Source organism: Methylorubrum sp. SL192 (assembly GCF_026672325.1).
GTDB classification, from domain to species: Bacteria; Pseudomonadota; Alphaproteobacteria; order Rhizobiales; family Beijerinckiaceae; genus Methylobacterium; species Methylobacterium extorquens.
On record NZ_JAPPQV010000001.1, the window covers coordinates 1 to 110,867 of the forward strand.

Here is a 110,867-nt window from a genome sequence, read left to right on the forward strand (position 1 = left end):
CCCCTGCTCGCGGACTTGTTTGCGCAGGTACGCCGCGCGTTTGCGCGACGTGTCCTCGAACGGCGTCGGACGCGGCCAGCGCTTGAAGCGCATCACGCCGCCTCCTGCAGGGGCGCCGTCTCGTCCTCCGGCCCATCCTCCTCGATCTGTTCGCCGACACCGGCCGGGGCGAGCTCGGGCGGCAGGCGGCCGAGCAGCCAGTCGGCCGAGCGGCTGGCAAGCCCCGCCGCCTGCACGATGGCGCGGGGATCGGAGCGCAGCACCTCGAGCCAGGACGCGATGTAGTCGGCGTGGCGCACCGTCGGTACGATGCCGAGGCTGGCGCAGACGTAGGCTGCGGAGATCTCGGCGACGAGCTCCTCGCGGGCGTACCCTTCGCTGCCGTAGCGGCCAGTGAAATCGCGGGCGAGCCGGGAGGGATGGCCCGTCGCGTGGCTCATCTCGTGCGCCGCGGTCCTGTGAAAGTTGATCGGCTCGTGGAAGGCCTGCGGCGGCGGCAGCACGATCGCGTCGTCGGATGGGCGGTAGAACGCCATCTGGCCACCCATGTGGATGGTCAGGCCGCTCGCCTCCATCAGGGCACGGAAGCGCGGCTCGATCAGGTCCTCGCGCGGCGGCGGGGGCGGCAGGTAGAGGTCCTCCGGCAGGCCGTCGCACTGCGCGGCGTTGAACACCCAGTACTGCTTCAGGAACGCGATCGAGCGCGCCTCCTCGCCCGCCTGCGAGGCCCGCGCACGCTCCTGCTCGGGTGTGAAGCGATTGGCGTAGACGACCGGCGTGCCCTTCTCGCCGCGGCGGACGCAGCCGCCGAGGGAAAGCGCCTGGCGGAAGGTGAGCCAGCGCTGGGTCGGGTAGCCCATGGCCATGCCGCTTCCCCACAGCAGCATCACGTTGATCCCGGAATACGCCCGGTCGGTCTGGGCATTACGCGGCATCCCGACCGCGGCGGTCCCCGGCAGGTCGCCCCACGGCTGCACCCACGGCACGCGGCCCTGTTCGAGCTGGGCGATGATTGTGTCGGTGATGCGCTGGTAGAGATCGACGCGCGGGGCTGGAGTGGCCTCGGTGCGGCGGGCAGCGGCTTTCCGGGAGGAGGAGGGGCGGCGGGCCATCGGCGGTGCTCTCGCGACGGGCGCCGGAGCCTCTCTCCGGCCTGATCTCCCGTCACGCAGCGCAGCGCCCCCTCTCCCTCTGAAGGGCAGCGCCACGCGGAAGGGTGACCGGGGAAGGCGCGACGCCGGGGGGAATCCGCCTATCCCTGCCTGGGGCTGGAATGATCGAACACGGGCAGGTCGAACGTCGTCGGCTCCAGCTCGGTGTCGAAGAGGATCCAGACGGCGTCCTGCGCGTGCGCGGCGCGCAGCACCGCGACGAGGGAGGCGGGCAGCCCGTCGGGCATGCAGGCGCCGACGATGCCGGTGTGGATCCAGCGGCCGTGGCTGTGCGGATCGACGATCAGCGCGTGCCAGGGATCTTCGGGGTCGTAGGCCGCCCCACCCGGCCGGCCGGGACCGGTCTCGGCGACGTCGCGTAGCTTCGCGTAGGTCTCCGGCTCGAGGTACTGAACCGAGGCCGGGCAGAAAAACAGGCAGATGGTCATGGAAGCGGCCTCGCGACGGTCGCCGGAGACTCTCTCTCCGGACACCGAACCGTCGCGACGCTCGGCCCTGCCTCCGGCTTTCTGGCGCCCCGCCCTGCGGTGCGAGGCGCCCGTGCCCGATCAGGTCAGCTTGATGAGGGCGGCGAGGGCCGCGAAGCCTGCCGCGAAACCGGCCGCGACGATACCGCCAAGACGCACCGTCATCTGGAGCGTATGAAGCTCCATCGCCGTGCGCAGATCTTCCTTGGTGACGAGTTCGTGCATGATGAACTCCCGAGCCGCCTCGGCATGGGCCTCTGCCTGTTCAGCAGGGACACCCGCCGTGCGCAGGGTCTTAGAATATCCGAGTGTGTCAAACGCGTAAGCCATTCCGATGTTCTCCGCCTGATCCTGAACCCGCCCCGCCCGTCGGGGCGGGGCGCCGAGGCTCCGGGGCTCAGTCCCGGCGGCTCTGCTGGCGGACCTGCTGGCGACCCGTGGAGCGGGCCTTGGAGCGGCTCCAGATCGCCTGGAAGGTCTTGCCGTCCTCGTCGGCGCAGAGGTTGGCGAAGAGCGGGGCGGGCAGGCTCGGATCGTCGAGCTTGAGGGAGATGTAGACGCGCTGCTCCTGCGAGCGCTTGGCCCAGCCGGCGCCGATTTCCGCCTTACCGAGGTAGATGCGGTGCGTGGGGGCGTTCTCGCTGTCGCCCGTCGTCTCGACGATCGTGACCCGCTTGGCATTGATCGTCAGGGTGCTGATGTCACCGATGAAGCCGTTCTGGGTCCGGGTGAAGGTGCCGATGGTCGCCATGGTGAAGTCCTCGCTCGCTTCGGAGCCGCGCCCTCGCGGCCTCGATGGCGGTCGTTGAGCCGGAGGCGGCCGGCGCCGCACCAGCGTGCTGGCCGGAGCGCAGCGGAGGACGGCAGGGGGCCGGGTTTGTTGTTCCGCGAGGAGCCGCCCGCAGGGCGGCGGGGAAGAAACCCGAGACCCCGCCGTTGCGGTAGTCCGGCCGAGGCGAAGCCGTCCCCGGTTAGACCAGCCCATCTCGAGAGGCCGCAGGGCAGCGGTTCGTTCGCGGGGGACAAGGACAGCCTGGCGCCCCCATGGCTCTCCGGACCGGCCTGACACGCACTCCGGTCGATGACGCTCCCGGATCCCGGCCGGGATCACGCCGCCTCGATGTCGGTCCGCGCGAAGCCGTCGCCCTTGTAGAGCAGCGGGAGCCGGTAGTAGCGGGCACAGGCATAGGCGAGGCAGTCGCCGAAGTTGAAGGCGGCCGGGTGCCGTCCCTCGCCGTAGCGATCGTAGGCGTCAAGCGCGCCGTCGGAGACGCTGGCGGGCACGCTGACCACCTGGATGCTAGAGATGTTTGATCCCGGAGTTTGATGGTGCAATCTTCACGCCCGAGTGGAGGGACGCGCTATGGGCCAGGTTGTTCACGGCAGCGCCACAACGACGGAGGCGATCCGTCGAACGATCCAGCATAGTCAAACGAGCCTGAGGGCACTCTCGAAGCGCTACGGGATCAACCCGAAGACGGTTGCCAAGTGGAAGAAGCGGACCTCGGTCGCCGACCAGCGTACGGGCCCGAAGGATCCGCATTCCACGGTGCTGTCACCCGAGGACGAGGCGGTGGTGGTCGCCTTTCGTCGTCACATGCTCCTGCCGCTCGACGACTGCCTCTACGCGCTCCAAGCCACGATCCCGCACCTAACCCGCTCGTCTCTGCATCGCTGCCTGCAGCGGCACGGTATCAGCCGATTGCCAGAGGTCGACGGCGACAAGCCCAAGCGCTCCCGCTTCAAGGCCTATCCGCTCGGCTACTTCCACATCGATCTGGCTGAGGTCCACACGGCGGAAGGGCGGCTCTACCTGCTCGTCGCATCGACCGCACGACCAAGTTCGCCTTCGTCGAGCTGCACGAGAAGGCGACCCGGCGGGTTGCGGGTGACTTCCTCCGCCATCTCACCGAGGCGGTGCCCTACAAGGTGCACACGGTGCTCACCGACAATGGCACCCACTTCACGACACCCGGCAACGTTGCCTCGGCCGCCTCCATCATCAAGGAGGCGATTGCAGCCGGCGAGACCTTCCGAGCCCACAGCTTCGAGTCCGCCTGTGCCCGCAACGATATCGACCATCGCCTGACCAAGCCGCGGCACCCCTGGACGAATGGGCAGGTCGAGCGAATGAACCGCACGATCAAGGACGCGACGGTCAAGCGCTACCACTACGACAGCCACGAGCAGCTCCGCGCCCACCTGGCCGACTTCGTCAGCGCCTACAACTTCGCACGCCGCCTGAAGACCCTGCGGGGTCTCACGCCCTACGAGGCCATCTGCAAAGCATGGTCCGCAGAGCCCGGTCGCTTCAGGTCAAACCCGCTCCACCAAATGCCGGGACCAAACAGCTAGCGAGCGCCAGATACGCCCGGAGCGCCTCCCTGGCCTCCAGGATCGGCAGGCCGAGGCTGCGGGCCACGGCCACGACACTCAGCCCGCTGGAGGCGGGCCACGGGGACACACGCGTCTCTAGCGGATAACGAATTGTGACCCTCGACAATGCGGAGAAAAATTACAGGGCTAAGGCGACCGTCCAGGGAAAAACTCGAAGATGAAGGTTGGACGGCGCATCTCCTGTTTTGTACAATCTCGAATTCAGCCTCTACTTATTATTGCCCTCGACGAAATTTCTCAGTGGTTTTGATTGGTGGAAGCCACTCAGGTGAGCGCTCGGTATAAATTTCGACTTTCGGGACAAGTCCATCAATCGAATCAAGAGATCCAACTTTCAATACAATTTTTCCAGGAGCAGATGCAATTTTCGCATAAATCGGAGATCCACACTTACCGCAGAAATGCCTGTAAACAGGACTACCGCTTTCACCAATATCGGTAAATACAGATATCTCACCTTGAGATGAAAAGTCCTTCTCTGAAATAATGGCATTTAGGGAAAACAGCCCGCCACCTATTTTTCTACAGTTTTCGCAATGGCATATTACTAAGCTTCTAGGCTCTTTATTCAGACTATAACTAATCGAACCGCACATACATCCGCCATTCAGAGCTGACATTGATTTATCCTCCGAAATCTCGAGACCTATAAAACCAGGCTATCCTTAGGATAAGCTTCAATGCTGTAGATGTTTTTGCTGTGACGAAAGGATAGCCGCGATAAGGAGCGCGGCAGCAGAGACCATCAAGCCTCGCTCAAGCCCACCCGAACCATCAGCTATCCACCCTACAACTGACGGACCCAAAATCTGTCCTAGAGCAAAAGCTGTAGTGAAGGCGCTGATGCCTGCGGACCAAGAGTCTTGAGGGAGATTATGGCGCACTATCAACGTCGTAGATGCTACCACCGATAAAAATACGCCGCCAAACACAATACCGGAAGCAAATAACAAAGAAGTAGATGTCGTAACGGCCGGTAAAACGCAGGCCAAACTCAGTATGAAATTAAGTATCGCAAGCGATTGCCCGCCCTTGAAATGATCCAGCATCTTTGCCCAAACGCGAGATGAGGCAACAACAGAAAGACCCAACAAAGCATAAAACGCTGTAATATACCCGAGCGATATACCTTGGTCTTTAAGAAGAGCTATGACAAATGTCATATATCCGATGTATCCAACCCCGAACATGAGATAACCGATGAGGCTGTATACGAAATCGTTGATTGCGAAATTACGCCCGTTACTTTGATTTTGCGGAGCCTCGCCGATAGTTTTGGCCGGGCCAGCTAACAGACATGTAGCAAGTAGACACAAAACACCCAATGCTATCCAAGACCATTGCCAAGTATGCACGGCACCGGCAAGTTGGGCACTGGACTGTGCCACCGGAACTAGCAACGCAGAAAGCGTAATACCAACTCCAGTGCCGCCGTAATATATCCCTATCAGCAATCCGGCCCGGCCACTGTGCATAGCACCAAGTCTTGCGGACAAAACTCCACCCGATATAAATATAAATGAACTCGCAACTCCAGCACAAATACGCATCATTAGAAGGATAGTGGTTTCCGTTACTAATCCAGGTAGAAAAGTAAATACAGATGAAACAAAAGAAGAAATAATCAGGAGATTCCAAACGCCGAACTTACGTATGAGTTTGGTGGTCATTATTGCGCCAATAAAGTATCCCAAAGCATTTCCGGTATTCATCAAGCCGGCAACGAAATATGACCAATTGAGGTCAGCCCGCATAGGAGGAATGAGGAGACCGTAAGAAAATCGCGTCAGACCTAAAGCTATAGCAGCAGCAAGTGATAACGCCACCGCTACAAACACAGGTCTTGAGGAGGGGAGATCTCTCATAAAATCTGATTGGGGTACATATTTGAAATGGAGCGGCTTTGTCATGACGGCTTTCCTTATGCACTAAAGAAATTCTAAGTATATGCATATGCAAGTTTTCATCTATGACTAGTTACGCGATCAGATTGTCTTCTTCAGCAACTGACTGAGTTTTATTTTGTCTTCTAGTTCGACTAAACCAAGGAGAGGCAAACATATGGCGCACACATCGATCAGCGTCTTGAGTAAATCGTGATTTAATCAATGGCCTTGGAAGAGCATGAGTATAAAAATGGGGGCCCTCTACAAGAAAGCCTATTGCCCACAAATTGTCGTATGGTACACCATCATGATTGATGACATTCATGTCTTCATTTATGTCAATGCCGCTAGGATGATAATAATCATTCAAATGCGGGCGTATAATTCCTCTTCGAAAAAGATTGTTAGTTAATTTGGAACTGTCTGTTGTAGGAGAATACAAATCTAACCTTGCAGATACCAGAACATCAGAGTAAAATTTTGTTCCTTGAGAGTCGAACGTGTTGCAAATAACAAACTTACCGCTTTTTTCCTCAAGAAAGATCTTGTTCCCAGGTCCGCCTGCAATTTCAAGAAGACCAGCGTCATTAAGCGCAATCAATTCTTCATTGAGAACTCGGGGCGGCCCAAATGAAATCCTGTTTGTTGAATTCACAAATTGTTCCACATAGGTTTTATGCGTTTCTGGAGTCAAGCCACAGAATTCGATAGCATATCTAAGGGCCTCGCGAGTGTCGCGAAGCACATCACATGCTGCCTTTATCGGGCTTGATAAATTTCCTTTTTCAGCTTCAGCCAAATCCGATTTGACCGCGTTCCAGAAAAATGACCTGAACTCTTCAAAAGATACAAAATTTCTTAACGTCAATGGATCTAATAGATTTTCAATTTCATAATTTTCTATTTCATTTATTTCAAACGTCGAAATATCAAATTCACGACCTAACTGCGCTAATCGGAATGCGTAGGCCATTTCCTTTTTTATCAGTGGTAGTACCTCGGTAGTGAAATTTAGTTTCAAGCTACCAGTTCGCCTAACGGCCTGACGTTGCAAAGTTTTAATTGCATCAACGGTAAAAAACTCCGCCTGATGCCGACCATTAATGCCTTTTTGATTGATACCACGAGCTGCAAACGGAAGACATGTTCTTGAAAATATCAAAATCTTTTTCGGTTCTTTGCCCGAAGGCTGATACTTCATTTGACCGTTTTCACGATAAAAAAGACCACCTCGCCCCTTTGTTAATTGTGATACGATATCATACGATGTTAAGCCGAGTCCTTGTATGGCAATTATAGCAGACGGCGAGATCTTATCGAGATTGGTAACCGGATATGGGTTTCTAATGTATTTGAGATCTTCATTTATATGAATGAATTTATTTGCAAATATTTCAAAAATTTTATCTTGATTTGATCTTTTACGAACCGCGTGACCGGTCGTCATAAATACAAAATCTCCTTCTATCTCATAGCCACTCTCAAGCTTCACTGAAAATCTGTTCTCGGCGATTAATTGCATATCAACGGCACGGCTTTTATAGTGTTGAATATTTACATAATCTGGCAGTAAATTCACAATCCTGTGGTAAGCCCATGATAAATATTCACCTAGCATCGATCGCGGGAGGTAGTCGTTATCGTCAATATCGCAGCCATCAATAGCATTTCTGATCTGAAAAGTATCATTGTATTTTCGATAACCGGCAAGCTTAGCCCATTGAGTAAAGGAAACCCCGTCCCGTCCTCCAGCAACACTATATGGAGCAAAAATACTCACCTGAGATGCAACCGTATTTGTCAATAAATGTGAAGGTTGCATTGAAAAATGCACTCCTTGCCCACACTCCCCCGGCTCCACAATGCAAATTGTGAAAGGTTTTTTATTTCTAGCCGTGCAAAGATTTTCTACTATTCTCTCGAGCACACTCAACCCGCGAGGTCCCATACCAATGATTACAACGCATACAGGATCCATTGTCATTCTCCTTGTTTCTGAAGATTAGAAAAGAACTACCGATCTTCGGGGAACTAGACAAAGCCATGTATCTCGATGACACACGTGTTTCTAAGTTCATCAGCGGCTTCTCGGACGCAGTCGACGAATGGCGCCCCGCATCTTCTCCTGGCTGAAGTCTTCAAACGGCCTGCGGCGACACCGAAGCGCTCAGAGCCTGTTGGAGCACCTCTGCCGGCCGTCCCATCTGTCTCGTGAGTCAACACGAATTCCGCCTGGCGGGGCGGAGTGGAGAGCCGGTGTGGACGGACCGACATCGGACGCGTCGTGAGACGCGTCTGAAGGACACGGCGCTGCAAGCGGGCTTGGACGAGGTGGCCCGTTTTCTGAAACGAGCCGATCCACCGGGCCGTCCGGAAGCGACAGCGGCGCGTCAGGTGCTGGCGGGGATCGCTTGGCACCTGCTGACGGGCAGTGGATGGCGGGCGTTGCCGGCCGGCTTTCTGCCCTGGCGCACGGTCTATGGCTGGTTCCGGCGCTGGAACGAGAAGGGGCTGTTCGAAAACCTGATGCGGGCTCTGGCGCGCCGTCAGCGGCGGCGTTGCGGACGTCGGCCCGATCCACGGCTGGCGATCATCGACACGCAAAGCGTCAAGTGCACCGGGGTCCGCGGGCCGCGCGGCTACGATGGTGCTAAGAAGCTGGTCGGGCGCAAACGCGTAGCTCTGGTGGATGCCCAAGGGCCCGTCCTGGCGCTGGCCGTCGTGCCGGCCAACGTGCAGGATCGCGACACGCTGTCGGCGCTGGATGCGGGCAAGCAGACGTGGCCCAGCTTGTGTTTGGGTCTCCTCGACGGTGCTTTCACGGCCGAGCGCTGCCAAGAATGGTGCAACCTGCACGGCATGCGGCACCGTGTGGTCGAGAAGCAGCCTGACCAGAAGGGCTTCGCCGTGCTGGAGCGGCGCTGGGTCGTTGAGCGGACCTTCGGCTGGCTCAGCCACTGGGTTGGCCTGCACCGTGAGCGCGCTGGTCGCCTCGACGTTGCAACAGGACGCCTCGCCTGCGTCGCCAGCCTCATGGCCGCTAACGCCCTCAACCATCCCGCCTGAAATCCAGACCTTAAACAGGCTCTCAATGTGAGCTTCTGTAGCTGTCACTGTTCCTCCAGTGCCAAGATCGGGTGGGAACATCACTCCAAGTCATCATCGGCTGCAGCCATGGTGTACGAGCGGACGGCTGGCATTTGTCAGCGGTGTTGCTCTGAGAGCGCCACGCGCTCCAGCAGGAGTAGAGCGCAGGCTAGCAAACCTGTCTGGTGCATCTACGATCCCGGGTGACGTACGAGCTGCTGGCGCGAGAGGCCTGGCTAAGCTGCATCCGACATGGTCTTCCGCTTCTCCTACGGCCTGACTGAATGACTCACAGCCAAGCTCCAACCCAAACGCCAAGCCTTGAAGCGGGATCTCACCACAATCTTGATTGGCCAGAGCATCCCGGATCTGCTCGAAGTGACTCGAATATCCGCTGGCCCTGCTTTCATCACTGACAACGCCAGCCGATCAATCAATTAATAGGTGTTGGCATACACCTTACGTAAGTTATCATTCCCCGGGCTAAATCGTTTTCTAGGACCATGAAGGCCATGCGTGCAACATGACTATATTTTTGTGGCCCTTATATTTCGGGAAAATCTCTAATACATTTGGATCATGCCCTGGAATTACATGATATTCACCGTCTGCGAACTTATTAATGGTCGCATACGCATCTAGCATATCGTCTAAATCGACCACCATTGGAACCGGCTGCTTATCAATTATATTAGTCCAATAATGCGCAGCATCACTTGCCAACACTATGTAACCGCGTTCCGTGTTGACTCTGACGATTTGAAGCCCCTTTGTATGACCTCCCACTCTATGAACAGAAATTCCAGGGAATAAATTAGTTCTATCCTGGTGAAAAACCAATCTGCCTTCATAATTGATACGGATTGCATTTACGACATCATTCACGTCGAATGGTTTTCGTAAAAGATCGTGGCACATACAGCGGCCAGTGCAATATGAGATTTCAGCTTCCTGAACATGGACGCGAGCATTAGGAAACGACATAAGGTTTCCACTATGGTCATAATGCATATGAGTTATTATAACATCTTTGATCTCCAGAGGGTCAATATCAATATGTTTAAGCATATCTACTGGATTTTCCAAAAAAGTTCTTTTGCGTCTCTCGGCTGAGCTGGCATCAAAACCTGTATCAACAATTATAGTCCTCTCGTCGTTCCTTATAACCCACATGTAAAAATCAAGCGGCATACCGCAATTATCGTGTAGATCGGTCGATATAAAATTTTCGCTTTTTTTTCTGTCAGCGTGAGTTGCGTAACGAAGTGCAAAAACTTCATATTTTTGCGTAGTCATGACTCATTCCTCATTTATAGGTTATGAGATATTGTTTTATTCACTCATGTAAGCAATAACGTTTTTTCATCGATGCCGTTTTCGATTATATTGCTTTGAAACAATTTGTCTGATGCTTGCATGTCTTCTTCAAAGAAGAATTTATTTGCGCCGAATGCAGGAACGAGCTCGTCAAACCAGACAGCTTTGCTATCATACTTCGCATAAAATGGTTTTCTCACCCAATCCGAGTTTCGCGCTTGAATAAATTGAAGCGCAAAAACCTCTTCACCAGCAAGCGTCACAATTCCATCGATGAGGACTTTACCATAATGGGTACTCATCGACGGGCCTCGCACAGTTCTGGCTAAGCCCGATACCTGTTTGTATGCACCGTGAAAAATAGAATAAGCCCTTGATAAAGGGAGGGAAAAATACTCACTTGGACCAGTATCTCTTTCTACAAACATGTAATATGGGACGGCCCCAAGATTTACAGATGTATTCCACAACTCGATCCAGTCGGTTGGATTTTCATTTATATGCCGTATCAATGGAGCTTGTACTCGTACAGTAGCACCCGTCATTACAATCCGTTTGATGGCCTTCTGCGCAACTGGCGTTCGTAACTCTGCAGGATGATTGTAGTGAGCCATCAGCGCAAGATTTTTGCCCGATGCAACAATATGCTCAAAGAGGCGCATTAGATCATCAGCATCCTTATCAGTTACGTACCGCTGAGGCCAATATGATACCGACTTTGTTCCAATTCTAATATTTTGTATATGTGAAAGTGTTGGATCTAATAGTGGTTCAAGGTATTCTTTCAGAGACCTTGTATTCATTACCATCGGATCGCCGCCAGTAATAAGTACGTCCGTAACTTCTTTATGGATGCGGAGATAATCAATCAAATCCGATACATCTTTTGCATCAAACTTCATCTCTCCGAAGCCAACAAATTGCGGCCATCTGAAACAAAATGTACAATATGCATGACATGATTGACCTGGCTTTGGGAAAAACAATACAGTTTCCCTGTATTTATGTTGAAGCCCCGTCAGCTCTCGCCCAGCTAATTTAGGGACATTATGTGTAGTTTGCCCTGCCGGATGTGGATTCATTTTATTCCATATCCGCCTTACTTCTTCCGTGATTTTTTGCTGGTCTTTCCGAACCAAGACAAGATCGCGTAAGTTATTATATTCCTCGCGCCCGAGCATCTCTTGATGCGGAAAAGTAAGGCGAAATATCGGATCGTCCGGAATATTGTTCCAGTCAATAAGCTCGTCTAATACATATTTATTTACTCGAAACGGCAGTACATGAGAAATAACAGAGACTGCGTCCTGTTGATCATTAGTTAACTTCTGCCAATGCGGCGTTTCGTGAATTGTTACCCGAGTATAAGGTTTGAATTTCGTCAGCGTATGCAATTTAATTCCCCTCACTGGCGTTTTGGAGGTAAAGCAAATTCAAATTGCTTGGCAGATTTGTACTTGCAATCCGCCAAGTGAAGTTTGATATTATATGCTAGTCCTAAGGAATGCTGTTGTTAATTATGATGAATATCAACGATCTTCAGCTTGTCCGACTACCGTCGCTACAGGCTTGCTTTGTTCATTAATGAAGACGCATAGGAGTTTCATCGGTACTTCACTGACAACACGAGCAAAGTGAACCTCGCTGTCACTGACCATATATGACATCCCGGGTGTGAAACGCCGATCTGGTTTTCCCTCGGTTACAAGATCGAACTCACCTTCTAGTACGTATGTAATTTCCAGCCCGGGGTGAGTATGTGGATTTGCACTAGCTCCGTTCGGAACTTCAATAATATTGAAGTTGATTGTATACCCTTCAGGGTAGGTTGTTTTCTGCAAAACTGTTCGAGTAATTCCGCCCTGGACGTATTTTGTACCGACACTCGCCGTGAGAGACGCGATAGCTTCCGCATCGAGAGGGTGATTGATTTCCGATTTGAGCATGAATTCTGTCTCCCTTCTTTCTACAAACGCTCTATTATTGAGCTACAGCTTTTTTATTTTATGATTGCGCCTGTCGTTTTATAGCGCAGGCACTTTATATCGACCGTATCTTGAAGCTGACACGACGCGTCGATATGCCAAGCACGCTTCTCGCCCGAACGGCGCCTGCGTGCTATTATTGGCATTAGCGTCAAACTTGACGAGCCTGTCAAGCATGCTTTCTTAGGTATCGGGCGATGGTTGGAGTGCGACAATTCGACGACGAAATAGTAATACGTCAAGCATTAGATCTTTTCTGGCAACAAGGGCCAGCTTCAACTTCTATGCTCAATTTAGCTCAAGCGACTTCGGTTCAACGCGGGTCGCTTTATAACGCGTTCGGAGATAGGGAGACTATATTCATAAAAGCGTTTTCTTTGTATTCCGAAAATCTAATCAAAACCTCTCGTGAAAGCTTGAACGGTTTGAGCGCAAAAGAGAAACTTGAAAATTTTTTCGATCTTATTATAACCAATATGACGTTAGGCATTCCTTCGAGAGGCTGTTTGACTACCAAAACCGCGATCGATGGGAGCCTTGCTAATGATAAAATCCTTCATAAAGTCCGTGAACTCGTTTCATCACTTGAATTTGTGGTCGCCCAATCTTTTACGGGCTTTGAAGATCAATTGCTATTGCCTCCTCCGGAGGCAGCTAGTCTTGTTGTAGTATTCACTCGAGGCCTTGCCGTCATGGAACGCATTCATGGTAGCTCTCAAAAGCTTCGGAGGTCTGCCTCACAGTTCGTTCAATGTATTACTAGGTCTAGCGATTAATTTTTTTGCCCATAAAGCACTTTCTTCCGGCTTGATCGCGATTTTCGATCTTGAAGTAGCTATGCTACGCTTGTCTTTTGCATACAGTTGCCGAGTCTTGCTCTGCAGATCGAGGCTCGTAAACTCGACGTCGGCGGCGCATAGCTTCGGCCGGGGGCGATCTCCCGGCCCGGTGCCCGCGAGGCTCACGCCTCATAGGGGTCGAACTCGGTGACGACGCTGGCGGGATCGCCCTCGAACTCGTCCGCGGTGACGACGCTGTAGCCGGCCTCGGAGCGGAAGACGGTGACCGCGACCATCAGGGACTGCGAGATGCTGTAGGCGTAGCTGGTTGCGAGGTCGAGGTCGGTCGCCATGGGGGTCGGGCTCCTGAGGGAGCGGGGGTGATCCCCGCTCGACAGCGCCCCAGAAGGCCAGGAGAGGCCGCGATCACCGCGGGAGGCGAAGCCGGGAGCGGCCGCCCGCTTGCGGAGCGGACCCCTTAAGGGTTGATCGTAGAAGGCCGCGACGGCCTATCGGGGTTGCTGCGAGAGAGCGGGGTCGTCCAACGCCGATCGGGCGCGACATCGACATGATATCAATATTATCGCGATATGCGGCCGGCTTGAGCTAAGGGGCCGGGATGTCAGCTCCCCACCCCGTCGCCACCGACCCTGCACCGGATATCCGCTCCTGGCGCGACCGCATCGAGCGCATGAACCCGGCGACGTCCCCCTGCCCCGGCCTGCATGGCGAGACGTGGCAGAGGGTCCATGCGACGATGCTCGACTTCCTCGAGCGCTTTGGAGCGGAGGCGGTGGATCTCGGCTGGAGCGAGCTCGACCTGTTCGGGGTCCATCCCTCGGTCGGCACCGTCCGGGTGGACCATTGCGGTGCCCTGGTGCTGGGTGGGCGCACGGCGCAGTGGATCGACCCGACCCGGATCGGCTTCGGCAACCTGACCTACTATCGCGACACACCCGGCCGGCCGCGCGGTATCCCCGTCTGGGCTTACGGGGGCTGAGGCGATAGGCCGGGCGCGAACACCGCGAGCGTGAGGGAACTGCGATGAGCTGTCGGATGTGGGCCGTGCTGGGGCTGGCCGTCGGCTGTGCGAGCACGCTGGCGATCCGGCCGGCGTCGGCCGAACGGTTCGACGGCGACCGCCTGATCGTCCTCGACGGCGATACCGTCGCCCTCCCCTGCGCCGTGCCCGCGCGCGGCTGTGCCGAGAAGGTCCGTTTGAGTGGGATCGACACGCCGGAGGTGTCCCGGCCGCGCTGCGAGGCCGAGCGGATCGCTGGCCTGAAGGCGAAGGAGCGCCTGGCCGGCCTGATCCGCGGACAGGCCGTCGAGTTGGTACGCGCCGGCGTGACCGACCGCTACGGCCGGACGCTCGGGACGTTGCGGGTGTCGGCGGGAGAGGTCGGGGCGATCCTGATGCGGGAGGGCTTGGCCGTAGCCTACCGGCCCGGCCGAAAGGCGTGGGAGGAGCGGGCGGATCACTGGTGCGGGTCGGATCGGCGCTGAGGAGCCGGGCGACCGAGTTTTGAAGGACGGCGAGGCACGGGGGATTCCTCAAAATGGCTGCCGTGCTAACGTGGCCGCACCGTGCCGATCCGCCCCGAACACCGCCACTTCTACCCGATCGACTGGCCGCAGCTCTCGGCGGTGATCCGCTTCGGCCGCGCCGGCGGGTTGTGCGAGCGCTGCGGGCGTCCGCATGGGCGGGTCATCGTCTGCGTCGATGACGGGAGCTGGTACGACGCCGACGGCGGCGTCTGGCGCTCGGGCCGGGGCCGGGTTCTCCGGCGCACGCCCGACCTGGCGAGCGCCCGGTTGACCCGGCCGATCCTGGCCACCTGCCACCGCGCCCACGACACGAGCCTCAACGGCCCCACCGATCTCGCCGCCTGGTGCCAGCGCTGCCACCTGGACCACGATCGGCCGGAGCACATCCGACGGCGGCGCCTGACCTTTCTGCGCCGCCGGGCGCTGGGAGACCTGTTCCTCGGGCCGTATCCGGTGCTCTGAATGCTGGTGGCATCCGACAGGTCCCGTCTGGCCGGGCTGATCGATGGGAAGGATCGCGCCCTGCTAGCGGCGTTCCTGCGCGACGAGGGGACGGCGTTCGGTCTGAACCCGTTCCCGTCGACCACGGCCGGCGCCGCGCACCTGACCTGTGCGGGTCTGGCGTTCGAATATCCGATGCTCGGCATCCACTCGGCCGGCCTGCCGTGCCTGCTGGAGGCGCTGGCGGCGTTGCCGAAGGCGACGCCGCTCACGCGCTGCATCCTCAAATCCACGGGGCATACCTGTAACGTGTTCATCACCGCCGAGGGGGCCTGTGTCGGCGCGTACCTTTACGGGAAGGCCGGGGTGCCTCTTCCGGTATTCGCGCCGGCTGCGCCCAAGCCGGCGCCGCGCAAGGGCCGGACGCGCCAGACGAAGGCCGAGCAGCTCGATCTCTTCTTCGACGTTGCCTGAAGCCGCCCAAGTCATTCCTAAAATACGCGATCCGCGCCAAATCGACGGATACGGAAAGCCGCCCAACCCTGTACTGTCTTGTCTTATCAGTCGATCATGGGCCGTAGCGCGTCTAAGATACTTCATTAGATGACTACAATAGGAGCGTATCTGTCATGACAATTGTAGATAATTAATTTTATTCAGTTAAGCCGAGATTTTAGGACATATGATACGGTCTAACACCATGATCCGTGTTGCGCCAAATGCCGTTGGACTTGAGGAAAGTTCCGCGCTCCTGAACGGTCCGGTGCTGCCCGGTGCGGTCAGCGTGTCCCAGGATGCCATCGACGCGATGTTCCCTCAGGCCATCCGGGAGCGAGATCCATGATGGGGCAGATGCTTCTGATCACCGACGATCCGGGTCGGAGCGCGGATCTCGTGGGCGGTCTCGATCCCGGCGTGGCGTACCGGGTCCACGACCTACGTGACGAGGCGGATCCGGCCGAGGCCGCGGCGGTGCTGGTCACGGATGTGGCCGATCTCGGGCCAGCCAACGTCGAGCGCCTGCGCCAGCTTCTGGCACGGACGCGCCGCGGTACTCCGCTGGTCGTGCTGCTGCGCCAGGACACGCCGCAAGCCCGCCTTCAGGCACTGGCGCTCGGGGCGAGCCGGACGGTGAGGGCTCCCTTCGACCTGGGCCGGCTCTGGCGCGCGCTGGGCGCGGCGGAGGATCCGGCAGAGACTGTGCCGCCCGACGTCGAGCGACGGGCCGAGGCGGCACGCACGTTCTACGGGACGGTGTTCGTGGCCGACCGGCCGGTCACGCCGGTCATGGCCGACAACGGCACCGAGCTCGTCGCGCAGGCGGTGCGCGAGACGGGGATCCGGGATTGGATCGGGGCGGTGCGCCGCTTCGACGACGCCACGCATCAGCACTGCCTCATCGTCGCCGGCCTTGCCGCCGCCTTCGCGGCAAGGCTCGGCCTCGGGGCCTGCGAGCGCCACCGGGTGACCAAGGCGGCGTTGCTGCACGATGTCGGCAAGATCCACGTCCCCGCCGCGATCCTCAACAAGCCGGGCAAGCTCGATGCGGCGGAGAAGGCAGTGATGCGCCTGCATCCGGCGCAGGGCGAGACCATGCTGGCCAACCAGGGCTTCGAGCCGGAGTTCCTCGGCGTGGTGCGCTCGCATCACGAGATGCTCGACGGCTCCGGCTACCCGGACGGGCTCGTGGGGCGGGCGATCCCCGATCTCGTGCGTGTGGTGACGGTGTGCGACATCTACGGCGCCCTGATCGAGCGCCGGTCCTACAAGCCGCCGATGGCGAGCGAGGCCGCCTACGCGATCCTCCAGGGGATGATGGGCCGCCTCGATCCTGCGCTGGTGAAGGCCTTTCAGCCCATCGCGACGGCTTTCACGCCCACCTTCCCCCACGACACATGACCCCGGTTTTATGGGCGTACCATGCACATCGTCCTCGTCGATCCCAGTGGTGTCGTCCGCAAGACCATCTCGGGAATGCTCGTCTCAGCAGGCCACACCGTTATGGCGTTCTCGGACTCGGCCGCGGCGCTGGCGCAGGTCGCTGCCGATCCGTCGGTGACCTGCGTGCTCACCAGCCTTGAAGTTCAACCGCTCGACGGGCTGGAGCTGTGCTGGTCGCTGCGGGCTCTGGCCGACGATCGGCGCCCCCTGACGATCCTGGTGATGTCCTCCGCACGGGAAAGGCGGCCGCTGGACGAGGTACTCGATGCCGGCGCGGACGACTTCCTGATGAAGCCGCCGGAGGCGCAGGAGTTGCGCGGGCGCCTACGCTCGGCCGAGCGGGTGCTGAAGCTGCAGCAGGCGCTGATCCGGCAGGCCGACACCGACCACCTGACGCAACTCCTGAACCGCGGTGCCTTCATGCGTCAGGCCCAAGCGGCGGTCGAGAGCGCGGCGGTGAGCCGCCCCCTGGCGGTGATGCAGCTCGACATCGACCATTTCAAGAAGATCAACGACCGCCATGGCCACGACGTGGGGGATCTGGTGATCCGGCACATCGCTCAGATCCTACGGGAGACCGGTGCGATCGCCGGACGGCTGGGCGGGGAGGAGTACGCACTGCTCCTCCTGGACCACAGCCTGGGCGCCGCGGCGGTGGTGGCCCACCGCGTCCGCAGTCAGTGCGCCGGCTCGGCGCTTCTGGAGCGAAGCTGTCCGCTTCGGTTCACGGTCAGCATCGGGCTGAGCGAGTGGTCCGAGGGGGACAGCGTCGGCACGCTGCTCAAGCGAGCGGACGTATCGCTGTACGCGGCCAAGGAGGGCGGCCGCAACCGCGTGGCGATGACAAGCTCCACGTTGAAGATCGAGTTCGTGAGCTAGGAGTGCAAACCCGATGAACTTGACTGGGCGGGGAACTGCTTGCGACGCGAGCCCGCGCGATTATCTTTCGACTCCACCTGAAGCCGCCCGGTTCATGCCTCAACGGCAGGATCGCCGGCATACGGACTTTCCGTGACCCGGCTGCGGATCGCAATCTTGAAGAGCCTGCATCATCAGCAGTGGTCAAGCGATCAATCTTTGAGAAATGCGCTCGCGTTGCAGATCTCATCGACCCCAATGACTGTCTTCTGGGTGTGCACGCTGCCGGTCGCGAGCGGATCCCTGCGGCAGGTATCGGGCGTGTGAGCTGAAAGGCCGTCGATGAGTCGATACGAGTTCGATGAACCGGGCGTCAGTCTCGCGATCGGCTGGGATGCCCCGCTCTCCACTTTCTACCTCCAGATCTGGAACGAGGCGCTGCACACCGCCGAAATGGACGAGGAGGAGCGCGCCTCACCACAGATCTGGTTCGGAACGGAGTACGCGGAACACCTCACTCCAGGCCTCCTGCTCGCGCTCGCACGCCAGCATCTTCCGAGCCTCCCCGAGAACATCGAGGTGTGTCTGATGCGCGATATGACCGAGGAGCCGGCCCGGCCGCTCTCCCCCGATCACGTTGAGATCCGCCAGATGATGGAGACATTGCTGGGCGAGCTTTCTCCTGTGCCGGAGGCCTCACAGCGCTCCTCCGCCGAGCAGGCGCGTGTGGACACTGAGGCGCTCTTCAAAGAGAGCACCTCGCATCCGGGTCCCAGGCAGTCAGAGTGAAGCTGCTGCACGGTCGCGGATCGCCCTGATCCTCCACGCGAGCCCGCGCGATGTGATCGTCACCCGCAGGGCCGAAACCCGAAGGGGTTCGGGGAGCGAAGCGAGTAGGGCACGGTTCCGCAGGAACGCGCCTAACCGGCTCACCTAAAAAGTATTCGGATATGGTCGAGACAATCATTCTCTACATCATTGGGACCATAGGCCTGATTATAACATTAATCCAAGTGCTTGCTCTCGCAGCAATATATATTGCCCACCCTTTTTCAACAATAATCATATTTATTGGCCCCTTCGCGATTCCGATTATTTACGTAATATATCTCTGCATCGAAGAAGGCTTTAAGACCGCGATACGATTTCTCATCACAGCATCAGCCATTCTAGCAACAAATTATGGAGCAGGATTTCTTATGCAATCCATGAATGCCGCACGCAAGACAAGACGCGGCGTTGATTTGACGATGCTGTTTTACTCTATGACAGGACTAATGATCGCCATTACGATCGTAGCAATATCAGCAATTCGGCTACGGAGAAAAGAACGCGCACATGAACGCAACCTGATCATCGCAGCAGCGCGAAAGAAAATGTCAGCACACTCAAAGTGATTACATAGATGTAAGACGAGAGATGGTGAAAGCCCCCTCCCCTGCTGCCGACGCGAAGGTTTTTACTCAAAACATTTTATAGGATGTTCAGGGACGCGACCTCACCTTCCTTGACCGGTGGCATCGTCTGACGAGACCGCTCGCCTGGAGATGGAGGCGCTCCTGAAGGGAGCGACCTCCGAGACGAGGCGCCAGTAGCCGGAGTCAATCTGCTGGATCGGTTCTGGTGATCCTGATCCTCGACGCGAGCCCGCGCGATGTGATCGTCACCCGCAGGGCCGAAACCCGAAGGGGTTCGGGGAGCGATGCGAGTAGAGCACGGTCCCGAAGGGACGCGCAAATCTTTTACTAGGTCAGAACAGCTCAATCGAAAGCTAAACCAGCGTCCACAAAGAGAGCTGGAGTCTCAAGCCAAAATGTGCTCAGCCTATTACTGTTAGCACTTGGGTTTGACCAAGACAAGCGATTGAATTGGTATCAAAAATCAAGAAACATATAATGACGAAATTTCGGCGTATTTTTAGCTAGCGAAATGGTATGCGCAATTATAATCCCACAGTTTTGGCACTAATATTAGTTTTCTTCGCTTCAAACTGCATGGCGGAGGAGGATGAATACACTTACGCACAAATATGGAATACAAAGTACAAAATACCGGCAGCCTATGATGCATCCAGTAGTGGAAGCTCTATAGGTTTCAATGCTACACTCGATACTTTCAAACCATATAGAACCGGCCGAGGCTGGAACAATCGTATACTTGTATTAGTAACAAAGAGCTATGCGCGAAAAGGCTCGCATATTTGGGAGTCCCATCATGCGGAAAGCTTACGAAATAATTATAAAAGACATCAGTTTGTTGAAACTAAACGAATAAACAATACTATGACAAAGTACGTTACAGGTGCTGGCGAGGACATCTATGTTCCAGATCAAGATATGGAAGTAATGCCTATTGGATTTATTGAATGCACTCGTGCAACAGAAATATTCATCGATCCTTCGTGCAGACATTATTTCATAAAACAAAACCAAGCATGGAAAATAACATTTGGCTCACAGCACTTGCCTGAGTACGCAAAAATCAGGAAAAGAACTGAAACGTTTGTCTCAAGATTTGAGGTCAAGTAAAAATGGCACAATACCGTGGCTATCTCATTGAGTCAGAAATGGCAGAGCTTCGCTCAATAGCAAATAGTCAGACCGTTGTATCCCCGGGCGGGCCTAAAAGGCGGTAGACGCTGGCCCGACCGATACCGAGGCGGCGTGCAATTTCAGCCGGCCCCATGCCCTCGGCCTTGAGGGCGTGCACCTTGGCGGGATCAATAGAGACGGGCCGGCCCTTGTAGACGCCAGCAGCCTTGGCCTTGGCTATCCCTTCCATTTGGCGCTCGCGCCGCAGGTTGGTCTCGAACTCGGCGAACACCCCGAGCATGTCGAGGAAGGCCTTGCCGGCAGCCGTGCCGGTGTCGATCGGCTGCTCGGTGGCCTGCAGGCGTGCTCCTTTGGCCTTCAGGGTGCGGACGATGTCCTGCAGGTCGCCGATGGATCTTGCCAGGCGATCGATGCGTGTGACGACGAGAGTGTCGCCCTTGCCGATGAAGTCCAGCACGATCGACAGCTCGGTGCGGCCGGTGGTCGACGTGCCGGAGGCCTTCTCCGCCCGGATCGGGTCGCAGCCGGCAGCCTTGAGGGCTTCGAGCTGGATTGAGAGGTCCTGATCGAGGGTAGAGACGCGTGCGTAGCCGATGCGAGCCATGAAACGTCCCGTATGGGTCTAGACGCAGCGCACTTAGCGTCCCAAAATCCCGAAAACAACCCTAATGAGACGCCATTTCGTGTCTCACGGCCACGCCTCTTTCGGGTATACCCTTTTGAGGCGCGAAAGTCATCCTCTGATGACGGAGTGACACTTAGTCGCCATGGCGCATATCCGTCGCACTGTCATTCGAGCATAGATGACAGTGCGTGATCGAAACGATATGATTGTTTGAACCCAATAAAGCGGTGGCCCTCTAATGTCGTTTGTCACTGATGTAAAATTGGCCGCTAACGGCCGCATGGTTCTACCTCAGGCGGTCCGCGAGGCGATGGGCGTATCCGGCGAGACGCGGATCATTGTGACGGTCGATGGCACCGAGGTTCGTCTGTCTCCGATCGCGAACGTCGTTACCAAGCTCCAGGCTTTGTACCGCGAGCATGTCAAAGACGATGCCGACGCCGCCTCGTTCCTGGAAGAGCGGCGCGCGGATGACAGCGACACCGTGGGTGCCAAAGCGTGAGCGCCGTCGTCTTCGATACCTCTGCCGTGATCGCGCTCCTGCGCAGCGAGCCGGGAGCGGCCGTGGTCGCCGCGCGTGTCGGTCAGGCCGCCATGTCAGCCGTCAATCTTCAGGAACTCGTCAAGGCCCTGATCCTGCGCGGGTTGGCGCTCCCGGTGATTGAGGAGGTGGTGCAGGAGTTGCGCCTCGATCTGTACTCGCATGATCGCGAGGCCGCCTTCGCCGCCGCGCAGATCACGGAGGCGACGCGACAGCACGGCAGTGGGCTCGGTGACCGGAGCTGCATGGCGCTCGCGATAAAGCTCGGCGTGCCGGTCCTCACCACCGATCGGGCCTGGGCGAAGCTGAAGATCCCCGGCCTCGTGGTCGAGCTGGTACGTTGAGGCGATGGCGGGCGCCGCGGCCCTCGCAGCGATCGCGACTGGGCTGAACGAGCGGCAGCAGGCCAATCTGCTCGCGGCTTACGATGAGGATCAGGCCCGCGAGGCCTCCCACCAGCGACCTGGCGGGCCGCCGGCTCGGCAGTGGCGCTGGATCGAGTATGGCCCCGTTGGCCACAGATGACTCGACGGGCCGGGATCTCGGCTGCTGCGGGCCAAGCTGGCCGAGTCCGGCATGGTCAGCTAGGGCACCGGCGCCACCTGGGCGGCGTTGGCCGAGCGCGGTCTTCTGAGCACGAGCTACGCCCATACCGGCCTGATTGACACGCGCAGCCGCTGGCCCATCAGATCCCTCACAGTGCGCCTGACGACCGACGGCCGGAAGGTCGCTCGCCTCCTGCGGGGCGAGCCGCCGACGCGGCCGCGGAGCAAGGAGCCGAAGCCGCTCTCCCTGTCGGCCCTGCGGATGGTGGCCTACGGCCAGCAGCATCCGAAGGAGACGTTCGATTTTCACGCGCCCTGGGGCATCTGCCCGCTCGACTACCTTGTGGCCCTCGGGATCTGCCGCGGCCTCGTCAAGCGTGGCCTGCTCGATGGAGATCCTCCGACGCACCTCCGGATCACGCCGGCCGGGCTCACGCTGGACGTTTCATCCATCAACATCAACCGCCGAGCCACAACAGCTTGAGGCGGCATACGCTGTAAAAACGAACAAAGGTTGTGAACCCTCGTTGACTGAGAGGGACTGCTGTCTACGGTGCCGCTCGGCCTCCGCGTTCGCGCCGAGGAGAACCGACGAGGCGGGTTATATCCCCCCGATCACTCGCCTCGTCGGACCAAGCAACGCCGACGTATCCTCGGAACCGACCGACCTCAGGACTCCCTTGTTCAGCTACGCCTCCACGGCGAGGCGGGAAGGCCTTCAGATGGTGCGGGCGAAGGGCGTCTGGGGGTCGGTAGCGAGCCGCCGCCCCTGTTGCTCGGGGGACAGATCGTGGAAGAACTTCACCTCGTAGTTGGGGGTCCAGGCCGGCGGTGCCGGCTGTTTGGGCGAGGCGCGGAACACCTCGACGACCGGCCCGCCGAGCAGGTCGGTTTGGATACCGATCAAGGCTCGCTCGTACTGCGCCTGGCGGTAATCGGCCCGCCAGCGGGCGTCGCTGCCGGCCGGCAGCCGCGTCACGTCCTGGCGGATGTGGTACGTTTTAAAGCGTGGGATTTTAGGCGGGACCGCCTCACTCGTCCCAGGGATTGACGGGAGGTACGACCAGGTCGGGGAAGTGCCGGACGTTGCGGGTTGCGAGGGTGGCCCGCCGCGCGATGGCGGTACCAGCGATCATGCTGTCGCGCAGCTCTTGCGGTTGGCCCCGTCTCTGTCGAGCCGCCATGAGGGTTGCCGTCTCGCCGGCCGCAGCGGCATCGAACGGGGCGATCCTCCTTTGGAGCATTTCTGCGACGAGGCGATCGAACGCAGTGCGCAGGCCTGCGGCGCGCCGGCCATCCGGCATGAGGTCGAGGCCGAACTGGATCTCGAGGACGGTAATCGTGGTGATCCAGACGGAGTTTCTGGGTTGGCTGTCGAGCCAACTGACGAGAATCGGATCCGACGACGCGCGCATCAGACCGGATACGACGTTCGTGTCGAGGATGATCATGCGAAGGGATCAGCGAGGCTGTGCCCGCGGAACTGGGTCAGTTCCTCGTCGGGCTTCAGGCCGATTTCTTCGAAGAGGGACGCGATCTGCGTCCCCAACCCCGTGGTTAGTTCATCCTCGGCGGCGGCGGAGCGCAGGATGTCGCGCAACTCGGCCTCCATGCTGCGACCGTTCCGGGCAGCGCGCTGCTGCAAGCGTTCCTTCACACCGTTATCGATGTCGCGGACAAGAATTTGGGCCATGGCATCTCCTCTTGCTATCATGATAGCATACGAAATTCCTCCCACAAAGTGGGGCCAGTTGAGCTTGCCGTTCTCGTCCTCCAGTTGCTTGAGCCGTCGGATCTCCGGCACGCCCATGCCGACGAACTGCTTCTTCCAGCGATAAAAGGTCGGCTCGGATACGCCCATCTTCCGGCAGACCTCGTCCACCGTCGCGCCGTTCTCCGCCTGTCGCAGGGCGAAGGCGATCTGTTCAATCGTGAAGCGTTTGCGAGGCATGGCATCCACCCTCCTTCAGGGTTCAGGATGCCCGAAAAACTTGCGCTCAGCGCGGACCAGTTTGATGGGTCAGGGTCAAGGGGGACGTCGGTCGGGCAGCCATATCGAATCAGTCTTCACTGGGTCTGTACAGGACGCGCGGAGAATCACCTGACCCAGCCGCCGCTACCTCAGTCGGCACGACGGAATGCGGAGGGGCTCGATCCTGTGACGCGCGAGAAGTAGCGCGAGAAATACGCAGGGTCGTGGAAGCCGAGGTCGTAGGCGATCTCCGCCACCGGCAGGTCGGAGTAGCGCAGGGAGCGCTTGGCCTCCAGGATGACCCGGTCGGCGATGAGCTGGCCCGGCGTCGCGCCGGCCACAGCCCGGCAGGCGACGCGCAGACGCCCGACCGTGGTGCCGATCCGGTTGCAGTACTGCTCCAGGCTGAGGCCGGCGCGGTAATGCTCCTCGATCGCCGCTCGGAAGCGGGCGACGATCCTTGCATGGGCGGCCAGGCGAGTGGGACCATCGGCCGCCCGCGCGTCGGCAAGGCGCGCCAGTTCGACGAGGAGCAGCGTGAGATGCGCTTTCAGGGCGGCCCGCTGGGCCGGGGCCGCGCTGGCCCGCTCGCGGTCCAGCCCGTCGAGCGCCGCATCGAGGTGCGCGGTTCCGTCCAGAGCGAGGCAGCGCACCCCCTCGAACAGGGCCGCAAAGGCGCGCTCGTCCCGCCCGAGCCCGCGCAGGACCGCGTCCGAGACGGTGAGGACGCGGCCGGTGCTGCCCGCCTCGTAGACGAAGCCGTGCACCACGCCCGCCGGGACGACCAGCGCACAGGGTGCCGCGAAAGCGGTCTCCTCGCCCTCGGCCGTGACGGTGCCGCGGCCGTACCGGATGCAGAACACTTGGTGCAGGTCGGCATGGGCGTGCGGACGAATCCGCCAGGCCGCCGGGCGGCTGCGATCGTCCAGGTCTTCGAGGTGCAGAAACCCGTCATCCGCAGTCTGCGGTGGCTCGCCGTAAAGGAAATACCGGGGCACGACAGGTTTCGGCATGGGGCACGCGGCCTTTCGATAAACGGCACAAAAGTACAAGAAAAACGCCGCCGCCTCCATACCCGCGCGGCGCCGGCATCGGCAAGATCCTGCACAAGCCGGTGCGGATCGACCGTCACGGATCAGGGAGGGCCGGCCATGCGCACGCAGGTCGCGATCGTCGGTGCCGGGCCGGCCGGGATGGTCTTGGCGCATCTGCTGCACGCGGCCGGCATCGCCAGCGTCGTGGTGGAGCGCCGCACGCGCGACTACGTCGAGGGCCGCGTGCGTGCCGGCGTGCTGGAGCAGGGCACCGTGGACGTGCTCGCGCGGCTCGGCCTCGACGGGCGCCTGCGCAGCGAGGGCCTCGTCCACACGGGCGCCAACCTCGCGGTGGACGGCGAGAGCTTCCGCATCGACATGGCCGCGCTGACCGGCGCCGCAGTCACGGTCTACGGCCAGCAGGAGGTGATGCGCGACCTCTTCGATGCGGGCGAGGCGCGGGGCCTCGCGGTGGTGTACGAGGCCCAGGACCTGCGCCTGCACGATCTCGACGGCGCCGCCCCGAGCCTGACCTACCGCACGCCCGCGGGCCCGCAGCACCTCGTCTGCGACTACGTTGCGGGCTGCGACGGCTTCCACGGCATCTCCCGCCGGTCGATCCCGGCGGACGTGCTGAGAACCTTCGAGCGGATCTACCCCTTCGGCTGGCTCGGCATCCTCACGGACGTGCCTCCCGCCGCGCACGAGCTCGTCTACGCGAGTCACGCCAACGGCTTCGCGCTCGCCAGCATGCGCTCGGCGACACGCAGCCGCTACTACATCCAGTGCGGCATCGACGAGCGTCCGGAGGACTGGCCGGACACACGTTTCTGGGACGAGCTCTGCTTGCGCCTCGGCCCCGGCATCGCGGGCGGGATCGTGCGCGGCCCCGCCTTCGAGAAAAGCATTGCGCCCCTGCGCAGTTTCGTCGGCGAGCCGATGCGCTGGGGCCGGCTGTTCCTGGCCGGGGATGCCGCCCACATCGTGCCGCCCACCGGCGCCAAGGGCCTCAACCTCGCCGTCTCGGACGTGGTGATGCTGGCCGAGGCGCTGGAGGCCTTCTACGCCCGCGGCACGGGTTCGGGTCTCGACGGCTACTCGGCGCGGGCGCTGGCGCGGGTGTGGAAGGCGGAGCGGTTCTCGTGGTGGTTCACCCGCCTGATGCACCGCTTCCCCGAGGAGACCGGCTTCGACCGGCGTATGCAGCTGGCGGAGCTCGCCTATCTCGGCACCTCGCGCGCCGCCCAGACGGTGCTGGCCGAGAACTATGTCGGCCTGCCCCTCGATCCCCCCCCGGTCTCGACCTCTGTTGCGGACTTTTTCTCGGCCCCGAGCGCGAACCTGCGCGGGATGTGCGCATGAGCCACGAGAGCGCCGCCGGGATCCTCGATGTCCCCGCCCTGATCGACGCCCGCCCGATCGGCGCGGCGCAGGTCCTGACCTTTCTCCTCTGCTTCCTCGTGGTGCTCCTCGACGGGTTCGACACCGCGGCCATCGGCTACATCGCGCCCTCGCTGATGACCGAGTGGGGCGTGGGCCGCGCCGCGCTCGCCCCGGTGCTGAGCGCCGCCCTGTTCGGCCTCGCGATGGGTGCGCTGGCAGCGGGGCCGCTGGCTGACCGCTACGGGCGCAAGGCGGTGCTGGTCGCAGCGGTGGTCGAACTCGGCTTGGCCTGCCTTGCTTCCGCCTTCGAGGCTGATCTCCCGCAACTCGCGGCCCTGCGCTTCCTCACCGGGCTCGGCCTCGGGGCGGCGATACCGAACGCCGTGACGCTGACGAGCGAGTACGGCCCGGTCCGGCGCCGGGCGCTGCTCACCAACATGATGTTCTCGGGCTTCCCCCTCGGCGCGGCGCTCGGCGGCTTCCTCGCCGCCTGGATGATCCCGACGCTGGGGTGGCGCAGCGTGCTCCTGCTCGGCGGCGCCGCGCCGCTGGCCCTGGCTGCGCTGCTGGCGCTGCTGTTGCCGGAATCTGTGCGCTACCTCGTGGCCCGCGGCGCGGCGCCGGCCCGCATCCACGCGGTGCTCCGCCTGATCGCCCCCGGGACTGGACCGGCCGCCGGCTACGACCTCGGCGCGGCGGCCGCGGGGCCCGGCCGGCCGGCCGGCCTCCGCCTCGTCCTCTCGCCGGCCTACCGGATCGGATTGGTCATGCTGTGGGCCGCCTATTTGATGGGGATCGACCGGTTCGGCGGCATCGCCGGCTCCTTCCTGGTGGCGGAACTTGCCGGGACGAGCCTGCCGGTGACCTTCGCGTTAGTCGCGGTTCCGGCCCTGCTCGCGGCCGCCGCCGTCGCCACCAAACGCAACGCCCGCCGCGGCGCGGCCCCGGCCCGCGCCGCCGCCCTCGGCCACTGACCGGCGGCGCGGGTCGCCCCACCGGCCGCCCGCGCCGCCCAGCCCTCACGCGACCCGAGGATTTCGATGTCCGACGCCACGTTCGACCACCCGCGGGATGCGGGCCAGCCGCCCTCGCTGTTCCCCGCCTACCGCTCGACCGTTCTGCGCAGCCCGCGCGAGCCGCTGGTGCGAATCCCCCACACGCTTACCGAGACCACCGGGCCGGCCGGGACCTGGGAGGCCCTGATGGGCCCGGCCATCGCCGACCTGACCCGCCACGACCGGGGGCCGGGCGTGGCGATCGGTCAGCGCATCGTGGTCACCGGCCGCGTTCTCGACGAGGCGGCGCGGCCCGTGCCTGACACGGTGGTCGAGGTCTGGCAGGCCAACGCCGCCGGCCGCTACATCCACCGACGCGATCAGTGGGATGCGCCGCTCGATCCGAACTTCACCGGCACCGGCCGGGTCGTCACCGATGCGCAGGGGCGCTACCGCTTCACCACGATCCGGCCCGGAGCCTATCCATGGGGCAACCACCGCAACGCCTGGCGCCCGGCCCATATCCACCTGTCCCTGCTTGGGCCGGCCTTCGCCACCCGGCTGGTGACGCAGCTCTACTTCCCCGACGACCCGCTCATCGAGATCGACCCGATCGCCAATGCCGTGCCGATGCCCTACCGCAACCGCCTCGTCGCGCGCTTCGACATCGACACGACGCAGCCGGATTACGCCCTCGGCTACATCTTCGACATCGTGCTGCGCGGGCGCGACGCCACGCCGTGGGAGCATTGAGATGACCGACGCCCTCGAAGGCCTGCCCCGCAACGCCGCTCCCCGCGCCGACAACCAGGACCCAGCCTTGTTCGGCCAGACGCCCTCGCAGACGGTTGGTCCGTTCTTCCATTACGGCCTGCCCTGGAAGGGGGGCGCCGACCTCGTCGGCGCTTCCGACATCGGCGCGCGCCTCGACCTGTTTCCGGAGGAGCATGACGTCCTCCACCTAGCCCCCCCGCGCGGGCCGGTGACGGGCGAGATCGTCTCCGTCGTCGGTACGGTGCGGGACGGGGCGGGCGAGCCGGTCACCGACGCGATGATCGAGATCTGGGGTGCCAACGCCGCCGGCCGCTACCACGGCGCCGCCGACACCCGGGCGGAGATCCCCCTCGATCCGGGCTTCATCGGCTTCGGGCGAGCGGCGGTCGATGCCGCGGGCGGCTTCCGCTTCCTCACCCTGCGGCCGGGCCGTGTGCCGGTCGCGGTCGAGAGCAACCGCTGGCAGGCGCCCCATCTCGCCATCGGGGTCTTCGGCCGCGGCCTGCTGAAGCGGCTCGCCACACGGATGTACTTCGCCGACGGGACCGACAACGACGCGGACCCGATCCTCGCCCTGGTGCCGGAGGCGCGCCGCCGCACGCTCATCGCCCCGCGCGTCGCCGAGGCACCGCCGACCTATCGGTTCGACATCGTGCTGTGCGGGGCGGACGAGACCGTGTTCTTCGCGCTGTGAGGCGGGAGACGCGTCATGGGGCGGGAGTGGTGAGGCGAAAGCCTGAGGCAAGTTCGTGAGGCAAGGTCGTGAGGCAAGAGAGATGAGCAGCAATTCCGTCGTCGTCGCGGTGGCGATCACCGGCTCGGTGCCGCGCAAGGCCGACAACCCGGCCGTGCCGATTGCGGTCGCGGAGCAGATCGAATCGACCCATCAGGCCTTCGAGGCCGGCGCGACGCTGGCCCATATCCACGTCCGCAACGACGACGAGACTCCCTCGTCCGATCCGGACCGGTTCGCCGCCGTGCAGGAGGGGCTGCGCCGCCACTGCCCCGGGATGATCGTGCAGTTCTCCACCGGCGGGCGCGGGCGCGACCCGGCGAGCCGCGGGCTGTCGCTCCGGCACCGGCCCGACATGGCCTCGCTCTCGACCGGTTCGGTCAACTTCCCGAGCATCGTCTACGAGAACCACACCACCCTGGTGACCGATCTGGCGACGCAGATGAAGGGCCACGGCGTGCGGCCCGAGATCGAGATCTTTGACCTCTCGCACATCCATGGGGCCGGGCGCCTGATCGCGGCCGGGCTGATGGACCCGCACCCCCACGTGCAGTTCGTGATGGGTGTGCAGAACGCGATGCCGGCCGAGGAGCACCTGCTCGACCTGCTGCTCTGCGAGACCCGCCGGGTCATCCCCGGGGCGACCTGGACGGCGGCCGGGATCGGCCGCAGCCAAGCGGTGGTGATGGACTGGGCGCTGGCGCGCGGGGCGGACGCGGTGCGCACCGGACTCGAGGACAACATCCGGGTCACGAAGGACCGGCTGGCGGCGAGCAACGCCGAGCTCGTCGGGCTCGCGGTCGAGGCCGTGCAGCGGCACGGCCGGCGTCCGGCGACGCCCGCCGAGGCCCGCGCCGCCCTCCGGCTCGCGGCCTGAGGATGAGCTTCTCTGCCCTCGATTCGGGCCTGCTTGGGCCGCTCTTCGCGAGCGCGGCGATGCGCGAGGCCTTCTCGGACGCGGCGCGCCTCGCCGGGATGCTGCGGGCCGAGGCGGCGCTCGCCCGGGCCGAGGCAGAGGTCGGCCTCGCGCCGGCGGCCCTCGCCGACGCCATCGCGGCGATCGCGCCGGAGACGCTCGATATCGACGCGCTGGCGGCCGGCACCGCGCTGGCGGGGGTGCCGGTGATCCCGTTCGTCGCGGCCGTGCGCAGGCGCCTGCCGCCCGAGCTGGAGCCGGCCTTCCACAAGGGCGCCACCACCCAGGACATCGCCGACACCGCCCTCGTCCTGCAGATGCGGTCGGGGTTCGACCTGATCGCGGCCGAGAGCGAGGCCGTTGTCGCCGGGCTCGTGCGCCTCGCCACGGAGTACCGCGCCACCCCCTGCGTCGGCCGCACCTACGGCCAGCACGCCGCGCCGATCTGCTTCGGCTACAAGGCGGCGACCTGGGCGCTCGGCCTTGCGGAGGTCACCGACCAACTGCCGGGCCTCCGGGCGCGCGTGCTCACCGCCTCGCTCGGCGGTCCCGTCGGCACGCTCGGCGCTCTCGGCGGGCAGGCCGAGGCCGTGGCCACCGCCTATGCCCGGCATCTCGGCCTCGGCCCCGAGACGGTCGCCTGGCACACCCGCCGCGCCCGCATCGCCGAGGCCGGAGGCTGGCTCGCCCGCCTTCTCGGGGCGCTGGCGAAATGTGCGGGCGACATCGCCCATCTCGCCTCGACGGAGGTGGCGGAAGTGTCCGAGCCCTTCGTGCCCGGCCGGGGCGGCTCCTCGGCGATGCCGCACAAGCGCAACCCCGTCTCCGCCACCGTCATCCTGGCCGCCTTCGGGGCCGCCAAGGGCCATGCGGGCACGCTCCTCGACACGATGGCCGCTGCTCACGAGCGGCCGGCCGGCGCTTGGCATGCCGAGTGGCATGCCCTGCCCCAGCTCTTCGGTCTCGCCTCCGGGGCGTTGCGCGAGGCGCGGGCGGTGGCAGAGGGGCTCGTCGTCGATCCCGGACGGATGCGCCGCAACCTCGATCTCACGCGGGGCCTGCTCTTCGCCGATGCCGCGGCCGCGGCCTGCGCGCGCCGCTGCGGCGGCGCGGCGGCGCACGCCCTGGTGGAGCGCGCCTGCGCCGAGGTGCACGCTTCCGGCCGCGACCTGCACACCGTGCTCGCGGCGATGCCGGAGGCGCAGGGCATCGATCTCGGCGCCGCCTTCGACCTCACGCACCCCGTCGCCGCCGCAGCGGCGGCCACCGACCGTGCGCTCGCACAGATCGCGGCGCGCGCGGATTCGACTGCATCGCAATGATCCTGCCGAGACGGAGCCTCGACCCCGCATGCCCCTGATCCGCATCAACGATATCGACCTGACCTACGAGTTCTCTGGCCCGAGCGGCGCGCCGGTCCTCGTCCTTTCGAACTCGCTTGGCACGACGCTGGCGATGTGGGACGGCGTGGCCAGACGGCTGCACGGGCGCTACCGGATCCTGCGCTACGACACCCGCGGGCACGGCGGCTCCGCGACCCGCGACGCCGAAACCCGGATCGAAGATCTCGCCGCCGACCTGCTCGGTCTGCTCGACGCCCTGGGCATCGCACGGGCGCATCTCGCCGGCCTGTCGCTCGGTGGCATGACCGTCCAGGCAGCGGCGGCCGCCGCGCCCGAGCGGGTCCTGAGCCTCACCCTGATGGCGACCTCGGCCCACCTGCCGAGCCCCGAGAGCTGGGGCGAGCGGGCCGCCACCGTGCGGGCGCAGGGCACTGCGGCGATCGTCGAGGCGACACTCGGGCGCTGGTTCACCCCCGGCTTCTCGGCGCACGCGCCCGCCGCCATCGCGGCGATCCGCGAGGCCTTCGTGGCCTGCGATCCGGTCGGCTACGCCGTGTGCTGCGGGGCGATCGGCCGGATGGACCTCCGGCCGGTGCTCGGCCGCATCGGGGCGCCGACCCTCGTCATCGCCGGGCGCGACGACCCGGCGACGCCGCCCGCGATGGCCGAGGCGATCTGTGCGGGCATCCCGCAGGCGGAGCTGGTCCTGTTACCGCGCGCCGCTCATCTCCTCGCCGTCGAGCACCCGGAGGCGACGGCCGCCCATCTTGGCGGCTTCCTCGACCGGCAGCGCGGCGACCGTGCCGCCACCGGCGCCGTGCCCTTCGCGGAGGGGCTGGAGAATCGCAAGGCCGTGCTGGGCACGGCCCATGTCGAGCGCTCCCTGGCGGCGGCCGGGCGCTTTGCCGGACCCTGGCAGGACTTCATCACCCGCACGGCCTGGGGCGAGATCTGGGGCGATCCGCGCCTGCCCTGGAAGACGCGTTCCCTGGTGACCCTCGCCCTGATGGCGGCGCTGGGGCGTGAGGAGGAGTTCAAGCTCCATATCCGTCCGGCGCTCGCCAACGGACTCGACCTCGACGAGTTGCAGGCCCTGCTCCTGCAGACGGCGATCTATGCCGGAGTCCCGGCCGCCAACGGTGCCTTCCGCTGGGTGCGGGACACGCTGGGCGAGGCCGCCGATGCCGGCCCCTGAGGCCGGGGCAGGAACCTGCGCCGCCCGGCGCAGATGCGCGCCGCCGGGCGGGTCGCGGTCCGGCGCCGCTTGTGAGCGCGGGTGCAGGGCTCAGGCATCCTTGCTACCGATGCGGCGCAGGAGCGCGATCAGCTGGGCGCACTCCGCCGCATCGAGCTCGGCGAGCAGCGTCGCTTCGTGGGCGTGCAGCTGCCGCCGCACCTCCGCGAAGACCGCCTGTCCCTCGGGGGTCAGGTCGAGGACGAAGGCGCGGCGATCGGCCTCGTCGGCGCGGCGCGAGATCCAGCCCTTCTCGATCAGCTCGTTCACCAGCACGACCATGTTGGCGCGGTGGATGCCGAGCACGCGGCCGATCGCCCCTTGGTTGATGCCGGGATTGGCCTCGACGACCGACAGGATGCCGAACAGCACCTGCCGCATGCCGCTGCCTTCGATGACGCGGGCAAAGTCGTTCCGCACGGCCGTGCTGGCCCGCCGGAGATGGTAGCCCACAAGATCCTCGATCGCGCCGAGCCGCGGCTGGAGATCCGCCGGGGCAATAACCAGTTCTGTCGCTTTCGCCACGCGGAGCCTCCCGAACCGGCGTGGCTTAACGAGGCGGGCAGCAGGGTTCAAGCGGACGCCGACGCGCGCCGGGCCGGTTACCGGACGCGCAGGGGCGGGGCGCCTCGGGCAGAGGGGTCCGCCGGGCGATTCCGCTTGCGGTAGGCGGCCGGACTGATCCCCGCGCGCTGGGCGAAGAAGCGCGAGAAATAGGCCGGGTCGTTGAAGCCGAGATCGAACGCGATCTTCGAGATCGGCAGCGCGGTGTAGATCAGGGCGCGCTGAGCCTCGAGCATCTGGCGCTCGTGCAGCACCGACTGCGGCGGCTTACCCACGACCTGTGTGCAGGCCGCGTGAAGGCGGTCAGGGCTGACCCCGAGATCGGCCGCGAAGCGGGCGACCGGCCAGTTCTGCCGGAGATTGGCCTCAAGCAGTCGGCGGAAGCGTCGGTAGAGTCCGGCCCGCGCCGCCGCGGCGGGCTCGGTGAAGGCACGCAGGGCGTGCGTGCGTACGACGCCGACGAGCAGAAGCTTGACCAGCGCCGCCACAGCGCTGAACGAGCCCGGCTGCGCGCCGCCGACCTCGCGCCGCAGGCCCTCGAACAGCGAGACCACGTTCATGTCGATCTCGTCGGGCGCGCCTGGGGGGCCGCTGAACACCGCCGCGGCTGTCGCGTCGAGGCGCGCGGCCTCGTGGTCGTGGGTGATGACGGACCCCAGGAAGTCGTCGGAGAGGGAGAGAACGACCCCCTCTGTCTCCGGCCGGAACGAAAAGGCGTGCACCGTGCCGGCGGGGATCCAGAGCAGCCAGGGCGCCCGGAAGCGGTCGTTGCCTGCGTCGATTCGGACCTGGCCGCCGCCCTCCGTAACCATGAGAGCCTGGGTCAGGTGGTCGTGGCGGTGGGCGGCGATCTCCCAGTCGTGCAGGCGCGCGCTCGGCCCGATCCGCTCGGCGTGCACGAAATTCGGCGCGGCGGCCTCCGCCACCTCGCCGTAGAGGCGGAAGACGGGAATCGCGCGCGTGTGGTCCGGCTGCATCGCTGGTCCTGGCCTCCCCATGGCGCGGGCGTCTCGGCGCCCAAATTCGTCCAAGTCTTTCTTGGCGGCGTGCAGGAATCCGGAATTCCGGACCTGTAGGCTCCATTGCTAGAGTGAACTTGTTCTCGGCCGGGATCTACGCCCCGGGAGCCGGAACACAGAACACGAACCGGATACACTTCGGGAGGAGATCGCCCCGCCGGCCGGCACGCGCGAGCGGCCGGATCGCGTCCGGGGCGGCCCGTGCCGCGACGGCAGGGGCGCGACCGCCGCGGGACCCCGCGTCCCGCCCGGCCGCGGTCTGCCGCGCGGCCCCTCCGCCCGGCGACGCGATGGCAGCAAGGAGGGCCTGATGACTGCGCCGAAGCCGTTCCCGATGAACGCATGGTACGCCGCGGCCTGGGATTACGAGATCAAGCGCGCGCTGACCCCGCGCCGGATCTGCGACACCCCAGTGGTGCTCTACCGCCGCGGCGACGGCGGCGTCGCCGCGCTGGAGGACGCCTGCTGGCACCGCCTTCTGCCGCTGTCGCTCGGCCATCTCCGGGGAGACGAGGTGGTGTGCGGCTATCACGGTCTGGTCTTCAACCCGGCCGGGCGCTGCACCTTCATGCCCGCGCAGGAGACCATCAACCCCTCGGCCTGCGTCCGCGCCTTCCCTGTCGTCGAGAAGTACCGGCTGATCTGGGTCTGGATGGGCGACCCGGCGCTTGCCGACCCCGCGACGGTGCCGGATTTCCACTGGAACAGCGACGCGCCGTGGGTCGGCGAGGGCGGGACCTATTACGGCCTGAAATGCGATTACCGGCTGGTGGTCGACAACCTTATGGACCTCACGCACGAGACCTACGTCCATGCCGGCTCGATCGGCGACGAGGCCATCACCCGCAACCCCTTCGAAGTCACCCATGCCGGCCGCAAGGCCGTGGTGGAGCGCTGGATGGAAGGCATCGAGCCCCCGCCGTTCTGGGCTCGGATGCTCGGCCGCCCCGGCCCCGTGGACCGCTGGCAGATCATCCATTTCGAGGCGCCCGGCATCGTGGCGGGCGATGTCGGCGTGGCTCCGGCCGGGACCGGCGCGCGGACGGGCGACCGCTCGCAAGGCGTGAACGGCTTCTTCCTGGCAGCGATCACGCCCGAGACCGAGACGAGCTGCCACTATTTCTGGAACTTCGTCCGCAACTTCCGCACCGACGACCAGTCCCTCACCAAGACGCTCAACCTCGCCCATGTCAACGACGGCAACGGCGTCTACGATCAGGACTTCGCCGTGCTGGAGGCGCAGCAGCGGGCGATCGACCGCAACCCGCGCCAGCCCTTCTACAACCTGAACATCGATGCCGGCGCGCTCTGGGCCCGCCGCCTGATCGACACGATGCTGGCGGCCGAGCAGGGCGGCCCGGCCGGGGACCCGCCGCGCCTCGCGGCCGAGTAGGGCTGGCCTTCCGCGGCGCGCAGACGCCGCCGGAGGAGGAGAGGGAGTGGGACATGCACGCGAGACCCGAATGGCAGGGCGCCCGGCTCAGGGAGATCCGCGATCTGACGCCGGACATCCGCCTATTCACGATCGAACCCGAGCGCTTCGAGCGCCCGTCGCCGGGCAGCAACATCGCGATCGGCGTCCGGATCGGGGAACGGCCCGACACGCGGCGCTACTCTCTCGTCGGACTCGCGGCGGACGGGCTCTACCGGATCGCCGTCAAACGCCTGCCCGACAGCCGCGGCGGCTCCGCCTACCTCCACGGCCTGGCGCCCGGCGCGCGGCTGACGATCTCCGCGCCGGCAAACCACTTCCCGCTCAACCGGGGACGCCCGGACTACCTCCTGGTCGCGGGCGGGATCGGCATCACGCCGATCTACGGCATGGCGGTGGCGCTCGCCGAGGCGGGCGCGCCCGTCCGCGTTCTCTACACGGCGCGCGCCGCAGCGGACCTCGCCTTCGCCGACAGCCTGCGCGAGCGCCTCGGCGCGCGGCTCCGGATCTTCCTCGACGAGCGGGGCGAGCGGATCGACCTCGCAGCCGAGACCGCCCGCCTCGCTTCAGGGGGCGAACTCTACATCTGCGGCCCGATCGGCCTGCGCGAGGCCGCCCAGCGCGCCTGGGCGGCGAGCGGCCGGCCCATCGACGGCCTGCGCTTCGAGACCTTCGGCAGCAGCGGTCGCTATCCCGCGGAGCCGTTCCGGGTCCGCATCCCGCGCCTTAGCCGGGAGATTCTCGTGCCGCACAACCAGAGCCTGCTGGACGCCCTGGAGGCGGCCGGGATCGCGGTGATCTCCGATTGCCGCCGCGGCGAGTGCGGCCTCTGCGCCGTGAAGGTCCTCGACCTCGCGGGCCGGCTCGACCACCGCGACGTCTTCCTCAGCGACGCCCAGAAGGACACGAACGCGCAGATCTGCACCTGCGTCTCGCGGGTGGCAGGCGGCAACCTCAGTATCGACGTCGCCGACCGGAGCTGACTGCGCCGATCGACTGCGAACCGGCACCCCGCGCCCGGAATTACAATCTAGAAGCGCTGTCGCGAAAAGGCGGCGAAGACGTCGGGATGGGATGGACTACGGACGACTTCGCTCTTGTCTGCCGTCGCCATTATGTTATGTCACATAACAAGAGTTGAGAATCATCGGGAGGAAACCATGCTGGACACCAGCACGGAGCCGGGCGCCGCGCCCGCGGATACGTCGTACCTGGAGCGGCGTAACCCGCTGACCGGCGCGGTCGCGACCCGGATGCCCGCCCACGACGTGGACGCCGCCCGTGCGGTCGCCGACGCGGCCGAGGCCGCCCTGCCGGCCTGGTCCGAGCTCGGGCCGACGGCCCGACGCACCGTGCTGCTGCGGGCGGCTGAGTGCCTGACGGCGCGAGCCGACGCCTTCGTGGCGGCGATGACGGCGGAGATCGGGGCGACCGAGGCCTGGGCCCGGTTCAACCTCCAGCTCGCCGTCGGCATGACCCGGGAGGCGGCGGCGCTGACCACGCAGATCGGCGGCGAGGTGATCCCCTCCGACAAGCCGGGCTGCCTCGCCATGAGCGTGCGGGAGCCCGCTGGCGTCGTCCTCGGCATCGCGCCCTGGAATGCCCCGATCATCCTGGGCGTGCGCGCCGTGGCGGTGCCGCTCGCCTGCGGCAACACGGCAATCCTGAAGGCCTCCGAACAGTGCCCGCGCACGCATGCGCTGATCGTCGAAGCCTTCCGGGAGGCCGGTCTGCCGGACGGCGCGCTCGGTTTCGTGGCGAACCGGCCTGAGGCGGCCGGCGCCGTCGTCGGCGCGCTGATCGACCACCCGGCCGTGCGCCGCATCAACTTCACCGGCTCCACGTCGGTCGGGCGGGTCATCGCCCGGCGGGCGGCCGAGCACCTGAAGCCGGTGCTGCTGGAACTCGGGGGCAAGGCCCCGCTCCTCGTGCTGGAGGATGCCGACCTCGACGAGGCCGTGAAGGCCGCGGCCTTCGGCGCCTTCATGAACCAGGGCCAGATCTGCATGTCGACCGAGCGCATCATCGTGCTCGACGCAGTGGCCGACGAATTCGCCGAGCGCTTCCGCGCCAAGGCCGCCGCGCTCAGCGTCGGCGATCCCCGGGAGGGCAGGGCGCCCCTCGGCGCGGTCGTCGACCTGAAGACGGTCGATCACGTGCGGGGCCTCGTGGAGGATGCGGTGGCGGACGGCGCGACGCTGCTGACCGGCGGGGCGGCCGACGGCGTGCTGATGCCCGCCCATGTCGTCGACCGGGTGACGCCCGCCATGCGGCTGTTCCGCGAGGAGACCTTCGGCCCGGTGGTGGCGCTCGTGCGGGCCCGTGATGAGGCAGAGGCGATCGCTCTCGCCAACGACACCGAATACGGCCTCTCGGCCTCGATCTTCACCCGCGACACTGCGCGGGGCCTGCGCGTAGCGCGGCGGATCAAGTCAGGCATCTGCCACGTCAACGGGCCGACCGTGCACGACGAGGCCCAGATGCCCTTCGGCGGCGTCAAGGCCTCCGGCTACGGCCGCTTCGGCGGTCGGGCCGGCATCGACGCCTTCACGGAGCTGCGCTGGATCACGGTCGAGACCCAGCCCGGCCATTTTCCGATCTGACGGAGGCGCGCGATGAACCGTCTCACGACACGCTGCGCGGCCGAACGGCTCGCGCTCGCGGCTGGCGCCGCCGCGGCGCAGGAGGCCGGCGCCGCCGCGCCGGGGCCGCACGACGGGATACGCCGGACCCTGTTCGTCGCGCACGGCCTCCGCAGGCCCGACCACGTCGCGGTTGATTCCTCCGCGTCGCGGTGAGGACCGGTCCCGGCCCGCGGCACCCGTCTCAAGTCTTCTCCGAACTCCCGTCGCGAATCTCATTTCGGATCTTGTCCCGCATCCACTCGCGGACTTCATTGGAACAACAGTCATGGCCAACGATCACGACACCGTCGCCTACGAGGTCCAGGACCGCGTCGCCTGGGTCCGCTTCAACCGGCCCGAAAAGCGCAACTGCATGTCGCCCGCCCTCAACCGGCGTATGATGGAGGTTCTGGATACGCTGGAATTCCGCGAGGACGTCGGCGTCCTGGTGCTCACCGGCGAGGGCACGGCCTGGTCGGCCGGCATGGACCTGAAGGAGTATTTCCGCGAAACCGAGGCGCAGGGGCTGGCCGGTACCCGCAAGGCGCAGCGCGAGAGCTACGGCTGGTGGCGGCGTCTGCGCTGGTATCAAAAGCCCACCATCGCGATGGTCAACGGCTGGTGCTTCGGCGGCGGCTACGGGCCGCTCTACGCCTGCGACCTCGCTTTTGCGGCCGAGGAGGCGCAGTTCGGCCTCAGCGAGATCAACTGGGGCATCCTGCCGGGCGGCGGCGCCACGAAGGTGGCGGTGGCGCTGACTTCGTTCCGCAACGCCATGTACCACGCGATGATGGGCGAGACCGTCGACGGCCGCACGGCCGCCGCCTGGGGCTTCGTGAACGAGGCGGTGCCGGCTGATCAACTCCGGGCGCGCGTCGCGGCGGTGGCAGCCGTGCTCCTGAAGAAGAACCCGGTCGCCCTGAAGGCCACGAAGGACGCAGTGCGGCGGGTCGCCGACATGACCTACGATGACGCCGAGGATTATCTGATCCGGGCTCAGGAAGCGGCGAACAGCTTCGACAATGAGGGTCGGAAAGAGGGCATCCGGCAGTTCATCGACGAGAAGAGCTACAAGCCGGGCCTCGGCGCCTACGACCTGTCCAAGCATAAGACCTGACGAGAGCGCCCCGGCGGACACCTGGGCGGCGGAGGCCGCCCGGCCCGTCGGCAGCCGCTGCCGCAATCCCCGACCCATCCCGATGAGCCCGCGCGCATCGCCTGCGCCGCGAGGGAGAGCCGAGTCATGCCCAACCTTGCCCGCCTGCTCCGGCCCCGATCGGTCGCGATCGTCGGCGCGTCCGACAAGCCGGGCGCGCTCGGCTCCTCGGTCCTCGCGAACCTGACGCGGGCCGGATATGCCGGCCCGATCCACCTGATCAATCCCCGGCGCGCCGAGATCGCCGGCCGCGCCTGCCTGCCCTCGGTCGAGGCGCTGCCCGAGGGCATCGACGTCGCGGTGCTGGCCATCCCCCGCGCGGCGGTGCTGGAGACCGTGCGCGCCCTGGCGGAGCGCCGGGTCGGGGCAGCGATCATCTTTTCGGCCGGCTTCGCCGAGGGCGGGGAGTCCGGGCTCGCCGAGCAGCGCGCGATCGCCCAGATCGCGCGGGACGCCGACATGGTCGTCGAGGGGCCGAACTGCCTCGGCCTCATCAATTTCGTGGACGGCGTGCCGCTCACCTTCGTGGAACTGCCCGTGACGCCCCTGGCCGGCCGGCCCGGCATCGGGATCGTGTCGCAGTCCGGCGCGATGGCGGCGGTACTCGGCGTCACGCTGCTGGCTCGGGATCTCGGCCTGTCCTACTCGATCTCGACCGGCAACGAGGCCGCGAGCGGCGTCGAGGACTACGTCGACCACCTCGTCGACGACCCCGATACCCGGGTGATCGCGATGATCGTCGAGCAGTTCCGCCGACCCGCCCGCTTCCTGGCCGCGGCCGAGCGGGCGCGCGCCGCCGGCAAGCCGGTCGTGTTGCTCCATCCCGGGCGCGGCGAGGCGGCACGCCGCTCGGCCGCGACCCATACGGGGGCGCTCGCGGGCGATTACGCGGTGATGCGCCTCAAGGTCGAGCGGGCGGGCGTCAGCGTCGTCGGCACCCTGGAGGAACTCGGCGACGTCGCCGAACTGCTGCTGCGCTGCCCGCCCTTCGGCGCGGGTGGCACCGCGGTGCTCACCGAATCCGGCGCCTACAAGGCGCTGACCCTCGACCTTGCGGAGGATGTCGGCCTCGCCCTGCCGCCGCTCGGCGACGCCGACAGCCCGGCACTGCGGGCGGCGTTGCCAGACTTCGTGCCGGTGAGCAACCCGGTCGACCTCACCGCTCAGGCCCTGGTCGATCCCGACCTCTACCGGCGTGCGCTAGCCGCGCTCTTGGACGACGCGCGAGTCGCCGCCGTGGTGCTCGGCATCATCCAGACCGACACGGCGACCTGCGCCCTCAAATTCCCGCCGATCATCGCGGCCCTGCGCGCCCTGAAGCCGGGAAAGCCCGTCGTCTTCGGCGGCCTCGACGAGGGCGCGGCTGTGGCGGGGGAGCATATCGCGGCCCTGCGCGCCCTCGGGGTCCCCTATTTCGCCACCTGCGAGCGGGTGATCCGCGCGCTAGCCGTGGCGGCGCGGCGCGGTGGGACGCCCGCGGAGGCCGTGCCGGTGCCGCCCCTGCCACCGCGCTTCGCCGACGACGTCCGGGGCGTCGCACCGGAATACCGGGCCAAGGCCCTGCTGGCACCCCTGGGCATCCCGTTCCCGGAGAGCCGCATGGCGACGACCCTGGCGGAGGCACACGAAGCGGCCGGACAGCTCGGCTATCCGGTCGTCCTCAAGGCGCAGTCGGCGGAGCTGTCCCACAAGAGCGATGCCGGCGGGGTCATCGTCGGCCTCGCCGACCCGGGCGACCTGGCCCGGGGCTGGGCGCAGCTCGCCGCCAACATCGCGCATCACCGGCCCGGCCTGGTGCTCGACGGTGTCCTCGTCGAACGGATGGGCGCGCGCGGCGTCGAACTGATCGTCGGCGGCCGCAGCGATCCGGATTGGGGGCCGGTGGTGCTGGTCGGGTTCGGCGGCGTCCAGGCGGAGGTGCTCAAGGACGTGTGCCTGCTGCCGCCGGACCTGGACGAGGCCGCCATCGCCGACCAGATCCGCACCCTGCGCAGCGCCGCCCTGCTCGACGGGTTCCGCGGCGCTCCGGCCCTCGACGTCGCGGCGGTCGCCCGCGTGGCCGCGGCCGTGGGCCGAGCGCTCCTCAGCGAGACGCGCATCCGGGAGATCGATCTCAACCCCGTCGTGGTGAGGCCCGTCGGCGAAGGCGCCGTCGCCCTCGATGCGCTCATGATCTTCGCGCCGCCCTGAGGGCGCCCGTCCTCGCCGCGACCGAACACCAGGAACCGATTGTCGGCGAGGCCAGGGGCCGTGAGCCGCGGCCCGGTTCCGGACCGGACGACAGATTTCGGAGAAGAGCCCGAACAAGGGCCGCTCATCAGACCTTTGAAGAGGGAGAGGAACGCATGGCTGACGCATTGATACTGGGGCGCAGCACCCCGAGGGCAGGAGCGGTGACGGTCGGCCTCTGCTGCCTCGTGACCTTGATCGAAGGGTTCGATCTCCAGGCGGCCGGCGTCGTCGCCCCACGGCTCGTTTCCATCTTCAACCTCACCCCTGGCCAGCTCGGCCTGTTCTTCTCGGCAAGCACGATGGGGATGCTGATCGGCGCCGCCTTCGGTGGCCGCTTCTCCGACCGGTTCGGCCGGAAGAAGACCCTCATCGTCTCGGTCGCCCTGTTCGGCCTCATGTCGATCCTCACGGGGCTGGCGCACAGCTTCGAGGTGCTGCTCCTCGCCCGTCTTCTCACGGGTGTCGGGCTCGGGTCCGCCCTGCCGAACCTGATCGCCCTCGTCACCGAGAGCACCGCGCCGGGGCGGCGCGCGAGCGCCGTGGCCCTGCTCTATGCAGGCCTTCCGGCCGGGGGCGCGCTGGCAAGTCTGTTCACGCTTGTCGGAGCGGAATCCCACCACTGGTCGACGATCTTCATCACCGGGGGTGTCGCGCCGCTTCTGGTCGTGCCGCTGATCTGGGCTTGGCTGCCGCACAGCAGCACGGCCAGCGCACAGCGGGGTGGGGGCAGCGTGAGGAGCGTCCCGACGGCCCTGTTCGGCGAAGGACGGGCAGCAACGACTCTGATCCTGTGGCTTGCCTTCGTGCTCGGACTGCTGGTCCTCTATCTCCTGCTCAACTGGCTTCCATCGCTCGTCATCGCCCGTGGCATGAGCCGGGCCGACGCCTCCTGGGTGCAGTTCGTGTTCAATCTCGGCTCCGCCCTGGGCAGCACTGCGACCGGTCTCCTGATGGATCGCTGGGGAAAAGTGACGACCGCGGCCCTCGTGTTCAGCGCGAGCGTCGCCGCCCTGATCCTGATTGCCTTGGTTCCCTCTGACCTGTCGGCGCTGGTCTTCGCGGGCTTCTTCCTCGGGGTCGCGCTGGCCGGAACGCAGGCCGTGCTCTACGCCTTGGCGCCGAGCTGTTATCCGACCGATGTCCTCGGCACGGGAGTCGGGGCTGCCGTCTCGATGGGACGTTTCGGCTCCGTCCTCGGGCCGATGCTGGCCGGAACGCTCGTCGGCGCCGGCCGGAGCGACGTCGAGGTGCTCGTCGCGCTCATTCCGATCCTGATGGTCTCGGGCGGCGCGGCCACGATCCTGAGCCTCCGTATCCGGTCAGCGTAAATCGCGTCACTTGTCGGGACCCGTCGGGACGCCGGTTTTCCAACCGTTTCAACCCGCTCCATGCGCGGAAATGCAACCACAGCGTGCTTCCGTGACGCAAGAGCACGCAGCCGCACAGCGTGGCACGCTCGAATATCAAGAATAGACCACGGCCGTTGATGCCAACCACAAGCAAATGGGGAGAGGGATGAAAGTTAAAATATCGATTTCATGCCTGTCGTACTACCGGCGGGAAAATTCGCGAAGCACACGCGGCAGAACAGCACGCGCCGCCGCTCTTCTGGCCACCACCTTGATACTTGCCGGCGCTGCGCCGGGCGCGGTGCAGGCGGAAGACCTGATCCAGGGGCCGTCGGGCGCTCCCCTGGGGCCCGAACCGCCGAAACCGTCCTCGCCCTTCTTCCGGTTCAGCGATACGCAGGTGACCTACACATACCTGAACGATCTCCGGCAGCCGGGCGTCACCGGCGGCCGGGCCGGACGCTCCATCGAAGGCCGCAGCGCGCCGGGCAACATGCTGAGCCTCACCCATGTCAATGGCTGGGAGTACGGCACCAATTTCGTCAACCTCGACCTGCGGCGCTACGGTTCGCAGATCCCGGCCGGCAGGCCGCCCTATCCCGGACCGGCCACGACCTTCGATTACGGCCAGACCACCCTGTTCCTGACCTATCGCGGCACCTTGAGCGGCAACGCCATGGCGGGAACGCCGCTCTTCGTCCTGCCCGGCATCATCAAGGACGTGTCGCTGGCCTACGGCGTCGATCACCAGAGCGACAACACGCGGCTGTCGCTGCTGCGGACCCGGGCGATGGGCGGCCTCAGCGTCTCGTTCGATGTCCCGGTCGGCTTCTTCAACCTCGCGGTGTTCGCCCAGAAGGACTGGTTCCGCTTTGCCGATCTGCTGCCGCCCCTTCGCCAGACCGGGACGGACATCGTGCCCCGCGTCGAAGCGACCTATCTGGTGCCCCTGACGTTCACGGGCCTGCCGCTGTCGCTGACGGGCTTCGCCTCCTACAACCCGCCCCGCGGCGACGACCCGAAGGGCGGACGGCTGAAGGCCGAGGTTCTGATGCGCAGCAACCTCGTCCTCGACCTCGGCGACCTCCTCTACCAAAAGCCCAACCGCATGAAGGCCTTCATCGGCGTCCTGCATCAGAAGAACCTGCTCGGCGCCAATTCCCGCGTCGTGCCCGGCGCGCAGTTCACCTCGTTCCTCGCTGGCCTGAGCTTCTCCGTGTTCTGAACGGGCCATCCATCCATTAGAGCATCGTCCCGAAAGGTGGCTGCCGGCTTTCGGAAGAAAGATGATGCGAAAACAAGAGCCTAAAGCATCGTCCTGGATCAGGTATCCAGAACGATGCTTTAGACTTCTCCGACGCTCTCCCACCTCCTATCCGAGGCGGCATGAGCGGACGCCGCCCCTATGGATACTCCGGATCGGGGTCGAGGCCGTTCCTGCCTCGTCTCTGGCGGGTCCGGTTACGCGATGAGAGGGATTTGCGGACTGCATCTCTGGCACTTCCGATCACATCGGCATCGTCTCCGCTGCGTGCGAGGACGCACCGTCGTTCCCCGCATTCGGTCCTCCTGGCTGGAACAGGCGGTCCGCTGACGGCCCAGGCTGTGTGAAAAGCGCGCTTAATGATCAGGCTGACCTTACATCGCGGAAGGTCGCCTTGAGGTTTTGCAGGACATGCGTGTCGTCGGCGGCGACCTCGTAGAAGCTGCTGTCGATGGCGCGCACGATCAACACGGGCACCGTAGTGCTCGCATCCGCGTAAGCTTGAAACTCGCCGCAGATGACCTGCTGGGTTCCGTTCGCGAGGTCTCGCAGCCGATCTCCTTTGATCCGCCTGCCGGAGGTCGCAAGCTGATCGAGACGTCCGGCCTGTCCGCCCGTCGCATCGAAATCTGCATCGTATGCGGCGACACCGCTCACCATCCATGAGCATTCGATGGCCTGCGTTCCGCAGCGCTGCCAGGATATCACGCAGGTCGAAATCAAAAATGCCGTCTCATCTCGTATATACGAACGATTTTCCTGAGAACTCTTCTTGTTAAAGTTTCGTGTAAAATAGGATATTCTTTCTTCCAAGGCGGGAAATGAAATATGGCACGCTTTGTCAAAGCCGCAGACCGCAATCACGCTACGTTGATTTCTGCCTGTCTGGACGATTGGGTTGCCCGAAATAACCCGACCCGCGTCGTCGATGAGCTCGATCTCACGGCCCTCGGCTTTGCCGGCCTGACGCCCGCCGCCACCGGTCGACCCGGCTATCACCCTGCGACGTTGTGCAGGGCGGTGACAGAACGATCCACTGGAGCGTCGGCGGAGTGCTGATGCGGGCGGGGTAAAAGCCGGCCAGTGGAGAGGCTTCTCTTTCGAGAGGGGCCGAGGATGTTCGTCGTGCAAGTCTACGCGGCCGTTCGGCAGTTCGTATTGAGCCGGGAGACGATCACCAAGATGGGTCGGTTCTCGCTACCGCCGGGCTACACACGCTCGAAGCCGGTCGAGAAGCCGAAGCTCGGGCCCCTGCTGCCGGTGATCGCGGCGATCCTGGATGCGGACCGGATCGCACCGGTCAAGCAACGGCATACGGCCAAGCGGACCTTCGAGCGCCTGCGCGACGAGCATGGCTATGCTGGCGGCTACACGGTGGTGAAGGATCACGTGCGTATCTGCCGGGCACAGGGGCAGGAGACCTTCGTGCCGCTGGCCCACCCGCCCGGTCACGCCCAGGTCGACTTCGGCGAGGCGGTGGCCACGATCGGCGGCGGCAGCCCTCCAGGGCTGGGATTGACCTGACCGGTATTTTGGACCGAGCCGAGTGAGAGGCTACTGCATGGCCGCTGCCATGGGTAGCCGGAAGGCCAGATCGGGGAAGCTGACAGGCGCGGGCGGCCGGTAGCCCAACGACGAATGCGGCCGGACACGGTTGTAGGTGTTCTGCCATAGGGCGATTACGGCCTGGGCTTCCTTGAGCGAGTAGAAGATCTCTTGGCGCAGGCACTCGTCGCGCAGCTTGCCGTTGAAGCTCTCACAGTACCCGTTCTCCCACGGCGAGCCCGGGGCGATGTACTGGATTTGTGAGCCTGCTTTGGCGACCCACTTGCGCAGTGCCTTCGAGATCATCTCAGGGCCATTATCGCAGCGGATGTGCTCTGGGATGCCATGCAGGCACATGGCGTCGGCCAGCGCCTCGATCACACCGAGGCTGTTGATGCGCCGCGCCACCTTCAGCGCGAGGCAGGCCCGACTGTGCTCATCGATCAGCGTCAGGATGCGCAGGCTTCGCCCGTCATGGGTTTGCGCCTGAACGAAGTCGAAGCTCCAAACGTGATTGCGGCGAAGCGGCCGTAGTTGTGTTTCGGCGTGCAACTTTGGCTCTGACGCACTTTGGCTGATGATCAAGGGTAGAGGCCGATCAGGCGAGCTTGCAGCAGGTCGATCTTGCCGCGGCCGTACATCTGGCGCTTGACGAGTTTGAGCTTCGTGACCTGTCCTTCGGTCTGGCCGTTCGACCATGGCAGCATGATTGCGGCCTGAACTGCAGATCGATCCTGACCGATACCGCGCGCGAAGGAGGCGACGAGACTCGCCTCGGCCCGCCTGAGCCATCCTTCGAGCCGGCCGGGCTCGTTCCCTCGCACCATCGTCTGGAAGGCACCGACCACCTCGCGTGCCTCGACCAGCGCCGGCACCCCTTCCTCGACCGCGGCAACGGTCAGCGTCTCCGCCTTGGTCAACCGGTCGCGACCCGTCGTCAGCAGCCGCGCCAAGGTTCGCGCCGACGGCACACGCTGAAGCCGCTCGATGTTGGCCTGCTCCGTGCGCCGGCGGCGCGTCGCCCATTCCCCGACCACGCGGAGCGATCCTCGGAAGCCCTGCGCCTTCGCCATTCGCCAGAGCTCGGTGGCATTATGACTGCCTGCATCCCACTGGGCGTCGAGCCAGGGCAGATAGGCGTCGAGCGAGCTTTGGCGGACCCGGAAGACGTCCGTGCGTTCGCCGCGCAGGACCGCACGCACCACTTTTCGGCTGTGGCCCAGGCGCTGGCCGATCCGGCGGATCGGAACGCCGGCTTCGGCGAGCGCGCGGATGGCCGCGTCCGCCTCTTCCCTCCGCAGGTAACCCTCGTACTGGATGCGCTCAGCCGCCGTGAGGAGCGCAGGATCGAGGGTGGCCGCGCCAACGACCTCGCGAACCTTACGCATTGATTTGCGGACGGCGTCGAGGAAGCCGCGGCTGGCGTTCTCCATGAGGTGCCATCGGTCGGCGACCTGGATCGCCTGCGGTAGAGCGCGGGCGATGGCCTCACCATATCCGCCGCCGCGGTCGCGGGCGACGATCTGGATCGAGGCGTTCTGCTTCAGCCAGGTCTGCGCGGTGGCCTGCTCGCTGTCCGGTAGGAGCGCCACGATGCGGCGGCGTTCGAGATCGCAGACCAGGGTGCCGTAGCGGTGGTTGCGTCGCCAGGCGAAGTCGTCGATGCCGATGACGCCGAGCGGATCGGACGGTGTGGCCGCCCGACGGCGGATGACGCGCAGGAGCGTGTCGCGACTGACTGGCAGCATGAGGCGCTGGGCGAGGCCCGCACCGGGCCGACCACCGAGCGCGAGACCGAGGTGATGGACGATCTGCTCCAGCCGGGCGGTGCGTCGCGCGAAGGCGGGCAGGAACCCGTCGGGAAAGCGCTCGGCGAAGATCTTCCGCCCGCAGGCAGCTGCGTCGCACCGGAAGCGTCGTACGACGACCTGAAGCTCGACGCGCCGGCCACCGAGCGGCAGGTCGCCGGCACGACGCCGGTAGCGGCTTTGAATCCGATGCGAAGGGGTCCGGCAGTTTGGGCAGGCCGTTACCGCGGCTCCCGACCTCACGACCAGACCGATCCGGTCGGGGCCGATGTCGAGATGCTCGACATTAAATCCAGCTGGTACGAGGCTCGATGACCGGAAGCGAGGGCGCATGCTGCGGCTCCATCATGGATATCCGCAACCTCAACGCCGCCGGCATCAGCGAGAGTGAGTCAGAGCCAAAGTTCGACGCCGATCCAGGGTCAATGTTCGACGCTGTTTGACACTGACGCGGCCGCGGAGCACGGAGGCGAAGTCGCTCTCGCTGTCGGCGCTTCGGCTGTTGGTCTATGGCCAGCAGCACCCCGAGGAGGCGTTCGACTTCCACGCGCCTTGGGGCATGTGCCCGGTCGACTATCTCGTGATGTTGGGGATCTGCCGAGGGTTGGTGAAGCGTGGCCTGCTCGCAGGCGATCCGCCGACCCGGCTCAGGATCACACCGGCCGGTGCAGCCCTCGACGTCATGCGTGAGCCGAACTGGAGGCCCCTCCCCTAAAGTACAGCGTACGTCCAAACATTCGAGCTGTGCGGTTTCGACGCCAGTTCGACCCTGTTGGTGGATTTTTCGGGGGAGCTTCGCGTTCCGCCAACAAGGTCCACAACGATTCGACCCCTTCAATTATCATGTCCCCGCTGAATGCTCGGCCTGTCCAAGCACGCTCGTTGCAGCATTGATCATCATCAGCAGACGATCTTTGGAAACCCCATCACGGGCCTGGACGGAGAGGCCGTGCAGCACGGTAGCGAAGTAGTCGCCGAGCATCTGGGCGTCCGTCCCCGGCGCCAGTTCACGGTCGGCGACAGCTTGCTCCAAGCGAGTGACCAGTGATGCTGTGCGGCGACGGCGCAACTCGCCGAGCCACGAGCGGATACCTTCGTTCGCGCTGGCGCAATTGGTCGCCGCCGAAACCACCATGCAGCCGGTGGGGCGGCCTGGCCGTGTATAGGTCTCGACCGCCTCACGAAGCACACGCTCGATGGCGGCGCGGGCGGTGGCCTCTTCCGCCAGCGCTCGTGTGGCGAAGCCGCCCTCGCCCGCGTCGTAGATAGCCACCGCCTCCCGGAACAGCGTCTCCTTCGAGCCGAACGCCGCGTAGATGCGGGCGGAGGCTAGACCAAGCGCCTCGACCAGATCGGCCATCGAGACGCCTTCGTAGCCCCGCGCCCAGAATAGGTCCCGCGCCTTCGCCAGCGCCTCGTCCCGATCGAACTCCCGCGGCCGTCCCGCCATTGCCGCCTCCATTCTTGATTGGATAGCAAATAATCCGCTTGACGGCACGCGACAAGCGCGGCATTTCTTTGTCCATCGACAAAGAATGAGGTTGCCATGCGAACGATCAAGGGCCCAAGCCTGCATCTGGCGCAATTTAGCGGAGATCGGTCGCCCTTCGACACCCTGGCCGCGCTCGCTGCCTGTGATCCGCCCCCACTGAAGTGGTCCGCCCTGAGGTATGGCTTTTGAGCCAGATGAGGACGGACAGATGGGAACGAAGCGGCACAAGCCGGAAGACGTGGTCGCCAAGCTGCGGCAGGTGGATGTTCTGGTCTCGCAGGGCCAGAGCGTGGCGGAGGCGATCCGGGCCATCGGCGTGACGGAAGTGACCTACTACCGCTGGCGCAAGGAGTACGGCGGCCTGAAGAGCGATCAGGTTCGACGGATGAAGGACTTGGAGGTTGAGAACCAGCGGCTGCGCAAGGCGATTGCGGATCTCACCCTCGACAAGCTGATCCTGCAGGAGGCCGCTCGGGGAAACTGACCAGCCCCGCGCGCCGACGCGCCTGCATCGCGCATGTCATGAACGTCCTAGACGTCTCCGAGCGCCGCGCCTGTCGGGCGCTCGGGCAGCATCGCTCGACGCAGCGCAAGGTGCCGCGGGGAAGAGAGGATGAGGCCGCGCTGACAGCCGACCTCGTGGAACTGGCTCGCCAGTACGGGCGCTACGGCTACCGGAAGATCGGTGCATTGCTGAAGGCGGCGGGCTGGTTCGTCAACGACAAGCGGGTCGAGCGGATCTGGCGGCGCGAGGGGCTGAAGGTCCCGTCTCGGCAGCCCAAGCGCGGCCGCATCTGGGACGGGGATGGTTCCTGCCTGCGATTGCGGGCGGAGCGTCGCGATCACGTCTGGTCCTACGACTTTGTCGAAGCCCGCACGCACGAGGGCCGCAAGTTCCGGATGCTGAACGTGGTCGATGAGTTCACGCGGGAGTGCCTGGCGATCCGCGTCGCACGCAAGCTGAAGGCGGCGGACGTGATCGACGTGCTGTCCGACCTGTTCATCCTGCGCGGCGTGCCCGGCCACATCCGCTCGGACAACGGTCCGGAGTTCATCGCCAAGTCCGTGCAGGCCTGGATCACCGATGTCGGCGCCAGAACAGCCTACATCGCACCCGGCTCGCCATGGGAGAACGGTTACGTCGAGAGCTTCAACGCACGACTACGGGACGAGCTTTTGAACGGTGAGATCTTCTACACGCTCAAGGAGGCGCAGATCGTGATCGAGAGTTGGCGTCTACACTACAACAGCGTGCGCCCGCACGCCTCGCTCGGCTACCGACCACCGGCCCCGGAGGTGTTCGTGCCGGCCTTCACCGCTTGGCCGGCTGCGCTCACCCGGTCGGCTCCGCCGGCCAAGCGACCCGTGGAGCAAAGGCCGACCCTGCACTAACTTAGAACTTGGACCACCGCGTGGGGGCCGATCAGGGCCTGCCGGACGACTACCCGATGATGCCGGCATTCGACATGAAGCATCGCGCCGAACTCGCTCGGCAGAGGAAGCTCGGGAAGTACGATCGCAGCACGGCCAAGCCGCGAAAGGCCTACGTCCTCAAAGCCAAAGCCAAGGCGACGGTGCAGCATGACGGGACCCCGGCCAAGCCGAAGGCGTCCAGCTCGGATCGCATCCGAGGCGAGCGGCCCCGGCCGGAGCGTCCTCTCTCGCTCCACGACCGCAGCGCAGCCAAACCCGACACGAAGAACCCAGAGCCGAAGGGCTCGGGGGAATGGCACCGGCGCGCGGCGCCGGCGCAGGTCGCGAGCGCCGTCTGACGCCCAGCGCTCACTCGGCGGCGATGGCGTATGCCCGGTCCTCCGGATCGCTGCCGATTCCGTCGTCATCGGCCAGGAACTCCGGGAGCGCATCGACCGCCCCGGCCTCGATCTCCTCGCCGACGGCGGCGTCCGCCGCCGGCAGGGCGGGTCGGTCCTCTTCCACCGCATCCGCATCGAGGCCGGGCGTGCGCAGCAGCTCGGGCAACCAGCCACTGTCGGCCATCAGGCGCTCGGCCTCGCGCGCCATGTCGCCCTTCCTCAGGCTGTCGAGGAGGCGCGCGGTGTCCTCGCCCTTCGCCTCCCGCACCGCCGCCAGGATCTTCCCCTTGGTCACGCGGCTGAAGTAGTTGGCCGCCGTCGGCGTCCAGTCGCGGGTCATGTCGAGCCCGACGAGCTGGGCCAGCCGGTCGGCGTGCGGCAATGCCTCGGGCCGCCGATCGTGGGGCGTGTGCATCGCGTTGACGCTCAAGCCCGCGCAGAGCGCGAACAGCTCGGTGCGCTGCTCCGGATCCAGGCCGACCAGGAAATCCCAGATCGCGCCGTGGTCGGCCGGCAGGCGCTTGGCCCACGCCTCGCGCTTCGCATCGAGGGCGGTCGCCGGCCGGTAGGCGCCGATGGTCTGGATGATGTTGTCGACGCGGGCCGAGGTGGTGGAGATCTCAAGGCACGTCCCGGTGCGGTAGCCGTTGACGATGACGCGGATCACCATGGCGTGGACCACGGCGATGAAGGCGGCCTCCGGATCGTCGGCCAGCGCCTCGCGCAGGGCGATGGTGCGATAGCTGGTCAGCTCGCTCCGGTGCTGCTCGGAGAGCGGGCGGTCGGCTTCCTCCGGCTCTGCCACCGGGCCGGCTGCGGTCGAGCTGCCGCCGATGGTGACGATCGTCCGCATCACCGCCGGGGCTGACGCGACACCTTCGCCCCCGCCCACGGACGGCGCAGCCGGATCACGGGCCGCCTCCGGACCCGTCGCGCCAGCAACCCCGGTCTCGTCGGCGCACGGTTCCTCCGCTGGCTCATCCTGCGGCCGAACGTAGCCACGCCGCACCGTCGGCTGGCCCTGGTAGTCGAGCGTGACGAAGGCGCCGCCGATCGCGATGTCGGCCGGGTCGTAGATCTCGGCGCGCGCCTCGAACGCGGCGATCTCATCCTCCAGCGCCGCCATCCGATCCGCAGCCTCGGCGGGCCACTCCTCGTCGCTGTAGCCGTAGTCACTGTCGAGTTGTTCGCGCTCCTCCAACGCAGCCTCGAACGCCTCCTGCTCGGCCTCGCTCAGCTCGGAGCGGGTCGGCAGGTTGCGCAGGCCGTAGGTGCGCCCCGTCATCAGCGACAGCGACACCTCGATCCACTTCCAGCCCTCCGCGGCCACGCTCGCGCTGAACTCGGCCAGCTTCGCCTCTGCCAACCGGTTGAGCAGGGCCTCATCCTCGAACCACCCGTCGCCGCGCTCCGCGAACAGGTCGCGCAGGACCGTGCCGCCCGCCGCCACGTAGGCCTCCTCGCCGACGTAGCGGGCGCGGGCATCGCCCACGCTCACCGTGCGGTCGGTCAGGGCCTGCCGGATCACCCAGTTGCTCAAGCTGCCACGCTTGCTCAACGCCTCCCAGACCCGAACCTGCCGCTCGGCATCCTCGGTGACGGAGAACGCCATCAGGCATTCCAGCGTCATCTCGCCGGCACCGTAGGCGTCGAGCAGCACCGGGCTGATCGCGGCAAGCCGCAGCCGCTGGCCGACGATCTTCTCCGAGACGAAGAACCGGCCCGCAATGTCAGCGGTCGGCATGCCGGCGTCGGCGAGCGCCTTGAAGGCTCGGAACTGGTCGAGCGGGTGCAGGGCCTCGCGGTGGGCGTTCTCGGCCAGCGAGTCCTCCTCGGCGCTGATCGCGCTGTCGGGGGCGCGCACCAGGCACGGGACCTTGACGCCCTTGGCCATGCGGCGGGTCTTCACGAGGTGCTCCAGCGCCCGGAAGCGCCGGCCGCCGGCGGGCACCTCGTAGCGGCCGGTCTCCTGACCGGCCTCGTCGAGGATCGGGCGCACGTTTAGGTTCTGCATCAGGCCGCGATGGGCGATGTCCTCGGCCAGGTCCTCGATGCTCTGCCCGTTGGCGATCCGGCGCACGTTCGCCTGGCTCAAGACGAGCTTGTCGAACGGGATCGCGGTCGGCTCCCTCAGCGTGATCTTGGCGGCGGCCTTCGTAGTGGTCTTCGCGCTGGTCATGGTCCGTCATCCCTGGCTCGGGCGGCCGGCTCTCTGTCCGACCTAAAAACCCTCACGAAGGCGAAGCCCCCCTCTGACTCTCGGAAGGGGGCCTCTGGACGGGAGCAGGAAGGGATCAGGCAGCGGCCTGCCAGGCGTCGGCGTCCTCGACCAGGGTCAGCGGCGGCACGGCGGCAGCCTCAGCCTTCTCGAGCCGCGCCAGGATGTCGGGTAGGGTCTCGCCGGCGTCATTGCAGTTTCTCAGCGCCGCCAGGGTGATGACCGGGTCGCCGCCCTCGTCGGCCGCCTCCTCCACCGGGCTCGCCATGCCCGGCTTCCAGTGCTTCACGCCCGCCTCGAACACGCCGGGCCGTGCGATCCAGGCTCGGTGGTAGCCCGCGGAGGAACTGGGCGGTGTACACCCCGAGCATGAAGGACCGGAACTGGAAGATGGTCCGGCCCATGGGCGAGCTGAGGAGCCTACTCGTTTGCCCAAGGTGGTTCTCCAGGATGGCAAGCCGAGACCAACGCCACACGGCACCCCGGAAGGCCGCGAACGCCTCCTGGTCATCCCACTCCCGGAAGCCGCCATGTACGAGCTGGCGCTTCGAGCCGGGGGCGGGCTCCTTGTAGGAGTGCTTGCGGATTTGCCCGAAGACCCGCTGGGTCATCTCATCGTCCAGCCCGAGGGCCCGCATCCGGTCCATGTTCAGGCCCAGCACCTTGGCTGAGCCCTCCGACTTCACGGCGGCGTTCATGATCTTCTGGACCGCGGCGGCGGACGCCCAGCGGCGCGAGGCGGTGTCCACCACGCTCATCCCGGACATGATCTTCGTCGTCGTCAATGACCCCTTCGATCGGTTCCGATTGAACCGTCAGGCATACGAGATGCCGTTCGGTGGGGGCATCCACCGCATCAGTTCCAGCTGCCATCACCTTCGGGCCGATGCTGGCGTCCGCGTTCGATGGCTCTCGGCACAAGCCAGCAGCCAGATGGCGAGACCGCCAAGAGACAGCACCGCACCGACGAAGCCTACCGAGGAAAAGCCGTAGCCCAATGCGATGGGGATGCCGCCAAGCCATGGGCCGATCGCATTCGCCACGTTGAAGGCGCTGTGGTTGAAGACCGCCGCCGCTGTCTGGGCGTTTCCAGCCACGTCCATCAGCCGTGTCTGAAGCACACCGCTCGTGGCGCTAAAGAAGCTGACGGCCAGCATGGCAAGCCCGACGGTCCACGCGTTCTCGGCCGCGAGCGCGAACCCGACGAGGGCCAGTGCACCGGCGGACAGGAAGATCACCGGCGTTCTCAACAGAGCTCGGTCGGCGAGCCGTCCGGCAACGAAGTTTCCACCGGTCATGCCAAACCCATAGAGCGCGATCATGATCGGAACCCACCGCTTCTCCAGCCCCGTGACGGCAACGAGGATGGACGCCGTGTAGGCATAGACGGCGAAGAAGCCTGCGAAGCCGATGGCGCCGGTCAGAAGCACGAGCCAGATCTGTCGGTTCCAGAGCCCCTTGAGTTCAGTCAAGGCACCCGCTCGGCGATCCGGCATGTCCTGAGGAAGCTGCCATATGCAGAGCCCGGTCACCACAACCGCGAGAAGACCCGGCGAGGCAAAGGCCCAGCGCCATCCATAGGCCTGGCCGAGCGCCGTCACGGCGAAGACGCCGACGATCATGGCGAGGGTCAGGCCGAGGATGACCGTCGCCACGGCACTGGCACGTTTGTCACGCTCGACGAGAGAGGCGGCCATGAGAGCGGCAATGCCGAGATAGGCACCGTGCGGGATGCCGCTCGCAAAACGGAAAACCAGTAGCGTCGAAAAGGACGGCGCCATCATGCTCAAGCCGTTGCCGAATGCGAACAACGCCATGCAGCCGATCAACAGGCGTCGCCGCGATACGCGCGCCAGCGGAAACGCGATGAGGGGCGCGCCGACGACCACACCGATGGCGTATGCGCTGACGACGCGTGCCGCGGCAGGCTCGCCGAGGCTGAAATCCGCGGCGATCTCCGGAAGGAGGCTCATGGCGGCGAACTCGGCGGTTCCGAAGGCGAAGGCACCCAGTGCGAGCGTCAGGAGGATGAGTGAAACGTTGACGCGCGTTCGCTCGGCCTTTGGGATGAACGCTCTTGCGGCGGTCGGCAGGTGGGCATGGGACATCTTGTGCCTGCGGTTCTGGCGCCGCCTCGAGGCGGCGGCCTCCTTGGGGAGGCGTTTGCGTCCTCGGTTTGCCGTCGATGGGGCGAGCGAGGTGGCCGCGGCGTGTCGGCGCCGAAGGTCGCGACGGGGGCGTCGTCGCGCGTCGAGCGCTCGGCCGAATGGGATCGAGGAGCCGGCAGCTCTCGACGCACGCGATCCTATGAGCTGGGGAGCCAGCGGCGTGCGATCTCCCGGCCCGGAGAGGGGATCTGGATCAGTTCGATGAGCATCCCCCAGGGCGTGCGGATGAATCGGATCGCGTTGCCGTCCCCGGCCTCGTAGGAGCTCAACGGCGAGGGACCCTCGAGAAGCTGCGCCCCACAGTCCCGCGCCTTGGCCGCGATCGCCGCCACGTCGTCGCAGTAGATCGAGAAATGGTGGAGACCGATGTCGTTGATGCCGGTCGGCGTTGGGCGATGCACCTCGCTCATCTCGAAGAGTTCGAGGTTGGGCCCGTTGTGAAGGCGCAGCATGCGCAGGTCGCGGATCACGCTGGTGGGTGAGATCCCGTTCACCGCGCTGACCTCGGGCCCGCCGATCGGCGCGGCCTCCTTCCTGGTCAGGGCGTAGAGTTCCTCGGCCCCGAAGACATCGCGAAAGAAGCGGACCGCCGCCTCCATATCCGGGACGGTCAGTCCGACATGCTCGATGCCGCGCGGCTGGGGCGTTCGGGTGTCCTGCGTCATGGCTTCAGCTCCAACTTGCGAAGGTCTTGGCCGCGAACTCGGCCAGGGACTGTTCGCTCTCTTCGGTGTCGCCGCTGACGGAGACGGCACCGACGAACGCGTCGGCATGCGTCAGCGGTACGGCCCCGCCGAGCGGGATCAGGCCAGGCAGATCGCCGAGCCAAGGCTTCTCTCGCGCCAGCTTGCCGAACGCCTGGAGCGGCGCCCGGAAACCGGCACATGATCGCGCCTTGCCGATCGCGGCATCGACGCTGCCGTGGAAGGCACCGTCCATCCGGTTGAACGCGACCAGATGGCCGCCGCAATCGACGACGGCGACGCTGACGGCGCAGTTCCGCTCGCGCGCCGCATCCACCGTCGAGGCCAGGATGCGGTTGGCCGTCTCGCGATCGACGGATCGCTGCGTGTTGAAGGTGCTGGTTTCGGCCATGGTGCGCCTTGCCTGTCGTTTGGAAGCGGCACGCGGCGAGGGACGAGACGGTATCGATCGCTGCATGTCGGGAGAACCGCCTCCGCCGCGCCGTCGTTGCAGGCCGTCTTCGCAATGCACAATCCTCGAAACGGGAAGAATTGACGGTTTCGGGTCGGGGCCGATAGCTCCGGCGTCACCCCCGATCTCGGGTCGTGCCGATTCGGAGCTTTCCGTGGTCAAGCTGAACAACATCCAGAACCTTCGGGTCTTCGACGCCGTGGCACGCGTCGGCAGCCTGACCCGCGCGGCCCGCGAGCTAGGCGTCTCCCTCACGCTGGTCTCGAAAAGACTGAAGGAACTGGAGGCGGAACTCGGTTTGCGGCTGGTGCAGCGCTCGACCCGCAAACTCGCGCTGACCGAAGAAGGGCATGTCTTCCTTGATCGCTGCCGCGACGTGCTGGATGCCGTCGCTGCGGCCGAGGACGTGCGTCTGCGGCAGACCGAAAGCGGCATCATCCGCATGTCCGCTGGCGTGGCCTTCGCCCATCGCCAGATCGCCCCGCGTCTTCCCCCCTTCCTCGACCGCCACCCGGACGTGACGGTCCAGCTGATGGCGAGCAACGAGATGGACGACCTGATCCAGCATCGCCTCGACTTCGCCGTCCGCCAGCTCGACCTCACCGACAGCGCGCTGGTGATGCGGCGGCTGGCCCCCGATGCGCGGATCCTGTGCGCCTCGCCGGGCTATCTCGCCCGGCATGGCGTCCCCGGCCATCCGCAGGACTTGCAGGATCATCGCTGCCTGACGATTGGCCTGCCGCCGCCGCGGCGATGGCCGATGTGGCGCGGCGAGGAGGCCGTCGAGATCGACGTCCCCAGCACCGTGACCGGAACGAGCGGCGAGATCGCCCATGCCGTCGCGCTGGCCGATGGCGGCATAACGCTGAAGTCCGTCTGGGATCTCATCCCCGACCTCCGCAGCGGGCGCCTGGTGCGGATTCTGCCAGAATGGTGGGGCAGCCGGGAGCGCTGGCTTCACCTGGTCTATCCCGCACGCCGCCACCAGCCCCGACGCGTGCGCGCCTTGATGGACTTCCTTCAGGTGGAACTGGCGCAGGTCGTGGAAGAGAATGCCGATCTCGGGCTGTTCGAGAACTCGTGAGCGTCGCGCCTTGCCGGTGTAAGGCCGGAGCAACGTGCAGACTTTCCGTTTTCGCAACAATCCCTTGCTGCGACTGCCAGGAACGATGCCCGGCTCGCCCGCTTGAATGCCCCGTCACCGCCCTCGATCCGACGAGGCCGGACAAGAATATGGAGGATGACGCGACATGACGAATACGCTCGACGCAGCCATCCGAAGCGCGGCCCTGGCGGGGACTGCCGACCCTCCTTCTCGCAGCGTCCCCGGGCGGGGCGGCGGCGGGGCGGCGTCCGCCAAGGACGCTGCGCCGACGCCGATCGAGTTCTATGCCTCGATCTCCGTCAAACCGGAGGCGATGGACGGGTTCCTGGCGGTGATGCGCGCGAACGCGCGCGCCTCGCGCGAGGAGGCCGCACCGTCTCCTTCGACGCCTACCGCCGCGCGGACTGTGGCAACGAGCTGCTCCTGATGGAGCGCTGGGCCAACGAGGCCGCGGTCGAGGCACATGGCCAGACGCCGCACCTTCAGGCCGTCGTCGACCGCATCGAAAGCGACTTGAACGGGGCGCCGCAGGAGCTGCATCTGGTGCGCCTCTCGCCGATGGCGCCGGAAAAGCCGATCACGGACCCGGCCGCCACGCGCAACGTCGCCGTCACCCTCCACGTCAAGCCGGAGAAGCGCGAAGCCTTCCAGCAGGCTCTTCTGGACGTGGTCGAGCCGTTCAACGCGATCTGGGCGGAATCCCTTGCCCGACCGCTCGGCGAAGGTCGGCGCCTTCTCTCGGACGCCGCACCGAGCTGAGCCGTCGCGCTGGCGCGCGACCGCCGAACGATCGCCCCGCGGCACCGCCCCGTGCCGGACATGGACGCTTGGTGCCGGAGCGCCGCCGTCCCCGGCGGCGCCCGCACCCTTTCCAGATCCCGCCACCAATCCGGAGACCCCGCATGACCGCCCGCCGCCGCGACGTTCTCCTGTCCGCAGGCGCCTTCCTAGCCGCCGCCACGCTTCCCGGCCGTGCCGGCTCCGCCCAGGCGACCGGCGCGGCGGGCGGGCCGCCCGAGGTCGTCCTCTCCGGCGGCTTGGTCGTCAGCATGGATCCGTTGGTCGGCGATCTCGAACGGGGCGACGTGCACGTGCGCGACGGCGCGATCGTGAGGGTCCCCGAGCCGAGATTGCCGCAGAACAGGCGCTCGTCGGCGCCGGTGGTCTTCGGGCCGCCGCCGACCGTGCGCTGGCCGATCTGCCGGAAGGCCTCGACGAAGCTCGCCGGGTTCGGCGTCGTCCGGGGGGTGAATGTGTGCCGACCGCCCCACGGAGGCCGAGCCGGATCGATCCGGCCGGTGGCGATCTCGTGCAGCAGGGTCCCGAGGTAGCTCGGATCGGCCGGATATGGGCAGACCCGCCACAGCGCCCGGATCGCCAAGCGCTGGGCGGTCGGGTGCGCGAAGAGACGGGCGCGGGTCCGGCGCCAGCCGTCGGCCCGCTGCCGGCGGCTCTCCTGCTGCTGGCGCTCCCATTGGCCGGTACGCCGCACCATCTCGACGTCGACGTCGAGCTGGCGCTCGGCGATCGCTTCGGCGAACAGGGGCAGCGCCGCCTGCTCGCGGACTTGTTTGCGCCGGTACGCCGCGCGTTTGCGCGACGTGTCCTCGAACGGCGTCGGACGCGGCCAGCGCTTGAAGCGCATCACGCCGCCTCCTGCAGGGGCGCCGTCTCGTCCTCCGGCCCATCCTCCTCGATCTGTTCGCCGACACCGGCCGGGGCGAGCTCGGGCGGCAGGCGGCCGAGCAGCCAGTCGGCCGAGCGGCTGGCAAGCCCCGCCGCCTGCACGATGGCGCGGGGATCGGAGCGCAGCACCTCGAGCCAGGACGCGATGTAGTCGGCGTGGCGCACCGTCGGTACGATGCCGAGGCTGGCGCAGACGTAGGCTGCCGAGATCTCGGCGACGAGCTCCTCGCGGGCGTGCCCTTCGCTGCCGTAGCGGCCAGTGAAATCGCGGGCGAGCCGCGAGGGATGGCCCGTCGCGTGGCTCATCTCGTGCGCCGCGGTCCTGTGAAAGTTGATCGGCTCGTGGAAGGCCTGCGGCGGCGGCAGCACGATCGCGTCGTCGGATGGGCGGTAGAACGCCATCTGGCCACCCATGTGGATGGTCAGGCCGCTCGCCTCCATCAGGGCACGGAAGCGCGGCTCGATCAGGTCCTCGCGCGGCGGCGGGGGCGGCAGGTAGAGGTCCTCCGGCAGGCCGTCGCACTGCGCGGCGTTGAACACCCAGTACTGCTTCAGGAACGCGATCGAGCGCGCCTCCTCGCCCGCCTGCGAGGCCCGCGCACGCTCCTGCTCGGGTGTGAAGCGATTGGCGTAGACGACCGGGGTGCCCTTCTCGCCGCGGCGGACGCAGCCGCCGAGGGAGAGCGCCTGGCGGAAGGTGAGCCAGCGCTGGGTCGGGTAGCCCATGGCCATGCCGCTTCCCCACAGCAGCATCACGTTGATCCCGGAATACGCCCGGTCGGTCTGGGCATTACGCGGCATCCCGACCGCGGCGGTCCCCGGCAGGTCGCCCCACGGCTGCACCCACGGCACGCGGCCCTGTTCGAGCTGGGCGATGATTGTGTCGGTGATGCGCTGGTAGAGATCGACGCGCGGGGCTGGAGTGGCCTCGGTGCGGCGGGCAGCGGCTTTCCGGGAGGAGGAGGGGCGGCGGGCCATCGGCGGTGCTCTCGCGACGGGCGCCGGAGCCTCTCTCCAGCCTGATCTCCCGTCACGCAGCGCAGCGCCCCCTCTCCCTCTGAAGGGCAGCGCCACGCGGAAGGGTGACCGGGGAAGGCGCGACGCCGGGGGGAATCCGCCTATCCCTGCCTGGGGCTGGAATGATCGAACACGGGCAGGTCGAACGTCGTCGGCTCCAGCTCGGTGTCGAAGAGGATCCAGACGGCGTCCTGCGCGTGCGCGGCGCGCAGCACCGCGACGAGGGAGGCGGGCAGCCCGTCGGGCATGCCGGCGCCGACGATGCCGGTGTGGATCCAGCAACCGTGGCTGTGCGGATCGACGATCAGCGCGTGCCAGGGATCTTCGGCGTCGTAGGCCGCCCCACCCGGCCGGCCGGGACCGGTCTCGGCGACGTCACGTAGTTCTCCGGCTCGAGGTACTGAACCGAGGCCGGGCAGAAAAACAGGCAGATGGTCATGGAAGGGATCTCACGACGGCTGCCGGAAACCATCTCTCCGGACACCGAACCGTCGCGAAACTCAGCCCTGTCTCCAGCTCTTCGGCGCCCCGCCCAGCGGTGCGAGGCGCCAGAACCCGATTAGGTCAGCTTGATGAGGGCTGCAAGCGCTGCAAACCCGGCCACGAAACCGGCCGCGACGATGCCGCCGAGACGCACCGTCATCTGGAGCGTCTGAAGCTCCATTGCCGTGCGCAGATCTTCCTTCGTGACGAGTTCGTGCATGATGAACTCCCGGGCCGCCTCGGCATGGGCCTCTGCCTGTTCGGCAGGGATACCAGCCGTGCGCAGGGTCTTGGAATATCCGAGTGTGTCAAACGCGTAAGCCATTCCGATGTTCTCCGCTTGATCCTGAACCCGCCCCGCCCGTCGGGGCGGGGCGCCGAGGCTCCGGGGCTCAGTCCCGGCGGCTCTGCTGGCGGCCCTGCTGGCGGCCCTTGGAGCGGCTCCAGATCGCCTGGAAGGTCTTGCCATCCTCGGCGGCGAAGAGGTTGGCGAAGAGCGGGGCGGGCAGGCTCGGATCGTCGATCTTGAGGGAGATGTAGTCGCGCTGCTCCTGCGAGCGCTTGGCCCAGCCGGCGCCGATCTCCGCCTTGCCGAGGTAGATGCGGTGCGTGGGCGCGTTCTCGCTGTCGCCAGTCGTCTCGACGATCGTGACCCGCTTGGCCTGGATCGTCAGGGTCGCGATCTCGCCGGTGAAGCCGTTCTGGGTCCGGGTGAAGGTGCCGATGGTCGCCATGGTGAGGTCCTCTCTCGCTTCGGAGCCGCGCCCTCGCGGCCTCGATGGCGGTCGTTGAGCCGGAGGCGGCCGGCGCCGCACCAGCGTGCTGGCCGAAGCGCAGCGGAGGACGGCAGGGGGCCGGGTTTGTTGTTCCGCGAGGAGCCGCCCGCAGGGCGGCGGGGAAGAAACCCGGGATCCCGCCGTTGCGGTAGTCCGGCCGAGGCGAAGCCGTCCCCGGTTAGACCAGCCGATCTCGAAAGGCCGCAGGGCAGCGGTTCGTGCGCGGGGGTTCGAGGACAGCCTGGCGTCCCCTGGCCCGCCGGACCGACCTGACACGCGCTCCGGTCGATGACGCTCGCTCCGAGCTCCCAGCCAGGATCACGCCGCCTCGATGTCGGTCCGCGCGAAGCCGTCGCCCTTGTAGAGCAGCGGCAGCCGGTAGTAGCGGGCACAGGCATAGGCGAGGCAGTCGCCGAAGTTGAGGGCAGCCGGGTGCCGTCCCTCGCCGTAGCGATCGTAGGCGTCGAGCGCGCCGTCGGTGACGCTGGCGGGCACGCTGACCACTTGGATGCTGGCGAGCGCCAGATACGCCTGGAGCGCCTCCCTGGCCTCCGGGATCGGCAGGCCGAGGCTGCGGGCCACCACGACGGTGTTCGCCCATACCGCGGGCGGCGTGGTGATGCGGCGCGGCGCCCGCTGGAGGCGGGCCACAAGAATCCGCGCCTCGGCTTCGTCGGTGAGGATCGCGATCAGCGCGGAGGCGTCGACGAACATCAGCGGCCTTCGCCGTAGAGGCTGTCGATGAGCGCCTTGTCGACGGGCTGTCCCGGCCCGGAACCGGCGCGCTGCTTCAGTTGGCGCACGAAGGCGACCGACTGCTCGACGAGATCGGCCTTGCCTTTCTCGCGGGCGATCTCATTCTGAAGCGCCTGCCGGACTGCTTCGGTCTTGGTGCTGCGCGCCAACGCCGCGAGCTCATCGGCCAAAGCATCGACCTGCGGATCCTTGACGTAGAGCGGCATGAATATCCCGCGCGGGCCGAAAGGCTCGAAAGGGTAGAGCAATGCCGAGGTGGCCCGCCGACCAGCTTCTCCGGCACGGCCCGGAACTCCCGCTGGCGGAGCAGGTCCGGCGCTACCAGCACAACATTCGCACGATCCGGGAGGTCGGCTGCGTGGTGCCGCGCTCGGCCTATGTCGACACGCTCGATCCGGTCGAGATCGAGATGTGGTTCGTCGACAGTGCGGAGAGGAAGCACCGACTGAAGGCGGCGATCCAAGGCTTGGCCGCCCTGCCGCCGGAGCCCGAACCGGAGTGAATGGAGGCCTCGGCCGGAGGCGGAGCAATTATAGATTTGACTTCTATCGCTTACGCGCGACGATGGCCTGCATCCGGTCGATAGTTACATCTATCTCGACAGAGAAACCTATCGTGCGTAATTCACTAGAGATCGATGATGGAACAAGACGGATCTTTCGATAGCTGCTTTTACGAAGATGCCATCCATTGTTCGAACGGAGATAAACAAGATCTTTTACTACGACATGCTCGGGCTCATACAGCAGCGCGCATAGCATAATACGCCGGTCGTCTGCGCGCACTGGTATAAATCGGTCGGCACCGGTCAGCTCAACCGAGAAATCTCGAAACGTCAGTGCGAGCCGGCCATTGGGACGTAATGTGTGGTAGGCATCGTGCAACAGCTTCGACACATCGGCTCGATCATCAAGGTGGGTGAGTGTATCCCCCATGCAGACAATGGCGTCGGCACCCTCTGCACCAACGATTGACGTAAATTCACGCAAGTCTGCAAGTTGAGCATCGATGGATCGACTGCCGGTAACAGACTTTAACTCATCAAGCAGTGCCTGACTTGTATCTAAAGCAATAACTGATTGGCACCCAAGATCACATAGAGCCGCTGCTCGATAACCTGGACCGCAGCCAAGATCGAGAGCCACGCCTTTCGACACGGCTAGGGTCTGTCGTCGCCTGAACGTCCTGGGAGTGTGAGCGTTTTCCGTCCTCTGGATGGAGCGGGCTGATGCTGAACGACGCGCAGTGGGCGGCTCTAGAGCCGCTGGTGCATGCCTGCCGGCCGAAGGCGAAGACCCCGCCGCAGGACCTGCAACGCACGCTCTCGGCCATCCTGTGGCGGCACCAGAACGGGGCCAAGTGGCGCGCCATTCCAGACGAGTTCGGGCCGTGGTGGCGGGCGGCGCAGATCTTCATCCGCTGGGCGCGCGCCGGGGTGTGGGAGCGCCTGCTCGCCCTGGTGCAGGAGCGCGGCGTGCAGCTCGGCATGGTGTTCCTCGACGGCACCAACATGCGGGCGCACCAGAAGGCGGCAGGTGCGGCCAAAAGGGGGGATCTGCGACCGAGCGAGACGGTCGTGAAGCGCTTGGCCGGTCTCGTGGCGGGTATGGCACCAAGGCCTGCGTGATCGCCGACGGCGCGGGCCGCGCCGTCGCCTTCCGCCTCGCGCCGGGACAGGCGCACGAACTGCCCCACGCCGTGCCGTTGCTCGACCAGTTGCCCGGCGTGCCGCTGTGGGTCGTGGCCGACCGCGGCTACTCCAGTCACGGCTTCCGTCAGCACATCCGCGACGTGGGCGCCAAGCCGGCCGTCCCCACCAAGCGCAACGAAGCACCCACCCGCTGCCCGGACTGGATCTACACCAACCGCAACCGCGTCGAGCGCCTCTGGGCGCGGCTGAAGGAATGGCGGGCGGTGGCCACCCGCTACGAGAAGACCGCCGCCAGCTTCACAGGCGTCCTCTGCCTCGCCGCAGCCTGCGATTGGATCAAGTGACAACAGGCCCTAGGAAGCCAAGCACCTCCAACAACTTGCGCTGCTCCGCAACCTTGTCCAAAAATGTCATTTCACTCATCCATAAATAATGACTGGCTAGCAAATCTTCGTAGTGGCGCTGAACTTCGCTCATGAGCGGTGCTCCATGGATCAGATTGTCGGCTCGCGGCTATCGACGATCTCCGTCTCTTGTCCAAGCCCATGGGACGGGGAGGCCCGACGACATGCACGACGGGCGAAGGCTCTGCCGCGGCAACGAACCGATCCCGTCCTGCTCACCGACTGAAGAGCACGGTCCAGGGGCAGGCCGCCCTGCCGCGTGAACCCGAGGCGGATTGAGCAAAGGCCTCGGCCGGGGCAATCCCCCGGCCCGGCGCACGCCGCTCTCATTCGCCGTGGGGGTCGAACTCGTGGATCACGCTCGCCGGGTCGCCGTCGAACTCGTCGCTGGGCATGACGCCGTAGCCGCCGTCGGTGACAAAGAGGGTGACGCAGACCATCAGCGACTGGGCCAGGTGGTAGGCGCTGCTGCGGGCGAGGGTGAGATCGTGCGCCATGGTGCGGCTCCCGTCCTGCGGCGGGGACCGTCCCCGCTCGACAGGCGCCCGAAAGGTCCGGACGGGGCCGCGATCACCGCGGGAGGCGAAGCCGGGAGCGGCCGCCCGCGCATGCGGAGCGGACCCCTTGAGGGTTGATCGTGGAAGGCCCCGGGAGTGACCAAGGGTCAGCGCCGATCAGAGCGGGGTGGCCCCTGCACGACGCGCCGAGGTATGCGCCGTCGTCGGCCTCTCGTGATGTCGTCGCCAGCGTTGCCGGATCTGAGCGGGTCGGGCATCTCTCGGATGGAGCGCCAGAGCTCTGTTGCCGTCACGATGGCCGCGAAGGCTTGGTGGCGGGGGCGATCCCTCGCGCAACCAAGCGTGGCAAACCGCAGCTTCGGACTGGATCGCGTCCGCACGAGCGCCTACGATCCGGTCGGGGTGGTACGCGCCGCCCTGGGGCGTGGAAACCCCTTGTCTGACGGTTTGGCGCCGGCCGTGACGGCGCCGGATTCCTTGACCTTCTTGGTCGGGGAGCCTGCGACGCATGTCCAGGCGCCCCGCTGCTAAAGGTCGTAGGGACCGTTCAGACACGGTTTTCCAACTCCCCGACTATGGGTGGTCGAGTCTCGTTAGCGGGGGCGCACCGCGGACACGGGCCTGCAGGGGTGGTTCGATGCACCGCCCGCACGATCGCGAAACCCTGGAAGCGCGGACGATCGAGGCCCAGCGCCTCTACATCAAGGCCCTCGTCGAGCTTGAACGGGTGCAGGACGGGATCGATGAAGGGTCGCGGATCGTCACCCATGGCGACCTGATCCAGGCCGAATGCCTGCTCGCCGAGCGTCGTTTCGCGCTCGTGGATCTGCTGAGCGAGCTCGGCTACACGCCGAAAGGCTTCACCGCCAAGCTGCCGCGCAGGTCGGGCAAGGGCGGCCACCGGCTGGACGCGACGTCCGATCCGGACATCGCCGCTCTGCGCCTCTGCTACCTCGCATGGCGGGGCAATTCCGTCTCGGTGGACACCGGACGGTCGATCCGCTCGATGCTCAACCTCGGCAGTGTCCTGATCCTGCTCGGAGCCCTTTCCGAAGAGGACATGGCGGCGGAGGAGCCGAGCGGAGAGGCCATCCCCAACTGACCCCTGCGAGGCGGGGATGTGCTGGCTGCGCCAAGCGCGGGACCGTGCGCGGGTCCGGGCAAGAGCCCGGATCATGGTCGCGCGCTATGGCGGCCCGGCCTACTGGCTGGCCCGGGATCGGGCTCGGGCCGCGCGCGGCGCGGATGCGGCCCGGGATCGGTTCTGGGGGAAAGTGGCCGTCGAGATCGCCCCGCTCGACGGTCGGGTGATCGGACTCGGGACCGGCGAACGCTGGCGCTAGGGCCCGGCCCCGCAAGAGGATCGGCGCGCCCCTCGTTCGAGGAGCGCGCCGTAAGTCGGTTCAAGTCTTGGGACAGAACGAGAGCGGATATAGGTAGATTTCTGCCCTCAAGCTACATTTATCAGTCACTTCCGGCACCATTATCACGCAATTAATTTGCGCATCATGCCTTTGGATTGTTCATGTCGTCATTCTATTTTCATTTAGTTCAGAATGCAGCAACGGGAGACGTAAGGCCGCCAGTCCTCACAAATCGAGGTCCTGTTGGAGGAAGCGGGCCGGGATGTCCTCCTCCCTGCCCTGCCAAGCGATGCGTCCATCCTGTTAAATCGTGACGAAGCCGCCGCTGCGAGGGATCGGGGGCGGCGGAGCCGCCTCGAAGTTGTCGCAGCCGAACTCGGCCGAGGTGGCCGAGAAGGGCGGCCGGGGATTGTTGCCGACCAAGACGCGGTCGCAGGCGCCCGTCGGCCGCCGGACGCGGCGGCGGGACAGACCGAGGTGGAACCACTCGTAGGCCCGCTGCTCCTCGTCCGAGGGCGCCATCCAGTGCCGGCAGTGCTTGCACCGGCCGGGGCGCGTGTCGGCCGGCTCGTCGAGGGCCGGCCCGCCGTTGTGCCCGACGCGAGCGGTCATGATCGCCCTCCCCGCTCCGAGGCGGCCTCGATCAACCAATGTCGAAGATCTCGCCGCATCAAGCCGATCGGCCCGTTGATGACGGTGATGCGGGCGTCCGGCCGGACGCAGCCCATGGTGACGAAGCCCGCCACGAATGCCTGCATGACGTCGAGGTAGAGCCGTCCACCCACCAGCGCGACATCCTCGAACGGCTCGGCGCCATACCCTGTCATCGAGGCGATCTCGGCGCCGGCGTGCATGCCGCAGGTGTCGGGCCGCCGCGGCGAGGGCGGGCGCGGCCATCGCGTCGTCACGCCGCCGGCGATCATCCGCTCGGCGAGATCCTGGGTCAGCCGCGCGTCGTAGTCGGCGATCGGCGTCGCCGCGTCGCGGAAGCCGTAAAGCGCCGACAGGAATGCGACCCGGGCCCGCCGGCCCTCCGGGTCGGCGGCGCGCAGGGTCCGCCACAGCGGGCCGTCGTAGCGCGCGAGTGCCGGGATGCGGTCGGGATCGGGGCGCTTGGTTGCCGAGCAGGCAAGGACGAGAAGACGGGGCACCGGCTTAGCTTTCGCGACGGGCACCGGAGCCTCTCTCCGGTCGATCATCCCATCGCGAAGCCCCTGGCCTCCTCCGACTCTTGAGCCCGGTCCCAGTTAGGACCGGGCGACCGGCCTGAGGTAAGGGGCCGGGATGTCAGCTCCCCACCCCGTCGCCACCGACCCTGCACCGAATTTTCACTCCTGGCGCGACCGCATCGAGCGCATGAACCCGGCGACGTCCCCCTGCCCCGGCCTGCATGGCGAGACGTGGCAGAGGGTCCACGCGGCGATGCTCGACTTCCTCGAGCGCTTCGGAGCGGAGGCGGTGGATCTCGGCTGGAGCGAGCTCGACCTGTTCGGGATCCATCCCACGGTCGGCACCGTCCGGGTGGACCATTGTGGTGCCCTGGTGCTGGGCGGGCGCACGGTGCAGTGGATCAATTCGACCCGGATCGGCTTCGGCGACCTGACCTACTATCGCGACACACCCGGTCGGCCGCGGGACATCCCGATCTGGGCTTATGGGGGCTGAGGCGATAGGCCGGGCGCGAACACCGCGAGCGTGAGGGAACTGCGATGAGCCGTCGGATGTGGGCCGTGCTGGGTTGGCCGTCGGCTGTATGAGCACGCTGGCGAGCCGGCCGGCGTCGGCCGAGCGGTTCGATGGCGACCGCCTGATCGTCATCGACGGCGATACCGTCGCCCTCCCCTGCGCCGTGCCCGTGCGCGGCTGTGCCGAGAAGGTCCGTTTGAGTGGGATCGACACGCCGGAGGTGTCTCGGCCGCGCTGCGAGGCCGAGCGGATCGCTGGCCTGAAGGCGAAGGAGCGCTTGGCCCGCCTGATCCGCGGACAGGCCGTCGAGCTGGCGCGCGCCGGCGAGACCGATCGCTACGGCCGGACGCTCGGGACGTTGCGGGTGCCAGCGGGAGAGGTCAGCGCGATCCTGATGCGGGAGGGCCTGGCGGTGGCCTACCGGCCGGGCCGGAAGGCTTGGGAGGAGCGGGCGGATCACTGGTGCCGCTCGGATCGGCGCTGAGGAGCCGGGCGACCGAATTCCGAGGGACGACGAGGCGCCGGGGGGATTCCTCGGACTCTCTGCCGTGCTAGCGTGGCCGGACCGTGCCGATCCGCCCCGAACACCGCCACTTCTACCCGATCGACTGGCCGCAGCTCTCGGCGGTGATCCGCTTCGGCCGTGCCGGCGGGTTCTGCGAGCGCTGCGGACGCCCGCATGGGCGGGTCATCGTCTGCGTCGATGACGGGAGCTGGTACGATGCCGACGGCGGCGTCTGGCGCTCGGGCCGGGGGCGCATTCTGCGGCGCATGCCAGACCTGGCGAGTGCCCGGCTGACCCGGCCGATCCTGGCCGCCTGCCACCGCGAGCACGACACCAGCCGCAACGGCCCCGCCGATCTCGCCGCCTGGTGCCAGCGCTGCCACCTGGAGCACGACCGGCCGGAGCACATCCGGCGGCGACGCCTGACCTTCCTGCGCCGCCGGGCGCTGGGGGACCTGTTCCTCGGGCTGTATCCGGTGCTCTGATGACAGTCGAATCCGACAGGTCACGCCTAGCCGCGCTGATCGATGGGAAGGACCGTGCGCTGCTCGCCGCGTTCCTGCGCGACGAGGGGACCGACTTTGCCCTCAAGCGGCTTCCTATTACCCACATCCTGGTGATGCTCGGGCGAACGTGGCACCGAGCATGATGTCGGCGAGCCGGGCGAAGCCGCGCCACATGACGAGATTGCCGGGCGGCGGGTCCCGTGAGCGGGCGAGGTAGCCGCCGAGGCGCGCGACCTTCACCACGTAGGCCGAGAGAGTTCGCCCGCCGGCCGCCCGATCGGGGACGAGGCGATCGAGCAGCGCGATCTCGGCAGCGGTGACGGCCAAGCGCGGGTCCGCACCCGGCGCCGCGCGGCCCACCATGGTCGTCCAGAACACCCGCCACGCCAGGATGCAGAACACCGCGATCAGCTTGACGAGGCGCTCGGCCGTGCGCAGCCGTGCATCTTCGGCGCGGCAGCCGGTCTTCAGGATGTGGTGGAACACCTCGATCTTCCACCGCCGGGCATACCAGCGCAGTTTCTCGACGGCTTGGTCGGGATCGTCGACGGGCAGGTCGGTGATCAGCCGCCAGTCGATCGCGGGGCGGTCCTTCGGCGTCCCCGGCTCGCGGGCGTGGAGGACGGTGAGCGACAGCGCGGGATAGCATTTCTGCTTGCCGATCGGCGGCGGCACTGTGATGCGGCGGTAGCGCAGTTCGACCGCGGCCGTGCCGAGCCGCCCCGCCCGGTCGCGGACCTCGACGCGATGCAGGCCCTGGACGGCGACCTCGCTCATCGCGTCGGTGATCGTGTGCCGACCGTCGCCGGCCAGCCGGTCGACGCAGCTGCGCACTATGAAGTGCGTGCCGAGGCCGTGGGCCAAGCAGAACAGCTCGTAGATGTCGCTCTCGCGGTCGCCGACGTGGACGCAGCGGCTCGGCGCGCCGAACAGCGACGTCGATTGCCGCAGGTTCTCCAGCCAGCGGAAGCTCTCCTTCTGTTCGATCGGTACGCGGGTCGGGTTGATCTTGCGTTTGAGCGCGTTCGTGCCCTTGAACTTGTCGCGCGACCGGAACTTCACCGCTGCCAGCCCGAGTGGCAGACCGTCGGCGGTCACGGCGAGCGAGGCGTGCATGAGCAGGCCGCAGAGCGTGTGCATGCGGAACTGGCCCGCTTTGTCCCGACCGCTGTTGACGCGGCGGGTGATCCCGACCGTCTCACGGCTCTCGCGCTGGAAGGTGAACTCGGTCGTGTCCTGCAAGACCAGCACGGGGCCATCGCTGGCCCGGACGCGCTCACCCGTCGCTGCGAAGTGTCCCGACAGGATCTGGGCCTCGCTGACACGCCGGTTGGCGAAGAACCGGTACGCCGCCTTGGTGTTGGCCCAGTCCTGGCAGGCGAACGGCAAGCTGGCGCCGAGGCTGCGGTCCATCTGCGCGACGAGGCGGTGCAGCCGCTGTCGCAGGCGGGCATCGTTGAAGGTGCACGCAGCGAGTTCATCCTCCCACCAGCACCGTGCGACGGCGTTCATGGCGCACCTCGTCCTCCTGGATCAGGTGCGCATCAGCGAATCATGCATGAGCAGGCCGCGCAACGTCCCCGACGTCGGCCCAGATCTGGGTAATAGGAAGTCGGTGACGGCTGCCTTGTGCGGATAGGGCTCGGGTCTGGATACAGGTGATGGCGCGGGATGGCGCTGTATCGGCCCTGTGTCTGGACCTATGACGAGCACGCCTCACATCGTCGTCGCGGGAACGCGACGGACCTGGTCGCCCGAGCGGAAGCGCGCGATCCTCGCCGAGGCGGACGATCCGGCGACGACGGCTTCCGAGGTGGCACGTCGGCACGGGCTTCATGCGAGCCTGCTGTTCCGCTGGCGCCGTGCCCTGCGGGCCGGAGCGCCTGCACCGATGGCGGGCTCCCGCCCGCGCTTCATCCCGCTTGGGCTGCCGGCTCCCCCCTCCAGCGTCCGGGACGAGCCGCTCCATCCCGGCGGCATCGAGATCGAGCTGGCCGGCGATCATCGGGGGCGCGCCGAGGCGGGCGCTGAGGTCGCCCTCCTGCAGGGCGTGATTGCGGCGCTCCTGGGACGATGATCCCGGTCCCCTCCGGTTCCCGGGTCTGGCTGGCGACCGGCCGCACCGACATGCGCAAGGGCTTCGACGGCCTGGCCAGCCTCGTGCAGGATCACCTCGCGTGGTTTCCGTTCTCGGGACAGGCCTTCGTCTTCCGCGGGCGCAGGGGCACTTGATCAAGGGGCTTTGGCGGGACGGCCAGGGCCTGTGGGCCCCACATCCTTGGAACCTCTGCAGAGGAGGTTGATTCCATCACCGGACCGGTCGTGAGCGCGCAGGCGCTGCTCGCGGTGGTCGGCTGGAGGGCCCTCCGGAATGGCCGACACGATCCCCTCGCGAGCCCCGTCCTGGTCCGACCTGCCTTCGGACCGGAGAGCGAGACTGATCGTGCTGATCGGCCGGCTGGCGGCGCGGTGCCTGGGCATCCTCGTCGAGGAGACCACGCATGATCCGGGTCGCCCGCTCCCCTCCTTCTTGCATCGAGCCCGCTACAGGGCGCAGGGATCACGCGCTTCCGGCCGCGTCAGGCGATTTTGGCCTCGTGTGGGCGACCGTGGCGCAGACCGAAGCGGGGAGCGTCCTGGGAATTGGCACAGGCGCGCGATTGCCAGGAGACGGTTCCCCCCGTCGCCTGCAGTTCCAGATGCGTGAGGCAGGCGCACCGCAGCAGGGAGGTGAAGTTGCGCGCTTCACCGTGGCGATCGAGTACCTCGTCGTACAGGACCGTGAGGAAGCGCGGGAGCGAGACGTCCTGGGACGCCGCGAGGTCCTCCAGCACGCGCCAGAACATCGTCTCCAGCCGGATCGAGGTCGAATGCCCGCCCAGGCGGACCGAGCGCGTTTCTCCGTCGTACTGGGTCGAGGGCAGATTTGAGAACAGTCCACACATCGCGTTCGTCCCGGATCCGATGACGCAGAGTAGGAGAGGTCCGGGCGCCGGATCAATTGCGGTTCCGGCGACGGGCGCCGGGAAGCGGGAGAATCACGGCCTGTATGTCATGCGGAATCCAGCTTAGTGCCTCGATATACGGGTTTAGCTTCTCTCGGACCCCGCGCCGCGATGAGGCGGAAGGACCGGCGAAGGCCGGCCTGCTCCGCGACTTCGCAGCGATGTGGATAAATCCCGGCGCAGGGCGGGTTAATCGGTCGAAGGAAAGTCCCGACCGTGAGACTGGAGACGCGAAATCTGTCTCACGTCTCACAGGGGCGGTTTGAAGGTCCTCGCTCAATCGGAAGGCCCGCCTGCGCCGGGGCGGCGAGGCAGGCTCCGCGGGGCGGGGATCGATGCGCCCGGTCAGGCCGCCGAGACGCCCGCCGCCAGGAGATCCGTGGCCAGTATGGCGTCGGCGATAGCGTCGTCGGTGAAGTGCGGCGATAGGTTCTGCAGGGTGTCGTTCGGGCTGTTGGCGAGTTCGCCCACCTTAACGAGATCGCGGCGCGAGACGCCCTCGATATGCAGTTCCCGCAGCGACACCGGCATCCGGATCGCGCGGAAGAGGCGCACGAAGCGCTCGAAATCCGCGATCGGCTGCTGGTCGAGCACGAGCTGGACGAGAATGCCGTAGGCGACCTTCTCGCCGTGGGTGAGGTGATGGATGTCGCCCTCGAGCGCCGTGAAGCCGTTGTGGATCGCGTGGGCGGCCGCCAGCCCGCCGTTCTCGAAGCCGAGGCCGGACAGGAGCGTGGCCGCCTCCACCACGGCCTCTACCGCCGGAGTTACGAGGCCCTTCTCGACAGCCCGGTAGGCGCTCAAGCCGTGGGCGAAGAGCGTGTCCTCGCAGACCTGCGCGATGGCGCCGCCGGCGATGGTCTGTGCGCCCCCCGCCATCGTGCGCGCGCGGCTGCGCCACGTGGCCTTGGCCTCGACGTTCGTGGCCAGCCCGTCGGCGATGCCCGACGCGAACAGCCGCACCGGCGCCCTGGCGCAGACGGCCGTGTCCACGAGGACGAGATCCGGGTTCTTGGAATAGAACCGGTAGGTCTCGAACACGCCGTCCGGCGAATAGATCACCGACAGCGCGCTGCAGGGTGCGTCCGTCGAGGCGATGGTGGGGACGATGGCCACGGGCAGGCCGAGGTCGTCGGCAGTGGCCTTGGCGGTATCCATCGCCTTGCCGCCGCCCATGCCGACGATCACCTCGGCGCCCGCCTCGCGCGCCAAGCCCGCCATGCGGCGGATCTCGGCGTTCGAAGCCTCACCCCCGAACGCCTCGCGGCGGAAGGTGAGCTTGTCCTGCATCGCCGCCTCGGCGTCGCGCCCGACGATGCCCCAGGCGGTGTCGTCGGCCAGGATGAAGGCGTTCCGGCCGAGGGCCGACAGATGCTCGCCGAGATGGGCGATCATGCCGGCGCCCTGGACGTAGCGCGAGGGCGACGCGAAGACCCATTTTGCCATTGTTCTCTCCCTTGCTGGTCTTGCTGGTTCGTCGAGGTCCGGGGACGGTGGCGTTCCGTGGTGCCGGACGACACTGGTCTTTCACCGCACGCATGCGACGCGGCAGGCGAGGAGCCCGATGGCCCGGTGGCTCAGCAGACCGGCGAGGCTCTCGCCTGCCATCTACGATTTTGGGGATTCAGTCCAGAGAAATATTGCGGGTTACCGATGGTTTTCAGCAAAGCTCTCAATTTTATACTGTGGTAACATCATACTACCCGAGCCGTTATTGATGCTATATTCTCCATCCGGCTGCGCTTGCGCTGGACGAGACGCTCGCGCGCACCGTGCTCGTGCCGGACGACAGCGTTCTGGTCCAGCCGAGCCGCGCTTCGCCCCGGCAGCCCTGCCGCGACAGTCGCGAGCCCGTCCCGCTCCCGAATGCGTGGACACAATACGACATATGGGGGCGGCCTCGTTTTCCGGGGTCTCGGCTTACCTTGCAAAATACCGGGATTCAGCTCCGGAGCGCAGCAAGCTACGATGCAGTATCATGCTACTACCGCGTCGTTCTAGAGAAGTTCTAGTGTGTCATGATGGTTGGCGGTGGCAGGTTCGGGTCGCCGCGGTGAGGAAAGCCCATGAACGACGTTCCCAAGCTCATCCATTCGATGATCCGTGTCCGCGACGAGGCGGCATCCGTGGCTTTCTATAAAACGGCTTTCTCCCTCGACATTGCCGATCGGCTGGACTTCGAGAGCTTCACGCTGATCTACATGTCGAACGCTCAATCCGGCTTCGAGCTGGAACTGACGGTCAACAAGGGCCAGGACGGGGCCTACGATCTCGGGAGCGGCTACGGGCATCTCGCCGTCTCGGTCGCCGATCTCGAGGCGGCGCACCGGCGCATGGGCGAGGCCGGCCTCGGGCCGAAGGACATCAAGTCCCTGCGCCATCCGAGCGGCGGAACCGCACGGTTCTTCTTCATCGAGGATCCGGACGGCTACAAGATCGAGGTCCTCGAACGCGGATGGCGCTTCGCCTAGAGCATCATCCCGAAGGGTCGCTGCCGACTTTCGGGAAAAAGATGATGCAGAAACAGTAAGCGAGCGCCTCGTCCGCGCGCGTCCTCTTTCGAAGGACGGCGCCGGCCCGCCACGCGACTGCACGACACGGAACGAACGAGGGAGGAAGCGAATGAGGATGCAGGACAAGGAGCCCGCGCGCCTATCCCGCCGCGTGTTCCTGGGGGCGGCCGGTTCCACGCTGCTGGCCGTGGCGATCATGCCGGATGGGCTCGTGACCGGCAGGGCCTGGGCGCAGATGCCGAAGGCGACGAAGCCCGAGACGTTGGCGTCCCTCGTCCAGATGTCACGCGACTGCTACCCTCACGCTCGCGTCGCCGACCGGTTCTATGCCGCCGCGGTCCGGATCCTCGACGAGGCGGCGCGCGCCGCCCCGGTGGAACTCGACCTCCTCGAGGACGGGATGGCCGCCCTCGACAGGGAGGCCGCTGCCCGCCATCGCGTGCCCTACGCCAAGATCGAGCGAGAGGCGGACCGGGACGCCCTGCTCAAGGCGATCGAGCCGACTCCCTTCTTCCAGAAGGTGCGCTCCAACCTCATCGTCGGCCTCTACAACCAGAAGGAGCTGTGGCCGATCTTCGGCTACGAGGGTGCCTCGTTCGACAAGGGCGGCTACCTGCATCGCGGCTTCGACGACATTAACTGGCTCTGACCCGAACCCGGCGCCCCCGCGCCGACGCGCACGTGTTCGCCGCCCGGACCGACGATCCCGCATGAAGACGGGGTCGGGCCGGCGCGGAGCAGGAGGAAACCATGTCAGCCCCTTACGATCTCAACGACGGCTCGGTGTTCGTCATCGTCGGCTCGGGTGCCGGCGGCGGAACCCTCGGCACGCAGCTCGCCCTCAAGGGCATCGACACCGTTATCCTGGAAGCCGGCGACCGGCACGAGACCTTCGATTTCCTCAACGACGAGTGGGATTCGTTCTCCCAGCTCGCCTGGAAGGACAAGCGCTTTGCCACGGGTTCCTGGCAGGTCGCCGAGGATTTCCCGAATCTGCCGGCCTGGATCGTGAAGGCGGTCGGTGGCTCGACGGTGCACTGGGCGGGCGCCTCCCTGCGCTTCCAGGCCCATGAGTTCAAGACGCGCACGCATTACGGCGACGTGGCGGGCGCCACCCTGCTCGATTGGCCGATCGATCTGTCCGAGATGGAGCCCTGGTACGCCATGGCCGAGGACAGGATGGGCGTGACGCGCACCAACGGCATCCCCGGCCTGCCGGGCAACAACAACTTCAAGGTCATGGAGGCCGGTGCGCGCAAGATCGGCTACAAGGAGGTCAGCACCGGCCGGATGGCGATCAATTCCGAGCCGCGCGACGAGCGCGCCTCCTGCATGCAGATCGGGTTCTGCTTCCAGGGCTGCAAGTCCGGCGCGAAATGGTCAACCCTCATCGCCGAGATCCCGAAGGGCGAGGCGACCGGCCGGCTCGAAGTTCGGTCGGGCTGCCAGGTTCTGAGGATCGAGCACGACGCCGCCGGCAAGGTCTCGGGCGTCGTCTACGCCGACAAGCAGGGCGTCGAACACCGGCAGAAGGCGCGCGCGGTCGCAGTGGCCGGCAACTCCCTCGAGAGCCCGCGCCTGCTGCTGAACTCGCACTCGGCCCGGTTCCCGGACGGGCTGGCCAATTCCTCCGGCCAGGTCGGGCGCAACTACATGCGCCACACCACAGGCTCGGTCTACGGCATCTTCGACAAGCCGGTGAACATGCATCGCGGCACCACCATGGCCGGGATCGTGCGCGACGAGGCCCGGCACGACCCGAGCCGAGGTTTTGTCGGCGGCTACGAGTTCGAGACGGTCTCCCTCGGCCTGCCCTTCATGGCGGCCTTCCTCGACCCGTCGAAATGGGGCCGCGACTTCGCGAGTGCCCTCGACAACTACCGCAACACGGCCGGCCTCTGGATCGTCGGCGAAGACATGCCCCGGGCGGAGAACCGGATCACCCTCGCCGAGGACAAGGACGCCTTCGGCATGCCGGTCGCCTCGGTCCGTTACGACGATCACCCGAACGACAAGGCCATGCGCAACCACGCCTACCGGCAGGGCAGCGCGATCTACGACGCGGTGGGCGCGGTCCGGACCATCCAAACCCCGCCCTATCCTTCGACTCATAATCTCGGCACCAACCGGATGAGCGAGAAGGCGCGCGACGGCGTCGTCAACCGCTTCGGCCAAGCCCACGATGTGGCGAACCTGTTCGTCTCGGACGGCTCGCAATTCACGACCGGCGCGGCGGAGAACCCCACGCTGACCATCGTCGCCCTCGCCCTGCGCCAGGCCGACCACATCGCCGGACGGATGAGCCGCGGCGAGATCTGATCGGCCCGCCGGACCCGCCATCACCGCTCATTGACACGGACGCCGGGGGACAAGCCTCCCGGCGAACGCGCCGGCCTGCGCCTCTCCTACGCCCGGGGGGAAGCGGGAACGGACGCGGCTGGGACGACGCGAAACAACGATCGAATGGGGGGAGGACAGCATGACATCGCCATTTCTGGGTGAACTTCTCGGGACGATGGTCCTGATCATCATGGGCAACGGCGTCGTGGCCGGCACGCTGCTCCGGGGATCGAAGGCGGAGGGGAGCGGCTGGGTCGCGATCACCGCCGGGTGGGCCTTCGCGGTGCTCGGCGCGATCTTCGTGGCCACCGCCACGGGCAGCGGCGACGCCCACATCAACCCGGCGGTGACGCTGGCCGCCGCGATCAACTCGGGCGACTGGAGCAAGCTCCCGGTCTACGTCCCGGCCCAGATGATCGGTGCGTTCCTCGGTGCCGCGATGGTCTGGCTGCACTTACCTGCCGCATTGGGGCGCGACCGAGGACCAGGGCCTGAAGCTCGCCTGCTTCTGCACCGCGCCGGCGATCCGGAAGCCCGGCGCCAACTGGCTCTCCGAGATTATCGGAACCTTCATGCTCGTCCTCATCGTCGGCGCCCTGCTGTCGAAGGCGGTGGGCAACGCGGGCAGCATTCCGACGGGCCTTGCGCCCTATCTCGTCGGCATGGTGATCTGGGGCATCGGCCTCTCCCTCGGCGGCACCACGGGCTACGGCATCAACCCCGCCCGCGATTTCGGCCCCCGCTGCGCCCACGCGCTCCTGCCGATCGCCGGAAAGGGCGGCTCGGACTGGGGATACGCCCTGATCCCCTTCGCCGCACCCCTGGTGGGTGCCGCCGCGGCAGCCCTAGCGATCCGGATGATCGGGTTCTGACCCGGGCTGCGTAAGAGTGCCTCGCAAAACTCCCGGTCTCTGACCGTTCTCGCTCTGGCGATGACAGCGCGGCGGGAGTTTTGTGAGAGACACCAAGGACGGAAGGCTCGGGGGCGTCTCATCCGCTTCCCGAGGGCATCACGAGCGCGAACGCGACGCCCTCCGTTCGCGGCACGAGGGACTCGCCAAGCGCGCAAGCGGGGAGCGGACGATCTCGGCATGGGAATTTCGAGGGTCGGTCCCTACGACGGGCTTCTGGCGTTCGCGCTGAATGACATCGAACTCGACATGCTCCGCGTGAAGGAGCACGCCGGTGATGCGAAGGGGCCTGTCGCAAACGCAATAGCGCCGACGTTTACTCCGCGTTGAGCATAGAGCCCGCATGGCCCCTCCCGTTTCGGAGGCCACCCCATGATCCTGTCTGCCATCGCTGCAAAGCTGAAGCAGCGTGCCCGCGCCGACTTCAAGGGCCGGCACTACGAGGCGGCCCTGATCGTTCAGGCCGTCTCCTGGTACCTGCGTTACCCGCTGAGCTACCGCGACATCGAGGAGCTGTTCACGGAGCGCGGCGTCGAGGTCGATCACAGCACCCTGAACCGCTGGGTGCTCGCCTACTCGCCGTTGATCGAGAAGCGGCTGCGCCAGTTCCGCAAACCACATTGCGGATCAGTCCGGATCGACGAGACCTACATCAAGGTGCGTGGCGAGTGGCGCTACCTGTACCGAGCCGTCGACAAGCACGGCAACCCGGTCGACTTCCTACTAACTGCCAACCGGGATCTCGACGCGGCGAAGCGCTTCTTCCGCAAGATGCAGGCGGACCAGCCGCTTCTTGCACCTGACCGGATCGGCACGGACGGCGCCAGCACCTATCCGCCTGCCATCGCGGCCGTGAAGACCGACGGCCTCCTGGCCTGTACCCCAACCCACTACATCACGAAGCACCTGCAGCAGGGCATCGAGAGCGATCACTTCCGGGTCAAGAAGAACATGCCCCGGATCGGCGGCTTTCGCTCCTTCCATACGGCCCGACGCACCATCCAGGGCTTCGAGGCCATGCTCTGGCTCCGCAAGGGCTTTGGGTTTGCCGGCGCGTGGAGTGTGCGCGAGCGGAACTGGTTGCTTGGGCTCCAGCTCAAAGTAGGGATAGATGTGTTGCATGGTGTCGACACCGTCAGAGGCGGATAGAACGCTTTCGAATTTTACAGTTGACGTCCGGCCGAGCTGCAACAAGCCGGGTTCTCAGAACCAATTGATCTCCCAGCCTTAACTATAAAAATTAGTCTAAGGTTATATTTGAAGAGCGATTATGCTCGATCTGGACTAGACGAGCTTAGGAGATCCTCTCGAAACTTTGCGTCGAGACGCTGCATGAAGTGCTCAGCACAGCACATGTGTTTGTGCATTTCAACGCTGACCGCATCTGCATCCTCCGCGCGTAAGGCAGTGACAAGTGCCCGATGGCTGGCAACGTTGTGACTTCCAAAGGCTTCGTGTTCAACTAGGCTTTCACTGCGAAACTCAACCAAGTCGCGTAGCAGGCTGTTTAGGAACCGACACATAAACACTAACAAGTGATTATCACTTGCATCACATAACATGTCGTGAAAATCGACCTCAATAATACGGCCGATCCTGCGCTGACCGCTCGTGTTAGCTGCCTCGCACTCTGCAATATTTGCCTCCAGACGTTGGAAGTCATGAGGCTTCAAGCGCCCGATCACGCTGATGCTCAGCGCTACCTCCAAACTGCGGCGTAAGGCGTAGACATGGGCAAAATCAAGTTCCTGGAAGTGGAAGAAGCGACGCAATTGTTGTGCGGCGGCATCAGTGGAGATCGGGCGGATTTCGGCGCCGCCATTCGGACCGGACTGCATCGCCACAAGGCCCTGGACCTCGAGAGCCTTCAGTGCTTCTCGGATCGTCCCCTTAGCGCAGCTATAATGCTGCATCAGGGCACGTTCGTTCGGCAGGCGATCACCCGGCAGCAAACGGTCGCGGGCGATGCGCCTACACAGGTCCTCGGCAATCTGGTCGGAGAGTTTGATGCGGCGCATCGGCGCCGGGTTCTGCTTCATCCTTGGACCGGGCGCAGTCATTGCGGATTCCAGGCCACGTTTTGGTCCAGAGGAAAGATCGGGCGGGCGAGCTTCTCGAACGTGAACAGCCCGTAGTCGGAACTGGTTACGCCGCGGCTCGCGCACTCCACGACGGTACATGCGATTGGCTCGAAGACGGGTCGACAGTACATCCGCGATTTTAGGATCAGGACTCGTGCCGTGGCCGGGTTGATTCCGCAAGCGGTGAACACGCCGAGGTCCCATGGCTCGTGCGGCTGCTCACTGACAAGGATGCGGGCCCTCCCCGTATCGATCACCGCCGCCCGGCCCATGCTGCAGCGCTGTCCCGTATAGGTCGGGCCGGTGATACGATATTCGCCGTCGCCGACCGCTGCCACGGTGCCGGCGACTGTGAGGGGCAACCTAGGGCCGAAACCCGGCAGGGGGACGCGATTGCCGATCTCCAGTTCGACCCGGGCGCCGACGCCGGCCGCGTGCAGGATGGAGACGGCGCGGGGGTCGCAGATCGGGCCGGCAACGATGCCCTCGAGGCCGGCCTCGAGGGCGTTGGCGAGCACGTCCATCACGTCGCAGGTGCCCCCCGACATGCAGTTGTCGCCGTGGTCGAGGAGAAGCACCGGGCCGTCGCCCGGCCCGGCTAGCGCAGCCTGTGCCGCTGCGATGGACTCGGCCAGGGGCGCCTCGTCATAGACGAAGCTTTCGCGGTTGCCCCAGAGCCCTGCGGCGAGGTCTCGGGCTGCCTCGTCGGCGGCCTCCTGACTTTCCGCCGTGACCGTGACGGAGACACCGGTCTCGGCGAGATCCGCAAGGGAGAAGCCGCCGAAGATCGTGGCCGCCAGTACGCCGGGACGGGTCTCGACTGTCTGAGCCGCCAGGACGGCGTCTCGCATCGGTCCCGCCACGCGGGTGTCCATGCGCAGGGTGTGGGCGAGCATCGGAGGATGTATCCAGGCCCTAGCCGGCCGTAGCCCCTCGTCGAGCATTCGTCCGACGATGCCGGCCACGCGCTCGCCGGTCTCGGCCATGTCAACGTGCGGGTAGGACTTGAAGCCTGCCAGCACGTCGCAATTGTCGACCACCCGGCCGGTGATGTTGCCGTGAAGATCCAGAGCGACCCCGATGGGCGTGCCGGGCGCGATTTCGCGGATGCGGGCGAGAAGCTCGCCCTCCCCGTCGTCGTGGCTCTCGGTCACCATCGCCCCGTGAAGGTCAAGGAGGATGGCGTCGCAGCCGGGGCGGATCGCCTCGAGAAGCGCGGCGCAGAGCGCCTCGAAGGCGGAGTCCGCCACGGGTCCGCTCGGATTCGCTTGAGCCGACACCGGCACCGAAACGACTGCCCCGCGCGCCTGCGCGAACCGAATGAAGGCGCCTAGCGCCGTGGAGGCGTCCCGCCCCGCCGCCAGGGCATCATCCCCCCAGAGCGGATTGAAGCTGGTAAGCGGGGTCGCGAGGGGCGAGAACGTGTTGGTCTCGTGGTTCACCCTGGCTGTGACGATACGCATGAACGCGCCTTCTTGAGCGGCGCATCAGGCCGCCGAGCTGCTTGTGCGGGAATCATAGTCGAGCACGGCGTCGAGGAGAACCTGTGCGCCGGCCGCGCATTCCGATGGCGTCGTCGATTCCGCCGGGTTGTGGCTGAGGCCGCCGGCGCTCGGCACAAACACCATGGTGGTCGGCACGAGGCCCGCCAGATGCGCCGCGTCGTGGCCGGCGCCCGAAACGATATCGCGGGTGGCGTGCCCGCCCTTATCGGCCGCGCGCCGCACGGAGGCGATGCAGTCGAGATCGAAAGCGACCGGGGCGGTCCGGGCAATGGGACGCAGCTGCGAGGCGAGGGACAGGTCGCTGGCGATGCTGTCGAGCACCTCGCTCATGGCCGCCTCCATGGCGTCGAGCACGGCGTCGTCGGGGTGGCGCAGATCCACGGTGAGAAACACGTGGCCGGGGATCACATTGTGGGAGTTGGGCGTCACGCAGAGGTGGCCGACCGTGCCGACGGCGTCGGGGGCGTGCGCGTGCGCCGCGGCATCCACCGCTTCCACGAGGCGCGCGGCGCCGAGGAGCGCATTGCGCCGCATCGCCATCGGGGTCGAGCCGGTATGGGCGGACTGCCCCTCCAGGGTAACCTCGTACCAGCGCATGCCCTGCACGCCCTGCACGACGCCGATGGTAGCCCCTTGCGCCTCCAGGATCGGCCCCTGCTCAATATGGAGTTCGAACATCGCGCCGAACGGCACGGAGCCCGGTGCCGCCACGCCGCGATAGCCGATGGCGTCGAGCGCTGCGCCGAAGCAGGTTCCCGCCGCGTCCTCACGGGCCTCGGCCCAGTCGCCGGCATAGATGCCCGCATAGACCCCAGAGCCGAGCATGGCGGGGGCGAAGCGCGCGCCCTCCTCGTTGGTCCAGTTCACCAGCAGCAGCGGCGCCTCGGTGACGTAGGCGGCCCCGTCCAGGGTGCGGAGCACCTCGAGCCCGGCGAGCACGCCGAGCACACCGTCGAACCTGCCGCCGGTGGGCTGGGTGTCGAGGTGGCTGCCGAATGCGATGGGCTTCAGGTCCGGGTTCCGGCCGGGGCGCAGGGCGAACATGTTGCCCACCGCATCCACCGTGAGGGTGCAGCCGAGCGCTTCGACCTGGACCCGGAGCCAGTCGCGCACTTGGCGGTCCTCGTCGCTCAGGGTCAGGCGGGCAATGCCGCCGTCGGAAGTGGCACCGATGGCGGCGGTCTCGGTCAGGGTGTCCCAGAGGCGCTCGGCGTTGATGGTGAGGTTCGACATGGATGTCCTGGGTTCGCTGCAGTTCACGCCGCCTTGACGCCGAGGAAGCGGTCGCGCGCCGCCTCGTCGGCCATGAATTCGCCATTGGCGGCCGCGTAGGCGACGCGGCCGAGTTCGAGGATGTAGTGGCGGTCGGCCAGCGCGGTGCAGACGGCCAGATTCTGCTCCACCAGCAGAATCGGCACGCCCGCCGCCCGGATGGCACGGATCTGCGTCACGATCTCCTCCACGATGACGGGGGCAAGGCCCTCCACCGGCTCGTCGAGCATGAGGAGCTTCGGTCCGCTCAGGAGCGCGCGGGCGATGGACAGCATCTGCTGCTCGCCTCCTGAGAGCTGCGCGCCCCCGTTGCGGCGGCGCTCCTCCAAGCGTGGAAACATCGCGAAGATGTCCTTGAGCGCCCAGGGCGAGCCCTTGCGCTCGGCGATGGCCAGGTTCTCCTCGACGCTGAGCAAGCTGAAGATGCCGCGATCCTCCGGCACGAGGGTGAGGCCGGCCCGGGCGATGCGGTGGGCGGGCCAGCCGGCGACCTCGGTGCCCTGAAAGCGCACGCTGCCCCAGCGCGGGGTGATGAGGCCGCATATGGCCTTCAGGGTCGAGGTCTTGCCAGCGCCGTTGCGCCCGAGCAGGCAGACGATCTCGCCGTCCCGCACCTCCAGGCTGACGCCCTGGAGGATATGGCTCTTGCCGTAGAAACCCTGGACCCCGTCCAGGGCGAGGGCGATGGGGCCGCTCATGGCACGAGGTCTCCCGTGATCATGTTGCCGAGATACGCCCGGCGCACCTCCGGGTCGTCGCGGACCCGGCCCGGCGGCCCCTCCACCAGCACGCGGCCGGCCCGCATCACCGTGACGGTGTCGGAGATGTTCATCACAATGCCCATGTTGTGCTCGATGAAGAGCACGGTGTGGTCGCGTCCGAGGTCGCGAATCAGCACCGTCATCGCCGCAATGTCGTCGATGCCCATGCCGGAGGTCGGCTCGTCGAGGAGGATGACCTTCGGCGCCGCCGCCATCGCCATCCCGACCTCGAGGCGCCGCTGCTGGCCGTGCGACAGTTCGCCGGCCGCGCGCAGGGCCACCCGTGTGAGGTCGAGGCGCTCCAGCATCGCCTCGGCCATGGCCAGCGCCGGCCGGTTGGCTTCGGTCCGGCGCCAGGGGGGCAGCGCCTGCCAGGGCGTCTTGCCCTGCGCTGCCAGTCGCAGGTTCTCGCGCACGCTCAGGGTGGGGAACAGGCTGGTGACCTGGAAGGAGCGGGCGAGGCCGAGGCGCACGCGCTCGTGGTCCGACGTGCGGGTGATGTCCCGGCCGCCTAACGTGATGCGCCCGCCCGAGGGCGCGATCCGGCCGGTCAGCGCGTGGAACAGCGTGGTCTTGCCGGCCCCGTTCGGCCCGATGATCGAGTGGACGCTGTTCTCGGCGATGCGAAGGGTTACGTCTTGCAGGGCGACGAAACTGCCGTAGCGGACGCCGAGCGCTTCGGTGGCGAGGAGGGGCGCACTCATCGGGCGACTTCCGGTGCGTGGGCGACGGGGGGGCGTTACGACCGGCCGGGCCGGGTCGTCGGGCGGGGGCGCCTGCGTCACCAGGGCGATGGCGCGCTCGATCAGGCCCCAGAGGCCGCGCTGGAGGAACAGCGTGATGACGATGAGCAGGAGGCCGAGGGCAAGGAGCCACCGCGGCCAGATCTCCGAGAGGGCGTCGGCGGCCAGCAGATAGGCCCCAGCGCCGAGCAGCGAGGCGAACAGATTCGCGCTGCCGCCAATGATCGTCATGATCAGCAGGGTCTCGCTGGTGTGGTAGTCGATGTTGGAGAGGGGCGCGACGCCGATCAACATCGCGTGGAGCGCGCCGGCAAACGCGGTGACCGCGCCTGAGATCGCGAAAGCCGCGACCTTGAAGGCCCGCACCGGGTAGCCGATGGCGCCTGCCCGGGCCTCGTTGTCGCGAATGGCGAGCAGGGTTCGGCCGAAGGTCGACAACGCCACCCGCTGGAGTGCTGCGAAGAGGACGAGAAAGAGCACCGCGACGTAGGCGTAGTAGGTCCACGGATCGGTCAGGCGCGTGCCGACCAGGGTCGGGCGCGGAATGTCGAGGAAGCCGTTGTCGCCCCCCGTGATGCCGCTGAACGTGTAGGCCAGGAAGTAGAACATCTGCGAGAAGGCCAACGTCAGCATCACGAAGTAGACGCCCTGGCGGCGGATCGAGATCCAGCCCACCACCGCCGCCACGAGAGCGCCTACGCTCAACGAAACCGCAAGCATCACGGGGGCCGGCAGCCCGGCCCGGACAAGGCCGAGGCCGGCCACGTAGCTGCCGATCCCGAAGAAGATGCCCTGGCCGAAGGAGAGGAGGCCGGTATAGCCGAGCAGCAAGTTGCAGGCAGCGACCGCCAGCCCAAAGATCAGGATCTCGCTGGCGAGGGTGCCTGAGCGCATAACGAGCGGCAGGATCAGCACGGCGGCAGTTGCAAGGCCAAATTGGACAAGGGGCCGGTCGAGGACGGGGATCATAACAGATTTCTCCTCAGGCCCGGCCGAGCAGGCCGCGCGGCATCGCCATGATGATGCCGGCCATGCCAAGATAGATCACGAGGCGCGCGCCCTCGGGCCAAAGCGTCGCCATCAAGCTCTGAGCGACGCCCACTAGGATGCCGGCGGCGAGCGCCCCTGCGTAGCTGCCCATCCCGCCGATCACCACCACCACGAAGGCGATCCCGAGCGCCTCGACGCCCATGAAGGGCTCGACGCCCCGGATCGGAGCCGCGAGCGCACCGGCGAGCCCGGCGAGCCCCGCACCGAGGGCGAAGACGGCCGTGTTGATGCTCAACGTATCGTAGCCGAGCAGCGCCATGTTCTGCGGCGATTCTGATCCGGCCCGCACGATGGCTCCGAGGCGCGTCCGATCCAGGAGCCACCACAGGGCGGCGGCGAGAATCACCGTGAAGCCGATCACGAAGAGTCGGTACTCGGGATAGATGAAGTCGCCGAGGATCATGACGCCGCTCAGTTCGTCGGGCGCCGCTACGTTACCGCCGAGCGGCCCCCAGACGATGATGACGAGTTCCTGCACCACGAGCGCGAGCCCGACGGTGACGAGGATGTGGAAGGTGTGAGGCAGCTTGTAGACCCGGCGTAGGAGCAGCCGTTCCGTCATTCCGGCAAGCGCCGCGACGATCACGGCCGCCATAGGCATCGCCACCCAGAAACTCAGACCCCGCTCGACCCCTTCGTAGGCCAAATAAGCGCCGAGCAGGTAGAATGCCCCGTGAGCGAAGTTCACGAATTGCAGCAGCCCGAAGATGATGCTCAATCCTACTGCTAGCAGGAAATAAAGCAACCCAAGTCCGACGCCGTTCAGGATCTGAAAGAGATAGGTCACGCAAGGTCCTAATGTTGGACTTCAACACTCACCCTTGCTGCATCTTGCAGCCGGCAGCTTCGGGAGAAAGGAACGACTTGCCGGCATTTACGACGTTGGCAAAGTCGTCCTTATCCTTCATTGCGGACTTCGCCTTGCCCTTCAGCAGGTAGTAGTCCTTGATGACCTGGTGATCGGCGGCACGAATCTCCTCATGCCCCGTCAGTCCAGAATAGCCGAGGCCCTCCAGAGCTTTGATGACAGCAGGACCTTCCGCAGAGCCGGCCTTCGCGACTGCGTCGAGGAGCAGCTTGGTGATCTGGTAGGAGCCGGCGAAGGAGTAGTTCGGCGTCATCTTCGCGCTTTCACGGAGCTTTGACACCAACTCCTTGTTGAGGGGCGAATCGATGCCGTGCCAGTACTGCGCTCCGAAGTATACGCCCTCGCACAGGTCTGCTCCCAGAGCCTCGAATTGCTCCAGGCCTGAAGCCCAGGCCAGCACAATGGTCATGCGCCTCTTGAGGCCGAAGCTGACGGCCTGACGGAGCGCATCCGAAGATTGCGAACCAAAATTGAGGAGCAACAGCACGTCGGGCTTGGCTGCGATGGCATTGGTCAGGTAGCCGCTGAATTCCTTCTCGGCCAGCGAATGGTAGCTGTTGCCGACATGTTCGATGCCCTTCTCCTGGAACACCACCTTGGCGGCGCTCAGCAGGCCCTCGCCGAACACGTATTGCGGTGTGATGGTGTACCAGCGCTTGGCCTGCGGCATCTGCTCGATCAGCGGCCGCACGGTCTGCGCGATAGCCCCGAAGGTCGGCACGCTCCAGCGGAAGGTGCCGCGGTTGCAGTCCGAACCGGTGATCTCGTCCGCCCCCGCCGTGGTGATGAAGACGCCCTCAGACTTCGTCGCTTCCTTGCCCATCACCAGGGCTTCCGATGATAGAATGCCGCCGGCGAACAGACGCGTTCCCTGCGCCATGGCCTCCTGCAGCTTGCGAGCTGCCGGTGCCGGCTTGCCCTCGGTGTCGATGTCCGTGACCACGATCTTGCGCCCGAGCGCCGCGGCAGCCTTCCGGGCGGCAAACGCAGCGCCAAGGGATGCGAATTTGCCGTTGGCGGCGAAAGCTCCGGAGATGGGCAGCGGTGCCCCGATGACGAGAGGCCCATCGGCCGCGCGGGCACTTCGCAGCAAACCAGGAAGCGCGACGCCGGAAACGGCGCCGGCACCGACAACCAAGGAACCCTTTAAAAATGCGCGACGATCTTGCATCCCACCTCCCTCGAACTCTGAATTTTATGAAATGATTCGAACTATACGCATAGAATGATGTTTGCTCCGCTCCGTCAAGCGGGGAGGCTATGTATGGCACCCCAGTAGTATGAAATTTGAGCGATTGCTCTGATTTCAGGCACGGTCGCCCTTGCAGGCGGCAAATCCGAAAAAATCGGCGTCAAAACAAATATAGAATCCGCTTTTATCAATACGGCACGGGCGTTCCGATTGGCGCCCGAGCCGAACTGCCGGGCTACGGTCGTGGCGGCCGAAGGTGGCATTCCTTCATTGCCTCACCCACTCCGGGATCAAAGGTGCCGAAAAGTTCAAAGTGGTTCGTATTGATTCAGAGTGCCTCATAAAACTCCCGATCATCGCCGCTTGCCCTGAACACGACAGCGCAACAGGAGTTTTGTGAGAAACAATCAGAACGTTGGCGGCGTGCAAGCACTGACCACCTCGCAGGCGACCGGACCGATGCAGCGGAAGCGATGAGGACGGCGGCTCTCGAAGAAGTAGGCGTCGCCGGGACCGAGAATCCGGCGCTCGTCGTCCACGAACACTTCGAGCCGGCCCGATAGGATGATGCCGCCCTCCTCGCCGTCATGGACGAGGGGCACCCGGCCCGTATCGGCGCCGGGTTCGTAACGTTCCCTGAGGATCTGCAGCGATCGGCCGAACAACGTATCTCCGACCTGACGGTAGGAGATCGGTCCCTTGCCGATCTCGGTGAGTTCGTCGGCCCGGTAGAAGGCCTTGCGCGGGCTCTCCGGCTCGACCGCGAAAAACTCGGACAATCCGATGGGGATGCCGTCGAGGATGCGCTTCAGGGCGCCGACGGAAGGGTTCACCCCGTTCGACTCGATGAGGGAGATCGTCGAGTTCGGCACACCCGTGCGCTTGGCGAGGGCGCGTTGCGAGAGGCCGTGAAGGCCGCGAACGTAACGAAGCCGTGCACCGAGATCGATGCTCATTGAAACCTCGCTGAGCCGCAGCCGTGTTAGGGATGTTCAGGATTTGCAAACATCTGTCATGGCGGCCCAAGCTTTTCAAGCACATGGCGCGGCAGAGAAAAGGACTTGTTCGCGATGCACGATCGGTGCTTTTTCCCAGCCCATCGACGTCAACCCGAAGGATTGCCATGGACCCGCACACCGCTACGAATTCACCGGGCCTTGACGCCTACTGGATGCCGTTCACAGCCAACCGCCAGTTCAAGGCGGCACCCCGGATGCTCGCATCCGCCAAGGACATGCACTACACGGCTACAGACGGGCGCAGCGTTCTCGACGGAACCGCCGGCCTCTGGTGCGTCAATGCCGGGCACGGACGCCAGGACATCGCCTCGGCGGTGGAGCGCCAACTCACCACCCTTGATTTCGCGCCCTCGTTCCAGATGGGGCACCCCGCCGCCTTTGACTTCGCCGAGCGACTGGCCGCCATCGCGCCGGGCGGCCCCGAAGCGAAGCTCGACCGGGTATTCTTTACCGGTTCGGGGTCAGAATCCGTTGATACCGCCCTCAAGATCGCGCTCGCCTACCAGCGCGCCATCGGCCAGGGCACGCGCACCAAACTGATCGGGCGCGAGCGCGGCTATCACGGGGTCGGCTTCGGCGGCATCTCGGTGGGGGGCCTCGTCAACAACCGTCGCGTCTTTCCGCTTCTGCCGGGCGTCGATCACCTGCGCCACACCCACGACCTGGAGCGCAATGCCTTCACCCATGGCCTGCCGGAGCATGGGGCGGACCTCGCAGACGACCTCGAGCGCCTCGTCGCCCTTCACGGGGCCGAGACCATCGCAGCCTGCATCGTCGAGCCCGTCGCCGGCTCCACGGGCGTGCTTCTGCCGCCCAAGGGCTATCTCGAGCGTCTGCGGGCGATCTGCGACCGGCATGGAATCCTGCTGATCTTCGACGAGGTCATCACCGGGTTCGGCCGCCTCGGCACGCCCTTCGCCACGGATTACTTCGGCGTCGTTCCCGACCTCGTCACCACCGCCAAGGGCCTCACGAACGGCGCCCTGCCGATGGGCGCCGTGTTCTGCGCGCGGGCGGTGCACGATGCGATGATGCACGGCCCCGAGGCGGTGATCGAGCTGTTCCATGGCTATACTTATTCGGGGCACCCGGTGGCCTGCGCCGCCGGCCTCGCCACCCTCGACATCTACGAGCGGGAAGGCCTGCTGACGCGCGGTGCCGAGCTTGCGGACGCGTGGGCCGGCACGATGCATGGCCTGCGCGCCGCCGGCCACGTCATCGACATCCGCACCATCGGCCTCGTCGCCGGAATCGAACTGGCGCCCCGGCCCGGTGCGCCGGGCGCACGGGCCTACGACGTCTTCGTCGATTGCTTCGAACGCGGCCTGCTCATCCGCGTTACGGGCGACATCATCGCCTTGTCGCCGCCGTTGATCGTGGACCCCGAGCAAATCGACACGATGGCGTCGATGCTGGGCGATGCCATCGCCCGCGCCGCCTGATCTTTCGTCAGTTTCTGCCCTTCAAGGATTCTTCAATGACCACTGTGATCAACCACTACATCGGCGGGAGAACCGTCGCCGGCACCAGCGGGCGCAGCGCTCCCGTTTTCAACCCCGCTACGGGCGAGGAGACCGGCCGCGTCGCCCTCGCCGACACGGCGGACGTGAACGCCGCGGTCGCGGCCGCCAAGGCCGCCGCCCCCGGCTGGGCGAAGACCACACCCCTGCGCCGCGCCCGCATCCTCAACGCCTTCCTGCGCATCGCCGAGGACCGCACCGACGAGCTCGCCGCCCTCATCACCGCCGAGCACGGCAAGGTGCTCTCCGACGCGCGCGGCGAGATCCAGCGCGGGCTCGAGGTGGTGGAGTTCGCGACCTCCGCGCCGCAACTCCTCAAGGGCGAGGTGACGGAGAACGTCGGCACCCGCGTCGACAGCCACTCCCTGCGCCAGCCGCTCGGCGTGGTGGCCGGCATCACGCCGTTCAACTTCCCCGTCATGGTGCCGATGTGGATGTTCCCTCTGGCGCTCGCCTGCGGCAACTGCTTCGTCTTGAAGCCCTCCGAGCGCGACCCGTCCCCCGCCCTGCTGGTGGCCGCCTGGCTCAAGGAGGCGGGCCTGCCCGACGGCGTGTTCAACGTGGTCCACGGCGACAAGGCGGCAGTGGACTCCCTCCTCCGCCATCCCGACATCGCCGCCGTCAGCTTCGTCGGCTCGACCCCGATCGCCCGATACATCTACGCCACGGCTACCGCCCAGGGTAAGCGCGCCCAGTGCCTCGGCGGCGCCAAGAACCACATGATCGTGATGCCCGATGCCGACCTCGACCAGGCGGTGGACGCCCTGATGGGCGCGGCCTACGGCTCGGCCGGCGAACGCTGCATGGCGATCTCGGTGGCGGTGCCGGTGGGTGAGAAGACCGCCGACGCACTGATCGAGCGGCTGATCCCGAAGGTGCGTGCGCTGAAGGTCGGCCCCGGCACCGACCCGGACTCCGAGATGGGTCCGCTGGTGACGCGCCAGCACTACGACAAGGTGCGCGGCTACATCGACCAGGGGGTGGCCGAAGGCGCCGAACTCCTCGTCGACGGGCGCGACCTCAAGCTCCAGGGCTATGACGACGGTTTCTTCCTCGGCGGCACGCTGTTCGACCGCGTGACGCCCGACATGACGATCTACAGGGAGGAGATCTTCGGCCCCGTCCTCGCCGTGACCCGGGCGCCCGACTACGCCACCGCCGCGCGCCTCATCAACGAACACGAGTTCGGCAACGGCACGGCAATCTTCACCCGCGACGGCGACGCCGCGCGCGAGTTCGCCCACGCGATCGAGGTCGGAATGGTGGGCATCAACGTGCCGATCCCGGTGCCGATGGCGTTCCACTCCTTCGGCGGCTGGAAGGCCTCGCTGTTCGGCGACCACCACATGCATGGCCCCGAGGGCGTCCGGTTCTACACCCGGCTCAAGACCATCACCACCCGCTGGCCGACCGGCATCCGGGCCGGCGCCGACTTCGTCATGCCGACGATGAGCTGAAGGCGGGGCTAGCATCAAGTACAGGGCGGGCTACGGAGGATCGGAGCCCGCGAACGTGATCGGCCGGCTGTTGCGACATCGTCAGCCGGTCGATCGAAGCAAAATCATGCGTTCGGTGCGCCCCGCACCTAAGATCATCGGGGCTGATGGTCTCATCAAGCTCGTTCAATGGCATGTCTGAGGCGATAGAGCATCGTCCCGAAAGGTGGTTGCCGGCTTCCGGAACAGATGATGCGAAAACAAGAGCCTAAAGCGTCGTCCTAAATCAGGTATCCAGGACGATGCTTTAGACATGACGACTATGCCGCGAGAACGCCCCATGGCACGCATCCCCCGGGCAGCCCTCGCAACGCTGCGGACATCGCGTGCTCGGCCATCGCGCCAAAGACCCGTGCTCGCTCGACCCGAGCGCCGTCCGTGCGCCGAAGGGTCTGTCGTAGGGGACACCACGGCCGAACGTTGCCGCGGCCTGCCCCGCCCGCAATGGCTCGCGGAGTTCCGCCACGTTCTCCCGTCTGCTCGAAACCCGGCTTGGGCTCGCATCCGACGGAGCGTGCCTTCGAGCATCATCCCGAAAGGTGGCTGCCGACTTTCGGAAAAGGATGATGCAAAAACAACAGGATAGAGCATCGTCTTGGATCCTATATCCAGGACGATGCTCTATCGCTCAGGCGAGAGAGCCCGAACTCCTCGGGCTCGACGAAATGACGTCCGTGGGCCGTCACACGCCCCTGGCGTAGCGGGCCAGGGCGAAATCTGCGGCCGGGATCGGCGGGGCGCTGCCCGAGACCACGTCGGCGAGCACGCGGCCGGAGCCGCAGGCCATGGTCCAGCCCAAGGTACCGTGACCGGTATTGGTGAAGAGGTTGGCGAACCGTGTCGGACCAACGATCGGCGTGCCGTCCGGTGTCATCGGTCGCAGGCCCGTCCAGAACGTGCCCGCCGTCGGATCGCCACCCCCCGGGAACAGATCGCGGACCGAGCGCTCGAGGGTCGCCCGGCGAGGTCCCCGCAGGGTGTGGCTGAAGCCCGCGAGTTCGGCTGTGCCGCCAACCCGGATGCGGTCGCCTAGGCGCGTGATCCCGACCTTGAAGGTCTCATCCATTACCGTCGAGACGGGAGCCCCCTCGGGGTCCATGACGGGCAGCGTCAGGGAGTAGCCCTTCACCGGATAGACCGGGAGGTCGATCCCGAGGGGCCGCAGCAGTATCGGCGTGTAGCTGCCCATGGCGGCGACGTAGGCGTCGGCGGTGAGCACGTCGCCCGTAGCGGTGACGATCCCCGTGACGGCCTCGTCGGCGTCGCGCAGGCCGGCGATGGCCGTGCCGTAGCGGAAGGTGACGCCGAGCTTCTCGCAGAGTGCGGCGAGGGAGGTCGTGAAGAGGTAGGCGTCCCCGGTCTCGTCGGCGGGCAGCCGCAGGCCTCCGACGATGGTTGCGCCAACCCTCGCCAGAGCCGGTTCGGCCTGGATGCAGCCGGCGACATCGAGAACCTCGTAGGGGACCCCGTAGGCGTCGAGCACCGCCGTGTCATTGCCGACCTGATCGAGCTGCTTGGCCGTACGGAAAATCTGGAGCGTGCCCTTCTCGCGGTGGTCGTAGGCGATGCCGGTCTCGGCCCTGAGTTCGCGCAAGGCATCGCGGCTGAACTCGGCGAGGCGGACCATCCGGCCCTTGTTGCGGGCGTAGGCCTCCTCCGTGCAGTTCGCCAGCATCCGCGCGAGCCAGCCGTAGAGCCGCGGCTCCACCCGGGGCCACATCACCAGGGGGCGATGCCGCATCATCAGCCATTTCAGCGCCTTCACCGGGATGCCGGGCGCGGCCCAGGGCGCCGAGTAGCCCGGGGAGACTTGGCCCGCATTGGCGAAGCTGGTCTCCAGGCCGGCACCGGGCTGGCGATCCAGAACCGTCACCTGATGGCCGGCGCGGGCGAGGTAATAGGCCGAGGTGACGCCGACGACGCCGCCTCCGAGGATCATGACGTGCATGGATGATGCCCTCAGGCGTCGAGATAGTGACGGTGGAAGCGATGGCCGAGGCTCGTGAGAACCTCGTACCCGATCGTACCAGCGGCGTCGGCCACGGCATCGAGGCTGCGCGCCGGGCCGACGACCTCGATCCAGCTTCCCGGGGCGACGGCGCCGGGGGGGCATCCGTCGCGTCGATCACGATGCTGTCCATCGAGACGCGGCCCAGAATGGGCAGGCGGTGGCCGTCCTGCCAGACCTCGCCGCGGCCCGATGCGCTGCGCAGGAAACCGTCCGCATAGCCGATGGCCACCGTAGCCAAGCGGCTGTCGCGCGCGACGCGCGCCGTGTGGCCGTAGCCCACCGCGGTCCCGGCCGGCACCTGCCGGACCTGCATCACGCGAGCCGCGAGACCGACAACGGGCCGCATGGGGTTGGGGCGTCCGGGCTGGGGGGCGATCCCGTAGAGTGCGGCTCCCGGCCGGATGAGGTCGTAATGGAAGTCCGCGCTCAGAAATGTGCCGGAGGAAGCCGCTAGGCTCGCAGGAACCCCGGACAGGCGGGCTTGGAAGGCGTCGAACACCATCCGTTGCGCGGCATTCGCCGGATCGTCCGGTTGGTCGGCGCAGGCGAGATGGCTCATCACGAGGCGCAGGTCGAGGCCGTCGAACCCGCCCGTGTCGAGGCAGGCGGCGGCCTCGTCCGGGGAGAAGCCGAACCGGGCCATGCCGCTGTCGATCTGCAGGATCGCCGGCAGGCGTCGTCCGAGCCGGGACGCGAGGGCACACCAGGCGGCTCGCTGCCCGTCGTCGTTCAGGACCGGCGTGAGATCGTGCGCATGGCACTCCGCCTCGGTGCCGGACGGAAGGCCGTGCAGAACCGAGATCCCGGCGGCCGGTCCGAGTATCTTGCGCAACGAGAGGCCCTCCTCGGCATGGGCCACGAAGAAGGAGCGGCAGCCCGCCCGCGCCAGGGCGGGGGCGACGCGTTCGATCCCCAGACCGTAGGCATCCGCCTTGACGACGGCGGCGCACGCCGCCCGCGCAGCCATGGCCTGCAGGGCGCGGTAGTTGGCGGCGAGCGCCGCGAGGTCGACCGTCAGGACGGCGCTGGTCGTCGCCGGTACGGGAGGTCCAGCGGATGCGATGGGAGCGGTGCGGGCAAGGGCAGGCAAGGCGTCCGTCCGGAACGGGTTATCGGTACGGCTACGCTACTGCATGATTCATCGAATTTCTCATCAATCCGTCGAATAAGATATACGATTTGACGGAAAAAGGGTATATGCTTCGACGATATCGGACATTCTGTGATAAGGTCATGGACGACATCGATCGGCGGATCATCCGCATGCTCAGGGCGAACGGCCGCATCAGCAACGCGGACCTCGCAGATGCCGTGGGTCTATCGGCATCCGCTTGCCATCGACGGATGGGCTTGCTGGAAAGTTCGGGGGTCATCCGCGGATACACGGCGCTGATCGAGGCTCCGTCCGAGGAGGGCGGACTGGTCGTGCTCACGCAGTTCACCCTCGACCGGCAGACCGAGGAGTTTCTCAACCAATTTGAGGCCGCGGTGCGCCGCTGCCCGGAGGTTCAGGATTGTTATCTGATGACCGGAATCGCCGATTATCTGGTCAAGCTTAAAGTGAAAGATGCGGCCGATTACGAGCGCTTGCACAAGGAGGTGCTCTCTCGGCTTCCCGGTGTCTCACGGCTGCAATCCAGCTTCGCGATCCGGACGGTTGTGTCGCCAGCGAGTAGCATTTGATCTCGTAGAATTTTCAAATCCTTCAATTGAAGATCAAGCTCTCCCCAATATAAACATTCCAAATGTGAATAAACAGTGTAATGAAATCCAATGACAGCGATTTCAGACTGTGCACGATTGTTGAGGCAGAAATACTGTGCTCTGGTTACGTTTACTGGCCTGTCTCCTGAAATAGTCCTTCCAAAAGTACGGCTTCAAGCCGTGTGGAAGATGTCATCATGGAACGGAAGAAGCATAAAACTAAAGAGATTGTTGCGAAGCTGTGCTAAAACGGAGGTGCATCACGCTTAGTATCTGGGACCAATAGGTTCGCACCCTGGCCGATGTTGTGATGAAGCGGTGTGGGGCTCCCACTTTTATCTTATCCGCGAGCGAACGTTCCGCACCCGACTCTACGAATTCATTCGCGCTCGCTACGAAGCCGACCATTGGCGAGAGGCTGGCCCGCCTACCGGTCCGGAATGTCAGGCGCCCGTGCCGCCACCATTCGATTACGCCAAGCCCTTCGTCATCGGCACGTTGAAGATCTGCCAAGGCTTCGGATATGCTGATCCCCTTAACGAGCCTGCCGCGATCACCCGTTGATACCAAGACAACCACGACGCACCGTTCCGCGCAGCATCCCCGGTTGCACACCTCTTATGTCGGCAGGGAAGGCAGACTCGCACGGTACCAGCCAGGAGGTCGCGCGGAACAAACCACATGCCACGGTCAGCCGGGTCCGGACTCGGCGGGGGTCGGCTCGGCCCGATTGCGGGCGGTCCGGGGCCGGCCGCTCGGCTTGGCCGGCTCCGGTGCCTCGAACAGGTCCAGCGTGGCGCATGCGGCCAGCGCCTGCGTCATCTCGGCCTCCATGAAGGCGATGAACGCGCGCACCCGCCGGGCCTGATGCAGGCGGGCCGGATAGACGAGGCGGACCCACCGGTCGCGCCCGCCCCACCAATCCGGCAGGATGCGGACGAGGCGCCCGGCGCGCACGTCCTCGACCACGTCCCAGGCGGCCTTCATGGCGATGCCGCCGTCCGCCAGCGCGGCGGCGTGGCAGATCTCGCCGTCGATGCCGCCGACCGCCGAGCGGATCGACACGTCCACCGACTCCCCGCCGCGGCACAGGCGCCAGTGCGTCGGCCGGGGATCGCCCACCGTCAGGCAGGCATGGTCGGCGAGGTCGAGTGGGTCGCGGGGCGTTCCGACGCGGGCCAGATAGGCCGGGGAGGCGCAAAGGATGCGCGCGTCCGGCACCAGGGGCCGGGCGATCAGGCGGCTGTCGACGAGGGGGGCCTGCCGCATCGCCACGTCGATGCGGCGCTCGACCAGGTCGAGGACGTCGTCGCTGGTCAGGACCTGGACCGAGATGCCGGGATGGCGGGCGAGGAAGCGCGGCAGGCGCGGCGCGATCTGGCGCTGCGCGAAGGCCGCGGTCGCGGTCACGCGCACGACGCCGCTGGCCCCGTCGCCGGCGACGTCCTCCGCCGCCCGAATGGCCTCCAGGGCGGTCCGGCACCGCACGAGGAATTCTCCGCCCTCCTCGGTCAGGCCGAGCTGGCGCGTAGTCCGCTGGAGCAGACGGACACCGAGCCGCCCCTCGAGGCGCTTGAGGCGCTTGGAGACGAGGGTGAGGGAGACGTCGAGGTCAAGCGCGGCCCCGGACAGGCTGCCCGCCCGCACGATGGCGTCGAACACGCGGAGGTCGTCGATGCTGTCCAGCCGGCCCATAGCCGCATTAGAGCGCGGGCGGAACGGACTGCAAGGCGCCGTCCGGGCCAACTCCTTCATTCACATTTGATAAGCGAAGAGATCGCGTGCGCATAGAAACTGCCGACGCAGCGGGCGCTTGGCCCGCGGGACTCGACCGACCCGGCGCTCAGAGCGCGGTGATCAGGGCGACCGCGCCGAGCACGACGCCCGGAGCATTGGCGAAGGAGACCGGCCAGTCCCGACGCAGCGCGCCATAGGTCGTCCACAGCCCGCAATTCACCACCGTGGCGAGCGGCTGGAGCACCGAGCCCTTCTGACCGGCGAGGTTGAGCTGGATCTGGTCGAGATAGGAAACGAACATCAGCACGCCGGTGACGGTCGCGATCCAGCCGAGCCAGCGCACGAAGCGCTCGGTGCCGCCGTCGCGGCGGTCCGGCGTGCCGGCAGCGGGGGCCTGACAGGTCGGCTGGGTATGGGCGAGGGTCATCGCGAACGGGGTCCCGTTGTGTCTGTCGAAGAATCGAGGGGGCCGGCCGCTTCCGCACGGTACGGTCCGAGAACCGTTCGCCGTCGTCGTGCCCGCGCTTCGAGCTTCAACGCCCTCAACGCGCGTCGAGGGCCTGGCGAACTGGCCGGAACGGAAAGACACCCTCCGCGATCCGGCGACGATGATCGTTGGGCCGACGCCCTATGTCGGGTACGGCAGCGGTTCGGAACGGGGCATGTCGAGGCGATGGACATCAGTCGGCGCGACCTGGGGAAAGCTCTCGGCGGCGTCGTGCTCGTGGGCGCGGCGAGCGATGCGCGGGCGGCCGACGGTCTGCCGGGCGGCGTCACACTGATCCGGGGCGGCTACGTCATGACCATGGATGCCGGGCTGGGCGATCTGCCCGGCGCCGACATCCTGGTGCGCGACGGACGGATCGCCGGGATCGGGCGGGGCTTGGCGGTGCCGGAAGGCGCCGTGGTGGTCGAGGCCGGCGGCATGGTCGTGCTTCCGGGCTTCGTTGATGCCCATACCCACGGCGCGATCAGCCAGATGCGGGGCCTGTACGGCAACACGCGCGAGACCGCCTTCTTCACCGTCACCAACCGCCTCCTGGCTCACTATACGCCGGAGGACACCTATATCGGCATGCTGCTGAGCGCGGTGGAGAGCGCCGCCTCCGGCATCACCACCACGGCGGACTTCTTCGACAACGTGCGCGACCGCGCCCATGCCGAGGCCGGCCTTCGGGCGCTGCAGGATGCGCCCGTCCGGGCCAGGCTGCTCTACGGCATGAAGAGCAAGACCGACGCGGACCCCATCGATCTCGCCCATGTCGCGGAGTGGCAGCAGGGATGGGCCGAGCGCTCCGTCGGCGGCCGCCTGTCGCTGGGCCTGGCGTGGCGCCTGCCGCAGGACCTCGACGATGCGGCGGCCTGGGCGATCAAGGCCAGGGAATGGGAGACGGCCCGCCGCCTCGACCTGCCGATGCAGGTCCATGTCAGCGGCACCGTCCCGGGCCGGGCGACGGCGATGTTCGATGCCCTGATCGCCCGACGGATGCTGCATGCCGGGCTGCAGGTCGTCCACGGAACCGATGCGCGCGACGACCAGCTCGCCGCGTTGGAGGAGGCCGGCGCCGGCCTGGTGGTGACGCCGCTGACCGAGCACCGGGTCGGTTACGGCCCGACCCGGATCGACCGCTTCGATGGCATCCGGCGTCGCGGCTTCGGCATCGACGGCAGCGCCCTCGCCGGCGCCACGGACATGTTCGCCCTCATGCGCCTCGCAGCGCTCACGCAGGCCGGCGCGGCGCGCGACGAGACCGCCGTCCGGCCCCGCCACCTCCTCGAATGGGCGACGGCCGGCGGTGCTCGGGCCCTCGGGCTCGACGCACAGACCGGTTCGCTCGTGCCGGGCCGCGCCGCCGACCTGCAACTCGTCCGGCTCGACTCCCTGAACCTCGCGGGCTTCGACGGGGGCGACCCGTCGGCCCTGCTGGTCTATTCGGCCCGCCCCGAGGACGTCGCCGCCGTCATGGTCGAGGGCCGCTTCGTGAAGCGCGACGGCCGGCTCGCCGGCTTCGATGCCGCGACGCTCCTCGACCGGGCGCGCCAGTCCCTTCGAGGCGTCCGCGCACGGGCAGGCTGACTACCCCCCGCGCTCGGCTAGAATATTACCAGCGGCGCCGCACTCTCCAGAGGCGTCGCGCCCTGGATCGCGCGATGGGGCACCCGGTCTGAGGGCCGGGAAGCCTCGCCACGGGCGCGCTTCACGGCCTCGTCCAGCGCCTGCGAGGCCCATCTGCGCGCCCCGGACAGGCGCCGGTCCGCAATTCGCCGGCCCCGTGATCCCATCGGCCGCTCAACGGCGGCGCCGACGAAGACTTCGCCCAACGGACCGAGGGCTCTTGCCCGGCGGCCCCGGTCCGGGCTCTCGCCGAACGTGCAAGAATCCCTTGCCGCAGTCGCGAGCAACGCGCGATGGCAGCCCCGGTTTCCGGACGTTCCCATCAACAATCAGATTGAGCAACACCACGGCCAAAGCTGCACCGAGATTTGCCAGGATGTGAAGGCCATCGCGTTTCCAGCGATCCGAACCGCGGCCTGGAAGGCCGAGGCCGGCACGCCTGTCTTAGAAATCGTACGGCACTCTTTCGGCTTGCGACCCATCCAGCCATGAAGACCGCCGTTGGCGCATCCCGAGAGCGGTCAGTCGTCAGTCGTCCAGCAACTCAGGCTGGCGGCAGTGAGCGGACCCCGACCATTTGACCAGAAGCGGGCATTCAATATGCGACCCAGGTGTGTTGTATAGGGTACAAACTGGCGCAAATTCATCTGTGTCTATATCGTTCCGGTAACATGCTCTACTGACGATTCATCGTGTGACGACGGCATTCGGTCAAATGAATGCCGTCATCCGCTTTGGCGTGATCAGTTCGTGCGTTCGAGATAGCCCGCAGGAAGTTGGCCGGGGGCCGCGTTGATGACCTCGTCGTTGTCGCGGCCACGCCGCTCCATAAATGTGATCTTGGCGAACTCGCCGATGACCACGTATGGGTATGCCGGGCCTTCGTCTCGGAAGCGGTGCATATCTTCCATAAAGTCATTCTGGTAGCAGATCGTCTTCTCGGGATGTGCTCCTTCACCCGCGATCCACTGCGGGAAGAAGATGGTGCCGTGCACCAGCCGGCGCTTCGTATCAAAATACAGGCTGACGCAGGTGCCGGTGGGCTCGTGCCAATCGATTTTATACATGTCCGGCGCGAGTTGGACGAGATCGATCGCTTGGTTGGTCACCCAGCGGCCACCGACCAAGCCTTGGTGTATTCGGTAATCGCAGGTCTTCTCGTTGCGAGCATACCATTCATATTTCCAGCCATTGGCATATGTATAGATAAAATGAGTTCCAACGAAATCAGACAAGTCGCTTGATAAGTCAAGGCCAAGATCGTTTGACATCAGTATTCTCCCAGATTATCACAGATAAATTGAGTGCTGTAGTGTGTAATTTGTAGAAGTTGTTCGCTCTATTGAACGAACGCTATGCCCATAAAGCAATATCTCTTCAAATGCAAATATCGATCTGCCTGATCACCAATTTAGCTAGAGGCTGGTGTGAACCTGAGAGTGTAGGCCTCAAAATTAGGAGGCATGACCTTCTCGCTCGCTGCCTACCCGTCCGACGTTTCCAATAACGAATGGGCGCGGGTCGCCCCTTACCTGACGCTGCTTCGCGAGGATGCGGGGCAGCGTGAGTACAGCTTGCGCGAGGTGTCCATGATCGGCCCCCACGCGGTGGTCCAAGTTCTAAGTTAGTGCAGGGTCGGCCTTTGCTCCACGGGTCGCTTGGCCGGCGGAGCCGACCGGGTGAGCGCAGCCGGCCAAGCGGTGAAGGCCGGCACGAACACCTCCGGGGCCGGTGGTCGGTAGCCGAGCGAGGCGTGCGGGCGCACGCTGTTGTAGTGTAGACGCCAACTCTCGATCACGATCTGCGCCTCCTTGAGCGTGTAGAAGATCTCACCGTTCAAAAGCTCGTCCCGTAGTCGTGCGTTGAAGCTCTCGACGTAACCGTTCTCCCATGGCGAGCCGGGTGCGATGTAGGCTGTTCTGGCGCCGACATCGGTGATCCAGGCCTGCACGGACTTGGCGATGAACTCCGGACCGTTGTCCGAGCGGATATGGCCGGGCACGCCGCGCAGGATGAACAGGTCGGACAGCACGTCGATCACGTCCGCCGCCTTCAGCTTGCGTGCGACGCGGATCGCCAGGCACTCCCGCGTGAACTCATCGACCACGTTCAGCATCCGGAACTTGCGGCCCTCGTGCGTGCGGGCTTCGACAAAGTCGTAGGACCAGACGTGATCGCGACGCTCCGCCCGCAATCGCAGGCAGGAACCATCCCCGTCCCAGATGCGGCCGCGCTTGGGCTGCCGAGACGGGACCTTCAGCCCCTCGCGCCGCCAGATCCGTTCGACCCGCTTGTCGTTGACGAACCAGCCCGCCGCCTTCAGCAATGCACCGATCTTCCGGTAGCCGTAGCGCCCGTACTGGCGAGCCAGTTCCACGAGGTCGGCTGTCAGCGCGGCCTCATCCTCTCTTCCCCGCGGCACCTTGCGCTGCGTCGAGCGATGCTGCCCGAGCGCCCGACAGGCGCGGCGCTCGGAGACGTCTAGGACGTTCATGACATGCGCGATGCAGGCGCGTCGGCGCGCGGGGCTGGTCAGTTTCCCCGAGCGGCCTCCTGCAGGATCAGCTTGTCGAGGGTGAGATCCGCAATCGCCTTGCGCAGCCGCTGGTTCTCAACCTCCAAGTCCTTCATCCGTCGAACCTGATCGCTCTTCAGGCCGCCGTACTCCTTGCGCCAGCGGTAGTAGGTCACTTCCGTCACGCCGATGGCCCGGATCACCTCCGCCACGCTCTGGCCCTGCGAGACCAGAACATCCACCTGCCGCAGCTTGGCGACCACGTCTTCCGGCTTGTGCCGCTTCGTTCCCATCTGTCCGTCCTCATCTGGCTCAAAAGCCATACCTCAGGGCGGACCACTTCAGTGGGGGCGGATCATCCAACGGACTGCGCTACGCACGTCTTTCCGCCTGACACGTCCGAGGGCGCCAAGCTCCCGATCTTACATGACTGTTCCCGAAAGCCGCGATCCGCCTTTCGGAATGTTGCGCTATGCGGCGCGCAGGCTCTCCAAGAACCTCGTAACCTGATCGGAGAGCTGCTTTGACTGGCGCGTGAGGTCAGAGGCCGCACCGAGCACTTGGTCGGCTGCCGTACCGGTCGCCTCGGCAGCCTGGGCCACGCCGGTGATGTGGCCCGTCACCTCCTGCGTGCCGACGGCCGCCTGGGCGACGTTGCGCACGATCTCCTGCGTGGCTGCGCCCTGCTCCTCCACCGCGGCGGAGATCGATGTCGCAACGCCGCTGATCTCCCGGATGCGCATCGCGATCCCGCTGATCGCGCCCACGGCCCCATCCGTCGAGCCCCGGATCTGCGTTATCTGAGCCGAGATCTCATCAGTCGCCCGTGCGGTCTGGTTCGCCAGTTCCTTCACCTCGGCGGCCACCACGGCGAAGCCCCTTCCCACCTCGCCGGCCCGCGCGGCCTCGATCGTGGCGTTGAGCGCGAGCAGATTGGTCTGCGCTGCGATGGCGGAGATCGTGGCGATTACGTCTCCGATCCGCGCCGCCGTCGTGCTCAGATCCTGCACCAGCGCGCCGGTCTGCGCGGCTTCGCCGACCGCCGTCTGCGCCAGTTGCATCGATCCGTCGGCCTGCCGCCCGATCTCCAGTACCGACGATCCGAGTTCCTCGGCCGCCGCCGCGACGGTGTTAACGTTCATCGAGGCCTGCTCGGCGGCCGTGGCGACGTCGATGGACCGGCTGGCCGTCTGCGTCGCGGTTCCGGCCATAGTCTGCGCCGTCTCCTGGAGCTGCGCCGCAGCGGCCGCGACCATGCCGATGATCCCGCTCACACCCTGCTCGAAGGAATCGGCCATCTGCCGCATGGCGTGCTTGCGCTGCGCCTCGGCACCGGCCCTGGCCAGGGCTGCCTCTTCCTCAAGGCTGCGGTTCTGGACTAGGTTCTTTTTAAAGACCGCCACGGCCTCGGCCATCGCGCCGATCTCGTCGCGTCGCTGCAGGAACGGAACGCTCACGTCGAGCTGATTGTGGCTGAGCCTTTCCATCGTATCCTGCATCGCCAGCAGGGGCTTGACCACGCGGAACTGCGTGATGGCCAGGCCGCCGAGCGCGACGATCAGCACCGCCACGATGCTGGCGACGGCGAACAGCACCGCGCGCTCGGCACTCGCCGCCGCCCCCTCGGTCACGGCGATCACCGCGTCCATGGCAGTCGTTGCGACCGCGAGCACGGTGAGATGACGCGCATCGGTGTCGCGCTGGAAGTCTTTAAGCGGCATTGGGAACGTGCCGGTAACGAGGCCGTCGCCCATGGCTTGGCGCAACGCGGCGCTCTCCGGCGAGAACATGCTCGTCTGCGCCGTTGTGTAGACTTGCCGGAGTTCGTCCGGAACGCCCGGACGGCTCATCAGAGCCCTGACATATCCCCAATGCGCCTCGGTCCTGCCGAGTTCGGTGGCGACGAACGCCGCTTCGGCCGGTGCCAGCGGCTTGCCCCCTGCGATGACCCGGATGATGGTCGCGTAGACGCCTCCGACGGCGGAACGGGTGTGCCAAGCCGCCGCCTTGATGTTCACAAGGTAGGCGGCGGCTGGCGTCATCCGCTTGATGTTCTCGCCCACGTGCCCGGAGAGCTGCCCGAAGCTCCCGAGGGTCTTGTCCGCCTGCGCCGTCAGGGTTCCGGCGAGGAGGGCATCCCGCGCGCCAACCTCCTTTGTTAGCGCTTCATCGACCGGCGACCTAAGCAGGGTCAGCCGATGATACTCGGCGCGCGCTTCGATCAGGAGCGCATCGAAGGCGCCATCGTCCAGGTAGCGCGCCTGCGCCGCGATCGATTTTAGATGCTTCTCGATATCGGACCGCGCCTTGCCGATTCTCTCGCGAAGCGCTCCCGCTTGATCCGGCCCGACCTGAAGCGCTTGAGCACCGATCCCCCGCTCCAATCTCAGCGCCTGCATCGTCTGGAGGATGGCCTTGTCTGCCACCGCGCTATGCCTGGACGCCTCCGATGTCCTGACGACAGCCAAGGCTTCAAGAAGGTGATTGCCGACGCTGCCGATTAGAACAATACTGAGCAAGCCGACAACGGCGAACAGGCACGTTCGAACGGAAATAGATTTATCGTGCATATTGCATAACTCGATGTTGAGATTCATGTTTTGCGGAGTATTGGTTGGGATTGGTTAACATATATTGATATTGCTGGATGGTTTTATTTATAACATCGACAGGGAGTGAGTAAGCTGCTCTCCGTCTAACAGTAGGGTAGCCAGGCGCGTGCCGACGTCGAGGCAGAGTCGACCTCGGCTTCGGAACGGGGTGTTGATTAGGGATGGAGTTCCGCTTGAGCTGCCCACCGTTGCGGCGGGCCGAGGCGCGACGGCTTCAGAACACGGAGAAGCTCAGGCCAGCGAGGAATGAGGTGAATTGCGCCCCGGGAACGACGCGAGAATTGGCGCCGAGCAGATTCTTCTGATGCAGGACGCCGATGAAGGCCTTCATGCGATTGGGCTTTTGGTAGAGGAGTTCGCCGAGGTCGAGGACGAGGTTGCTGCGCATCAGAACCTCGGCCTTCAGCCGTCCGCCCTTCGGGTCGTCGCCGCGGGGCGGGTTGTAGGAGGCGAAGCCCGTCAGCGACAGCGGCAGGCCCGTGAACGTCAGTGGCACCAGATAGGTCGCTTCGACGCGGGGCACGATGTCCGTCCCAGTCTGGCGAAGGGGCGGCAGCAAATCGGCAAAGCGGAACCAATCCTTCTGGGCAAACACCGCGAGGTTGAAGAAGCCGATTGGGACATCGAACGAGAAGCTGAGGCCGCCCATCGCCCGGGTCCGCAGCAGCGACAGCCGCGTGTTATCACTCTGATGATCGACGCCGTAGGCCAGCGACACGTCCTTGATGATGCCGGGCAGGATGAAGAGCGGAGTTCCCGCCATGGTGTTGCCGCTCAAGGTGCCGCGATAGCTCAGGAATAAGGTGGTCTGGCCGTAATCGAAGGTCGTGGCCAGTCCGGGATAGGGCGGTCTGCCGGCCGGGATCTGCGAACCGTAGCGCCGCAGGTCGATGTTGAGGAAATTGGTGCCGTATTCCCAGCCATGGAGATGGGTGAGGCTCAGCATGTTGCCCGGAGCGCTGCGGCCTTCGATGGAGCGTCCGGCTCGGCCACCGGTGACGCCCGGCTGCCGGAGATCGTTCAGGTATGTGTAGGTCACCTGCGTATCGCTGAACCGGAAGAAGGGCGAGGAAGGTTTTGGAGGTTCGGGACCTAGGGGGGCGCCCGACGGGCCCTGGATCAGTTCTTCCGCCTGCACCCAACCCGGCGTAACGCTTGTAAAGAGCAGCAGAGAATTAACTAGAAGCGCCCCGGCTCGCACCAAACTGCCCCATCCGCCTCGCGTGGTTCTCCGGTGAAGCGCCAGCGGACGCTTCAAGGGTAAGCCGACAGTCATTCATCCCTCCTCAAATCATGTCTTCACAACTCCCGCTCTGTTTGAGTATCATATGTTATTTTTAGGTTAATAATCTGATAGGGCGCGTCCGTCTTGCGAGAGAATTTAATTCTATCTATCTGCTGGATTTTATGTGAGCGCGCTCATCTGGATGATCGATACCCCATTCGCCGGAAGAATCCGGGATCCGAGTACTTCCGTCAAAAAGTCCGGCTTCCCGGCCGGTGAGAGAGGTCATGACCTGACCAGTATTTTGGACCGAGCCGAGTGAGCGACTGTCTTGCTGGTCAAGCGGGTTGCCATGGCGTTCCGTCTCTTAGGATGGCGTTGAGGATGGTGATCAGCTTCCGAGCGGTGGCAATCAGGGCGACGAGCTTGGGCTTGCCGGCTGCGATGAGCCGGTCGCGGAAGGTTTTCAGCGCGGCGTTGTGACGGCTGGCCACCAGGGCACCCATGAACAGCGCCGTGCGAACAGGTGCGCGGCCGTCTGCGATGAAGCTCCTCCCTCGCCACCGACCGGATTGCCGCGTCCAAGGGGCCAAGCCGACCAGCGCGGCGACTTGCTTTCCGTTGAGACTTCCAAGCTCGGGCAGCTCCGCGATCAGGGTTCGTGCGATCGTCGGTCCAACACCAGGAACGGAGGTCAGGAGGGTCTCCTTCCTGCGCCATTCAGCGACCGGTCTACCTCTGCATCGATCGAGCGGTCGATTACATCCTGCTCCTGCTCCAATGCCTCTATGACGCGCCGGACGCTGTCTCGAATGCACGATGGAGCTTGGCTCGCTCGCTGCCGCTCGGACGCGATCAGCCAAGGCCTGAGTCTTGGCATCGGCCCGAGCGCGAACGGGTGGGTTGGTGGCCGCCGCGAACGGGGCGATCACGGTGGCGTCGATGCGGTCGGTCTTGGCCCGTTGGCCCAAGGCGTGAGCGAAAGCACGGACCTGTGCTGGGTTCACGATCACGGCTGGCAGCCTCCAGGTGGTGAGAGCACGTGCCACCATGGCTTCCAAACCGCCGGTTGCCTCCAGGACGACGAGCTTCGGCTTCAGGGGCCGGAGGCGTTCGCACAGTTGCTCCACGCCCTCGGTCGTACGGTCAACGGCGAAGTTCGCTCCAGAGGGATGAACGTGAATATCGAGGCGGTCACGGGCCACGTCGATCCCGACAACAGGAGCGTCCATCTGATCCCATCCTTGCGCAAGCGGGCTTCGCGTTGAGCGGCCCAAGCGACTGTTCGGGTTCGATGGAACGGCGGGCGAGGACCCTGGCTCACTTGCGGGCTTGGTGGCCCCAGAGGCTAACGGTCTCTCACCCGCAACCGCGCCGAGGAGCATACCCGGCGAGGTTGGGATCAAGTTACAAGAGGCTACTGCATGGCCGCTGCCATGGGTAGGCGGAAGGCTAGGGCCTGTTGTCACTTGAGCCAATCGAGCGTTGCGGCGAGGCAGAGGACACCGGCGAAGCTGACGGCGGTCTTCTCGTAGCGTGTGGCGACGGCGCGCCACTCCTTGAGGCGCGCCCATAGCCGCTCGACGATGTTGCGGTTGTTGTAGACCCAATCCGGACAAGCGAGTTGCTCCTCGTTGCGCTTGGTCGGGATCGCGGGGCGTGCACCGGTGGTCCAGATGTGCTCGCGGAAGCCGTGGCTGGAATAGCCGCGGTCGCCCACGACCCACTTGGGCACGCCGGGCAACCGGTCGAGGAGCGGGATGGCGTAAGGCAGTTCGTGGGCCTGCCCCGGAGCGATGCGGAAGGTGACGGCGCGGCCTCTCCCGTCGGCGATCACGCAAGCCTTGGTGCCATAGCCGCCACGAGAGCGGCCAAGTGCTTCACGAGCATCTCGCTCGGCCGCAGATCCCCCCTTTATGGATGGCCCGCCCCTCACCGGACTGCGCTGCTAGGCTTGCAGGGTAGCCGAGATGAGGAAGGGAGCGGGACGATGACGATTGCGGTTCTTGGGATCGACCTGGGCAAGAACAGCTGCAGCCTCGTCGGGCTGGACGCGGCGGGGCGGGTCGTGCTGCGCCGACGCATGCGGCGCGAGGGGGTGATCGCCTTCGGCGCGAAGCTGCCGGGGTGTGTCGTTGCGATGGAGGCCTGCTGCGGCGCCCATCACATGGGCCGCGCCCTGGCCGAGCAAGGCCACACCGTCCGGCTGATGTCGCCGGAGTACGTGCGCCCCTACGTCAAGGCGCAGAAGAACGACGACCGCGACGCCGAGGCCATCGCCGAGGCGGCCACACGCCCGACGATGCGCTTCGTGGCACTCAAGTCCGAGGCGCAGCTCGACGTGCAGACCCTGCACCGGGTCCGCGACCAGCTCGTGGGCGAGCGCACGGCGCTGACCAACCAGATCCGTTCCGTCCTGCTGGAGCGTGGCCACGTCGTGGCGCAGGGGCGCGCCAAGCTCACCGCTTGCCTGGCCGCGTTGCTGGACACAGACGCGGGCGCGTCGCTCACACCGCGCATGCGCACCCTCATGGCCGAGGTGCGCGAACGCTGGCAGGAGCTCGACCAGCGCATCGCCGCGCTCGACGCCGAGTTCGCTGAGCAGGCCCGCATCAACGAGGACGCTCGTCGGCTGACCACGATCCCGGGCATCGGCGCACTTAACGCGACCGCGCTGGTGGCGGCCATCGGCGACGTGGCCAGCTTCGCCCGCGGGCGCGATCTAGCGGCTTGGCTTGGTCTCGTACCGCGGCAGGTGACGACCGGCGGGAAGCCTCGGCTCGTCGGCATCACCAAGCGCGGCAGCAAGTACCTGCGCAAGACGCTGGTCCAGGGTGCCCGCGCCGCGCTGCCCTCGCTGCGCCAGAGCGACACCCATCTCGGGCAGTGGCTGCGCGGGCTGCTGGCGCGGTCGCACGTCAACACGGCGGTGGTCGCCCTGGCGGCCAAGATGGCGCGCATCGTCTGGGCGCTGCTGCGCCACGGGCGGGTCTACGAGCCGGCGGCCGTGGCCGCCTGATCCGAGTTCGGCCGGCGCGGACGCGCCGGCCTTTCGATGTCTGCGGGCGGTGAGAGGAAGATGGCCTGACAGTCGACCGGTGTTCTGGAAGCCTCTCCGCAAAAATGGCGCTCGACGCCGACCCCTTTATGAGGCCCAGGACGCGCGGATCTCCATCTTGGCCAACGGCGCTGCCGGAAGGCCGGATACGTTTATGCAGACTGCACAGACCAGCGGATCCGAGCCACTTGCGGACGGGGCGGGCCATACGTTTTGCGGCACCTGCCGCTTTCTGGTGCGCCCGCACGTTGCTGCCGTCAAGGAAGACCATGCCCAGCGCGACGCCGCGCTCCTGCACGCGATCGAGCAGCCGCTCCCACACCCCGGCGCGTGCCCAGCGGATGAAGATCTGTGCCGCCTGCCACCAGGGCCCCAACTCCTCGGGGATGGCGCGCCACTTCGCCCCGTTCTGATGTCGCCAGAGGATCGCAGAGATCGTCCGCCGAAGCTCCTTGGGCGGTGTCTTGGCCTTCGGGCGGCAGGCCTCGATCAACGGCTCCAACTCACCCCACTGCGCGTCTGACAGCATCACGTCTCCTCACTTGAAAACGAGAAAACGCGAGCACCGACAATCCGTTCAGGCGACGACAGGCCCTAGATCAGGGAAGCTGACAGGCGCGGGCGGCCGGTAGCCCAGGGACGAGTGCGGCCGGACACGGTTGTATGTGTTCTGCCATAGGCCAATCACGACCTGTGCTTCTCTCAGCGAGTAGAAGATCTCCTGCCTCAGGCACTCGTCGCGCAGCTCTGTTCGGAGATCTCCGCCTCCTTGCACGCCAACGCCAAACTCTTGCCCTGAGCTGTCTCCACCTCGATCTGGCGCAGCTTCAAAACGACCTGCTCCGCGCTCGTCTTCTGTCCTCGCCGCATGTCCAACTCCTTCGGTCCTGGCTGATCCTCTCAATCAGCCCGGTCCAAAGCCATCCGGTCAGGTCACCTCCCGCCGAGGCCGAAGCGCGCTACTATGCCCAGACCGAAGTCCAAACCTTGGCAGCCTGACCCAAACCAAATGGCCTCCGGGAAAACCGGGGCGGTTCAGCTGGCGCCGTGCCCTGCGGGCTGGAGCGCCTGCACCGGAGATGTCGTCCCCCTGGGCTTCATCCCGCTGGCGCTGCCGGCACCGCCCTCCCCTGTCCGGGCCGAGCCGCTCCGCCCCAGTGCCATCGAGATCGAGATGGCCGGCGGTCATCGGCTGCGGGCCGAGGCGGGCGTGGAGGTCGTTCTCCTGCAGGGTCTGATCGCAACGCTGCTGGGCCGATGATCCCGGTCCCTTCCGGCTTACGGGTCTTGCTGGCACCCGCGCCGACATCGTGCGGATCATCGGGACGGCCAAGGTGCTCGACCGGGCCAAAACCCGCTGTGGGGAACGAGCGCTCGCCTGGAATCACGCCGTGCGCCGTGACCTCGCGAAATGAACCCCCCCTCCCCTATTGCCCTCCCCGCCCGGCCCCGATTCCCGGGAACGTCGGGCGCGGGGATGCCCCAACCACCTGCCCGTCGGCGGAGGCCGCCATGATGCACGCCTTGTCACGGCTCGACCCAGCCATCGCGCGATGGGCCCGGGCCACAAGGCGCCGTGACATGCTCACCATGGTCAAACGCATCACCGCCGGGATCACCGGCCATTTCAAGACGCGGATCACCGAATGGTTTGCAGCCGTTCTGCTGTTGCAGCTTGGGTGGACGCTGGTCAGTCCCCCCGCGTCGTTTCCCCCGTCCACCGCGTGGTCCGTGATGGCGGCACGGATGCCGGAGGAAACATGGGGTGCAATCATGCTGGCCATCGCCGGCACGCGCTTGCTCGCCCTCGACATCGACGGGACGTTCCGGTCGTTCCGTTACTGGCCTGCCCCCTGAAAAGTGATCCTCCTTGAAGGAGGCTTTTGAGCCTTTGTGGAGTTGACCCCGTTTGTGGTCCACGACCTACGCAAGTTCTCGGGCTGTAATGAGGGTCCCCCGGATCTTGGTCCGGCCGAAAGGTGAGCCTCCGGGTCTCATTCGGCGGGCTGCAGGGCCGCCGCCAGGGCGAATTCCTGGGGCGTTCGCCACCCCAGGGCGGTGTGAGGACGCCTCTCGTTGTAGTGCCGCCGCCACGTCTCGATCTTGCTCCTCGCGTCAGCCAACGACAAGAACCAGTTCGCGTTCAGGCACTCGTCGCGCAGGCGGCCGTTGAACGACTCGACCAGTGCGTTGTCGGTCGGCTTGCCAGGGCGCGAGAAGTCCAACGTGACACCGTTCTCGTAGGCCCAGCGGTCGAGGGCTTTCGAGACGAACTCAGGCCCGTTATCGACTTGAATCGCGCACGGTGCTCCGCGCAGCAGCGCCAAGCGGCCGACGACAGCCACGACCTGTTCGCCTTTGATGCCCTGGTCGACCTCGATCGCCAGAGCCTCGCGCGTGAACGTATCGACGACCGTCAGGGCCCGCAGCCGGCGGCCGTCGAACAGCGCGTCGGAGACGAAGTCCATCGACCAGCGTTCGTTCGGCTGGAGCGCAGCAGGCTGACGCTCAAGGTGTGCCGCGCTGACGTGCCGGCGCGGTCGCTTGAGCCGCAGGCTCAGCCCCTCGTCCCGGTAGAGACGGTGGACCCTCTTGTGATTCACCCGCCAACCCTCCCGGCGCAGCAGGATGTAGATTCGGAAGTAGCCGTAGCGCACCCGGCTCTTGGCCAGATCACAGATGCGCATCCGCAGCGGTGCCTGATCGGGCTTGGTCGCGCGGTAGCGGATGCTCGACCGGCCGACGCCGAGCGCGGCGCAGCCGCGCCGCTCGCTCACGGCATCCAGGCGAG

113 protein-coding genes and 14 pseudogenes (1 of these 127 running past the window's edge) are annotated in these 110,867 nt (G+C 65.7%); 61 read left to right on the forward strand and 66 right to left on the reverse strand.

Going from position 1 to position 110,867, the window contains the following annotated elements; all coding sequences use genetic code 11:
- Positions 1-92: 92 nt before the first annotated feature.
- From OVA30_RS00005 to OVA30_RS00025, 5 genes are all read right to left on the reverse strand, one after another.
- The gene (locus OVA30_RS00005; RefSeq protein WP_268174206.1) at positions 93-1,112 is read right to left on the reverse strand and encodes an ArdC family protein; all 1,020 of its coding nucleotides are present in this window, start codon (positions 1,110-1,112) and stop codon (positions 93-95) included.
- Positions 1,113-1,252: 140 nt separating this feature from the next.
- Positions 1,253-1,600: a DUF5983 family protein gene (locus OVA30_RS00010; RefSeq protein WP_268174207.1), complete on the reverse strand. Its 348-nt coding sequence runs from the start codon at positions 1,598-1,600 to the stop codon at positions 1,253-1,255.
- A 120-nt stretch (positions 1,601-1,720) separates the two neighbouring features.
- Positions 1,721-1,969: a hypothetical protein gene (locus tag OVA30_RS00015; RefSeq protein WP_268174208.1), complete on the reverse strand. Its 249-nt coding sequence runs from the start codon at positions 1,967-1,969 to the stop codon at positions 1,721-1,723.
- Positions 1,970-2,036: 67 nt separating this feature from the next.
- Entirely contained in the window at positions 2,037-2,390 is a 354-nt protein-coding gene (locus tag OVA30_RS00020; RefSeq protein ID WP_268174209.1) for a DUF736 domain-containing protein, read from the reverse strand.
- Between the two features lie 356 nt (positions 2,391-2,746).
- A complete protein-coding gene (locus tag OVA30_RS00025; RefSeq protein WP_268174210.1) occupies positions 2,747-2,932 on the reverse strand; it encodes a type II toxin-antitoxin system VapC family toxin in 186 nt (61 codons plus the stop codon).
- A 70-nt stretch (positions 2,933-3,002) separates the two neighbouring features.
- On the opposite strand from OVA30_RS00025, the pseudogene OVA30_RS00030 reads away from it, so the two are divergent.
- A pseudogene (locus tag OVA30_RS00030) lies at positions 3,003-3,994 on the forward strand (IS481 family transposase).
- Between the two features lie 257 nt (positions 3,995-4,251).
- Here the strand turns inward: OVA30_RS00030 and OVA30_RS00035 are convergent.
- The 3 genes from OVA30_RS00035 to OVA30_RS00045 all read right to left on the reverse strand — a co-directional run bounded on the left by OVA30_RS00035 (position 4,252) and on the right by OVA30_RS00045 (position 7,900).
- On the reverse strand, positions 4,252-4,656 hold the full coding sequence (locus tag OVA30_RS00035) for a GFA family protein (protein ID WP_268174211.1): 405 nt from the start codon (positions 4,654-4,656) through the stop codon (positions 4,252-4,254).
- A 57-nt stretch (positions 4,657-4,713) separates the two neighbouring features.
- Complete coding sequence (locus OVA30_RS00040; RefSeq protein ID WP_268174212.1) at positions 4,714-5,946, reverse strand: YbfB/YjiJ family MFS transporter; 1,233 nt, start codon at positions 5,944-5,946, stop codon at positions 4,714-4,716.
- A 67-nt stretch (positions 5,947-6,013) separates the two neighbouring features.
- Positions 6,014-7,900 carry an FAD/NAD(P)-binding protein gene (locus OVA30_RS00045; RefSeq protein ID WP_268174213.1) on the reverse strand — a complete coding sequence of 629 codons (1,887 nt, stop codon included), beginning with the start codon at positions 7,898-7,900 and terminating at the stop codon, positions 6,014-6,016.
- Positions 7,901-8,253: 353 nt separating this feature from the next.
- On the opposite strand from OVA30_RS00045, the gene OVA30_RS00050 reads away from it, so the two are divergent.
- A complete protein-coding gene (locus OVA30_RS00050) occupies positions 8,254-8,988 on the forward strand; it encodes an IS5 family transposase (RefSeq protein WP_268174259.1) in 735 nt (244 codons plus the stop codon).
- Positions 8,989-9,504: 516 nt separating this feature from the next.
- On the opposite strand, the gene OVA30_RS00055 is transcribed toward OVA30_RS00050, so the two are convergent.
- The 3 genes from OVA30_RS00055 to OVA30_RS00065 form a co-directional block, all read right to left on the reverse strand.
- Positions 9,505-10,305 carry an N-acyl homoserine lactonase family protein gene (locus tag OVA30_RS00055; RefSeq protein WP_268174214.1) on the reverse strand — a complete coding sequence of 267 codons (801 nt, stop codon included), beginning with the start codon at positions 10,303-10,305 and terminating at the stop codon, positions 9,505-9,507.
- A 44-nt stretch (positions 10,306-10,349) separates the two neighbouring features.
- Entirely contained in the window at positions 10,350-11,720 is a 1,371-nt protein-coding gene (locus OVA30_RS00060; protein WP_268174215.1) for a KamA family radical SAM protein, read from the reverse strand.
- A gap of 135 nt (positions 11,721-11,855) precedes the next feature.
- The gene (locus OVA30_RS00065) at positions 11,856-12,272 is read right to left on the reverse strand and encodes a cupin domain-containing protein (RefSeq protein ID WP_268174216.1); all 417 of its coding nucleotides are present in this window, start codon (positions 12,270-12,272) and stop codon (positions 11,856-11,858) included.
- A gap of 245 nt (positions 12,273-12,517) precedes the next feature.
- Here OVA30_RS00065 and OVA30_RS00070 point away from each other — a divergent pair, with 245 nt between their 5' ends.
- Positions 12,518-13,087 (forward strand): TetR/AcrR family transcriptional regulator, encoded by a 570-nt coding sequence (locus OVA30_RS00070; RefSeq protein WP_268174217.1) that lies wholly within the window; start codon positions 12,518-12,520, stop codon positions 13,085-13,087.
- Positions 13,088-13,272: 185 nt separating this feature from the next.
- On the opposite strand, the gene OVA30_RS00075 is transcribed toward OVA30_RS00070, so the two are convergent.
- On the reverse strand, positions 13,273-13,443 hold the full coding sequence (locus OVA30_RS00075; RefSeq protein ID WP_268174218.1) for a hypothetical protein: 171 nt from the start codon (positions 13,441-13,443) through the stop codon (positions 13,273-13,275).
- Positions 13,444-13,709: 266 nt separating this feature from the next.
- Between OVA30_RS00075 and OVA30_RS00080 the strand changes: the two genes are divergently transcribed.
- The 9 genes from OVA30_RS00080 (at position 13,710) to OVA30_RS00120 (ending at position 20,406) form a co-directional block, all read left to right on the forward strand.
- The gene (locus OVA30_RS00080) at positions 13,710-14,090 is read left to right on the forward strand and encodes a hypothetical protein (RefSeq protein WP_268174219.1); all 381 of its coding nucleotides are present in this window, start codon (positions 13,710-13,712) and stop codon (positions 14,088-14,090) included.
- 56 nt (positions 14,091-14,146) lie between these two features.
- Positions 14,147-14,596, forward strand: a complete 450-nt coding sequence (locus OVA30_RS00085) for a thermonuclease family protein (RefSeq protein WP_268174220.1) — start codon at positions 14,147-14,149, stop codon at positions 14,594-14,596.
- Between the two features lie 81 nt (positions 14,597-14,677).
- Positions 14,678-15,100: a hypothetical protein gene (locus OVA30_RS00090; protein WP_268174221.1), complete on the forward strand. Its 423-nt coding sequence runs from the start codon at positions 14,678-14,680 to the stop codon at positions 15,098-15,100.
- Positions 15,101-15,553: a hypothetical protein gene (locus OVA30_RS00095; protein WP_268174222.1), complete on the forward strand. Its 453-nt coding sequence runs from the start codon at positions 15,101-15,103 to the stop codon at positions 15,551-15,553.
- Positions 15,554-15,931: 378 nt separating this feature from the next.
- The gene (locus OVA30_RS00100) at positions 15,932-16,978 is read left to right on the forward strand and encodes an HD-GYP domain-containing protein (RefSeq protein WP_268174223.1); all 1,047 of its coding nucleotides are present in this window, start codon (positions 15,932-15,934) and stop codon (positions 16,976-16,978) included.
- A gap of 21 nt (positions 16,979-16,999) precedes the next feature.
- A complete protein-coding gene (locus OVA30_RS00105; protein WP_268174224.1) occupies positions 17,000-17,899 on the forward strand; it encodes a GGDEF domain-containing protein in 900 nt (299 codons plus the stop codon).
- 321 nt (positions 17,900-18,220) lie between these two features.
- Positions 18,221-18,667, forward strand: coding sequence for a hypothetical protein (locus OVA30_RS00110; RefSeq protein ID WP_268174225.1), 447 nt, complete (start codon positions 18,221-18,223; stop codon positions 18,665-18,667).
- Positions 18,668-18,828: 161 nt separating this feature from the next.
- Complete coding sequence (locus OVA30_RS00115; protein WP_268174226.1) at positions 18,829-19,275, forward strand: hypothetical protein; 447 nt, start codon at positions 18,829-18,831, stop codon at positions 19,273-19,275.
- 537 nt (positions 19,276-19,812) lie between these two features.
- Positions 19,813-20,406: a hypothetical protein gene (locus OVA30_RS00120; RefSeq protein ID WP_268174227.1), complete on the forward strand. Its 594-nt coding sequence runs from the start codon at positions 19,813-19,815 to the stop codon at positions 20,404-20,406.
- A 67-nt stretch (positions 20,407-20,473) separates the two neighbouring features.
- Here the strand turns inward: OVA30_RS00120 and OVA30_RS00125 are convergent, their stop codons facing one another.
- Positions 20,474-21,034 carry a recombinase family protein gene (locus OVA30_RS00125; protein WP_268174228.1) on the reverse strand — a complete coding sequence of 187 codons (561 nt, stop codon included), beginning with the start codon at positions 21,032-21,034 and terminating at the stop codon, positions 20,474-20,476.
- A gap of 283 nt (positions 21,035-21,317) precedes the next feature.
- On the opposite strand from OVA30_RS00125, the gene OVA30_RS00130 reads away from it, so the two are divergent.
- From OVA30_RS00130 to OVA30_RS00140, 3 genes are all read left to right on the forward strand, one after another.
- A complete protein-coding gene (locus OVA30_RS00130; protein WP_268174229.1) occupies positions 21,318-21,557 on the forward strand; it encodes an AbrB/MazE/SpoVT family DNA-binding domain-containing protein in 240 nt (79 codons plus the stop codon).
- Positions 21,554-21,940 carry a PIN domain-containing protein gene (locus OVA30_RS00135; protein ID WP_253374231.1) on the forward strand — a complete coding sequence of 129 codons (387 nt, stop codon included), beginning with the start codon at positions 21,554-21,556 and terminating at the stop codon, positions 21,938-21,940. Before OVA30_RS00130 ends, OVA30_RS00135 begins: the two co-directional genes overlap by 4 nt.
- Positions 21,941-22,295: 355 nt before the next feature.
- Entirely contained in the window at positions 22,296-22,625 is a 330-nt protein-coding gene (locus tag OVA30_RS00140) for a hypothetical protein (protein ID WP_253386684.1), read from the forward strand.
- A 234-nt stretch (positions 22,626-22,859) separates the two neighbouring features.
- On the opposite strand, the gene OVA30_RS00145 is transcribed toward OVA30_RS00140, so the two are convergent.
- The 5 genes and pseudogenes from OVA30_RS00145 to OVA30_RS00160 all read right to left on the reverse strand — a co-directional run bounded on the left by OVA30_RS00145 (position 22,860) and on the right by OVA30_RS00160 (position 25,111).
- Positions 22,860-23,120, reverse strand: coding sequence for a hypothetical protein (locus OVA30_RS00145; protein WP_253374229.1), 261 nt, complete (start codon positions 23,118-23,120; stop codon positions 22,860-22,862).
- Positions 23,121-23,172: 52 nt separating this feature from the next.
- Positions 23,173-23,592, reverse strand: coding sequence for a type II toxin-antitoxin system VapC family toxin (locus tag OVA30_RS00150; RefSeq protein ID WP_253374228.1), 420 nt, complete (start codon positions 23,590-23,592; stop codon positions 23,173-23,175).
- The gene (locus OVA30_RS25975) at positions 23,589-23,855 is read right to left on the reverse strand and encodes a FitA-like ribbon-helix-helix domain-containing protein (RefSeq protein WP_373691077.1); all 267 of its coding nucleotides are present in this window, start codon (positions 23,853-23,855) and stop codon (positions 23,589-23,591) included. The genes OVA30_RS00150 and OVA30_RS25975 overlap by 4 nt, the downstream gene beginning before the upstream one ends.
- Positions 23,856-23,894: 39 nt before the next feature.
- Positions 23,895-24,092, reverse strand: a pseudogene (locus OVA30_RS00155) (transposase); the annotation flags it as partial.
- Positions 24,093-24,262: 170 nt separating this feature from the next.
- Positions 24,263-25,111, reverse strand: coding sequence for a helix-turn-helix domain-containing protein (locus OVA30_RS00160; RefSeq protein WP_253374227.1), 849 nt, complete (start codon positions 25,109-25,111; stop codon positions 24,263-24,265).
- A 153-nt stretch (positions 25,112-25,264) separates the two neighbouring features.
- Here OVA30_RS00160 and pobA point away from each other — a divergent pair, with 153 nt between their 5' ends.
- The 7 genes from pobA to pcaDC all read left to right on the forward strand — a co-directional run bounded on the left by pobA (position 25,265) and on the right by pcaDC (position 32,486).
- Positions 25,265-26,509: a 4-hydroxybenzoate 3-monooxygenase gene (pobA, locus tag OVA30_RS00165; RefSeq protein ID WP_253374226.1), complete on the forward strand. Its 1,245-nt coding sequence runs from the start codon at positions 25,265-25,267 to the stop codon at positions 26,507-26,509.
- On the forward strand, positions 26,506-27,504 hold the full coding sequence (locus OVA30_RS00170; RefSeq protein WP_253386685.1) for an MFS transporter: 999 nt from the start codon (positions 26,506-26,508) through the stop codon (positions 27,502-27,504). The genes pobA and OVA30_RS00170 overlap by 4 nt, the downstream gene beginning before the upstream one ends.
- Before the next feature lie 66 nt (positions 27,505-27,570).
- The gene (gene pcaH, locus OVA30_RS00175; RefSeq protein WP_253386686.1) at positions 27,571-28,278 is read left to right on the forward strand and encodes a protocatechuate 3,4-dioxygenase subunit beta; all 708 of its coding nucleotides are present in this window, start codon (positions 27,571-27,573) and stop codon (positions 28,276-28,278) included.
- A 1-nt stretch (position 28,279) separates the two neighbouring features.
- On the forward strand, positions 28,280-28,993 hold the full coding sequence (gene pcaG / locus OVA30_RS00180) for a protocatechuate 3,4-dioxygenase subunit alpha (protein WP_253374223.1): 714 nt from the start codon (positions 28,280-28,282) through the stop codon (positions 28,991-28,993).
- Between the two features lie 82 nt (positions 28,994-29,075).
- Complete coding sequence (locus OVA30_RS00185; RefSeq protein ID WP_253374222.1) at positions 29,076-29,909, forward strand: 3-keto-5-aminohexanoate cleavage protein; 834 nt, start codon at positions 29,076-29,078, stop codon at positions 29,907-29,909.
- A 2-nt stretch (positions 29,910-29,911) separates the two neighbouring features.
- Positions 29,912-31,270: a lyase family protein gene (locus OVA30_RS00190; protein ID WP_253374221.1), complete on the forward strand. Its 1,359-nt coding sequence runs from the start codon at positions 29,912-29,914 to the stop codon at positions 31,268-31,270.
- A 28-nt stretch (positions 31,271-31,298) separates the two neighbouring features.
- Complete coding sequence (gene pcaDC / locus OVA30_RS00195; protein WP_253374220.1) at positions 31,299-32,486, forward strand: bifunctional 3-oxoadipate enol-lactonase/4-carboxymuconolactone decarboxylase PcaDC; 1,188 nt, start codon at positions 31,299-31,301, stop codon at positions 32,484-32,486.
- 90 nt (positions 32,487-32,576) lie between these two features.
- On the opposite strand, the gene OVA30_RS00200 is transcribed toward pcaDC, so the two are convergent.
- Together OVA30_RS00200 and OVA30_RS00205 are read right to left on the reverse strand one after the other, a co-directional pair.
- Positions 32,577-33,050: a MarR family winged helix-turn-helix transcriptional regulator gene (locus OVA30_RS00200; protein WP_201026749.1), complete on the reverse strand. Its 474-nt coding sequence runs from the start codon at positions 33,048-33,050 to the stop codon at positions 32,577-32,579.
- Between the two features lie 77 nt (positions 33,051-33,127).
- On the reverse strand, positions 33,128-34,066 hold the full coding sequence (locus OVA30_RS00205; protein ID WP_253374219.1) for a helix-turn-helix domain-containing protein: 939 nt from the start codon (positions 34,064-34,066) through the stop codon (positions 33,128-33,130).
- A gap of 352 nt (positions 34,067-34,418) precedes the next feature.
- Between OVA30_RS00205 and OVA30_RS00210 the strand changes: the two genes are divergently transcribed.
- The 8 genes from OVA30_RS00210 (at position 34,419) to OVA30_RS00245 (ending at position 44,126) form a co-directional block, all read left to right on the forward strand.
- Positions 34,419-35,501 carry an aromatic ring-hydroxylating dioxygenase subunit alpha gene (locus OVA30_RS00210; protein ID WP_253374218.1) on the forward strand — a complete coding sequence of 361 codons (1,083 nt, stop codon included), beginning with the start codon at positions 34,419-34,421 and terminating at the stop codon, positions 35,499-35,501.
- Positions 35,502-35,554: 53 nt separating this feature from the next.
- Positions 35,555-36,523, forward strand: coding sequence for a PDR/VanB family oxidoreductase (locus OVA30_RS00215; RefSeq protein ID WP_253374217.1), 969 nt, complete (start codon positions 35,555-35,557; stop codon positions 36,521-36,523).
- 177 nt (positions 36,524-36,700) lie between these two features.
- Positions 36,701-38,143: an aldehyde dehydrogenase gene (locus tag OVA30_RS00220; RefSeq protein WP_253374216.1), complete on the forward strand. Its 1,443-nt coding sequence runs from the start codon at positions 36,701-36,703 to the stop codon at positions 38,141-38,143.
- A 12-nt stretch (positions 38,144-38,155) separates the two neighbouring features.
- Positions 38,156-38,338, forward strand: coding sequence for a hypothetical protein (locus OVA30_RS00225; RefSeq protein ID WP_253374215.1), 183 nt, complete (start codon positions 38,156-38,158; stop codon positions 38,336-38,338).
- Positions 38,339-38,450: 112 nt separating this feature from the next.
- On the forward strand, positions 38,451-39,281 hold the full coding sequence (locus OVA30_RS00230) for a p-hydroxycinnamoyl CoA hydratase/lyase (protein ID WP_060771147.1): 831 nt from the start codon (positions 38,451-38,453) through the stop codon (positions 39,279-39,281).
- 126 nt (positions 39,282-39,407) lie between these two features.
- Positions 39,408-41,510, forward strand: a complete 2,103-nt coding sequence (locus OVA30_RS00235) for an acetate--CoA ligase family protein (protein ID WP_253374214.1) — start codon at positions 39,408-39,410, stop codon at positions 41,508-41,510.
- A 155-nt stretch (positions 41,511-41,665) separates the two neighbouring features.
- Positions 41,666-42,880 (forward strand): 3-(3-hydroxy-phenyl)propionate transporter MhpT, encoded by a 1,215-nt coding sequence (gene mhpT, locus OVA30_RS00240; protein WP_253374213.1) that lies wholly within the window; start codon positions 41,666-41,668, stop codon positions 42,878-42,880.
- Positions 42,881-43,301: 421 nt separating this feature from the next.
- Positions 43,302-44,126 (forward strand): hypothetical protein, encoded by an 825-nt coding sequence (locus OVA30_RS00245; protein ID WP_253374212.1) that lies wholly within the window; start codon positions 43,302-43,304, stop codon positions 44,124-44,126.
- Positions 44,127-44,528: 402 nt separating this feature from the next.
- Here OVA30_RS00245 and OVA30_RS00250 read toward each other — a convergent pair whose 3' ends face one another.
- Positions 44,529-44,825: a hypothetical protein gene (locus OVA30_RS00250; RefSeq protein ID WP_253374211.1), complete on the reverse strand. Its 297-nt coding sequence runs from the start codon at positions 44,823-44,825 to the stop codon at positions 44,529-44,531.
- 168 nt (positions 44,826-44,993) lie between these two features.
- Here OVA30_RS00250 and OVA30_RS00255 point away from each other — a divergent pair.
- Positions 44,994-45,182, forward strand: a pseudogene (locus tag OVA30_RS00255) (IS5/IS1182 family transposase); the annotation flags it as partial.
- A gap of 99 nt (positions 45,183-45,281) precedes the next feature.
- Positions 45,282-45,659: pseudogene (locus tag OVA30_RS00260) on the forward strand (IS21 family transposase); the annotation flags it as partial.
- A 60-nt stretch (positions 45,660-45,719) separates the two neighbouring features.
- Here OVA30_RS00260 and OVA30_RS00265 read toward each other — a convergent pair.
- Positions 45,720-46,247: pseudogene (locus tag OVA30_RS00265) on the reverse strand (integrase core domain-containing protein); the annotation flags it as partial.
- 44 nt (positions 46,248-46,291) lie between these two features.
- Complete coding sequence (locus tag OVA30_RS00270) at positions 46,292-47,851, reverse strand: ISL3 family transposase (protein WP_268174230.1); 1,560 nt, start codon at positions 47,849-47,851, stop codon at positions 46,292-46,294.
- On the opposite strand from OVA30_RS00270, the gene OVA30_RS00275 reads away from it, so the two are divergent.
- Positions 47,830-47,961 carry a hypothetical protein gene (locus OVA30_RS00275; protein WP_268174261.1) on the forward strand — a complete coding sequence of 44 codons (132 nt, stop codon included), beginning with the start codon at positions 47,830-47,832 and terminating at the stop codon, positions 47,959-47,961. The two genes, OVA30_RS00270 and OVA30_RS00275, sit on opposite strands and share 22 nt — an antisense overlap.
- A 398-nt stretch (positions 47,962-48,359) precedes the next feature.
- Here OVA30_RS00275 and OVA30_RS00280 read toward each other — a convergent pair whose 3' ends face one another.
- Positions 48,360-48,980 (reverse strand): TetR/AcrR family transcriptional regulator, encoded by a 621-nt coding sequence (locus tag OVA30_RS00280; RefSeq protein WP_268174231.1) that lies wholly within the window; start codon positions 48,978-48,980, stop codon positions 48,360-48,362.
- Between the two features lie 238 nt (positions 48,981-49,218).
- Between OVA30_RS00280 and OVA30_RS00285 the strand changes: the two genes are divergently transcribed.
- Together OVA30_RS00285 and OVA30_RS00290 are read left to right on the forward strand one after the other, a co-directional pair.
- Positions 49,219-50,402 (forward strand): IS3-like element ISMex5 family transposase gene (locus tag OVA30_RS00285; RefSeq protein ID WP_253386706.1). Its coding sequence is split into 2 segments (ribosomal slippage): positions 49,219-49,483 and positions 49,483-50,402, totalling 1,185 coding nucleotides; the frame shifts between segments, so codons are not numbered across the junction.
- A 20-nt stretch (positions 50,403-50,422) separates the two neighbouring features.
- Positions 50,423-50,782 (forward strand): hypothetical protein, encoded by a 360-nt coding sequence (locus tag OVA30_RS00290; protein ID WP_268174232.1) that lies wholly within the window; start codon positions 50,423-50,425, stop codon positions 50,780-50,782.
- Positions 50,783-50,792: 10 nt separating this feature from the next.
- Here OVA30_RS00290 and OVA30_RS00295 read toward each other — a convergent pair whose 3' ends face one another.
- The 5 genes from OVA30_RS00295 to OVA30_RS00315 all read right to left on the reverse strand — a co-directional run bounded on the left by OVA30_RS00295 (position 50,793) and on the right by OVA30_RS00315 (position 56,305).
- Positions 50,793-53,003 carry a ParB/RepB/Spo0J family partition protein gene (locus OVA30_RS00295; RefSeq protein WP_268174233.1) on the reverse strand — a complete coding sequence of 737 codons (2,211 nt, stop codon included), beginning with the start codon at positions 53,001-53,003 and terminating at the stop codon, positions 50,793-50,795.
- Between the two features lie 115 nt (positions 53,004-53,118).
- A complete protein-coding gene (locus OVA30_RS00300; RefSeq protein ID WP_268174234.1) occupies positions 53,119-53,346 on the reverse strand; it encodes a hypothetical protein in 228 nt (75 codons plus the stop codon).
- A 568-nt stretch (positions 53,347-53,914) separates the two neighbouring features.
- Positions 53,915-55,150, reverse strand: a complete 1,236-nt coding sequence (locus tag OVA30_RS00305; RefSeq protein ID WP_209688099.1) for an MFS transporter — start codon at positions 55,148-55,150, stop codon at positions 53,915-53,917.
- A gap of 197 nt (positions 55,151-55,347) precedes the next feature.
- Positions 55,348-55,875, reverse strand: coding sequence for a VOC family protein (locus tag OVA30_RS00310; protein ID WP_209688098.1), 528 nt, complete (start codon positions 55,873-55,875; stop codon positions 55,348-55,350).
- Positions 55,876-55,879: 4 nt separating this feature from the next.
- Positions 55,880-56,305, reverse strand: coding sequence for a GlcG/HbpS family heme-binding protein (locus OVA30_RS00315; RefSeq protein WP_209688097.1), 426 nt, complete (start codon positions 56,303-56,305; stop codon positions 55,880-55,882).
- Between OVA30_RS00315 and OVA30_RS00320 the strand changes: the two genes are divergently transcribed.
- From OVA30_RS00320 to OVA30_RS00330, 3 genes are all read left to right on the forward strand, one after another.
- Positions 56,289-57,449, forward strand: a complete 1,161-nt coding sequence (locus OVA30_RS00320; protein ID WP_253399433.1) for a LysR family transcriptional regulator — start codon at positions 56,289-56,291, stop codon at positions 57,447-57,449. The genes OVA30_RS00315 and OVA30_RS00320 overlap by 17 nt on opposite strands.
- Positions 57,450-57,615: 166 nt before the next feature.
- Positions 57,616-57,897, forward strand: coding sequence for a hypothetical protein (locus OVA30_RS00325; protein WP_268174235.1), 282 nt, complete (start codon positions 57,616-57,618; stop codon positions 57,895-57,897).
- Positions 57,897-58,229 (forward strand): putative quinol monooxygenase, encoded by a 333-nt coding sequence (locus OVA30_RS00330; RefSeq protein ID WP_268174236.1) that lies wholly within the window; start codon positions 57,897-57,899, stop codon positions 58,227-58,229. The genes OVA30_RS00325 and OVA30_RS00330 overlap by 1 nt, the downstream gene beginning before the upstream one ends.
- Here OVA30_RS00330 and OVA30_RS00335 read toward each other — a convergent pair.
- The 7 genes from OVA30_RS00335 to OVA30_RS00365 form a co-directional block, all read right to left on the reverse strand.
- Positions 58,150-59,115, reverse strand: coding sequence for a hypothetical protein (locus tag OVA30_RS00335; protein ID WP_268174237.1), 966 nt, complete (start codon positions 59,113-59,115; stop codon positions 58,150-58,152). The two genes, OVA30_RS00330 and OVA30_RS00335, sit on opposite strands and share 80 nt — an antisense overlap.
- Positions 59,115-60,134, reverse strand: coding sequence for an ArdC family protein (locus tag OVA30_RS00340; protein WP_253374204.1), 1,020 nt, complete (start codon positions 60,132-60,134; stop codon positions 59,115-59,117). Before OVA30_RS00340 ends, OVA30_RS00335 begins: the two co-directional genes overlap by 1 nt.
- A gap of 140 nt (positions 60,135-60,274) precedes the next feature.
- A complete protein-coding gene (locus tag OVA30_RS25980; protein WP_442786086.1) occupies positions 60,275-60,604 on the reverse strand; it encodes a DUF5983 family protein in 330 nt (109 codons plus the stop codon).
- A gap of 128 nt (positions 60,605-60,732) precedes the next feature.
- Positions 60,733-60,981 carry a hypothetical protein gene (locus OVA30_RS00350; RefSeq protein ID WP_209688093.1) on the reverse strand — a complete coding sequence of 83 codons (249 nt, stop codon included), beginning with the start codon at positions 60,979-60,981 and terminating at the stop codon, positions 60,733-60,735.
- A 67-nt stretch (positions 60,982-61,048) separates the two neighbouring features.
- Positions 61,049-61,390: a DUF736 domain-containing protein gene (locus OVA30_RS00355; protein ID WP_253374202.1), complete on the reverse strand. Its 342-nt coding sequence runs from the start codon at positions 61,388-61,390 to the stop codon at positions 61,049-61,051.
- A 360-nt stretch (positions 61,391-61,750) separates the two neighbouring features.
- Positions 61,751-62,146: a type II toxin-antitoxin system VapC family toxin gene (locus OVA30_RS00360; protein ID WP_209688091.1), complete on the reverse strand. Its 396-nt coding sequence runs from the start codon at positions 62,144-62,146 to the stop codon at positions 61,751-61,753.
- On the reverse strand, positions 62,146-62,394 hold the full coding sequence (locus OVA30_RS00365; RefSeq protein ID WP_209688090.1) for a type II toxin-antitoxin system VapB family antitoxin: 249 nt from the start codon (positions 62,392-62,394) through the stop codon (positions 62,146-62,148). The genes OVA30_RS00360 and OVA30_RS00365 overlap by 1 nt, the downstream gene beginning before the upstream one ends.
- Positions 62,395-62,435: 41 nt before the next feature.
- Between OVA30_RS00365 and OVA30_RS00370 the strand changes: the two genes are divergently transcribed.
- Positions 62,436-62,690, forward strand: a complete 255-nt coding sequence (locus OVA30_RS00370; protein ID WP_209688089.1) for a hypothetical protein — start codon at positions 62,436-62,438, stop codon at positions 62,688-62,690.
- A gap of 43 nt (positions 62,691-62,733) precedes the next feature.
- Here the strand turns inward: OVA30_RS00370 and OVA30_RS00375 are convergent, their stop codons facing one another.
- Positions 62,734-63,345, reverse strand: a complete 612-nt coding sequence (locus OVA30_RS00375; protein ID WP_209688088.1) for a methyltransferase domain-containing protein — start codon at positions 63,343-63,345, stop codon at positions 62,734-62,736.
- A gap of 71 nt (positions 63,346-63,416) precedes the next feature.
- Between OVA30_RS00375 and OVA30_RS00380 the strand changes: the two genes are divergently transcribed.
- Positions 63,417-64,183 (forward strand): IS5 family transposase gene (locus OVA30_RS00380; RefSeq protein ID WP_153876776.1). Its coding sequence is split into 2 segments (ribosomal slippage): positions 63,417-63,732 and positions 63,732-64,183, totalling 768 coding nucleotides; the frame shifts between segments, so codons are not numbered across the junction.
- Here the strand turns inward: OVA30_RS00380 and OVA30_RS00385 are convergent.
- A complete protein-coding gene (locus tag OVA30_RS00385) occupies positions 64,176-64,316 on the reverse strand; it encodes a hypothetical protein (protein ID WP_268174238.1) in 141 nt (46 codons plus the stop codon). The two genes, OVA30_RS00380 and OVA30_RS00385, sit on opposite strands and share 8 nt — an antisense overlap.
- Positions 64,317-64,569: 253 nt before the next feature.
- Positions 64,570-64,740, reverse strand: a complete 171-nt coding sequence (locus OVA30_RS00390; RefSeq protein ID WP_209688085.1) for a hypothetical protein — start codon at positions 64,738-64,740, stop codon at positions 64,570-64,572.
- A 658-nt stretch (positions 64,741-65,398) separates the two neighbouring features.
- Between OVA30_RS00390 and OVA30_RS00395 the strand changes: the two genes are divergently transcribed.
- Positions 65,399-65,863, forward strand: coding sequence for a hypothetical protein (locus OVA30_RS00395; RefSeq protein WP_209688084.1), 465 nt, complete (start codon positions 65,399-65,401; stop codon positions 65,861-65,863).
- 73 nt (positions 65,864-65,936) lie between these two features.
- Entirely contained in the window at positions 65,937-66,104 is a 168-nt protein-coding gene (locus tag OVA30_RS00400; protein ID WP_209688083.1) for a hypothetical protein, read from the forward strand.
- Between the two features lie 324 nt (positions 66,105-66,428).
- Here OVA30_RS00400 and OVA30_RS00405 read toward each other — a convergent pair whose 3' ends face one another.
- Positions 66,429-66,737: a hypothetical protein gene (locus OVA30_RS00405; RefSeq protein ID WP_268174239.1), complete on the reverse strand. Its 309-nt coding sequence runs from the start codon at positions 66,735-66,737 to the stop codon at positions 66,429-66,431.
- Positions 66,734-67,276, reverse strand: coding sequence for a hypothetical protein (locus OVA30_RS00410; RefSeq protein WP_209688081.1), 543 nt, complete (start codon positions 67,274-67,276; stop codon positions 66,734-66,736). Before OVA30_RS00410 ends, OVA30_RS00405 begins: the two co-directional genes overlap by 4 nt.
- 133 nt (positions 67,277-67,409) lie before the next feature.
- Between OVA30_RS00410 and OVA30_RS00415 the strand changes: the two genes are divergently transcribed.
- The 3 genes from OVA30_RS00415 to OVA30_RS00425 all read left to right on the forward strand — a co-directional run bounded on the left by OVA30_RS00415 (position 67,410) and on the right by OVA30_RS00425 (position 68,801).
- On the forward strand, positions 67,410-67,790 hold the full coding sequence (locus tag OVA30_RS00415; protein ID WP_253374199.1) for a hypothetical protein: 381 nt from the start codon (positions 67,410-67,412) through the stop codon (positions 67,788-67,790).
- Positions 67,791-67,878: 88 nt separating this feature from the next.
- Positions 67,879-68,295 (forward strand): thermonuclease family protein, encoded by a 417-nt coding sequence (locus OVA30_RS00420; protein WP_268174240.1) that lies wholly within the window; start codon positions 67,879-67,881, stop codon positions 68,293-68,295.
- 83 nt (positions 68,296-68,378) lie between these two features.
- Positions 68,379-68,801, forward strand: a complete 423-nt coding sequence (locus OVA30_RS00425) for a hypothetical protein (RefSeq protein ID WP_209688079.1) — start codon at positions 68,379-68,381, stop codon at positions 68,799-68,801.
- Between the two features lie 117 nt (positions 68,802-68,918).
- Here the strand turns inward: OVA30_RS00425 and OVA30_RS00430 are convergent, their stop codons facing one another.
- A complete protein-coding gene (locus OVA30_RS00430; RefSeq protein ID WP_253394438.1) occupies positions 68,919-70,334 on the reverse strand; it encodes an IS4 family transposase in 1,416 nt (471 codons plus the stop codon).
- 190 nt (positions 70,335-70,524) lie between these two features.
- Between OVA30_RS00430 and tnpA the strand changes: the two genes are divergently transcribed.
- Together tnpA and tnpB are read left to right on the forward strand one after the other, a co-directional pair.
- A complete protein-coding gene (tnpA, locus tag OVA30_RS00435; protein WP_253386688.1) occupies positions 70,525-70,899 on the forward strand; it encodes an IS66-like element accessory protein TnpA in 375 nt (124 codons plus the stop codon).
- Positions 70,896-71,054, forward strand: a complete 159-nt coding sequence (gene tnpB / locus OVA30_RS00440; RefSeq protein ID WP_209688076.1) for an IS66 family insertion sequence element accessory protein TnpB — start codon at positions 70,896-70,898, stop codon at positions 71,052-71,054. The genes tnpA and tnpB overlap by 4 nt, the downstream gene beginning before the upstream one ends.
- A gap of 347 nt (positions 71,055-71,401) precedes the next feature.
- Here tnpB and OVA30_RS00445 read toward each other — a convergent pair whose 3' ends face one another.
- Both OVA30_RS00445 and OVA30_RS00450 read right to left on the reverse strand, forming a co-directional pair.
- The gene (locus OVA30_RS00445) at positions 71,402-71,767 is read right to left on the reverse strand and encodes a ribbon-helix-helix domain-containing protein (protein WP_209688075.1); all 366 of its coding nucleotides are present in this window, start codon (positions 71,765-71,767) and stop codon (positions 71,402-71,404) included.
- 405 nt (positions 71,768-72,172) lie between these two features.
- The gene (locus OVA30_RS00450; RefSeq protein WP_209688074.1) at positions 72,173-73,273 is read right to left on the reverse strand and encodes a glycerol dehydrogenase; all 1,101 of its coding nucleotides are present in this window, start codon (positions 73,271-73,273) and stop codon (positions 72,173-72,175) included.
- 620 nt (positions 73,274-73,893) lie between these two features.
- Here OVA30_RS00450 and OVA30_RS00455 point away from each other — a divergent pair.
- From OVA30_RS00455 to OVA30_RS00480, 6 genes and pseudogenes are all read left to right on the forward strand, one after another.
- Positions 73,894-74,298, forward strand: a complete 405-nt coding sequence (locus tag OVA30_RS00455; RefSeq protein ID WP_060768969.1) for a VOC family protein — start codon at positions 73,894-73,896, stop codon at positions 74,296-74,298.
- A gap of 157 nt (positions 74,299-74,455) precedes the next feature.
- On the forward strand, positions 74,456-74,989 hold the full coding sequence (locus OVA30_RS00460) for a Twin-arginine translocation pathway signal (RefSeq protein WP_060768970.1): 534 nt from the start codon (positions 74,456-74,458) through the stop codon (positions 74,987-74,989).
- 101 nt (positions 74,990-75,090) lie between these two features.
- Positions 75,091-76,659: a GMC family oxidoreductase gene (locus tag OVA30_RS00465; RefSeq protein WP_209688072.1), complete on the forward strand. Its 1,569-nt coding sequence runs from the start codon at positions 75,091-75,093 to the stop codon at positions 76,657-76,659.
- Positions 76,660-76,870: 211 nt separating this feature from the next.
- A pseudogene (locus tag OVA30_RS00470) lies at positions 76,871-77,077 on the forward strand (aquaporin); the annotation flags it as partial.
- 34 nt (positions 77,078-77,111) lie between these two features.
- Complete coding sequence (locus OVA30_RS00475) at positions 77,112-77,552, forward strand: MIP/aquaporin family protein (protein ID WP_253386689.1); 441 nt, start codon at positions 77,112-77,114, stop codon at positions 77,550-77,552.
- A 411-nt stretch (positions 77,553-77,963) separates the two neighbouring features.
- A complete protein-coding gene (locus tag OVA30_RS00480) occupies positions 77,964-78,740 on the forward strand; it encodes an IS6 family transposase (RefSeq protein ID WP_268174241.1) in 777 nt (258 codons plus the stop codon).
- A gap of 119 nt (positions 78,741-78,859) precedes the next feature.
- Here OVA30_RS00480 and OVA30_RS00485 read toward each other — a convergent pair whose 3' ends face one another.
- From OVA30_RS00485 to OVA30_RS00520, 8 genes are all read right to left on the reverse strand, one after another.
- The gene (locus OVA30_RS00485) at positions 78,860-79,630 is read right to left on the reverse strand and encodes a FadR/GntR family transcriptional regulator (RefSeq protein WP_209688070.1); all 771 of its coding nucleotides are present in this window, start codon (positions 79,628-79,630) and stop codon (positions 78,860-78,862) included.
- 17 nt (positions 79,631-79,647) lie between these two features.
- Positions 79,648-81,135 (reverse strand): M81 family metallopeptidase, encoded by a 1,488-nt coding sequence (locus OVA30_RS00490; protein ID WP_209688069.1) that lies wholly within the window; start codon positions 81,133-81,135, stop codon positions 79,648-79,650.
- 24 nt (positions 81,136-81,159) lie between these two features.
- On the reverse strand, positions 81,160-82,410 hold the full coding sequence (locus OVA30_RS00495; RefSeq protein ID WP_209688068.1) for a Zn-dependent hydrolase: 1,251 nt from the start codon (positions 82,408-82,410) through the stop codon (positions 81,160-81,162).
- A gap of 23 nt (positions 82,411-82,433) precedes the next feature.
- Positions 82,434-83,147, reverse strand: coding sequence for an ABC transporter ATP-binding protein (locus tag OVA30_RS00500; protein WP_209688067.1), 714 nt, complete (start codon positions 83,145-83,147; stop codon positions 82,434-82,436).
- Complete coding sequence (locus OVA30_RS00505; protein ID WP_268174242.1) at positions 83,144-84,922, reverse strand: branched-chain amino acid ABC transporter ATP-binding protein/permease; 1,779 nt, start codon at positions 84,920-84,922, stop codon at positions 83,144-83,146. Before OVA30_RS00505 ends, OVA30_RS00500 begins: the two co-directional genes overlap by 4 nt.
- A gap of 13 nt (positions 84,923-84,935) precedes the next feature.
- Positions 84,936-85,790, reverse strand: coding sequence for a branched-chain amino acid ABC transporter permease (locus OVA30_RS00510; protein WP_209688064.1), 855 nt, complete (start codon positions 85,788-85,790; stop codon positions 84,936-84,938).
- Positions 85,791-85,818: 28 nt separating this feature from the next.
- Positions 85,819-87,042: an ABC transporter substrate-binding protein gene (locus OVA30_RS00515; protein ID WP_268174243.1), complete on the reverse strand. Its 1,224-nt coding sequence runs from the start codon at positions 87,040-87,042 to the stop codon at positions 85,819-85,821.
- A 428-nt stretch (positions 87,043-87,470) separates the two neighbouring features.
- Positions 87,471-88,019, reverse strand: a complete 549-nt coding sequence (locus OVA30_RS00520; RefSeq protein WP_209688062.1) for a cupin domain-containing protein — start codon at positions 88,017-88,019, stop codon at positions 87,471-87,473.
- A 167-nt stretch (positions 88,020-88,186) separates the two neighbouring features.
- On the opposite strand from OVA30_RS00520, the gene OVA30_RS00525 reads away from it, so the two are divergent.
- Both OVA30_RS00525 and OVA30_RS00530 read left to right on the forward strand, forming a co-directional pair.
- Positions 88,187-89,524 carry an aspartate aminotransferase family protein gene (locus OVA30_RS00525; protein ID WP_209688061.1) on the forward strand — a complete coding sequence of 446 codons (1,338 nt, stop codon included), beginning with the start codon at positions 88,187-88,189 and terminating at the stop codon, positions 89,522-89,524.
- A 35-nt stretch (positions 89,525-89,559) separates the two neighbouring features.
- Entirely contained in the window at positions 89,560-91,059 is a 1,500-nt protein-coding gene (locus OVA30_RS00530; protein WP_209688060.1) for a CoA-acylating methylmalonate-semialdehyde dehydrogenase, read from the forward strand.
- 721 nt (positions 91,060-91,780) lie between these two features.
- On the opposite strand, the gene OVA30_RS00535 is transcribed toward OVA30_RS00530, so the two are convergent.
- Complete coding sequence (locus tag OVA30_RS00535; RefSeq protein ID WP_209688059.1) at positions 91,781-93,046, reverse strand: D-amino acid dehydrogenase; 1,266 nt, start codon at positions 93,044-93,046, stop codon at positions 91,781-91,783.
- 214 nt (positions 93,047-93,260) lie between these two features.
- Positions 93,261-94,076: pseudogene (gene alr / locus OVA30_RS00540) on the reverse strand (alanine racemase); the annotation flags it as partial.
- 266 nt (positions 94,077-94,342) lie between these two features.
- Here alr and OVA30_RS00545 point away from each other — a divergent pair.
- Positions 94,343-94,792, forward strand: coding sequence for an Lrp/AsnC family transcriptional regulator (locus OVA30_RS00545; protein WP_209688058.1), 450 nt, complete (start codon positions 94,343-94,345; stop codon positions 94,790-94,792).
- Between the two features lie 711 nt (positions 94,793-95,503).
- On the opposite strand, the gene OVA30_RS00550 is transcribed toward OVA30_RS00545, so the two are convergent.
- Both OVA30_RS00550 and OVA30_RS00555 read right to left on the reverse strand, forming a co-directional pair.
- Positions 95,504-96,508, reverse strand: a complete 1,005-nt coding sequence (locus OVA30_RS00550) for a LysR family transcriptional regulator (protein ID WP_253394448.1) — start codon at positions 96,506-96,508, stop codon at positions 95,504-95,506.
- Positions 96,509-96,656: 148 nt separating this feature from the next.
- Positions 96,657-96,977, reverse strand: coding sequence for a SemiSWEET family transporter (locus OVA30_RS00555; protein ID WP_209688056.1), 321 nt, complete (start codon positions 96,975-96,977; stop codon positions 96,657-96,659).
- 246 nt (positions 96,978-97,223) lie between these two features.
- Here OVA30_RS00555 and OVA30_RS00560 point away from each other — a divergent pair, with 246 nt between their 5' ends.
- Positions 97,224-98,627 (forward strand): amidohydrolase family protein, encoded by a 1,404-nt coding sequence (locus tag OVA30_RS00560; RefSeq protein WP_209688055.1) that lies wholly within the window; start codon positions 97,224-97,226, stop codon positions 98,625-98,627.
- A gap of 782 nt (positions 98,628-99,409) precedes the next feature.
- On the opposite strand, the gene OVA30_RS00565 is transcribed toward OVA30_RS00560, so the two are convergent.
- Entirely contained in the window at positions 99,410-99,937 is a 528-nt protein-coding gene (locus OVA30_RS00565) for a phenolic acid decarboxylase (protein ID WP_253374194.1), read from the reverse strand.
- A gap of 192 nt (positions 99,938-100,129) precedes the next feature.
- On the opposite strand from OVA30_RS00565, the pseudogene OVA30_RS00570 reads away from it, so the two are divergent.
- Positions 100,130-100,252 (forward strand): annotated as a pseudogene (locus OVA30_RS00570) (transposase); the annotation flags it as partial.
- A 38-nt stretch (positions 100,253-100,290) separates the two neighbouring features.
- Here OVA30_RS00570 and OVA30_RS00575 read toward each other — a convergent pair.
- From OVA30_RS00575 to OVA30_RS00595, 5 genes and pseudogenes are all read right to left on the reverse strand, one after another.
- A protein-coding gene (locus tag OVA30_RS00575; RefSeq protein ID WP_268174244.1) for an IS3-like element ISMex5 family transposase occupies positions 100,291-101,474 on the reverse strand; the annotation gives its coding sequence in 2 pieces (ribosomal slippage) (positions 100,291-101,210 and positions 101,210-101,474; 1,185 coding nt in all).
- Between the two features lie 177 nt (positions 101,475-101,651).
- On the reverse strand, positions 101,652-103,607 hold the full coding sequence (locus tag OVA30_RS00580; RefSeq protein ID WP_253386693.1) for a methyl-accepting chemotaxis protein: 1,956 nt from the start codon (positions 103,605-103,607) through the stop codon (positions 101,652-101,654).
- 400 nt (positions 103,608-104,007) lie between these two features.
- A complete protein-coding gene (locus OVA30_RS00585; RefSeq protein ID WP_253374192.1) occupies positions 104,008-104,832 on the reverse strand; it encodes a hypothetical protein in 825 nt (274 codons plus the stop codon).
- A gap of 524 nt (positions 104,833-105,356) precedes the next feature.
- Positions 105,357-106,250 (reverse strand): annotated as a pseudogene (locus OVA30_RS00590) (IS110 family transposase).
- 233 nt (positions 106,251-106,483) lie between these two features.
- Positions 106,484-106,945, reverse strand: a pseudogene (locus OVA30_RS00595) (IS5 family transposase); the annotation flags it as partial.
- 63 nt (positions 106,946-107,008) lie between these two features.
- Between OVA30_RS00595 and OVA30_RS00600 the strand changes: the two are divergent.
- Positions 107,009-108,037, forward strand: a complete 1,029-nt coding sequence (locus OVA30_RS00600; protein WP_261926093.1) for an IS110 family transposase — start codon at positions 107,009-107,011, stop codon at positions 108,035-108,037.
- Between the two features lie 208 nt (positions 108,038-108,245).
- Here OVA30_RS00600 and OVA30_RS00605 read toward each other — a convergent pair.
- The 3 pseudogenes from OVA30_RS00605 to OVA30_RS00615 form a co-directional block, all read right to left on the reverse strand.
- Positions 108,246-108,605 (reverse strand): annotated as a pseudogene (locus OVA30_RS00605) (transposase); the annotation flags it as partial.
- Positions 108,606-108,653: 48 nt separating this feature from the next.
- A pseudogene (locus tag OVA30_RS00610) lies at positions 108,654-108,821 on the reverse strand (integrase core domain-containing protein); the annotation flags it as partial.
- Positions 108,821-108,946 (reverse strand): annotated as a pseudogene (locus tag OVA30_RS00615) (IS3 family transposase); the annotation flags it as partial. The pseudogenes OVA30_RS00610 and OVA30_RS00615, both read right to left, overlap by 1 nt.
- A 139-nt stretch (positions 108,947-109,085) precedes the next feature.
- Between OVA30_RS00615 and OVA30_RS00620 the strand changes: the two are divergent.
- Positions 109,086-109,337 (forward strand): hypothetical protein, encoded by a 252-nt coding sequence (locus tag OVA30_RS00620; RefSeq protein WP_253374191.1) that lies wholly within the window; start codon positions 109,086-109,088, stop codon positions 109,335-109,337.
- Between the two features lie 320 nt (positions 109,338-109,657).
- Positions 109,658-109,933, forward strand: a complete 276-nt coding sequence (locus OVA30_RS00625) for a hypothetical protein (protein ID WP_253471783.1) — start codon at positions 109,658-109,660, stop codon at positions 109,931-109,933.
- A gap of 137 nt (positions 109,934-110,070) precedes the next feature.
- Here OVA30_RS00625 and OVA30_RS00630 read toward each other — a convergent pair.
- Positions 110,071-110,867 (reverse strand): annotated as a pseudogene (locus OVA30_RS00630) (IS3 family transposase) (its annotated part continues 1 nt past the right edge of the window); the annotation flags it as partial.

Coding starts and splice junctions, on each gene's coding strand:
- OVA30_RS00005 (WP_268174206.1), bottom strand. CDS start 1,112: ATGGCCCGCCGCCCCTCCTCCTCCCGGAAAGCCGCTGCCCGCCGCACC.
- OVA30_RS00010 (WP_268174207.1), bottom strand. CDS start 1,600: ATGACCATCTGCCTGTTTTTCTGCCCGGCCTCGGTTCAGTACCTCGAG.
- OVA30_RS00015 (WP_268174208.1), bottom strand. CDS start 1,969: ATGGCTTACGCGTTTGACACACTCGGATATTCTAAGACCCTGCGCACG.
- OVA30_RS00020 (WP_268174209.1), bottom strand. CDS start 2,390: ATGGCGACCATCGGCACCTTCACCCGGACCCAGAACGGCTTCATCGGT.
- OVA30_RS00035 (WP_268174211.1), bottom strand. CDS start 4,656: ATGTCAGCTCTGAATGGCGGATGTATGTGCGGTTCGATTAGTTATAGT.
- OVA30_RS00040 (WP_268174212.1), bottom strand. CDS start 5,946: ATGACAAAGCCGCTCCATTTCAAATATGTACCCCAATCAGATTTTATG.
- OVA30_RS00045 (WP_268174213.1), bottom strand. CDS start 7,900: ATGGATCCTGTATGCGTTGTAATCATTGGTATGGGACCTCGCGGGTTG.
- OVA30_RS00055 (WP_268174214.1), bottom strand. CDS start 10,305: ATGACTACGCAAAAATATGAAGTTTTTGCACTTCGTTACGCAACTCAC.
- OVA30_RS00065 (WP_268174216.1), bottom strand. CDS start 12,272: ATGCTCAAATCGGAAATCAATCACCCTCTCGATGCGGAAGCTATCGCG.
- OVA30_RS00075 (WP_268174218.1), bottom strand. CDS start 13,443: ATGGCGACCGACCTCGACCTCGCAACCAGCTACGCCTACAGCATCTCG.
- OVA30_RS00080 (WP_268174219.1), top strand. CDS start 13,710: ATGTCAGCTCCCCACCCCGTCGCCACCGACCCTGCACCGGATATCCGC.
- OVA30_RS00085 (WP_268174220.1), top strand. CDS start 14,147: ATGTGGGCCGTGCTGGGGCTGGCCGTCGGCTGTGCGAGCACGCTGGCG.
- OVA30_RS00095 (WP_268174222.1), top strand. CDS start 15,101: ATGCTGGTGGCATCCGACAGGTCCCGTCTGGCCGGGCTGATCGATGGG.
- OVA30_RS00100 (WP_268174223.1), top strand. CDS start 15,932: ATGCTTCTGATCACCGACGATCCGGGTCGGAGCGCGGATCTCGTGGGC.
- OVA30_RS00105 (WP_268174224.1), top strand. CDS start 17,000: ATGCACATCGTCCTCGTCGATCCCAGTGGTGTCGTCCGCAAGACCATC.
- OVA30_RS00110 (WP_268174225.1), top strand. CDS start 18,221: ATGAGTCGATACGAGTTCGATGAACCGGGCGTCAGTCTCGCGATCGGC.
- OVA30_RS00115 (WP_268174226.1), top strand. CDS start 18,829: ATGGTCGAGACAATCATTCTCTACATCATTGGGACCATAGGCCTGATT.
- OVA30_RS00120 (WP_268174227.1), top strand. CDS start 19,813: ATGCGCAATTATAATCCCACAGTTTTGGCACTAATATTAGTTTTCTTC.
- OVA30_RS00125 (WP_268174228.1), bottom strand. CDS start 21,034: ATGGCTCGCATCGGCTACGCACGCGTCTCTACCCTCGATCAGGACCTC.
- OVA30_RS00150 (WP_253374228.1), bottom strand. CDS start 23,592: ATGATCATCCTCGACACGAACGTCGTATCCGGTCTGATGCGCGCGTCG.
- OVA30_RS25975 (WP_373691077.1), bottom strand. CDS start 23,855: ATGATAGCAAGAGGAGATGCCATGGCCCAAATTCTTGTCCGCGACATC.
- pobA (WP_253374226.1), top strand. CDS start 25,265: ATGCGCACGCAGGTCGCGATCGTCGGTGCCGGGCCGGCCGGGATGGTC.
- OVA30_RS00170 (WP_253386685.1), top strand. CDS start 26,506: ATGAGCCACGAGAGCGCCGCCGGGATCCTCGATGTCCCCGCCCTGATC.
- pcaH (WP_253386686.1), top strand. CDS start 27,571: ATGTCCGACGCCACGTTCGACCACCCGCGGGATGCGGGCCAGCCGCCC.
- pcaG (WP_253374223.1), top strand. CDS start 28,280: ATGACCGACGCCCTCGAAGGCCTGCCCCGCAACGCCGCTCCCCGCGCC.
- OVA30_RS00185 (WP_253374222.1), top strand. CDS start 29,076: ATGAGCAGCAATTCCGTCGTCGTCGCGGTGGCGATCACCGGCTCGGTG.
- OVA30_RS00190 (WP_253374221.1), top strand. CDS start 29,912: ATGAGCTTCTCTGCCCTCGATTCGGGCCTGCTTGGGCCGCTCTTCGCG.
- pcaDC (WP_253374220.1), top strand. CDS start 31,299: ATGCCCCTGATCCGCATCAACGATATCGACCTGACCTACGAGTTCTCT.
- OVA30_RS00205 (WP_253374219.1), bottom strand. CDS start 34,066: ATGCAGCCGGACCACACGCGCGCGATTCCCGTCTTCCGCCTCTACGGC.
- OVA30_RS00210 (WP_253374218.1), top strand. CDS start 34,419: ATGACTGCGCCGAAGCCGTTCCCGATGAACGCATGGTACGCCGCGGCC.
- OVA30_RS00215 (WP_253374217.1), top strand. CDS start 35,555: ATGCACGCGAGACCCGAATGGCAGGGCGCCCGGCTCAGGGAGATCCGC.
- OVA30_RS00220 (WP_253374216.1), top strand. CDS start 36,701: ATGCTGGACACCAGCACGGAGCCGGGCGCCGCGCCCGCGGATACGTCG.
- OVA30_RS00225 (WP_253374215.1), top strand. CDS start 38,156: ATGAACCGTCTCACGACACGCTGCGCGGCCGAACGGCTCGCGCTCGCG.
- OVA30_RS00230 (WP_060771147.1), top strand. CDS start 38,451: ATGGCCAACGATCACGACACCGTCGCCTACGAGGTCCAGGACCGCGTC.
- OVA30_RS00235 (WP_253374214.1), top strand. CDS start 39,408: ATGCCCAACCTTGCCCGCCTGCTCCGGCCCCGATCGGTCGCGATCGTC.
- mhpT (WP_253374213.1), top strand. CDS start 41,666: ATGGCTGACGCATTGATACTGGGGCGCAGCACCCCGAGGGCAGGAGCG.
- OVA30_RS00250 (WP_253374211.1), bottom strand. CDS start 44,825: ATGGTGAGCGGTGTCGCCGCATACGATGCAGATTTCGATGCGACGGGC.
- OVA30_RS00275 (WP_268174261.1), top strand. CDS start 47,830: ATGACCGGAAGCGAGGGCGCATGCTGCGGCTCCATCATGGATATCCGC.
- OVA30_RS00270 (WP_268174230.1), bottom strand. CDS start 47,851: ATGCGCCCTCGCTTCCGGTCATCGAGCCTCGTACCAGCTGGATTTAAT.
- OVA30_RS00280 (WP_268174231.1), bottom strand. CDS start 48,980: ATGGAGGCGGCAATGGCGGGACGGCCGCGGGAGTTCGATCGGGACGAG.
- OVA30_RS00295 (WP_268174233.1), bottom strand. CDS start 53,003: ATGACCAGCGCGAAGACCACTACGAAGGCCGCCGCCAAGATCACGCTG.
- OVA30_RS00305 (WP_209688099.1), bottom strand. CDS start 55,150: ATGTCCCATGCCCACCTGCCGACCGCCGCAAGAGCGTTCATCCCAAAG.
- OVA30_RS00310 (WP_209688098.1), bottom strand. CDS start 55,875: ATGACGCAGGACACCCGAACGCCCCAGCCGCGCGGCATCGAGCATGTC.
- OVA30_RS00315 (WP_209688097.1), bottom strand. CDS start 56,305: ATGGCCGAAACCAGCACCTTCAACACGCAGCGATCCGTCGATCGCGAG.
- OVA30_RS00325 (WP_268174235.1), top strand. CDS start 57,616: ATGACGAATACGCTCGACGCAGCCATCCGAAGCGCGGCCCTGGCGGGG.
- OVA30_RS00330 (WP_268174236.1), top strand. CDS start 57,897: ATGGAGCGCTGGGCCAACGAGGCCGCGGTCGAGGCACATGGCCAGACG.
- OVA30_RS00335 (WP_268174237.1), bottom strand. CDS start 59,115: ATGCGCTTCAAGCGCTGGCCGCGTCCGACGCCGTTCGAGGACACGTCG.
- OVA30_RS00340 (WP_253374204.1), bottom strand. CDS start 60,134: ATGGCCCGCCGCCCCTCCTCCTCCCGGAAAGCCGCTGCCCGCCGCACC.
- OVA30_RS00350 (WP_209688093.1), bottom strand. CDS start 60,981: ATGGCTTACGCGTTTGACACACTCGGATATTCCAAGACCCTGCGCACG.
- OVA30_RS00355 (WP_253374202.1), bottom strand. CDS start 61,390: ATGGCGACCATCGGCACCTTCACCCGGACCCAGAACGGCTTCACCGGC.
- OVA30_RS00360 (WP_209688091.1), bottom strand. CDS start 62,146: ATGTTCGTCGACGCCTCCGCGCTGATCGCGATCCTCACCGACGAAGCC.
- OVA30_RS00365 (WP_209688090.1), bottom strand. CDS start 62,394: ATGCCGCTCTACGTCAAGGATCCGCAGGTCGATGCTTTGGCCGATGAG.
- OVA30_RS00370 (WP_209688089.1), top strand. CDS start 62,436: ATGCCGAGGTGGCCCGCCGACCAGCTTCTCCGGCACGGCCCGGAACTC.
- OVA30_RS00385 (WP_268174238.1), bottom strand. CDS start 64,316: ATGAGCGAAGTTCAGCGCCACTACGAAGATTTGCTAGCCAGTCATTAT.
- OVA30_RS00390 (WP_209688085.1), bottom strand. CDS start 64,740: ATGGCGCACGATCTCACCCTCGCCCGCAGCAGCGCCTACCACCTGGCC.
- OVA30_RS00395 (WP_209688084.1), top strand. CDS start 65,399: ATGCACCGCCCGCACGATCGCGAAACCCTGGAAGCGCGGACGATCGAG.
- OVA30_RS00400 (WP_209688083.1), top strand. CDS start 65,937: ATGGTCGCGCGCTATGGCGGCCCGGCCTACTGGCTGGCCCGGGATCGG.
- OVA30_RS00405 (WP_268174239.1), bottom strand. CDS start 66,737: ATGACCGCTCGCGTCGGGCACAACGGCGGGCCGGCCCTCGACGAGCCG.
- OVA30_RS00415 (WP_253374199.1), top strand. CDS start 67,410: ATGTCAGCTCCCCACCCCGTCGCCACCGACCCTGCACCGAATTTTCAC.
- OVA30_RS00420 (WP_268174240.1), top strand. CDS start 67,879: ATGAGCACGCTGGCGAGCCGGCCGGCGTCGGCCGAGCGGTTCGATGGC.
- OVA30_RS00430 (WP_253394438.1), bottom strand. CDS start 70,334: ATGAACGCCGTCGCACGGTGCTGGTGGGAGGATGAACTCGCTGCGTGC.
- tnpA (WP_253386688.1), top strand. CDS start 70,525: ATGACGAGCACGCCTCACATCGTCGTCGCGGGAACGCGACGGACCTGG.
- tnpB (WP_209688076.1), top strand. CDS start 70,896: ATGATCCCGGTCCCCTCCGGTTCCCGGGTCTGGCTGGCGACCGGCCGC.
- OVA30_RS00445 (WP_209688075.1), bottom strand. CDS start 71,767: ATGTGTGGACTGTTCTCAAATCTGCCCTCGACCCAGTACGACGGAGAA.
- OVA30_RS00450 (WP_209688074.1), bottom strand. CDS start 73,273: ATGGCAAAATGGGTCTTCGCGTCGCCCTCGCGCTACGTCCAGGGCGCC.
- OVA30_RS00455 (WP_060768969.1), top strand. CDS start 73,894: ATGAACGACGTTCCCAAGCTCATCCATTCGATGATCCGTGTCCGCGAC.
- OVA30_RS00460 (WP_060768970.1), top strand. CDS start 74,456: ATGCAGGACAAGGAGCCCGCGCGCCTATCCCGCCGCGTGTTCCTGGGG.
- OVA30_RS00465 (WP_209688072.1), top strand. CDS start 75,091: ATGTCAGCCCCTTACGATCTCAACGACGGCTCGGTGTTCGTCATCGTC.
- OVA30_RS00480 (WP_268174241.1), top strand. CDS start 77,964: ATGATCCTGTCTGCCATCGCTGCAAAGCTGAAGCAGCGTGCCCGCGCC.
- OVA30_RS00485 (WP_209688070.1), bottom strand. CDS start 79,630: ATGAAGCAGAACCCGGCGCCGATGCGCCGCATCAAACTCTCCGACCAG.
- OVA30_RS00490 (WP_209688069.1), bottom strand. CDS start 81,135: ATGCGTATCGTCACAGCCAGGGTGAACCACGAGACCAACACGTTCTCG.
- OVA30_RS00495 (WP_209688068.1), bottom strand. CDS start 82,410: ATGTCGAACCTCACCATCAACGCCGAGCGCCTCTGGGACACCCTGACC.
- OVA30_RS00500 (WP_209688067.1), bottom strand. CDS start 83,147: ATGAGCGGCCCCATCGCCCTCGCCCTGGACGGGGTCCAGGGTTTCTAC.
- OVA30_RS00505 (WP_268174242.1), bottom strand. CDS start 84,922: ATGATCCCCGTCCTCGACCGGCCCCTTGTCCAATTTGGCCTTGCAACT.
- OVA30_RS00515 (WP_268174243.1), bottom strand. CDS start 87,042: ATGCAAGATCGTCGCGCATTTTTAAAGGGTTCCTTGGTTGTCGGTGCC.
- OVA30_RS00520 (WP_209688062.1), bottom strand. CDS start 88,019: ATGAGCATCGATCTCGGTGCACGGCTTCGTTACGTTCGCGGCCTTCAC.
- OVA30_RS00525 (WP_209688061.1), top strand. CDS start 88,187: ATGGACCCGCACACCGCTACGAATTCACCGGGCCTTGACGCCTACTGG.
- OVA30_RS00530 (WP_209688060.1), top strand. CDS start 89,560: ATGACCACTGTGATCAACCACTACATCGGCGGGAGAACCGTCGCCGGC.
- OVA30_RS00535 (WP_209688059.1), bottom strand. CDS start 93,046: ATGCACGTCATGATCCTCGGAGGCGGCGTCGTCGGCGTCACCTCGGCC.
- OVA30_RS00545 (WP_209688058.1), top strand. CDS start 94,343: ATGGACGACATCGATCGGCGGATCATCCGCATGCTCAGGGCGAACGGC.
- OVA30_RS00550 (WP_253394448.1), bottom strand. CDS start 96,508: ATGGGCCGGCTGGACAGCATCGACGACCTCCGCGTGTTCGACGCCATC.
- OVA30_RS00555 (WP_209688056.1), bottom strand. CDS start 96,977: ATGACCCTCGCCCATACCCAGCCGACCTGTCAGGCCCCCGCTGCCGGC.
- OVA30_RS00560 (WP_209688055.1), top strand. CDS start 97,224: ATGGACATCAGTCGGCGCGACCTGGGGAAAGCTCTCGGCGGCGTCGTG.
- OVA30_RS00565 (WP_253374194.1), bottom strand. CDS start 99,937: ATGTCAAACGATCTTGGCCTTGACTTATCAAGCGACTTGTCTGATTTC.
- OVA30_RS00600 (WP_261926093.1), top strand. CDS start 107,009: ATGACGATTGCGGTTCTTGGGATCGACCTGGGCAAGAACAGCTGCAGC.
- OVA30_RS00620 (WP_253374191.1), top strand. CDS start 109,086: ATGGCCTCCGGGAAAACCGGGGCGGTTCAGCTGGCGCCGTGCCCTGCG.
- OVA30_RS00625 (WP_253471783.1), top strand. CDS start 109,658: ATGCTCACCATGGTCAAACGCATCACCGCCGGGATCACCGGCCATTTC.